The organism is Olleya aquimaris (assembly GCF_003259525.1).
Classification (GTDB): Bacteria; Bacteroidota; Bacteroidia; order Flavobacteriales; family Flavobacteriaceae; genus Olleya; species Olleya aquimaris.
Window position 1 is genome coordinate 230,687 of record NZ_QLLO01000001.1, and the last position, 115,343, is coordinate 346,029.

Annotated in this window: 116 protein-coding genes and 1 tRNA gene (2 of these 117 running past the window's edge); 43 read left to right on the plus strand and 74 right to left on the minus strand. The window is 32.2% G+C overall.

Annotated elements, in window-relative coordinates:
* From LY08_RS01025 to LY08_RS01050, 6 genes are all read left to right on the plus strand, one after another.
* Window positions 1-777, plus strand: the 3' portion of a protein-coding gene (locus LY08_RS01025; RefSeq protein ID WP_111658575.1) for an oligosaccharide flippase family protein. It extends 648 nt beyond the left edge of the window; only the last 777 of its 1,425 coding nucleotides appear in the window; its start codon lies off the left edge, out of view; it ends in the stop codon at window positions 775-777.
* Between the two features lie 49 nt (window positions 778-826).
* Complete coding sequence (dut, locus tag LY08_RS01030; RefSeq protein ID WP_111658576.1) at window positions 827-1,261, plus strand: dUTP diphosphatase; 435 nt, start codon at window positions 827-829, stop codon at window positions 1,259-1,261.
* Between the two features lie 83 nt (window positions 1,262-1,344).
* The gene (locus LY08_RS01035; protein WP_111658577.1) at window positions 1,345-2,364 is read left to right on the plus strand and encodes a sugar phosphate nucleotidyltransferase; all 1,020 of its coding nucleotides are present in this window, start codon (window positions 1,345-1,347) and stop codon (window positions 2,362-2,364) included.
* A 112-nt stretch (window positions 2,365-2,476) separates the two neighbouring features.
* Complete coding sequence (locus LY08_RS01040; RefSeq protein ID WP_111658578.1) at window positions 2,477-3,841, plus strand: tetratricopeptide repeat protein; 1,365 nt, start codon at window positions 2,477-2,479, stop codon at window positions 3,839-3,841.
* Window positions 3,841-4,614 carry a DUF4292 domain-containing protein gene (locus LY08_RS01045; RefSeq protein ID WP_111658579.1) on the plus strand — a complete coding sequence of 258 codons (774 nt, stop codon included), beginning with the start codon at window positions 3,841-3,843 and terminating at the stop codon, window positions 4,612-4,614. Before LY08_RS01040 ends, LY08_RS01045 begins: the two co-directional genes overlap by 1 nt.
* 3 nt (window positions 4,615-4,617) lie before the next feature.
* Window positions 4,618-5,847 (plus strand): murein hydrolase activator EnvC family protein, encoded by a 1,230-nt coding sequence (locus LY08_RS01050; RefSeq protein WP_111658580.1) that lies wholly within the window; start codon window positions 4,618-4,620, stop codon window positions 5,845-5,847.
* Here LY08_RS01050 and LY08_RS01055 read toward each other — a convergent pair whose 3' ends face one another.
* Complete coding sequence (locus LY08_RS01055) at window positions 5,848-6,357, minus strand: acyl-CoA thioesterase (RefSeq protein ID WP_111658880.1); 510 nt, start codon at window positions 6,355-6,357, stop codon at window positions 5,848-5,850.
* A 177-nt stretch (window positions 6,358-6,534) separates the two neighbouring features.
* A complete protein-coding gene (locus tag LY08_RS01060; protein ID WP_111658581.1) occupies window positions 6,535-7,470 on the minus strand; it encodes an HU domain-containing protein in 936 nt (311 codons plus the stop codon).
* Between the two features lie 106 nt (window positions 7,471-7,576).
* Between LY08_RS01060 and dprA the strand changes: the two genes are divergently transcribed.
* Complete coding sequence (dprA, locus tag LY08_RS01065) at window positions 7,577-8,680, plus strand: DNA-processing protein DprA (protein ID WP_111658582.1); 1,104 nt, start codon at window positions 7,577-7,579, stop codon at window positions 8,678-8,680.
* 158 nt (window positions 8,681-8,838) lie between these two features.
* On the opposite strand, the gene trpS is transcribed toward dprA, so the two are convergent.
* Window positions 8,839-9,807, minus strand: a complete 969-nt coding sequence (trpS, locus tag LY08_RS01070) for a tryptophan--tRNA ligase (RefSeq protein WP_111658583.1) — start codon at window positions 9,805-9,807, stop codon at window positions 8,839-8,841.
* Between the two features lie 103 nt (window positions 9,808-9,910).
* Between trpS and LY08_RS01075 the strand changes: the two genes are divergently transcribed.
* The gene (locus LY08_RS01075; protein ID WP_111658584.1) at window positions 9,911-10,648 is read left to right on the plus strand and encodes a lysophospholipid acyltransferase family protein; all 738 of its coding nucleotides are present in this window, start codon (window positions 9,911-9,913) and stop codon (window positions 10,646-10,648) included.
* Between the two features lie 82 nt (window positions 10,649-10,730).
* Here the strand turns inward: LY08_RS01075 and LY08_RS01080 are convergent, their stop codons facing one another.
* The 4 genes from LY08_RS01080 to recA form a co-directional block, all read right to left on the minus strand.
* On the minus strand, window positions 10,731-12,251 hold the full coding sequence (locus tag LY08_RS01080) for a hypothetical protein (RefSeq protein ID WP_111658585.1): 1,521 nt from the start codon (window positions 12,249-12,251) through the stop codon (window positions 10,731-10,733).
* Window positions 12,252-12,794, minus strand: a complete 543-nt coding sequence (locus LY08_RS01085) for an RNA polymerase sigma factor (protein WP_111658586.1) — start codon at window positions 12,792-12,794, stop codon at window positions 12,252-12,254. It abuts the gene before it with no gap.
* 31 nt (window positions 12,795-12,825) lie between these two features.
* Complete coding sequence (locus tag LY08_RS01090; RefSeq protein WP_146603183.1) at window positions 12,826-13,233, minus strand: hypothetical protein; 408 nt, start codon at window positions 13,231-13,233, stop codon at window positions 12,826-12,828.
* Window positions 13,234-13,333: 100 nt separating this feature from the next.
* On the minus strand, window positions 13,334-14,338 hold the full coding sequence (gene recA / locus LY08_RS01095; RefSeq protein ID WP_111658588.1) for a recombinase RecA: 1,005 nt from the start codon (window positions 14,336-14,338) through the stop codon (window positions 13,334-13,336).
* Between the two features lie 435 nt (window positions 14,339-14,773).
* On the opposite strand from recA, the gene trhO reads away from it, so the two are divergent.
* The 7 genes from trhO to LY08_RS01130 all read left to right on the plus strand — a co-directional run bounded on the left by trhO (window position 14,774) and on the right by LY08_RS01130 (window position 22,300).
* Complete coding sequence (gene trhO, locus LY08_RS01100; RefSeq protein WP_111658589.1) at window positions 14,774-15,838, plus strand: oxygen-dependent tRNA uridine(34) hydroxylase TrhO; 1,065 nt, start codon at window positions 14,774-14,776, stop codon at window positions 15,836-15,838.
* A 185-nt stretch (window positions 15,839-16,023) separates the two neighbouring features.
* The gene (locus LY08_RS01105; protein ID WP_111658590.1) at window positions 16,024-17,283 is read left to right on the plus strand and encodes a PSP1 domain-containing protein; all 1,260 of its coding nucleotides are present in this window, start codon (window positions 16,024-16,026) and stop codon (window positions 17,281-17,283) included.
* Window positions 17,270-17,752 (plus strand): gliding motility lipoprotein GldH, encoded by a 483-nt coding sequence (locus tag LY08_RS01110; protein WP_111658591.1) that lies wholly within the window; start codon window positions 17,270-17,272, stop codon window positions 17,750-17,752. The genes LY08_RS01105 and LY08_RS01110 overlap by 14 nt, the downstream gene beginning before the upstream one ends.
* A gap of 11 nt (window positions 17,753-17,763) precedes the next feature.
* The gene (locus LY08_RS01115) at window positions 17,764-20,133 is read left to right on the plus strand and encodes a penicillin-binding protein 1A (protein WP_111658592.1); all 2,370 of its coding nucleotides are present in this window, start codon (window positions 17,764-17,766) and stop codon (window positions 20,131-20,133) included.
* A gap of 84 nt (window positions 20,134-20,217) precedes the next feature.
* Complete coding sequence (locus LY08_RS01120) at window positions 20,218-20,925, plus strand: CoA transferase subunit A (RefSeq protein ID WP_111658593.1); 708 nt, start codon at window positions 20,218-20,220, stop codon at window positions 20,923-20,925.
* An 86-nt stretch (window positions 20,926-21,011) separates the two neighbouring features.
* Window positions 21,012-21,665, plus strand: coding sequence for a 3-oxoacid CoA-transferase subunit B (locus LY08_RS01125; RefSeq protein WP_111658594.1), 654 nt, complete (start codon window positions 21,012-21,014; stop codon window positions 21,663-21,665).
* Window positions 21,666-21,667: 2 nt separating this feature from the next.
* Window positions 21,668-22,300, plus strand: a complete 633-nt coding sequence (locus LY08_RS01130; RefSeq protein ID WP_111658595.1) for a hypothetical protein — start codon at window positions 21,668-21,670, stop codon at window positions 22,298-22,300.
* A gap of 277 nt (window positions 22,301-22,577) precedes the next feature.
* Here the strand turns inward: LY08_RS01130 and LY08_RS01135 are convergent, their stop codons facing one another.
* A complete protein-coding gene (locus tag LY08_RS01135) occupies window positions 22,578-24,266 on the minus strand; it encodes an ABC transporter ATP-binding protein (RefSeq protein WP_111658596.1) in 1,689 nt (562 codons plus the stop codon).
* A 181-nt stretch (window positions 24,267-24,447) separates the two neighbouring features.
* Between LY08_RS01135 and LY08_RS01140 the strand changes: the two genes are divergently transcribed.
* Both LY08_RS01140 and LY08_RS01145 read left to right on the plus strand, forming a co-directional pair.
* Window positions 24,448-26,991, plus strand: coding sequence for an immunoglobulin-like domain-containing protein (locus tag LY08_RS01140; RefSeq protein ID WP_111658597.1), 2,544 nt, complete (start codon window positions 24,448-24,450; stop codon window positions 26,989-26,991).
* A gap of 147 nt (window positions 26,992-27,138) precedes the next feature.
* A complete protein-coding gene (locus tag LY08_RS01145; protein WP_111658598.1) occupies window positions 27,139-27,822 on the plus strand; it encodes a LamG domain-containing protein in 684 nt (227 codons plus the stop codon).
* A gap of 44 nt (window positions 27,823-27,866) precedes the next feature.
* On the opposite strand, the gene LY08_RS01150 is transcribed toward LY08_RS01145, so the two are convergent.
* Genes LY08_RS01150 through LY08_RS01165 form a run of 4 tightly spaced genes read right to left on the minus strand, consistent with a single transcriptional unit; the run spans window position 27,867 to window position 31,354 of the window.
* A complete protein-coding gene (locus LY08_RS01150; protein WP_111658599.1) occupies window positions 27,867-28,580 on the minus strand; it encodes a 3'-5' exonuclease in 714 nt (237 codons plus the stop codon).
* A 10-nt stretch (window positions 28,581-28,590) separates the two neighbouring features.
* Complete coding sequence (locus LY08_RS01155; protein WP_111658600.1) at window positions 28,591-29,745, minus strand: serine hydrolase domain-containing protein; 1,155 nt, start codon at window positions 29,743-29,745, stop codon at window positions 28,591-28,593.
* Window positions 29,746-29,794: 49 nt separating this feature from the next.
* On the minus strand, window positions 29,795-30,268 hold the full coding sequence (locus LY08_RS01160) for a methylated-DNA--[protein]-cysteine S-methyltransferase (protein WP_111658601.1): 474 nt from the start codon (window positions 30,266-30,268) through the stop codon (window positions 29,795-29,797).
* The gene (locus LY08_RS01165; protein ID WP_111658602.1) at window positions 30,269-31,354 is read right to left on the minus strand and encodes a CNNM domain-containing protein; all 1,086 of its coding nucleotides are present in this window, start codon (window positions 31,352-31,354) and stop codon (window positions 30,269-30,271) included. It lies immediately after the preceding gene.
* A 104-nt stretch (window positions 31,355-31,458) separates the two neighbouring features.
* On the opposite strand from LY08_RS01165, the gene LY08_RS01170 reads away from it, so the two are divergent.
* Genes LY08_RS01170 through LY08_RS01185 form a run of 4 tightly spaced genes read left to right on the plus strand, consistent with a single transcriptional unit; the run spans window position 31,459 to window position 34,087 of the window.
* Entirely contained in the window at window positions 31,459-31,698 is a 240-nt protein-coding gene (locus LY08_RS01170) for a hypothetical protein (protein ID WP_111658603.1), read from the plus strand.
* On the plus strand, window positions 31,695-32,414 hold the full coding sequence (locus tag LY08_RS01175) for a hypothetical protein (protein ID WP_111658604.1): 720 nt from the start codon (window positions 31,695-31,697) through the stop codon (window positions 32,412-32,414). The genes LY08_RS01170 and LY08_RS01175 overlap by 4 nt, the downstream gene beginning before the upstream one ends.
* A gap of 3 nt (window positions 32,415-32,417) precedes the next feature.
* Window positions 32,418-32,870 (plus strand): hypothetical protein, encoded by a 453-nt coding sequence (locus tag LY08_RS01180; RefSeq protein ID WP_111658605.1) that lies wholly within the window; start codon window positions 32,418-32,420, stop codon window positions 32,868-32,870.
* A gap of 5 nt (window positions 32,871-32,875) precedes the next feature.
* Window positions 32,876-34,087, plus strand: coding sequence for a hypothetical protein (locus LY08_RS01185; RefSeq protein WP_111658606.1), 1,212 nt, complete (start codon window positions 32,876-32,878; stop codon window positions 34,085-34,087).
* Here LY08_RS01185 and LY08_RS01190 read toward each other — a convergent pair.
* The 8 genes from LY08_RS01190 to hemA form a co-directional block, all read right to left on the minus strand.
* Complete coding sequence (locus LY08_RS01190) at window positions 34,084-34,473, minus strand: cytochrome c (protein ID WP_111658607.1); 390 nt, start codon at window positions 34,471-34,473, stop codon at window positions 34,084-34,086. The two genes, LY08_RS01185 and LY08_RS01190, sit on opposite strands and share 4 nt — an antisense overlap.
* 4 nt (window positions 34,474-34,477) lie before the next feature.
* Entirely contained in the window at window positions 34,478-35,467 is a 990-nt protein-coding gene (gene hemB, locus LY08_RS01195; protein WP_111658608.1) for a porphobilinogen synthase, read from the minus strand.
* A 53-nt stretch (window positions 35,468-35,520) separates the two neighbouring features.
* Window positions 35,521-36,423 carry an oxygen-dependent coproporphyrinogen oxidase gene (hemF, locus tag LY08_RS01200; protein ID WP_111658609.1) on the minus strand — a complete coding sequence of 301 codons (903 nt, stop codon included), beginning with the start codon at window positions 36,421-36,423 and terminating at the stop codon, window positions 35,521-35,523.
* Window positions 36,413-36,952, minus strand: coding sequence for a GNAT family N-acetyltransferase (locus tag LY08_RS01205; RefSeq protein WP_111658610.1), 540 nt, complete (start codon window positions 36,950-36,952; stop codon window positions 36,413-36,415). The genes hemF and LY08_RS01205 overlap by 11 nt, the downstream gene beginning before the upstream one ends.
* The gene (locus LY08_RS01210) at window positions 36,949-37,704 is read right to left on the minus strand and encodes an EI24 domain-containing protein (RefSeq protein ID WP_111658611.1); all 756 of its coding nucleotides are present in this window, start codon (window positions 37,702-37,704) and stop codon (window positions 36,949-36,951) included. The genes LY08_RS01205 and LY08_RS01210 overlap by 4 nt, the downstream gene beginning before the upstream one ends.
* Window positions 37,705-37,802: 98 nt before the next feature.
* Window positions 37,803-38,828, minus strand: a complete 1,026-nt coding sequence (gene hemE, locus LY08_RS01215; protein ID WP_111658612.1) for a uroporphyrinogen decarboxylase — start codon at window positions 38,826-38,828, stop codon at window positions 37,803-37,805.
* Between the two features lie 115 nt (window positions 38,829-38,943).
* Window positions 38,944-40,524, minus strand: a complete 1,581-nt coding sequence (hemC, locus tag LY08_RS01220; protein WP_111658613.1) for a hydroxymethylbilane synthase — start codon at window positions 40,522-40,524, stop codon at window positions 38,944-38,946.
* Complete coding sequence (gene hemA, locus LY08_RS01225) at window positions 40,517-41,779, minus strand: glutamyl-tRNA reductase (RefSeq protein ID WP_111658614.1); 1,263 nt, start codon at window positions 41,777-41,779, stop codon at window positions 40,517-40,519. The genes hemC and hemA overlap by 8 nt, the downstream gene beginning before the upstream one ends.
* 195 nt (window positions 41,780-41,974) lie before the next feature.
* On the opposite strand from hemA, the gene LY08_RS01230 reads away from it, so the two are divergent.
* Entirely contained in the window at window positions 41,975-42,868 is an 894-nt protein-coding gene (locus LY08_RS01230; RefSeq protein ID WP_111658615.1) for a helix-turn-helix transcriptional regulator, read from the plus strand.
* 37 nt (window positions 42,869-42,905) lie between these two features.
* Here the strand turns inward: LY08_RS01230 and LY08_RS01235 are convergent, their stop codons facing one another.
* A complete protein-coding gene (locus LY08_RS01235; RefSeq protein ID WP_111658616.1) occupies window positions 42,906-46,391 on the minus strand; it encodes a TraB/GumN family protein in 3,486 nt (1,161 codons plus the stop codon).
* A gap of 155 nt (window positions 46,392-46,546) precedes the next feature.
* Between LY08_RS01235 and hemH the strand changes: the two genes are divergently transcribed.
* The 6 genes from hemH to LY08_RS01265 all read left to right on the plus strand — a co-directional run bounded on the left by hemH (window position 46,547) and on the right by LY08_RS01265 (window position 54,844).
* Window positions 46,547-47,590, plus strand: coding sequence for a ferrochelatase (hemH, locus tag LY08_RS01240; protein WP_111658617.1), 1,044 nt, complete (start codon window positions 46,547-46,549; stop codon window positions 47,588-47,590).
* A gap of 83 nt (window positions 47,591-47,673) precedes the next feature.
* Window positions 47,674-50,763: a VPS10 domain-containing protein gene (locus LY08_RS01245; protein WP_111658618.1), complete on the plus strand. Its 3,090-nt coding sequence runs from the start codon at window positions 47,674-47,676 to the stop codon at window positions 50,761-50,763.
* Entirely contained in the window at window positions 50,764-51,312 is a 549-nt protein-coding gene (locus tag LY08_RS01250) for a CopD family protein (RefSeq protein WP_111658619.1), read from the plus strand.
* 48 nt (window positions 51,313-51,360) lie between these two features.
* The gene (locus LY08_RS01255; protein WP_111658620.1) at window positions 51,361-52,812 is read left to right on the plus strand and encodes a sensor histidine kinase; all 1,452 of its coding nucleotides are present in this window, start codon (window positions 51,361-51,363) and stop codon (window positions 52,810-52,812) included.
* A 95-nt stretch (window positions 52,813-52,907) separates the two neighbouring features.
* Window positions 52,908-53,690 (plus strand): enoyl-CoA hydratase/isomerase family protein, encoded by a 783-nt coding sequence (locus LY08_RS01260; RefSeq protein ID WP_111658621.1) that lies wholly within the window; start codon window positions 52,908-52,910, stop codon window positions 53,688-53,690.
* A gap of 80 nt (window positions 53,691-53,770) precedes the next feature.
* On the plus strand, window positions 53,771-54,844 hold the full coding sequence (locus LY08_RS01265) for a PA0069 family radical SAM protein (protein WP_111658622.1): 1,074 nt from the start codon (window positions 53,771-53,773) through the stop codon (window positions 54,842-54,844).
* Window positions 54,845-54,896: 52 nt separating this feature from the next.
* Here LY08_RS01265 and LY08_RS01270 read toward each other — a convergent pair whose 3' ends face one another.
* Window positions 54,897-55,484 (minus strand): hypothetical protein, encoded by a 588-nt coding sequence (locus LY08_RS01270; RefSeq protein ID WP_146603184.1) that lies wholly within the window; start codon window positions 55,482-55,484, stop codon window positions 54,897-54,899.
* A gap of 213 nt (window positions 55,485-55,697) precedes the next feature.
* On the opposite strand from LY08_RS01270, the gene LY08_RS01275 reads away from it, so the two are divergent.
* Complete coding sequence (locus tag LY08_RS01275) at window positions 55,698-56,567, plus strand: AraC family transcriptional regulator (protein ID WP_111658624.1); 870 nt, start codon at window positions 55,698-55,700, stop codon at window positions 56,565-56,567.
* 16 nt (window positions 56,568-56,583) lie between these two features.
* Window positions 56,584-56,757 (plus strand): hypothetical protein, encoded by a 174-nt coding sequence (locus tag LY08_RS13540; protein ID WP_170120591.1) that lies wholly within the window; start codon window positions 56,584-56,586, stop codon window positions 56,755-56,757.
* A 4-nt stretch (window positions 56,758-56,761) separates the two neighbouring features.
* Here the strand turns inward: LY08_RS13540 and LY08_RS01280 are convergent, their stop codons facing one another.
* The 3 genes from LY08_RS01280 to LY08_RS01290 all read right to left on the minus strand — a co-directional run bounded on the left by LY08_RS01280 (window position 56,762) and on the right by LY08_RS01290 (window position 58,637).
* A complete protein-coding gene (locus tag LY08_RS01280; RefSeq protein ID WP_111658625.1) occupies window positions 56,762-57,418 on the minus strand; it encodes an HD domain-containing protein in 657 nt (218 codons plus the stop codon).
* Window positions 57,411-58,148 carry a lysophospholipid acyltransferase family protein gene (locus LY08_RS01285; protein WP_111658626.1) on the minus strand — a complete coding sequence of 246 codons (738 nt, stop codon included), beginning with the start codon at window positions 58,146-58,148 and terminating at the stop codon, window positions 57,411-57,413. Before LY08_RS01285 ends, LY08_RS01280 begins: the two co-directional genes overlap by 8 nt.
* 78 nt (window positions 58,149-58,226) lie before the next feature.
* Entirely contained in the window at window positions 58,227-58,637 is a 411-nt protein-coding gene (locus LY08_RS01290) for a BrxA/BrxB family bacilliredoxin (protein ID WP_111658627.1), read from the minus strand.
* 250 nt (window positions 58,638-58,887) lie between these two features.
* On the opposite strand from LY08_RS01290, the gene LY08_RS01295 reads away from it, so the two are divergent.
* The 3 genes from LY08_RS01295 (at window position 58,888) to LY08_RS01305 (ending at window position 62,369) form a co-directional block, all read left to right on the plus strand.
* Window positions 58,888-59,694 carry a TerB family tellurite resistance protein gene (locus LY08_RS01295; protein WP_111658628.1) on the plus strand — a complete coding sequence of 269 codons (807 nt, stop codon included), beginning with the start codon at window positions 58,888-58,890 and terminating at the stop codon, window positions 59,692-59,694.
* Window positions 59,695-59,798: 104 nt separating this feature from the next.
* On the plus strand, window positions 59,799-60,332 hold the full coding sequence (locus tag LY08_RS01300; RefSeq protein WP_111658629.1) for an RNA polymerase sigma factor: 534 nt from the start codon (window positions 59,799-59,801) through the stop codon (window positions 60,330-60,332).
* Between the two features lie 12 nt (window positions 60,333-60,344).
* The gene (locus tag LY08_RS01305) at window positions 60,345-62,369 is read left to right on the plus strand and encodes an energy transducer TonB (RefSeq protein WP_111658630.1); all 2,025 of its coding nucleotides are present in this window, start codon (window positions 60,345-60,347) and stop codon (window positions 62,367-62,369) included.
* A gap of 3 nt (window positions 62,370-62,372) precedes the next feature.
* Here LY08_RS01305 and LY08_RS01310 read toward each other — a convergent pair whose 3' ends face one another.
* The 9 genes from LY08_RS01310 to LY08_RS01355 form a co-directional block, all read right to left on the minus strand.
* A complete protein-coding gene (locus LY08_RS01310; protein ID WP_111658631.1) occupies window positions 62,373-63,533 on the minus strand; it encodes a metal ABC transporter permease in 1,161 nt (386 codons plus the stop codon).
* The gene (locus LY08_RS01315; protein WP_111658632.1) at window positions 63,526-64,653 is read right to left on the minus strand and encodes a metal ABC transporter permease; all 1,128 of its coding nucleotides are present in this window, start codon (window positions 64,651-64,653) and stop codon (window positions 63,526-63,528) included. The genes LY08_RS01310 and LY08_RS01315 overlap by 8 nt, the downstream gene beginning before the upstream one ends.
* A gap of 131 nt (window positions 64,654-64,784) precedes the next feature.
* Complete coding sequence (locus LY08_RS01320; RefSeq protein ID WP_111658633.1) at window positions 64,785-65,555, minus strand: metal ABC transporter ATP-binding protein; 771 nt, start codon at window positions 65,553-65,555, stop codon at window positions 64,785-64,787.
* A gap of 132 nt (window positions 65,556-65,687) precedes the next feature.
* Entirely contained in the window at window positions 65,688-66,599 is a 912-nt protein-coding gene (locus LY08_RS01325) for a metal ABC transporter solute-binding protein, Zn/Mn family (RefSeq protein WP_111658634.1), read from the minus strand.
* Between the two features lie 34 nt (window positions 66,600-66,633).
* The gene (locus LY08_RS01330) at window positions 66,634-67,422 is read right to left on the minus strand and encodes a transporter (RefSeq protein WP_111658635.1); all 789 of its coding nucleotides are present in this window, start codon (window positions 67,420-67,422) and stop codon (window positions 66,634-66,636) included.
* Window positions 67,409-68,068: a metal-dependent transcriptional regulator gene (locus LY08_RS01335; protein ID WP_111658636.1), complete on the minus strand. Its 660-nt coding sequence runs from the start codon at window positions 68,066-68,068 to the stop codon at window positions 67,409-67,411. Before LY08_RS01335 ends, LY08_RS01330 begins: the two co-directional genes overlap by 14 nt.
* Window positions 68,069-68,504: 436 nt before the next feature.
* Complete coding sequence (gene feoB, locus LY08_RS01345) at window positions 68,505-70,604, minus strand: ferrous iron transport protein B (RefSeq protein ID WP_111658638.1); 2,100 nt, start codon at window positions 70,602-70,604, stop codon at window positions 68,505-68,507.
* Complete coding sequence (locus LY08_RS01350) at window positions 70,601-70,834, minus strand: FeoA family protein (RefSeq protein ID WP_111658639.1); 234 nt, start codon at window positions 70,832-70,834, stop codon at window positions 70,601-70,603. The genes feoB and LY08_RS01350 overlap by 4 nt, the downstream gene beginning before the upstream one ends.
* Window positions 70,835-70,906: 72 nt before the next feature.
* Window positions 70,907-71,581 (minus strand): SCO family protein, encoded by a 675-nt coding sequence (locus tag LY08_RS01355; RefSeq protein ID WP_111658640.1) that lies wholly within the window; start codon window positions 71,579-71,581, stop codon window positions 70,907-70,909.
* A 165-nt stretch (window positions 71,582-71,746) separates the two neighbouring features.
* Between LY08_RS01355 and rseP the strand changes: the two genes are divergently transcribed.
* Window positions 71,747-73,087 (plus strand): RIP metalloprotease RseP, encoded by a 1,341-nt coding sequence (gene rseP, locus LY08_RS01360; protein WP_111658641.1) that lies wholly within the window; start codon window positions 71,747-71,749, stop codon window positions 73,085-73,087.
* 69 nt (window positions 73,088-73,156) lie between these two features.
* Window positions 73,157-73,230: transfer RNA gene (locus tag LY08_RS01365), tRNA-Asn, on the plus strand.
* A gap of 280 nt (window positions 73,231-73,510) precedes the next feature.
* On the opposite strand, the gene LY08_RS01370 is transcribed toward LY08_RS01365, so the two are convergent.
* The gene (locus tag LY08_RS01370; RefSeq protein WP_111658642.1) at window positions 73,511-74,455 is read right to left on the minus strand and encodes an NAD-dependent epimerase/dehydratase family protein; all 945 of its coding nucleotides are present in this window, start codon (window positions 74,453-74,455) and stop codon (window positions 73,511-73,513) included.
* Window positions 74,456-74,615: 160 nt separating this feature from the next.
* On the opposite strand from LY08_RS01370, the gene LY08_RS01375 reads away from it, so the two are divergent.
* From LY08_RS01375 to LY08_RS01390, 4 genes are all read left to right on the plus strand, one after another.
* Complete coding sequence (locus LY08_RS01375) at window positions 74,616-75,137, plus strand: hypothetical protein (RefSeq protein WP_111658643.1); 522 nt, start codon at window positions 74,616-74,618, stop codon at window positions 75,135-75,137.
* A 1-nt stretch (window position 75,138) separates the two neighbouring features.
* On the plus strand, window positions 75,139-75,654 hold the full coding sequence (locus tag LY08_RS01380) for a nuclear transport factor 2 family protein (protein WP_111658644.1): 516 nt from the start codon (window positions 75,139-75,141) through the stop codon (window positions 75,652-75,654).
* Between the two features lie 103 nt (window positions 75,655-75,757).
* A complete protein-coding gene (locus tag LY08_RS01385) occupies window positions 75,758-79,222 on the plus strand; it encodes a T9SS type A sorting domain-containing protein (RefSeq protein ID WP_111658645.1) in 3,465 nt (1,154 codons plus the stop codon).
* A 100-nt stretch (window positions 79,223-79,322) separates the two neighbouring features.
* The gene (locus LY08_RS01390) at window positions 79,323-81,419 is read left to right on the plus strand and encodes a M13 family metallopeptidase (RefSeq protein ID WP_111658646.1); all 2,097 of its coding nucleotides are present in this window, start codon (window positions 79,323-79,325) and stop codon (window positions 81,417-81,419) included.
* A 67-nt stretch (window positions 81,420-81,486) separates the two neighbouring features.
* On the opposite strand, the gene LY08_RS01395 is transcribed toward LY08_RS01390, so the two are convergent.
* Window positions 81,487-82,185 carry a hypothetical protein gene (locus LY08_RS01395; RefSeq protein WP_111658647.1) on the minus strand — a complete coding sequence of 233 codons (699 nt, stop codon included), beginning with the start codon at window positions 82,183-82,185 and terminating at the stop codon, window positions 81,487-81,489.
* An 80-nt stretch (window positions 82,186-82,265) separates the two neighbouring features.
* Entirely contained in the window at window positions 82,266-84,566 is a 2,301-nt protein-coding gene (locus LY08_RS01400) for a M28 family peptidase (RefSeq protein ID WP_111658648.1), read from the minus strand.
* A gap of 111 nt (window positions 84,567-84,677) precedes the next feature.
* Between LY08_RS01400 and LY08_RS01405 the strand changes: the two genes are divergently transcribed.
* Complete coding sequence (locus LY08_RS01405; RefSeq protein ID WP_111658649.1) at window positions 84,678-85,145, plus strand: CBS domain-containing protein; 468 nt, start codon at window positions 84,678-84,680, stop codon at window positions 85,143-85,145.
* Here the strand turns inward: LY08_RS01405 and LY08_RS01410 are convergent, their stop codons facing one another.
* The 5 genes from LY08_RS01410 to LY08_RS01430 form a co-directional block, all read right to left on the minus strand.
* Entirely contained in the window at window positions 85,146-85,838 is a 693-nt protein-coding gene (locus LY08_RS01410; protein ID WP_111658650.1) for a hypothetical protein, read from the minus strand.
* A gap of 63 nt (window positions 85,839-85,901) precedes the next feature.
* The gene (locus LY08_RS01415; protein WP_111658651.1) at window positions 85,902-87,002 is read right to left on the minus strand and encodes a DUF2891 domain-containing protein; all 1,101 of its coding nucleotides are present in this window, start codon (window positions 87,000-87,002) and stop codon (window positions 85,902-85,904) included.
* Window positions 87,003-87,006: 4 nt separating this feature from the next.
* A complete protein-coding gene (locus tag LY08_RS01420; protein WP_111658652.1) occupies window positions 87,007-87,354 on the minus strand; it encodes a hypothetical protein in 348 nt (115 codons plus the stop codon).
* Window positions 87,351-87,887, minus strand: coding sequence for a GNAT family N-acetyltransferase (locus tag LY08_RS01425; RefSeq protein ID WP_111658653.1), 537 nt, complete (start codon window positions 87,885-87,887; stop codon window positions 87,351-87,353). Before LY08_RS01425 ends, LY08_RS01420 begins: the two co-directional genes overlap by 4 nt.
* On the minus strand, window positions 87,887-88,381 hold the full coding sequence (locus LY08_RS01430) for a DUF6265 family protein (RefSeq protein ID WP_111658654.1): 495 nt from the start codon (window positions 88,379-88,381) through the stop codon (window positions 87,887-87,889). The genes LY08_RS01425 and LY08_RS01430 overlap by 1 nt, the downstream gene beginning before the upstream one ends.
* Window positions 88,382-88,555: 174 nt before the next feature.
* Between LY08_RS01430 and LY08_RS01435 the strand changes: the two genes are divergently transcribed.
* On the plus strand, window positions 88,556-88,888 hold the full coding sequence (locus LY08_RS01435) for a single-stranded DNA-binding protein (protein WP_111658655.1): 333 nt from the start codon (window positions 88,556-88,558) through the stop codon (window positions 88,886-88,888).
* 496 nt (window positions 88,889-89,384) lie between these two features.
* On the opposite strand, the gene LY08_RS01445 is transcribed toward LY08_RS01435, so the two are convergent.
* The 11 genes from LY08_RS01445 to LY08_RS13595 form a co-directional block, all read right to left on the minus strand.
* Window positions 89,385-89,597 carry a hypothetical protein gene (locus LY08_RS01445; protein WP_111658657.1) on the minus strand — a complete coding sequence of 71 codons (213 nt, stop codon included), beginning with the start codon at window positions 89,595-89,597 and terminating at the stop codon, window positions 89,385-89,387.
* Between the two features lie 41 nt (window positions 89,598-89,638).
* On the minus strand, window positions 89,639-90,094 hold the full coding sequence (locus LY08_RS01450; RefSeq protein ID WP_111658658.1) for a ferritin-like domain-containing protein: 456 nt from the start codon (window positions 90,092-90,094) through the stop codon (window positions 89,639-89,641).
* A gap of 33 nt (window positions 90,095-90,127) precedes the next feature.
* Window positions 90,128-90,598: a hypothetical protein gene (locus LY08_RS01455; protein ID WP_111658659.1), complete on the minus strand. Its 471-nt coding sequence runs from the start codon at window positions 90,596-90,598 to the stop codon at window positions 90,128-90,130.
* A 31-nt stretch (window positions 90,599-90,629) separates the two neighbouring features.
* Window positions 90,630-90,782 carry a lmo0937 family membrane protein gene (locus tag LY08_RS01460; protein ID WP_111658660.1) on the minus strand — a complete coding sequence of 51 codons (153 nt, stop codon included), beginning with the start codon at window positions 90,780-90,782 and terminating at the stop codon, window positions 90,630-90,632.
* Between the two features lie 19 nt (window positions 90,783-90,801).
* A complete protein-coding gene (locus LY08_RS01465) occupies window positions 90,802-91,239 on the minus strand; it encodes a hypothetical protein (RefSeq protein ID WP_111658661.1) in 438 nt (145 codons plus the stop codon).
* 13 nt (window positions 91,240-91,252) lie between these two features.
* A complete protein-coding gene (locus LY08_RS01470) occupies window positions 91,253-91,816 on the minus strand; it encodes a hypothetical protein (RefSeq protein ID WP_111658662.1) in 564 nt (187 codons plus the stop codon).
* Window positions 91,817-92,086: 270 nt separating this feature from the next.
* Window positions 92,087-93,871 (minus strand): sensor histidine kinase, encoded by a 1,785-nt coding sequence (locus LY08_RS01475; RefSeq protein ID WP_111658663.1) that lies wholly within the window; start codon window positions 93,869-93,871, stop codon window positions 92,087-92,089.
* Between the two features lie 3 nt (window positions 93,872-93,874).
* Window positions 93,875-94,321: a response regulator gene (locus LY08_RS01480; protein ID WP_111658664.1), complete on the minus strand. Its 447-nt coding sequence runs from the start codon at window positions 94,319-94,321 to the stop codon at window positions 93,875-93,877.
* A gap of 5 nt (window positions 94,322-94,326) precedes the next feature.
* Window positions 94,327-94,890, minus strand: a complete 564-nt coding sequence (locus LY08_RS01485) for a helix-turn-helix domain-containing protein (protein ID WP_111658665.1) — start codon at window positions 94,888-94,890, stop codon at window positions 94,327-94,329.
* 55 nt (window positions 94,891-94,945) lie between these two features.
* A complete protein-coding gene (locus LY08_RS01490) occupies window positions 94,946-95,287 on the minus strand; it encodes a hypothetical protein (protein ID WP_146603185.1) in 342 nt (113 codons plus the stop codon).
* Between the two features lie 48 nt (window positions 95,288-95,335).
* The gene (locus LY08_RS13595; protein ID WP_111658667.1) at window positions 95,336-95,551 is read right to left on the minus strand and encodes a hypothetical protein; all 216 of its coding nucleotides are present in this window, start codon (window positions 95,549-95,551) and stop codon (window positions 95,336-95,338) included.
* Window positions 95,552-95,738: 187 nt separating this feature from the next.
* On the opposite strand from LY08_RS13595, the gene LY08_RS01500 reads away from it, so the two are divergent.
* Window positions 95,739-96,905 (plus strand): DUF3095 family protein, encoded by a 1,167-nt coding sequence (locus LY08_RS01500; protein ID WP_111658668.1) that lies wholly within the window; start codon window positions 95,739-95,741, stop codon window positions 96,903-96,905.
* On the opposite strand, the gene LY08_RS01505 is transcribed toward LY08_RS01500, so the two are convergent.
* Both LY08_RS01505 and LY08_RS01510 read right to left on the minus strand, forming a co-directional pair.
* Window positions 96,891-97,349, minus strand: a complete 459-nt coding sequence (locus LY08_RS01505) for a hypothetical protein (protein WP_111658669.1) — start codon at window positions 97,347-97,349, stop codon at window positions 96,891-96,893. The two genes, LY08_RS01500 and LY08_RS01505, sit on opposite strands and share 15 nt — an antisense overlap.
* Before the next feature lie 142 nt (window positions 97,350-97,491).
* Window positions 97,492-98,454 (minus strand): endonuclease/exonuclease/phosphatase family protein, encoded by a 963-nt coding sequence (locus LY08_RS01510; RefSeq protein ID WP_111658670.1) that lies wholly within the window; start codon window positions 98,452-98,454, stop codon window positions 97,492-97,494.
* Window positions 98,455-98,533: 79 nt separating this feature from the next.
* Between LY08_RS01510 and hflX the strand changes: the two genes are divergently transcribed.
* A complete protein-coding gene (gene hflX / locus LY08_RS01515) occupies window positions 98,534-99,763 on the plus strand; it encodes a GTPase HflX (protein ID WP_111658671.1) in 1,230 nt (409 codons plus the stop codon).
* A 160-nt stretch (window positions 99,764-99,923) separates the two neighbouring features.
* Here hflX and LY08_RS01520 read toward each other — a convergent pair whose 3' ends face one another.
* The 19 genes from LY08_RS01520 to LY08_RS01610 all read right to left on the minus strand — a co-directional run.
* Entirely contained in the window at window positions 99,924-100,829 is a 906-nt protein-coding gene (locus tag LY08_RS01520; RefSeq protein ID WP_111658672.1) for a DUF3078 domain-containing protein, read from the minus strand.
* Between the two features lie 115 nt (window positions 100,830-100,944).
* Window positions 100,945-101,448: a DUF2480 family protein gene (locus tag LY08_RS01525; RefSeq protein WP_111658673.1), complete on the minus strand. Its 504-nt coding sequence runs from the start codon at window positions 101,446-101,448 to the stop codon at window positions 100,945-100,947.
* A 130-nt stretch (window positions 101,449-101,578) separates the two neighbouring features.
* On the minus strand, window positions 101,579-101,905 hold the full coding sequence (locus LY08_RS01530) for a DUF59 domain-containing protein (protein WP_111658674.1): 327 nt from the start codon (window positions 101,903-101,905) through the stop codon (window positions 101,579-101,581).
* 2 nt (window positions 101,906-101,907) lie between these two features.
* Window positions 101,908-102,333: a SufE family protein gene (locus LY08_RS01535; protein ID WP_111658675.1), complete on the minus strand. Its 426-nt coding sequence runs from the start codon at window positions 102,331-102,333 to the stop codon at window positions 101,908-101,910.
* 84 nt (window positions 102,334-102,417) lie between these two features.
* Window positions 102,418-103,242 carry an META domain-containing protein gene (locus LY08_RS01540; RefSeq protein WP_111658676.1) on the minus strand — a complete coding sequence of 275 codons (825 nt, stop codon included), beginning with the start codon at window positions 103,240-103,242 and terminating at the stop codon, window positions 102,418-102,420.
* 81 nt (window positions 103,243-103,323) lie between these two features.
* Window positions 103,324-104,382 carry a zinc metalloprotease gene (locus LY08_RS01545; RefSeq protein ID WP_111658677.1) on the minus strand — a complete coding sequence of 353 codons (1,059 nt, stop codon included), beginning with the start codon at window positions 104,380-104,382 and terminating at the stop codon, window positions 103,324-103,326.
* Between the two features lie 166 nt (window positions 104,383-104,548).
* Entirely contained in the window at window positions 104,549-105,763 is a 1,215-nt protein-coding gene (locus tag LY08_RS01550; protein WP_111658678.1) for an aminotransferase class V-fold PLP-dependent enzyme, read from the minus strand.
* Window positions 105,764-105,768: 5 nt separating this feature from the next.
* A complete protein-coding gene (locus tag LY08_RS01555; protein WP_111658679.1) occupies window positions 105,769-106,089 on the minus strand; it encodes a hypothetical protein in 321 nt (106 codons plus the stop codon).
* A gap of 8 nt (window positions 106,090-106,097) precedes the next feature.
* Window positions 106,098-107,411: a Fe-S cluster assembly protein SufD gene (gene sufD / locus LY08_RS01560; RefSeq protein ID WP_111658680.1), complete on the minus strand. Its 1,314-nt coding sequence runs from the start codon at window positions 107,409-107,411 to the stop codon at window positions 106,098-106,100.
* A 152-nt stretch (window positions 107,412-107,563) separates the two neighbouring features.
* Window positions 107,564-108,316 (minus strand): Fe-S cluster assembly ATPase SufC, encoded by a 753-nt coding sequence (sufC, locus tag LY08_RS01565; RefSeq protein ID WP_111658681.1) that lies wholly within the window; start codon window positions 108,314-108,316, stop codon window positions 107,564-107,566.
* Between the two features lie 5 nt (window positions 108,317-108,321).
* Window positions 108,322-108,669 (minus strand): hypothetical protein, encoded by a 348-nt coding sequence (locus LY08_RS01570; RefSeq protein ID WP_111658682.1) that lies wholly within the window; start codon window positions 108,667-108,669, stop codon window positions 108,322-108,324.
* A gap of 10 nt (window positions 108,670-108,679) precedes the next feature.
* Window positions 108,680-109,543 (minus strand): quorum-quenching N-acyl-homoserine lactonase MzmL, encoded by an 864-nt coding sequence (gene mzmL, locus LY08_RS01575; RefSeq protein ID WP_111658683.1) that lies wholly within the window; start codon window positions 109,541-109,543, stop codon window positions 108,680-108,682.
* Window positions 109,544-109,555: 12 nt separating this feature from the next.
* On the minus strand, window positions 109,556-111,004 hold the full coding sequence (gene sufB, locus LY08_RS01580; protein ID WP_111658684.1) for a Fe-S cluster assembly protein SufB: 1,449 nt from the start codon (window positions 111,002-111,004) through the stop codon (window positions 109,556-109,558).
* A 22-nt stretch (window positions 111,005-111,026) separates the two neighbouring features.
* Window positions 111,027-111,404 carry a four helix bundle protein gene (locus LY08_RS01585; protein WP_111658685.1) on the minus strand — a complete coding sequence of 126 codons (378 nt, stop codon included), beginning with the start codon at window positions 111,402-111,404 and terminating at the stop codon, window positions 111,027-111,029.
* Window positions 111,405-111,432: 28 nt separating this feature from the next.
* Complete coding sequence (locus tag LY08_RS01590) at window positions 111,433-111,762, minus strand: HesB/IscA family protein (RefSeq protein ID WP_111658686.1); 330 nt, start codon at window positions 111,760-111,762, stop codon at window positions 111,433-111,435.
* Between the two features lie 105 nt (window positions 111,763-111,867).
* Window positions 111,868-112,941: a cytochrome-c peroxidase gene (locus LY08_RS01595; protein ID WP_111658687.1), complete on the minus strand. Its 1,074-nt coding sequence runs from the start codon at window positions 112,939-112,941 to the stop codon at window positions 111,868-111,870.
* A gap of 3 nt (window positions 112,942-112,944) precedes the next feature.
* Entirely contained in the window at window positions 112,945-113,709 is a 765-nt protein-coding gene (locus LY08_RS01600) for an MbnP family protein (RefSeq protein ID WP_111658688.1), read from the minus strand.
* A 2-nt stretch (window positions 113,710-113,711) separates the two neighbouring features.
* Window positions 113,712-115,022, minus strand: a complete 1,311-nt coding sequence (locus LY08_RS01605; protein WP_245907530.1) for a hypothetical protein — start codon at window positions 115,020-115,022, stop codon at window positions 113,712-113,714.
* Between the two features lie 47 nt (window positions 115,023-115,069).
* On the minus strand, window positions 115,070-115,343 hold the end of the coding sequence (locus tag LY08_RS01610) for a choice-of-anchor B family protein (RefSeq protein ID WP_111658690.1). It continues 1,103 nt past the right edge of the window; only the last 274 of its 1,377 coding nucleotides appear in the window; its start codon lies off the right edge, out of view; its stop codon occupies window positions 115,070-115,072.

Below are 115,343 nucleotides of genomic sequence, written 5' to 3' on the forward strand. Positions count from 1 at the left end.
TTCAAACAACTTTTAAGCTATGGATGGCCAATTATGGTTGCTGGTTTAGCGTATGTGATTAATGAAAACTTTGACAAATGGATTTTACCTCATCTAATGGATAAAAACATTAATGGTGCCTACAGTGGTTGTTATAAAATTGCTGTATTTATGACCATTTTTATTCAAGCCTTTCGTTTGGGTGCAGAGCCTTTTTTCTTTTCGCATGCCAAAGAAAAAAACGCCAAAGAAACCTACGCACTAATCATGAAGTATTTTGTAATTGCTGGTAGTTTAATGTTAGTATTTATCATAGCGTATTTAGACGTTTTTAAAATTCTGTTAGTTAAAGATGAAAGCTATTGGGTAGCCATTCAAATTGTGCCAATAGTACTATTAGCCAATTTGTGCTTAGGAATTTATTTCAATTTAGCCATTTGGTATAAGCTAACGGACAAAACTAGATATGGTATGTATTTATCAATAGTTGGAGCCATAATCACCATTGTATTTAATATTTTATTAATACCAGAAATAGGTTTTATAGCAGCAGCTTGGGCAACATTAGCAGCTTACGGAATAATGATGATTTTATCCTATTTTTTAGGACAAAAACATTATCCAGTACCTTACAATTTAAAACAAATTTTAGTCTATTTAGGTATTGCAATTGTATTATCTGTATTAGCCTTACAAACCAATTCTAACTATTATCTAAATACCGTTTTAGTTTTAGTATTTTTGGGATTAATTGTTGTTTTTGAAAAAAAGGAACTCAAACAATTATTAAAAAAATAGACACGTGTCACTCTGAGTGCAGTCAAAGAGTTTAGTAAAAATAAATAATATGCAAATTAAAATAATCAACAAATCCTATCACGCTTTACCACATTACGAGACTGTAGCGTCTGCAGGTATGGATTTAAGAGCAAATATCGAAGAATCAATTACGCTTAAACCATTAGAACGAATTATAGTTAAAACAGGCTTATTTATAGAATTACCAATAGGTTTAGAAGCACAAGTTAGACCAAGAAGTGGTTTAGCTGCAAAAAAAGGTATTACTGTATTAAACGCTCCAGGAACAGTAGATGCAGATTATAGAGGTGAAATAGGTGTTATTTTAGTCAATTTGTCAAATGAAGATTTCATTATTGAAAATGGCGAGCGTATAGCACAATTAGTTATTGCAAAACACGAACGTGCAGAATGGATAGAAGTTGAAACACTTTCTGAAACCTCAAGAGGAGAAGGAGGTTTTGGAAGTACAGGAGTAAAATAAAAGAGAATGTCAGGTCGAGCGCAGTCGAGACCTAATTATAATTAAAGTTTAATTAAAAAGATACCTGCCTCGCAGGTAAGCGTATGAAAATAATAGTCCCAATGGCTGGACGAGGCTCTCGTCTAAGACCACATAGTTTAACAGTACCAAAACCACTAATTCCAGTTGCTGGTCAACCTATTGTTCACAGATTAGTAAAAGATATTGCTAAGGTATTAAACCAACCAATAACCGAAGTCGCTTTTGTATTAGGCGATCCAGCGTGGTTTGGAGATGAGGTAGTATCAAGTTTAAAAGAATTAGCAACCAGTTTGGGTGCAAAAGCATCCATTTATAGACAAGATCAACCGTTAGGTACTGGACATGCCATTATGTGTGCTAAAGACAGTTTATCTGGACCTGCAGTTATTGCTTATGCAGATACCTTAATTCGTGCAGATTTCAATTTAGATCCCGAAGCAGATGCAGTGATTTGGGTAAAACAAGTGGATCAACCAGAAGCTTATGGTGTGGTTAAGTTAAATGAGAAAAAAGAAATTGTAGAACTAGTAGAAAAACCAGAACAGTTTGTTAGCGATTTAGCAGTTATAGGTATCTATTATTTTAAAGAAGTTAGTCAATTAAAAGATCAGCTTCAAAAGGTGTTAGATAATAACATTATTAATGGAGGCGAATACCAAATTAACGATGGTATCAAAGGGATGATGGCTGACAATAAAGTGTTTAAAACAGGTGAAGTTAGCGAGTGGATGGACTGCGGAAACAAAGCCATAACATTAGAAACTAACCAGCGTATGCTAGGATTTTTAAAGGCTGATGGAGATGAGCAATTAGTGTCTAAGTCCGTTAAAAATGAAAATTCAACTATAATAGAGCCTTGTTATATAGGTGACAACGTCGTTCTTAAAAACACTACAATTGGACCATTCGTTTCGGTTGGAAATAACTGTGTTATTGAAGATTCAACCGTTAAAAATAGCCTAATTCAGAACCATACCACTATAAAAAATGCTAATTTAGACGACGCTATGATTGGTAATCATGTTAAGTTTGATGGAACATTTACTAAAATTAGTATTGGCGATTATTCTGTTTTGGAATAACGTAGTTCCAGTGAAAGCAGGAATCTCATGAATTTATCTAATGAAGTTTGGAACGACAATTGATTCATTTTATAAAATATAATCAAGATTCTCTTTTACAAGGGAAATAATTATGAAAAAATCTATTTACATATTCATGCTAATTTTAGGAATCTTAATGTTTCCTCAGCATATCTATGCGCAAATAGATGGAGATACACCTCCAGATGACGATTTAGGCGATGTGTCTGATGCGTATCAAGAACATTTTTTTGAAGCTTTAAAGCAAAAAGGGATAGAAAATTACCAACGCGCAATTGAAAACTTACTAAAGTGTATAGAAATTGACGACTCTGATGCTATTTTATATTTCGAATTAGGAAAAAACTATAACCAACTTAAAAACTTTGGTGCTGCAGAAGAGGCGTTAAAAGAAGCAGTGAGTAAAATCCCTGATAACGAGTGGTTTTTAGATGAATTATATAGCACTTATATTCAGCAAAAAGAATATAAAAAAGCCATTAAAACAGTAAAACAACTGGTTAAATACCATCCAGATTATAAAGAAGATTTAGCCAATATCTATATGCAAACGGGTGATTTTAAAGAGGCTTTAAAAATCTTAGACGAGTTGGATGATGAATTAGGAATCTCTAAAGATCGGGATATACTAAGAAACCGAATTTATAATGCAACTGGTCGTAAAAAAGACCAAATAGAAAACTTAGAAGAGCGCGTCGATAAAAACCCAGAGTCTGAAGATACTTATCTTAGGTTAATCTATCGTTATAGCGAAAATGGTGATGTTAAAAAAGCATTTGAAACCGCCAAAAAACTATTGGAAGTTAACCCTAAGTCAGAGTTGGTCCATCTTGCATTATATAAATTTTATTTAGATGAAGGCAATAATGACAAAGCCATACAGTCTATGAAAATCGCTTTGCAAAGCTCAGAAATTAACCCAGAATCTAAAATAAAAGTATTAGCAGACTTTGTGAGGTTTGTAAGTAAAAATCAACAATATGAAACTGATTTGGTTGAGGTCACTACAATGCTTACTAAAATAGAGTCAAGCGGTAAAACCTTAGTAGAATTAGCACAATATTATTTGCTGAAAGGCGAAAAACAAAAGGCACTTAATTTTTATGAAGAAGCGCTTCAAAAAGAAGAAGAAAACTTTGGGATTTTAAGAAACATCATCTTATTGCATATAGATTTACAACAGTTTGAAGAAGCCGAAAGAAAAAGTGATCAAGGGTTGGAGGTCTTCCCATCTCAACCAGTATTATACTTAGCCAATGGAGTGGCTTTAAATTATTTAAACAGACCAAAAGAAGCAATTGATAGCTTAGAAATGGGTCTGGATTATATTATTGAAGACACCAAAATGGAAATAGATTTTTATAAGCAATTGGCTAAAGCTTACACAGCGACTAACAATTTTTCTAAAGCAAAAACGTTTAGTGATAAAGCTAAAAAATTAGAAGGTTTAAATTAATGACATTTAAAAAAAACATAGCGTTTGCACTACTCCTGTTGGTGGTTATAGTTTCAGGCTGTAAAGGTACTAAAACAGCTGCGTCTGATGGTAAAATTAATACCAAGTTAACCGCTAAACAACTTATTAAAAACAGCAATAAGGCTACAACAAATTTTACAACTTTAGTTGGAAAACTAAAGCTTGAGTACATTCAAAAAGGGAAATCTGACGGAACAACAGTTAGTTTTAGAATGGAAAAAGACAAAACTATTTGGATGAGCAAATTAGGGATTGCTAAAGTCTTAATTACACCAAATAGAGTAGCGTTTTACAACAAATGGGACAACACCTATTTTGATGGTGACTTTGCTTATTTAAGCGATTTGTTAGGGACAGATTTAGACTTTTACAAGGTTCAGAACTTGTTGTTAGGTCAATCATTGTTTAATTTAGAAGATGATAAATACGAGATTTCTGCTAACGATACATCATACATTTTACAACCTAAAAATCAACGTGACTTGTTTGAGTTGTTTTTGTTTGTAAACCCATCACATTTTAAAATGGATGCGCAAGAAATTGCACAACCTAAGGATAAGCGTATCTTACATATTGACTACTTAACCTATCAAGAAGTAGACAAAAAAACACTACCAGAACGCACTAAAATACTTGCAATAGAAGATGACGAGCAACTAGTTATAAATCTTGAATTAAAATCGGTAAAGTTAAACGAAGAGGTTCGTTTTCCGTTTACTATTCCTTCAGGTTATAAAAAAATCGAGCTGTAATTTATGAAGTATAGCAACTTACTATTTGTAATAATTGGTTTTGTTTTATTAGGCAGTTCTTCCGCTTTAGCGCAAAAAAACAAAATAGATCAATTAGAAGCCAGGCGATTAGAGATAAAAAATCAGATTAAACAGATTAATAATTTACTGTTTAAAAACCAATCTAAACAAAAAAGTCAAACCTCTATTATTGAAGATTTAAACTACAAGCTTGGTGTTAGACGCAATTTGATAAAAGTCACTAATCAACAGGCTAATTTGATTAATAGAGAGATTAATACTAATCAAAAAAAGATAACAGCATTACGCGATGAATTGGAAGTATTAAAAGCCAATTATGCTAAAACCATCCAAACTGCTTATAAAAACAAAAGAAGCCAGAATCGGGTTATGTTTTTGCTGTCTTCTAGTAATTTTAGGCAGGCTTACAAGCGTTTACAGTACATGAATCAGTACTCTAAATACCAAAAGCAACAAGGCGAAGATATTAAAGAAAAAACCTTGAAGCTTCAACAGTTAAATTTAGAATTAGCGCAACAAAAAGCAGATAAGGATAAATTAATTGCTGAAAATAAAGAAGTCCAAAAAGCTTTGGAAGCAGATATGAAGCAGCATGAAACTGTGATGGCTTCCATAAAAAAAGATTTAAATAAATACACTGCACAAATTAAAAAGAAACAGCAAGAAGCTAGAGAAATAGATCGAGAAATAGATCGAATTATTAAAGAAGCTATTGTTAACTCTAACAAAAAAGCTGGAAACACTAATACTGCAAAATCGTCTACTACTTTTGCATTAACTGCTGAAGCCAAATTAATAGCCAAAGACTTTTTAAATAACAAAGGAAAATTACCTTGGCCAGTAGAAAAAGGGTTAGTAAAAGTAAAGTATGGTGTTCAGCGCCATCCAACAGACGCTTCATTAACTATTAATAGTAGTGGTGTGCGTATTGCTACAGAAGAAAATGCAATTGTTAGAGCAGTTTTTAAAGGTGAAGTATTAAAAATTATTGTTCAAAAAAGAGGAAATCCAACAGTATTAATCAAACACGGAGATTACATTACAGCTTACCATAATCTTAAAAAAATATCCGTAAAACCTGGAGATACTATTGAAACTAAACAAGAAATAGGCGAAGTGTTTACCAATGGTGAAGGCGAAACCTTATTGTGGTTTAGTTTATATAAAAACAACAAATCTGTTAATCCTGCAGAATGGATTTATAAGATGTAATTACTCAAAAAGCGCCTTCAACTCTGTCGCATCATTAGGTTTCATTTTACCAGCTAATACTAGACTTAATTGTTTTCTGCGTAAAGCACCTTGGAAACGTTCAATTTCTAACTCGGTTTCTGGGACTAATTCTGGGACACGTACAGGTCTTCCTGTTTCATCTACAGCAACAAATGTATAAATGGCTTCGTTGGCTTTTGCTTTTACACCAGATTCTCTGTCTTCTATCCAAACATCAATATATATCTCCATAGAGCTTTTAAAGGCTCTAGACACCTTAGCATCAACTGTTACCACGCTACCTAAAGGGATGGCTCTATTAAAAGCCACATGGTTAACAGAAGCGGTTACAACAATACGTCTGGAGTGTCGTCTGGCACTAATACCTGCAGCTCTGTCCATTCGTGCTAATAATTCGCCACCAAACAAATTATTGATTGGGTTGGTTTCACCTGGTAAAACCATATCTGTCATTATTGTTCTAGAATCTTTAGGTGTTTTTGCTTCCATTAAATGTTTTAAAATGTGTTTCCGAAACATCGGAACTTTAATTACGCTACAAAGGTAAACCGATTTAAAATTTCAGCCATAAAATTTAGAATTAATTAAGAATTAAGCATTTTAAAATAAAAAAGACCTTTCAATATTAATTAAAAGGTCTTTTAAAATAGGTTTAAAGTATTACACTTAGTCTAACTTTTTAATAAGCAACCAAGCATCTTTGTTGTGTTCTTTTCTTATAGTGTTTAAAGCTTGTAAGGCGTCTTGTCTGTCTGTATAACTCGCATAAGCGACTTGATGTAAGCCATATTTGTTTTCGCCTATTTTACGTGCTTTAAATCCTTTGCCTTGTAATTGTGCTACTTTTTTATCGGAGTTTGCTTCTACCCTAAACGCACCAGCAACCACATGATAATTTCCAGTTTGTTTGTTAACGTTTAACGTAATAGCAGGTAACGGATTACTAATAACAAAAGTAGCTTCTTGAATGTTGCTTTCTAATTGTTTATTAGCCTCTTCTTGTGCTATTTGGTTGTGTTGGTCTACATTATTAACGTAGTTATTAAAACCAAAACCAGCCATTCCTAAAGCAACAACTGCAATTGCAGCATATTTTAAATAGGATTTACTTTTGCGTTTTTCTGGTGTTACAGCAATAGGGATTACTTTTTCAATAGTTTCTACTTCTTCTTTGTAAACCTCACGGGTTACAGCAGGAGATACAAATTGAGACAATCCAAAAGCATCAGTTAAATAATTTAAATGGTACGATGGGCTAAACTCTATTTTACCATTACTGTTTAATACTAAATCACCAATATTTTCAAAGCTTAGCGTTTCGCCTTCAATTAAATAAGATTTTAAAGACTTAACACGTTTAGATAAGTTTTGTAAAGCAGTTTCAAACGGAATTTTTTCTATTTCTGCAATATAATGTGCCAACAAACCATCGTTGGTTTGTATTTGTTCGTTAAACGATAATTGTTTTTTTGGTGGATAAAATGCATTGGTACTTTGATGCACTTCTGCAGATTGACGTTGTGTTAAAAACGATCCAAACTCTGGAACCGTAACACAGTCATATCTGTATAATAAATCACTGATGTATTGTTCTAATTGCATACTAACAAAGTTAGAAATTTTTAAAAACCAATAAAATTTAGCAGGTATTAGTTATTAACAGGCTTAAATTTCTTTTCTTGTAGTTTCAAAATCAGCGATATAAAACATGAAAGACGAGCAATTATTGCACATTTTGGCACTTCAACATGTCTCTAAAATAGGAGACACAACCGCAAAAAAGCTAATTAACCATTGCGGAAGTGCAGAAGCAGTATTTAAAGAAAAAAAGCAAAATCTATTAAAAATAGATGGTATTGGAGAGATAATTTTAAAAGAAATTTATAAATCTAACCATTTAGAAGCAGCAGAAAGTGAGCTTAAATTTATTAAGGACGAACAGATAAAGTACCACTATTTTACAGACGAGTCCTATCCTGAAAACTTAAAGCATTGTATTGATAGCCCAATTTTATTGTTTGAAAGCGGAAACATAAACCTTAATAATAAGCATATTATTAGTATTGTTGGTGCTAGAAAAATAACAACTTCTGGTATTGCGTTTTGCGAAAAATTGGTTGAAGATTTAGCTATTTACAACCCAATTATAGTTTCTGGTTTTGCTTATGGTACAGATATTACAGCACAAAAGGCTGCAATAAAACACAAACTACAAACTATTGGGTGTTTAGCTCACGGATTAAACCAGATTTATCCTAAAGTGCACAAAAAATATGTTGCTGAGGTCGAAAATAATGGTGGATTTTTTACCGATTTTTGGAGTAGCGATGCGTTTGACCGTAATAATTTTTTAAAACGCAACCGAGTTATAGCTGGTTTAAGCCAAGCTACGATAGTTATTGAGTCTGCCGAAAAAGGAGGAAGCCTAGTAACCGCAGACATAGCCAATTCTTACAACAGAGATGTTTTTGCTGTTCCTGGTCGCACAACAGATAGCCAAAGTGTAGGTTGTAATAATTTAATAAAACAACAAAAAGCACATTTATTGTCCACTCCATTAGATGTTCCGTATATTTTAAATTGGCAATTAGAAGATTTAAAAAAACCTGCAGTTCAAAAACAATTGTTTGTCCAGTTAGATACTGATGAAAAACAAGTTTATAATTATCTAAAAGAGAATGATAAGCAATTATTGGACGTTATAGCTCTAAATTGTAATATGCCAACGTATAAATTAGCAGGAATACTATTAAATATGGAATTAAAAGGAGTGATTAGACCGCTTCCAGGAAAATTATTTGAGGTTATTTAAAAATAAAAAATAATATTAAAACGATACCTGCTAGTATAATTGAAATATTAAAATAACTAATTAAATAGTAGGTATCATAAATGTTTAGAGTTAAATATTTGTTTTTAAATACAATCCCTAAAATTATAAGTACAACAATAATTGTTATTATTTTCAAATTAATACCCAACCTTTTTCCTAACTCTTTTTAGCACGTCATCTGCAACAACTTTAGCTTTTTGTGCACCTTTAGCTAGAGCATCATCAATTTCATTTAAGTTAGCCATAAAGTGGTTGTAACGTTCGCGTTCTGTTTTAAAGGTGTCTAAAATTAACTCATATAATGCTTGCTTAGCATGTCCATAACCATAATTACCGTTTTGGTAATTAGCTTTCATGGTTGCTATTTCTTGATCTGAAGCTAATAAACTATATAAAGCAAAACAATTACATATTGACCAGTCTTTTGGATCTTCTAAAGGTGTGCTATCAGTTTCAATAGACATGATTTGCTTACGCAATTTCTTTTCTGGTAAAAAGATATCGATAATATTCCCTTTACTTTTACTCATTTTTTCACCATCTGTACCTGGAATCAACATGGTGTCTTTCTGTATTTTAGCTTCAGGAAGGACAAAGGTGTCGCCCATTTTTGCATGAAAACGCGAAGCAACATCACGTGTCATTTCTATATGTTGTTCTTGATCTTTCCCAACAGGAATTATCTGTGCATCATACAATAAAATATCTGCTGCCATTAGCATAGGATAGGTAAATAGCCCACCATTAACATCGTCTAATCGGTCTGCTTTGTCTTTAAAACTATGTGCTAGTTCTAAACGCTTAAAAGGAAAGAAACAATTTAAATACCAAGCCAATTCAGTAACCTGTGGCACATCGCTTTGTCTATAAAACACCGTTTTATCAATATCTAATCCAAATGCTAACCAAGTGGCAGCGGTAGAATAGGTGTTGTGTCTTAAAGTTTCACCATCTTTAATTTGAGTTAAAGAATGTAAGTCTGCAATAAACAAAAACGATTCGTTTTTTGCATCATTTGCTAATGCAATAGCTGGTTTTAATGCGCCTAATATATTTCCTAAATGTGGTGTTCCTGTACTTTGTATTCCTGTAAGTATTCTTGCCATGCTCACTTTCCGCTACAGCGAAAATCTTTTTTAATTAAACTTAAAAGCAAAGGTAATTTTTTTAGTAGAATAGCTCAATTAATTTAATTAGTTTTGACAGCTAATGATAGTATTTAAGTATATTTTTTGGACTCTTTATCGTATTTGGTTCTACATTTTGGTAGCATTACCCATTATTATCTTATTCCCTATTTTATTGCTATCTATTTCAAAAGAGTCTTGGTACCCATATTTTTTTAAGTTAGCACGTTTTTGGGCAAGATTTATATTGGTAGGTATGGGATTTGTAACTAAAATTAAATACTTACAAAAACCTGAGCCTAAAAAAAGTTACATGTTTATTGCTAACCATACCTCAATGGTTGATATCATGTTAATGCTAGTAACCGTTAAAAATCCGTTTGTATTTGTTGGCAAAGCCGAATTGGCAAAAATCCCTTTGTTTGGTTTTTTCTATAAACGCACCTGTATTTTGGTTGATAGAAGTAGTGCTAAAAGTAGGCAGGCTGTGTTTTTAAGAGCTCAAAAAAGATTAAAACAAGGGTTAAGTATATGTATTTTTCCTGAAGGGTTAGTACCTGAAGAACATATTTTACTAGACGAATTTAAAGATGGTGCATTCCGTTTGGCCATAAACCATAAAACTCCAATTGTACCTATTACGTTTCCAGATAATAAACAAAGATTTTCTTATACTTTTTTTAGTGGTGGTCCTGGAATAATGAGAGCCACAATGCATCCATTTATTCCAACTGAAAAACTAACTATTGAAGATACCAAAGCTATAAACCAGCAGTCAAGACAAATTATCTTAGACCAATTACAGAAAAACTTACTATAAAAAAAAGCTACTTTGAAAACAAAGTAGCTTTTTCCATCATTACTTTCCCTATCTAAAGGGATACTTTAAACTAAAAACTAAACTAAAATCTATAACTAAATCCGGTGTATAACCCTAAGATGAAAGGGTTAAAATTACCAGACGTTTCATTGAATGCATTTAACTGGTATTTAAAAGTAGGCTCAAGATTAAACATTACAGTATTACTGAATTTGTAATTTAAACCAACTCCTATATTGGTACTAAAACTAAGCTCATTGATGTTGTTAGCTTCTCCAATTTTTGTTTTTACACCATTTAAATCGGATATAACTTCGTTGTCATTTAATACAAACGAACTAAAACCACCAATTAGATTAATACCAAAGCGTTTATCTAATATTTTATACTCTATTTCTAAAGGAATTTCATAGTAGCTCATACTTTGGTTAATTGCTGCGTTAAAGCTTTTACTAACTTCCATGACACTTACATTTTTAGCACTTATCATACTTAGTTCATGTCCATCACTTGTACTTGCAAAATCTACGTTTTTAAGAGTGGCAGTATTGTTAGAACTAGTTGTAAATTTTTCATAAACCACAACATCTTCTGTATTGTAGCTTAAATTTAAACGGTTAATACCAGATCTTACCGTTATTTTGTCATTTAAAGCATAGCCTACCTGAACTCCGTAACTGGTATTAACTTGTCCAGATTTTTTGTTTTGGTTAAATTGTTCGTGTATATGCGACCCTTGACCCATTGTGTTGTAATAAACAGGCGAAATGTTGGCATTTACACTCCACCTGTTATTTACTTCCTCTTTTTCAATAAGGTCTTCAGTATTGTTTTGGGCAATTGCATCTTCAATAGATGGTTTTTGCTGCTCTTTATTTTCTTCTTCTATTTTGTTTTGTGCAATAGCGTCATTAATACTATTGTTATTTTTAGTGTTGTCTAAATCTTTTTTATTGGTATTAAGATTTGAATCTACAACCTCTGAATTTTTATTATTAATACTATTGCTGCTGTTTGTTGTATTTGCTGTGTTTGTATTTTGGCCAACCACATTAGTATTGGTATTGTTTGAAACAACACCATCTTGTTGCATTGTGCTTAATTTGTTTGTGTTGTTAGATAAGTTTGCTACACTACTAGAGGTTATATTAGTTTTATTGTAGTTGGTGTTTTTATCACTGGAATTAGAGTTTGAATTATCTGACTCCTCTGGAAGAGTATTAACAATTTGAGAATTATTGATTGTATTAGATTGATTTGTATTGTCTTGGCTATTAGAATTGTAGTCTTTTGAAGGAGTATTAAAAACATCCTTTGTCGTATTGTCTGTAGGTTGCGTATTATCTATATTTTTAGAATCTACAGTAGAAGGCATATTTGATGTATCTGTTGGGTTTAAAACAGATTTACTTAAAAACAGTAATAATGCTAAAGATGCTGCAATACCAGATAATTTTAACCATAACGGAATTATAACAACCGGTTTATCCTGGTCTTTTTCTAATTGAGATTGAATGTTTTGCCAAACCTTTGGGTCTGGTTTGACTTCAAACTCTTTAAATTTCTCCTGAAATAGACGATCTATGTTCTTTTTTGTACTCATTTATAACGATTGGGTATTTAATCCCATTTTATATTCAATTATTTTATCTTTTAATATTTGTCTAGCTCGTGCTAGATTAGATTTAGTTGTTCCAGATGTTATGGCTAACATGTCTGCAATTTCATTGTGTGAATAACCATCTAATACATATAAATTAAAAACCAATCTATATCTGTCAGGCAATTCTTGTATACATTTTAATAAAAAATCAATACTAACATCATCTTCTTCAATATCTACATTCTCGTCTACTATTGCTTCTTCATTTACTATGTCAAATACTTTTTGTGTTCTGTAACGTTGTAACACAGTATTTATAGTAATTCGTTTTAACCAACCTTCAAAACTACCTTTGTTATTGTACTGTTTAATTTTATTAAAAATAGTTATAAATGCATCTTGTAAATTATCTTCAGCTTCTGCATAAGAGCTTGAATACTTTAAGCTAACAGAGAATAACTTGCTTGAAAAAAGCTGGTATAATTCGCTTTGTGCTTTGGTATCATTGGACTTGCATTTATGTATGAGTTGGTCTAAACTCAATTTTAAAACAATGTATTAGTTAATACTCTTTTTACTCTTCTATTGGTACTTCCATTGTCAGGTAAATATCTTCGCCATCATCAGTTTCTCCTTGCCAGAATTTAAAAGTATAACTTCCAGTATCTGAAGCTAAAAACTCAAAAGAATTATTTGTAATTGCATTAATGGTTTGACAATTACCATTATCTGTTACAGAATTTATAACTGCAATAGTAATGACGTTATCTGTTCTTACAGAATAAATATCATGAAAAACATGACAATCTGATGGTCTTAGATAAGTAAACTCTATTTGATAGGTTTCACCGTAAGTAAAGGACTCTGGCATTGTCGCACTTATCACCGAAACAGGTTCTAAATAAGTTAGAGGAGGATTTTTATCCAAGCTACAGGATACCAATACAATAAGAGTAATTATAGCAGTAAAAAGCTTTTTCATTTGTTTTATTAACTCAGGTTTGTTTATTGGTAGATGCATAAACTTTAAAAAGGTTGCGTCATAAATTAAAAAAATCCCGAATATATCGGGATTTTATGTTTTAAAGACTCTCTTTAATAGCGACTTTTATTTTTTCTTCCAGCTCCTCAAATAGTTCTGGATTATCTTTAATAATAAGCTTTACAGCATCTCTACCTTGTCCAAGCTTGGTGTCTTGATAACTAAACCATGACCCACTTTTTTTAATTATTTCTTTTTCTACAGCGACATCTAATATTTCTCCAACTTTACTAACACCTTCACCATACATAATATCAAACTCAGCCATTCTAAATGGTGGTGCTACTTTGTTTTTAACCACTTTAACTCGGGTTTTGTTACCAAGTACTTCACCATTACTATCTTTAATTTGTGTAGATCGTCTAATATCCAAACGTACAGAAGCATAAAACTTAAGGGCATTACCACCAGTAGTCGTTTCTGGGTTACCAAACATAACACCAATTTTTTCACGTAACTGGTTAATAAATATTACAGTACAATTGGTTTTACTAATAGAAGCTGTTAGTTTTCTTAAAGCTTGAGACATTAAACGTGCATGTAATCCCATTTTAGAATCACCCATTTCTCCTTCAATTTCACTTTTAGGAGTTAATGCAGCAACCGAGTCAATAACAACTATATCTATCGCTCCAGAACGAATTAAATTATCTGCAATTTCTAATGCTTGTTCACCATTATCAGGTTGAGAGATAATTAAATTATCAATATCAACTCCTAGTTTTTCGGCATAAAATCTATCAAAAGCATGCTCTGCATCAATAAAAGCAGCAATTCCACCCGCTTTTTGCGCTTCTGCAATAGCATGAAGTGTTAATGTTGTTTTACCAGAAGATTCTGGACCATATATCTCTATAACTCTACCTCTTGGGTATCCGCCAACGCCTAATGCAATATCTAAACCTAAAGACCCAGATGGGATAGCATCTACATCCACCACAGCAGCGTCACTCATTTTCATTACTGTCCCTTTTCCGTAAGCTTTATCTAATTTATCTAATGTTAGCTGTAATGCTTTTAGTTTAGCGTCTTTTTCTTTACTCATACGTCTTTTTTATTATAATTTCTATGCTAAAATACTACTTTTTTAAAGAAATTTAATTTTCTCACGCAACCTTTTTAAAGTTTTTGCATCTACTTATTGAAGTGGAGAAATTATGCTATGAAAAAGAATTATTTAATCCGCTTTTTAAAATGTTAATCCTTGATAATTTTTAAGGTATGAAATATTTAAAAAGATTAGTTTTTACAAAAACATTAGGCGTTTCAGTTGCTATTCTACTTAATAGCAGTTGTAAAGCCGATGGAGGTTAACTCGTAACATTTTTTAATCCAAAACATTAAAAAATTATTAACGAGTTAGTCTATTAAAAGTCCTTTGCAAAGCGTAAAGGACTTTTTTTTACCCTTAAATTGTCTAGGTCACTAAAAATAATACCTTTGCAAAAAACTTTTTATTAACACTTAAAACAAGTATAGCATGCAACTGTACAACAAATTAAGCGCTAATGAAAGAGCAGAACTTATTAAACAAGCAGGTAAAGAACGTTTAACACTATCGTTTTACCAGTATGCTCACATTAGCAATCCACAAGAATTTAGAGACCAATTATTTATTAAATGGGACAGTTTAGACGTCCTAGGTCGTATTTATGTCGCAACCGAAGGGATTAATGCACAACTATCTCTTCCAGCAGATCATTTTGAAGCGTTTAAAAACCATTTAGATAGTATCGATTTTTTAAAAGATGTTAGGCTTAACATTGCAATAGAACAAGATAATATGTCTTTTTTAAAGCTTAAAGTTAAAGTCCGAGAAAAAATTGTAGCAGATGGTTTAAACGATGACACTTTTGATGTCACTAATAAAGGCGTACACCTATCTGCTAAAGAATTTAATGATATGCTTGACAATCCAAACACCGTTTGTGTGGACATGCGTAATCATTACGAAAGCGAAATTGGGCATTTTGATGGAGCAGTAACACCAGATGTGGACACCTTTAGAGAATCTTTAGATATCATAGAAGAAGATTTACGAGATCACAAGGAAGATAAAAACTTACTAATGTATTGTACAGGTGGTATACGTTGCGAAAAAGCAAGTGCCTATTATAAACATAAAGGGTTTAAAAATGTCTATCAGTTGGAAGGTGGAATTATAGAATATACCAGACAAGTTAACGCAGAAGGCATCGAAAATAAATTTATTGGAAAGAACTTTGTATTTGATGAGCGTCGTGCCGAAAAAATTAGTGACGATGTCATCGCGAAATGCCACCAATGTGGTAAACCTTGTGATACACATGTAAATTGTGCTAATGATGCGTGCCATTTACTATTTATACAATGTGAAGACTGTAAAACAGAGATGGATAACTGCTGTTCTTCGACCTGTAAAGACATACACGCACTACCTTATGAAGAACAAAAAGCTCTTAGAAAAGGACAAGGAAATAGTAACGATATCTTTAAAAAAGGACGTGCAGATCACTTACCATATAAAAAAGATTTACGTAATATTTTTGAAACACTTAAAAAGTAATAGCTTACTACATACAACATAAAGCACGATAAAAGTTATCGTGCTTTTTTATATTTTAAAGTCATCTAAATAATCTTATCTTTACAAATTAGAAGAGTTGTTACTGCGTTTTAGCTTGTACAACTAATTATTAATCGTCATCTTAAGGTTAATTCCCTAAGATTCAATATATACACATAAATAGTATGGCTTGTCAAAGTTGCGCTACAGGTAAAGACGGACAACCAAAAGGTTGTAAGAATAACGGAACATGTGGTACAGATAGTTGCAATAAATTAACCGTTTTTGATTGGTTAGCAAACATGTCTGTCCCTAATGGAGAAAAACCTTTTGATTGGGTTGAAGTCCGTTTTAAAAACGGTAGAAAACATTACTATCATAATTCAGAAAATTTAACACTAAGTATCGGAGACATTGTTGCAACTCAAGCACAATCTGGTCATGATATTGGGATGGTTACCCTTACGGGAGAATTAGTTCGCGTTCAAATTAAACGCAAAAAAATAGATACCAAAAACGACGTTTGGAAAATCTACAGAAAAGCGTCTCAAAAAGATATTGATATTTGGAGCGACGCACGTGATAAAGAAGAACCAATGAAGGTTAAAGCGCGTCAATTTGCTATAGATTTGAAATTACAAATGAAAATTTCTGATATCGAGTTTCAGGGTGACGGAAGCAAAGCCACATTTTATTATACCGCAGAAGAACGAGTAGATTTTAGAGAGTTAATTAAAATTTACGCTAGAGAATTCAGAATTCGTATAGAAATGAAACAAGTTGGTTTTCGTCAAGAAGCTTCAAGACTTGGTGGTATAGGCTCTTGTGGTCGCGAGTTGTGTTGCTCGACTTGGTTAACAGATTTTAGATCTGTAAGTACAAGTGCAGCACGTTACCAACAATTATCATTAAACCCACAAAAATTAGCAGGACAGTGTGGTAAGCTAAAATGCTGTTTAAATTACGAGTTAGATTCGTATTTAGATGCCTTAAAAGCATTTCCAAAAACAGACGCTAAATTATACACAGAAAAAGGAACAGCAGTATGCCAAAAAACAGATATTTTTAAGGGTCATATGTGGTATGCCTATGAAGGAGAATGGATGAATTGGCACTTAATTACTGCAGCTCAAGCTAAAGAAATAATAGAACTAAACAAGAAAAAAGAAAAAGTAGCAAGCTTAGAAGAATACGCTGCAGATATTGTTGTAGATACTAAAACAGAGTTTGAAAACGTTGTTGGTCAAGATAGTTTAACACGTTTTGATAGTCCAAAACACAACAAAAAACGTAAAAACAATAGAAACCGTAATAAAAAATCAACACGTAATACTGTAGAAGCTAAATCTAATAATAACAATTCATCAAATAATAGAAAGCCAAAACGAAAGCCAAATAGAAAAAAACCACAAAACAATAACAATAAAACCAATGAGAGCAAGTAATATCCTATTAGTTTTATTGACAGTACTAGTTACATCTTGTGACTCAAAAGCAGTTTTTGACGAGTATAAAAGTGTATCTACAGCTTGGAATAAAGAAGATATTGTAAGCTTTAATATTAATGCGCCAGACTCGATTAAACCTTATAATTTGTTTGTAAATATTAGAAATACAAATGCTTATAAGTTTAGTAATTTATACTTAATAGTAGAAATGAATTTCCCTCACGGAAAGACATTAACAGATACTTTAGAGTATGAAATGACTAAAAAAAATGGCGAATGGTTAGGCGAAGGGTTAACTGCTGTTAAAGAAAATAAGTTGTGGTACAAAGAAGGTGTTGTTTTTAACGAAAGTGGTACTTACACTGTTAATATACAGCACGCTATGCGTAATAATGGAGAGGTTAATGGTGTTGTAAACTTAGAAGGTATTACAGATGTAGGTTTTAGAGTAGAAAAAATAGAATAATAGTCTAACATATGGCAAAAACAAATAAATCAGAAGAGGCAGGCTTCGAAAAATATGTACGTTGGTTTTGGATGTTATTTTTAGGTGGATTACTTTCAATAGTACTTCTATTTTTATTAGCATCTTGGGGAGTTTTGGGTGAAATGCCTGATCACACGCAATTAGAAAACCCTAAAACTAATTTAGCTACTGAAATTATTTCTTCAGACGGAGAAACGCTAGGTAAATTTTATTTTAGAGATAATCGTACTCCTGTTAGTTATGACGAGCTACCACAACATTTAGTTGATGCTTTAATAGCAACAGAAGATGTTAGATACTTAGAACACTCTGGTATTGATGGTCGTGGTACGTTGCGAGCAATTTTAAAACCAGGAAGTGGAGGTGCTAGTACAATTACACAACAATTAGCAAAACAATTATTTACCAAAAGAGCCTCAAGTAATAAGGTAAAAAGAGTGTTGCAGAAATTTAAAGAATGGATTATTGCCATTCGTTTAGAGCGCCAATACACTAAAGAAGAAATTGTCGCTCAATATTTAAATATTGTAGATTTTGATAATAATGCAGATGGAATACGATCGGCATCCAGAATCTATTTTGGAGGTAAAGAACCCAAAGAATTAAGTATAAAAGAGTCTGCAATGATTGTTGGAATGCTTAAAAATCCTTCATTATATAACCCATTAAAAGATAAAGGAGAACGAGCTGTAAAAACAAAAGCAAGAAGAAACGTAGTTTTTGCTCAAATGGCTAAGTATGGTTATATCACAGATAAAGAAAAAGATTCACTTCAAAAAACCGATTTAGGATTAAGATACACTCCAGACTCACACAGTTCTGGAACTGCTACTTATTTTAGAGAGTATTTAAGAGACTTTATGAAAAATTGGATAAACGATCCAAAAAATCGTAAGCCAGATGGTAGTAAATATAATATCAATAATGACGGTTTAAAAATCTACACAACTATAGACTCGCGTATGCAGCGATATGCAGAAGAAGCAGTTGCTAGACACATGCCAAGATTACAAGCTGAGTTTTTTCATCAAAACACTCCAGACCGTAATCCAACCGCTCCTTTTTTAGGATTAACCAAAGAAGAGGAAGAGCAATTGATGTATAATGCTATGAGCAGAGGAGAACGTTGGAGAATATTAAAAAATGCAGGTAAAAGCGAAAAAGAAATTAGAGCTTCTTTTTACAAGCCAGCTAAAATGACAGTGTTTAAATGGGATAAAAACGGACAACCAAGTGAAGTAGACACTATTATGAAACCTATAGATTCTATGCGTTATTATAAGCATTTTCTGCATCCAGGAATGATGAGTATGGATCCACAAACAGGACATGTTAAAGCTTGGGTTGGTGGTATGAACTATAGAAGTTTCCAATATGATCACGTCAAACAAGGAAAACGCCAGGTTGGATCTACGTTTAAACCTTTTGTTTACGCAACTGCAATTAACCAATTGCACATGTCACCTTGTGATAAGTTACCACGTGCTCCAATAACTATTGAAGCCAATAAATATGGTAATCCAGAACCATGGTCTCCAAAAAATAATGACGGAGATTACAGTGGAGAATTAAATTTAAAACAAGCGTTAGCAAACTCTGTAAATACCATTACAGCCAGATTAATGGATAAAGTTGGCCCACAACCTGTAGCAGAATTAGCACAAAATCTTGGAATAACATCAGAGATCCCATTAGTGCCTTCTATTGCTTTGGGTACTCCAGATATTAGTGTATACGAAATGGTTGGTGCCTATGCTGCATTTGCAAATCAAGGGGTTTATACCAAACCTGTTATGGTAACCACTATTGTAGATAAAAACGATACAGTTTTATATCAATTTGTACCAGAAACTAGAGATGTATTAAGTGAAGAAACAGCTTATGTAACGGTAAAACTTATGCAAGGTGTAGTAGAGTCTGGTTCAGGAAGCAGATTAAGAACCGTTGGAAGAGATAAATGGGATGCTTCCTACAGAGAAGTGGTTACAGGATATCCTTATGAACTAACAAATCCTATAGCTGGTAAAACAGGAACAACACAAAACCAATCTGATGGTTGGTTTATGGGTATGGTGCCTAACTTAGTAACTGGTGTATGGGTTGGTGCAGAAGACAGAGCGACCCATTTTAGCAGAACAAAATATGGTCAAGGCGCAGCTATGGCTTTACCTATTTGGGGAATATATATGAAAAGCTGTTATGAAGACGAGACTTTAGACGTATCAAAATCAGACTTTCCACGTCCTTCTAATTTAACAATAGCAGTAGATTGTGAAAACTATGTGCCTGATGGTGGTGATTCACCTGGATTAGATCTTCCAGAAGATGACGTCCCTGACGAATTAGAAATGAATCCATAACTAATACATTAAAAAATAAAAGCCATTCACTTTAGAATGGCTTTTTTATTTCTTAAATTTAAACCACTTAAAAATTAGAAAATAATGATTCTAAAAACAGTAAATTCTGTAGAAGAAGCACTAGATGGTGTCAAGGATAATATGACCTTTATGCTAGGTGGTTTTGGACTTAGTGGTATCCCAGAAAACGCAATTGCAGAACTTGTAAAACGAAACGTAAAAGGCGTGACGTGTATCTCTAACAATGCAGGAGTGGACGATTTTGGATTGGGTTTATTACTACAAAAAAAGCAAATCAAAAAAATGGTATCCTCATACGTAGGAGAGAATGACGAATTTGAACGACAAATGTTGTCAGGAGAGTTGGATGTCGAGCTGATTCCGCAAGGGACTTTAGCAGAACGTTGTCGTGCTGCACAAGCTGGTTTTCCTGCTATTTACACACCAGCAGGATATGGCACAGAAGTAGCAGAAGGCAAAGAAACCAGAGAATTTGACGGTAAAATGTATGTATTAGAACATGCGTTTAAAGCCGACTTTGCTTTTGTAAAAGCTTGGAAAGGTGATGCTGCCGGAAATTTGATTTTTAAAGGCACTGCTAGAAACTTTAATCCATGCATGGCTGGAGCTGCAAAAATTACAGTTGCTGAGGTAGAGGAGTTGGTTCCTGTAGGCGATTTAGACCCTAATCAAATACACATCCCAGGTATATTTGTACAACGTATTTTTCAAGGGAAAACCTATGAAAAACGCATAGAACAAAGAACAGTTAGACAAAAAGAAGTTAGCTAGTTAAAAGTGCCTAAAATGCGCTAAATTTTAGAGTATTAAAAAGATAGATTTTTAACTATAAATACTTATAACTTTAAACTAAAAAAATGTTAGATAAAACAGGAATAGCTAAGCGTATAGCAAAAGAAGTTAAAGACGGTTATTATGTTAACCTAGGTATTGGTATACCTACTTTAGTTGCCAATTATGTACGTGATGATATACAAGTAGAATTTCAGTCGGAAAACGGAGTATTGGGTATGGGTCCTTTTCCTTTTGAAGGCGAAGAAGATGCAGATATTATTAACGCAGGAAAACAAACCATAACGACCCTTCCAGGAGCAAGTTTTTTTGATTCTGCTATGAGTTTTTCTATGATTAGAGGTCAACATGTAGACCTAACCATTTTAGGAGCAATGGAAGTAGCGGAAAACGGAGACATTGCCAATTGGAAAATACCTGGAAAAATGGTAAAAGGTATGGGTGGTGCAATGGATTTAGTGGCTAGTGCAGAAAATATAATTGTTGCCATGATGCATACTAATCGTGCAGGAGAATCTAAACTACTTATACGATGCAGTTTACCATTAACAGGTGTTGGATGTGTCAAAAAAATAGTAACTAATCTAGCGGTTATAGAAGTTACAGATAAAGGGTTTAAGCTTTTAGAACGCGCTCCAGGTGTAACGGTTGAAGACATCCAAAAAGCAACAGAAGGGACTTTAATTATTGAAGGTGATATTCCTGAGATGAGCCTGTAATAATGCGAATCAAGACCTTAACAAATCAATTTGTAAATTATCACTACGTATTAGATAGAGATTATACTCTTATCCAAGATCGCTTTCTTAGAAACACCACTATTGCATTAGATTTTCTAGTAAAATCAAGTGCATTAACAATTACTTTTAAAGAAGAAGATCATACCCATCAAGTAGATGTTATTGATGTTTTAGTAGCAGACACAGATAATAATATCACCATTATTCCAGCTCAAAAAAATGCGTATAGTCCAAAATATAATACCATTTTATTTTACGATACACATGGAGTAGTCTTTAGAAAAAACCATAAAAAAAGTTGGTTTAAGCGTAACAAAGGGTACAATTCTCCAGTATCTCTGTTGTCTCATGAGTTAATTCATTGTTATAATGAATTGTACGATACACAAGATTATCTTCAAAGAAAACAAGACCAGACCTCAAAAGGTCAAAAAATTGATGCAGATGGACGCGATTTATCTTTCCCTAATGCAGAGGAAGTATTTGTAATTAAAATGACCAATCAAGTTGCAGCTAGATTAGGAGAAGACAGACGATCTAATTATGGTAGAAGTTATTATCCAACACAAAGTGTTTTAACGACTAAACGATTAAAAATTAAATTAAATTTGTAAGAAAATTCTATTTAATGTTAAAAAAAGATGTATTTCATCGAAAAATAATGCTTTTTGTCTGATTATTCTAAAATGAGGTTGTATGTTTGTAATCCCAAACCTAACCATTTAACATAAAGCCCAAGTCTACCATGACTTAACCTAAATGTTAAACTTTTTTGTTCCAAATTTACCAAAAACTTAACCTACTATGTTTTTAAAAAATTTAAAAAAAAGAATACAAAACACCATTAGTTTTATTAATAGTGTTTTGTATTTAACAAAAAAAGTATTTATGCTATAACCCTTTAGGGATTGCTGAAATTAATTTTTTTGTATAGTCTTTTTTAGGCGAGTTGTAAATAACATCTGCATCGTCTAATTCTTCAATTTTACCTTGATTCATAACCAACAATTGGTCACTCATGTATTTGACTACTGCTAAGTCATGAGATATAAATATATAGGTAAAACCAAAGTTTTCCTTCAATTCATTTAACAAATTTAAAACTTGTGCTTGCACAGAAATGTCTAAAGCAGACACAGACTCGTCGCAAACAATTAACTTAGGTTGTAACGCTATAGTGCGTGCAATACCTACACGTTGTCTTTGACCACCAGAGAATTGGTGTGGATATTTATTAAAAGCTGATTCCTCCAGACCAACACGTTTTAATACATCCATAGTTTGTTCTTTTCGTTCTTTATCAGAAGTAAATAAATTATGGACTTTCATAGGTTCCATAATAGCATTACCAATAGTAAGTCTTGGGTTTAAAGAGGCATATGGATCTTGAAAAATTATCTGAATATCTTTTCTAATTGCTTTAGTTTCAGCTTTAGTTAAGTTTGTAATGTCTTTTCCTTTATATAAAATATGTCCTTTAGTGGCTTTATCTAAAAGTAAAATGGCATTTCCTAGGGTAGATTTTCCACAACCAGATTCTCCTACTAATCCTAAGGTTTCACCTTCATATAATTTAAAACTTACTTTATTAACTGCTTTAAAAGTTTCTGTTTTTGCAAAAAATCCAGATTTAGAAATATATTCTTTTTCAAGATTTACCACTTCTAATAATGGCGCTTTAGAGTATATTTTTTTATGCTGAATTTGACGCATATCACTGGTAATAATTGCATCAGATACAGTGTCATTTAGCACGTCTTTTATAGTTGGTAATGTTTTTAATCGGACCTCTAAAGAAGGTCTAGATTGTATTAAAGCTTTAGTATACGGATGTTTGGGTTGTTTAAAAATATTTTCAACCGTGTTTTGTTCTACTATTTCACCTTGGTACATGACTACAACACGGTTTGCAATTTCAGAGATTAAACTTAAATCATGAGTAATAAAAATGATGCTCATTTTAGTCTCTTCTTGCAATTCTTTTAACAAACTAATTATGTCCTTTTGGACGGTTACATCTAACGCAGTAGTTGGCTCGTCAGCAATTAATAGCTGTGGTTTGCAGGCTATAGCCATAGCAATCATGACACGTTGTTTTTGCCCACCAGAAATCTCATGTGGATACGATTTATAGACGCGTTCTGGATGTGGAAGTTTTACTTTATTAAAAAGTAAAAGGGTTTCACCTTTTATCTGATTTTTTGTCAAGTTTGTGTGCTGAAACAAAATTTCTTCAACCTGTTTTCCGCAGGTCATGGATGGGTTTAAAGAACTCATGGGTTCTTGAAAAATCATCGCAATTTTTTGACCTCTTATAGCTTGAAATTGTTTGTTACTTATTGTAGTTAAATCTAAATCGTTAAACGTAATTGTTCCAGATGTAATATTAGACACACGCTTAGGTAACAACCCAAGAATAGCCAAAGAAGACACTGATTTTCCAGAACCAGACTCGCCTACAATTCCAACAATTTCATTTTCAAATACAGAATAGGAAATATTTTTAATAATGGATTGGTCTATGCCATCATTTTTAAAACTAATTGATAGGTTATTTATATGAAGTAAAATAGTGCTCATTTATGTAAAAGTAATTTATTTCTTTCAATTGATTGAGGGTAAAACCACACTTGTAATCGAATAGTATTTTTTATCACGTTTTTTGTCGAAAAAAACAAAAAACAAAATGTTTAATTAATAAAAAATCAATACTTTCAGTACCGAATTAATAAAATATTATATAATCTATTAAACTATTCGTATGAAAAAAACTTTTACTTTATTTATTTTAAGTTTTCTTATGGCTTTTTCTGTTTTTGCACAACAAGATAGAAATTGTTCTACAATGCAAAACTTAGAATACAGACAACAATTAGATCCTACCTTACAACAGCGCATGGATCAAATAGAAGCTTATACGCAACAACGCATTGCGGAAGCACAAAATGCCAGAATAGATGGAAGCATTATAACTATTCCAGTTGTGGTGCACGTCATTTATAGCAATTCTAACGAGAATATAAGCGAAGCTCAAATTTTGTCTCAAATACAAGTATTAAATGACGATTTTAGACGTACTAATGCTGATGCTAATAACACATGGTCTCAAGCTGCAGATACAGAAATTCAGTTTTGTATGGCTACTGTAGATCCAAACGGAAATGCAACTAATGGTATTACAAGAAAATCTTCAACAAGAACTTCTTGGGGAACCAACGATGATATGAAAAAATCGTCTCAAGGTGGAGTAGATCCTTGGGATACCTCGCAATATTTAAACATGTGGGTATGTAATATAGGAGGCGGAATTTTAGGTTACGCACAGTTTCCTGGAGGTAGTGCTGCAACAGATGGTGTGGTTATGGGTCCTCAATACTTCGGAAGTAAAAATGGAGGTTCTGGATTTTATTTATCTGCTCCTTTTGACTTAGGACGTACAACAACCCATGAGGTTGGACACTTTTTAAACTTACGTCATATTTGGGGAGATGGTAATTGTAATGCAGACGACTTTGTGTCTGATACACCAACATCAGATGCTGCAAATTATGGTTGCGCAACTGGTCATGTATCTTGTGGTACTACAGATATGGTACAAAATTATATGGATTATAGCGATGACTCTTGTATGAATTTATATACTCAGGGTCAAAAAGCTAGAATGAGAGCTGTTTTATTACCAGGAGGAGTTAGAGCTAGTTTAGGTGCTTCAACTAAGTGTGATGGAGGCGGAAGTACACCAACTTGTACAGACGGAATCCAAAATGGAGATGAAACTGGAGTTGATTGTGGAGGTTCTTCTTGCTCACCTTGTCAAACTGCTTGTAACGACAACGATGTTAACGTTACGATTACTTTTGATAATTATCCTGAAGAAACTGCATGGACCATTAAAAACTCAAGTGGTACTACAGTTGCATCTGGAGGAACTTATGGGTCTCAACCAGATGGTTCTACTATTTCTGAAACATTATGTTTACCAGATGGATGTTATGACTTTACAATAACAGATGCGTATGGAGATGGTATATGTTGTTCTTACGGAAATGGGTCTTACAGTGTGACTAATGGATCTACAACCTTAGCGTCTGGAGGATCGTTTGCAAGCTCTGAAGTGACAAACTTTTGTGTAGGAAGTGCTCCTGCAGATACAGTTAAACCTGTCATTACTTTAAACGGAAACGCAACTATTAATTTAACTGTAGGAGACACTTATAACGAACAAGGTGCTACTGCTACAGATGATGTGGATGGTAATTTAACCTCTAGTATTGTTATTACTGGAACAGTAAATACAAACTCTGCAGGAACTTACACTAGATTTTATAATGTAAGTGATGCAGCAGGAAATGCAGCAGATCAAGTTACAAGAACGGTTGTTGTAAGCCCTGCAACTTCTGGATGTACAGGAGGTGTGTCTTCTTTCCCATATAGTGAAGGTTTTGAGTCTAGCTTTGGATTATGGACACAAGGAAGTGGAGACGACTTTAACTGGACAAGAAGAAGCGGATCAACACCATCAAGCAATACAGGACCATCTAGTGCAGCTGCAGGATCGCAGTATGCTTATATGGAGTCTTCTGCACCAAACTATTCAAACAAACGCGCCATTTTAGTATCACCTTGTTTTGATTTATCTGGTGTTAATAATGCAAACTTTAGCTTTAAATACCATATGTATGGATCATCTGCTATGGGAAGCTTAAGTGTAGCTATTAGTACAAATAATGGGTCATCTTGGACAACTATTTGGTCAAGATCTGGAAACCAAGGTAATGCTTGGCAAGATGCTAGTGTAGACTTGTCATCATACTCTGGTGATGCTGTTAGATTACGTTTTGATGGTACTACAGGTACAACATGGCAAGGTGATATGGCAGTAGATGCTATAAGCTTAACTAACGGAGCTGCAGATAAGTGTGCTGGAGTGTCTCCATGGAGTAGTGGTACAAGTTATTCTACAGGAGATCAAGTAACATATAATGGATATTTATACGAAAGAACCAATTCTGGTTGGGTAAATCTTGGTCCTTGTGGTACAGCAAGAATAGACAATCAAGGATTTGTACAACATTTAGGTGTAGCTATTTCAGTATATCCAAACCCTGTAAAAGGTAATACGTTATTTGTAAAAACTAATGTAGAAAACTTACCATATACAGTTGTTAATATGTTAGGACAACAAGTAGCTAAAGGTATTACAACATCAAAAGGTATAAATGTGAGCCAATTAGAAGCTGGTTTATACTTAGTACAGTTTGAAGTAAATGATACTATTGAAACTAGAAAATTCTTAAAGCAATAACTAGAAAAAAAATCCCTAAACTAACAAATGTTATTGCTAAAAAGTCCCAACGAAAGTTGGGGCTTTTTTTTTCATAAAATTGCTACTTAAGTAGTAAACTAGTAATTGTATTAAGTATAGATTTGTATAAAATTTAAACCTAAATCAATGAAAAAAATTTTACTATTTAATGTTATTGTTTTTTATTCTTTAATTTCATTTTCACAAACACCAGCAACCGCTTTAAATTTTGATGGGATTGATGATTATGTAAATCTTACTAATCAAACACAAGCTTTTAATTACAACTCATCATCTGTTTTTACCATAGAGTTTTGGATTAAACCTAGTGATAAAATAACCTCTCAAACTATTATTGGAAAGGGAAGCAGAACAGCAGGTAAAGGATATATAATTAGAGTTGTAAACAATCAAATTTCTTTTAGAAATAGAGATGTAATAATTGGAGGTGTCAATACTGCAATTTCACCTACAGCTTGGTCTCATGTGGCTGTAACGTATAATGCGACTGCTGTAAAAATTTACATCAATGGTGTTTTAAAACAAACCGGAACATTAGCTATTACACCTCATGCAGGAAATGCTCCGCATAAAATGTTTATTGGTGCAAGACGAGCAGATAATGGAAATTCAGATACTAGACAGCGCCATTTTAAAGGCACATTAGATGATTTACGTTTTTGGAGTGTAGAAAGAACAGGGTCTGAGATTATGAGTTCAAAAGATTGCGCATTAACTGGGTCAGAAACTAATTTAGTCTCTTACTTTAAATTTGACCAAGGATTTAATAATCAGAATAATAGTACCCAGACGACATTAATCAATTACTAAATATAGTTGAAAAAAAATATTCAATCTAAAATTAGTAATGACTTTTATACATGTATAATCTCATCATCAGTCAAAATACTATCACCACGAAGACGTAAAAAGATTTGTGCTACAGCAATGGTATCTTTTTCGCAATAAGTAATAATGCGGTCAATATCATTATCTTCATAATAAACACGGTACACTTCGCTACCATCAATATCATCTTTTGGGGACGGAATGCCTAATACATTAGTCATAAGTTTTAATGAGGTGTAGGTTTTATAATCACCAAATTTCCATAGTTCTAAAGTATCCAAGTGTGGTACTTCCCAGGGTTTTTTACCAAACAAGTTTAATTTGTAAGGTAATTCTATGTTATGAATAATCATCCGACGTGCGATGTAAGGAAAATCAAATTCTTTTCCATTGTGTGCACATAACAAGTGTTTAGCCTGACTAAAATGCGAGATTAATAAGTTTTTAAATTCTATTAAAAGCTGACGTTCTTCACCATAAAAAGAAGTGGTTCTAAACAATCGTGTATCCCCTTGAATGGTAAAATAACCTACCGAAATACAAATAATTTTTCCAAACTCTGCCCAAATACCTGCTCGGTCATAAAATTCTTCAGCTGTAAACTCGTCTTTTCTTTGGTAGCTTGATTTAGCTTCCCAAAGCTCTTGTTTGGTTGCGTCTAATTCCTTGAAGAATTGTGTTTCAGGAACGGTTTCAATATCTAAAAATAGGATGTTTTCTAGGTTGAGTTTAGAAATCATATTACATTTATTATTTGGTATTCATCATCTTATAAGCCTCATCAATATATAACGATATATCTTTGGTGTAAGCACCAATTCCTGCATCTGGTGATTTTTGATGTCCTAACCTAACAATAATGACATTGTCATCTGGTTGCACAATAACATATTGTCCAAGGTGCCCACGCATCATAAAAAAGTCTTTTCCATTTTGGTTTTTAAGCCACCAACCATAACCGTATTCTGGACTAGAAGGGAAACGTGGTTTTAGTGATTTTGCCACAAAAGCCGAATCTAATAGTTGTTGTCCATTCCATTGTCCATGGTCTTTGTATAGCTTTCCAAAACGCGCAAAATCTTTAGCATTACTAGCAATACAACAATAGGCTTTTACCAAATCGTCTTCTGCACTATCTAATTGCCATAGGGTTGGGTTTTCGCTACCTAAAGGTTTCCAAAAGCTTTCGGTTAAATAATTATATAGTTTTTTACCTGTTGCTTTTTCTATAACCATCGCTAGCATTTGTGTGTCTCCACTAGCGTATTTAAAAGCTTGTCCGGGTGTGGTTACCACTTTTAAGCCATTCATTACCTTTTGTAAATCGTCATCAAAATACGCACGTGTAGTAATGGATAATGGTGAATAATAAGCTTCGTCCCAATTAGTTCCTGAAGCCATACTAGATAAATCTCCAACCGTCATTTTAGCAGCTTCACCATCACAAAAAGCAGGTAGAAAATCGCAAACAGGTTGGTCTAAACTCTTAATATGACCTTCCATAATAGCTTTTCCTAGTAATCCAGATACATAGCTTTTAGCCATAGAGAAGGAGTTGGATTTTGAGTTTGCGTCATAACCATCATAATAGTTTTCAAACCAAATACTATCATTTTTAATAATTACATAAGCTACAGTTCCCCAATCTTTGTTGGCTTTTTGTAAGGTTTCAGTTTCTGTAACGGTATTATAATCTTTATGGTTTGGCCAAGGTTGAGGTGTTCCGTTTTCAACCACTTGATTATCAAAACGTTTATAGTCATCTAAAAATGCAGTAGTGTAACCACGCATATAAATGGTGCGAACGGCTTTAAGAAGATAGTCTGTGTCTGTGATGTAAAGGATTGCTATTAGTATTCCAAAAAGGACAACTAATACTTTTAGGAGCTTTTTTATAAATTTCATTAATGTTAGTTTAGAATATTAAATATAGAAAATTAAATTGGAAATAAACCTAAAACAGACTTTGCTGCTTGTATGGACTTTCGTGTTCAAGTAACCATTGTTTTCTGTGTAATCCACCAGCATAACCAGTTAAACTTCCGTCACTACCAATAACACGATGACACGGAATAATAATCCATAAGGGGTTTTTACCATTAGCATTTGCAACAGCACGAATAGCTTTAACGTCTCCAAGTTTTTTTGATAACGAAAGATAAGAGGTTGTTTTTCCGTAGGGAATGTTTTGCAGTTCTTCCCAAACGTGTTTTTGAAAAATAGTCCCTTGCGGATTTAGTTTTAAACTAAATTGTTGTCGTGTACCTTCAAAATACTCGTTAAGCTGAAGCACACAATCTTCTAAAACATCTGGAATAATATCAGTTATTTTTTCTTCTGAATTCAGAACAGTTACAGAAGTAATACCATCTTTATCACCTACTATTTTGGTGTAACCTAAAGGCGATTTGATGATGCACTCTTCCATTTATTCAGGATTAGATACTTGTCCGTTATGGTCAATAATACCTAGCTTTTTAGCTCGAGCTTCCCAGCTTTTTCTGGCTAAACTTTGTAAATCGCTAACGTTGTCACTTTCATCCATAATCTCCATGCCTAATAAGGTTTCAATCACGTCTTCCATGGTTACTATTCCGCTTACAGATCCATACTCGTCAACCACTAAAGCCATGTGGTTTCTGGTTTCTACAAGTTTTTCAAAAAGGGTAGGGATAGCTAAATCACGATTTACTATTATTATATCTCTTTTAAGTTCTGATAGTTTTTTGCTACCATTACCCAAAGCCATTTCTTTAAAAATTTCGTCTTTTAAAACTAGACCTTTAATATTGTCTTCTGTATCTGCATACACAGGGATTCTAGAAAAACGAAGATTCATGTTTTTATTAAAAAAGTCTTCGACTGTAGTGGTTTCGTTTTCAGACTTCATAACTGTTCTAGGCGTCATGACATCCTTTGCAAATACTTCTTTAAAGGTTAATAAATTTTTAATAATCTTACTTTCGTTACCTTCAAAAACGCCTTCTTCATGAGCCATATCTGCCATCACTAAAAACCCTTCACGACTTAAAACGCTTCCATGACCTTTACCACCAATTAGTTTTGTAGTAAGTTGCATGAGCCATAATAACCCAGTCCATTTTAAAGGAAAAATTAAAACATTAAGTGCTTTAGTGGTAAAATTAGCTAGACTTTTCCAGTACGTAGCACCAATAGTTTTTGGTATAATTTCTGAAGCAACTAATATTAAAATAGTCATAACTGCAGACACTATAAAAACACCATAACCATCACCACTTCCGTATAGTCCTTCGGCTTCTTTACCTACTAAAATTGCTCCAACAGTGTGTGCAATGGTATTAAGAGTTAAAATTGCAATTAATGGTCTGTCAACGTCTTTTTTTAAGGCTTCAAGTTTTAGCGCATAATGCTTCCCTTCTTGTTTTTTTACATTAATAAAAGTTGGTGTTACACTTAATAATACTGCTTCTAGGATAGAGCATAAAAATGAAAAAAAGATAGAGATTACTCCGTAAAATATTAGTAAAGCCATTAATTTCAGATAGTTTTTTTGTAAAAATAGCTATATTTTTCTTAACTTGTAATTATTAATTATTCCCTACAATTAATTAGTAGCCAAATTTAAATCTTTAAATTATGGATACTAAAACTTACCAGATTACAGAGAAAACTTGCTATAAAACCGATTGTAAACTCAAATTTAATGTTGTTACTTCTTCCATAGATACTGTTGTTGCTACACCAGTAGAGGAATTAGATTTTAAAACTTCAAGAGAAAACACAGTAACTACAACAGGCACTATTACAGACTATATCGTCGTAACATGTCCATCTGGACATACACAAAGCGTGTTTTTAACATCTAATAAACCATGAGCGAGCTAAAAGATTTTGACACTTTTTGGTTAGAAAAAGGTCAAACGTTAGTAAATGAAACCTTTACTAACTTAAAAAAACATTTAAAAAATCAAAGTAATTACCTAAAAGCCTTATTAGGGTTTTATACTTTTCTTGGATTAACATCTTCGCTTATTACAACAACAACAGATTATAAAGTCTATTTAGCCTTTATTTTGCCATACATAATTTTATTATTGGCTCAATTTAAAATTTCTGTTGGTCAAAAAGCACAATTAGAAACCCTAGATTTAAGAAGTCCTTTAAAAATAAATGATGCATACAATAAATTAGTCTTGAGTTTACAAGAGGATGTTATTAGTGCTAAAAGATGGGTTGCTAGGGCTACCATAGCAATATTGGTAGGAGGTACAGCTTCTTTTTACTTTTTAAATAAAGATAAGGCTGCAAAAGCAAAACTTTATAAAATTGAAGCTAGAGCAGATACAATCTCTGGGTACGAAGATGAAGGATTGAAAGACTTTATAAAAACTCAACAATTAAAAGTATCTAAAGTAAAAGGTGAAAATAAAGTAACAGTTGAAGCTAAATTTACGAAGGATAAAATAATTGAATTAACGTTATTAACCACTAAAGATAGTACCATTACTAAAGCTATAAAAATTCCAAAATTAGTTAATTGTACTATGGATATTAGCGACATTAAAGAGTTGTTAAACACTAAAATTAAATAGATTATGGAACAATTTGAAACTTACGATAACAATCAAAAAATTAACGTTAATATCACAGCAATAGAAACAAAAGCACAACAATTAAATGAGATTGCTTTTTTTCTCAGAAAAAAAAGTGATTTGAGTGATTTTGAAATTTTAGATAATACTTCGCCTACAAGCGCATCGTTTACAAAAGAAGAAGCTAAAGTGCGTGCTGTGTTAGAAATCAATATACAGTTTATGGTGGACAGTAATCAAGAGCCAAATAAGCCTAGAATTATGCAAGAAACCATTGTGCGATATAGCTTGTATGACCAAGATACTAGGAAGACTTACTATTCTACTTTTGTTGATTTTGAAGATGAATATATTGATAATGGAGATGAGCAATTTACTATTAAAAAGCAAATTGAGATTGTTTTAAAAGAAAACGTATTAAACAAACAAAGAGTTTTTATCGAATCATTAAATTAATAACTATGAGACTGTCCTTATTATGTATTGTATGCTGTGTTTTCAATTTATCAGCTCAAGAAGATGATACACCTAAAACCATCAACGATTTTAATTTTGAAAGCACAACAAATCCTGCCTTTTCAATATTAGAAGAAACGCCAACCGCTATTAATACACCCGAAAATTTAAAAAGTTTAGCCTTATATGTATCTAATGGTTTTGCAAATGGTAATATTGCTTTAGAAACTAATCCGTATTGGTTATTATCTAATAAAAAAGACAAATCTTATAAGGATTACAGAGGTATATCAACAAATAAAAAATCTGAATATAGAATTGATCCTTTTAAATCTTTACAGACCAATACGTCTTTCTCATTAGGGTATATTCAAAAAAAGTTTGAAGGTTTTGAAGAAGCTAAAAAAACATTGGCAATTGGTTTAAGAACAACATTGTTTGAGTATTATGGTAAAGAAAGAACCACAACACTTCTTGATGTTATAAACATTGTAGATAAAGCTTATACTAATGAAGCTTTAACCAAGTTTGATAAATATATTAGAGGGTTTAACGAAACTACCCCAAACAGAAAAAAGTGTGAAGATTTTATAGAAAATGGAAATATACCCAAAAACTATTCTGATGCAGCAGTTAAGTTTTTAGAAAAATATGAGCAATACAAGACTAATTACATAGATGCTGATGCACTGGTAAAAGCCTATTTTACTGAAACCAGTAAAAAAGTTTTAGACTTTTATTTTAATCCTAAAAACATCAAGCCATTAATCCGTTTAGATGGAGCTGTAGCATATAGTTTATTATTTAAAGAAAACGAAATTAATTCCAGCACAGCAAATAGGGTTGGAAGTTGGTTGACCTTGGATGTTGCTTTTCAGTTTAATGATAAAAACTATTTACACCTATACGGAATAGGAAGATATATTGATAATGGATTTAATGTAGATGAAACACTAAATTATTTTAATGAAAATTTTTGGGATGTAGGCGGAAAGTTAGAGTTAGAACTTAACAATTTTAAATTGGCTTACGAGTATTTAGAGCGTTCTGGAAATGATGAACAATTCAGGTCTGTAGGTAATATTACTTACCAAATTAATCCAAAAATTAGTATTACTGGAGGTTTTGGAAAAGACTTCCCAGTTAAAGATAACCTTATCACAATAATTGGAATAAATTGGGGTTTGGATTTAGGTGAAGGGGCTTTTACTAATTAATTGGTGTAATGCAGCAAGTCTGAAATGTCTTTGTCAGATAGCTTAGGAAAATTAACACAAGGTGAATTATAGTCTTTACTTTTTATAAGTGATTTTTCGCCTCTAATAAATTTAATTAAAATAGTAGTATCGTATTTTTTACCCATTTCTCTCAATGCAGGTCCAGTCATATTTTTATCAAGTTTATGACAAGCTGCACAATTAGCTTTAAAAATACTTTTTCCTAAAAAAGCTTCTTCACTATTTACTCCGTTTGAAGTCCCACAAATAAAAACAGGGTCTTTTACACCGCAACCAGCTGGCTTTTCTTTATAATTTAATATAAAAATGAATAAAGCAAAACCAGCTAGTATTATAAAACTTAGTAAGTAAAAGAGTTTCTTCACTTTTCTAAGAAATTAACTTCACCACATCCTTTGCAAAGTAACTTGCAATGACATCTGCGCCAGCACGTTTGATTGCTGTAATTTGTTCTAGCATCACAGCATCATGGTCTAGCCACCCTTTTTCTGCTGCAGCTTTAAGCATAGCATACTCGCCAGACACTTGGTACACTGCAACAGGTACATCAACTTCGTTTTTAATTTCGCGTACAATATCTAGATAGCATAAACCTGGTTTAACCATGACGATGTCTGCACCTTCATCAATATCCATTTCGGTTTCTTTAATGGCTTCAAAACGGTTAGCATAATCCATTTGATAGGTTTTTTTGTCTTTTGGAACATCTTTGATGTCTGCAGGAGCAGAGTCTAAAGCATCTCTAAAAGGACCATAAAAAGCAGACGCATATTTAGCCGAATAACTCATAATTCCGGTATCTGTAAACCCTTCTTCTTCTAAAGTCTCACGTATTGTTAAAATACGACCATCCATCATGTCGCTTGGTGCTACAAAGTCTGCTCCAGCTTGTGCATGAGAAAGACTCATGTCTGCTAATACATCAACAGTATCATCATTAACTATTTTTCCGTCTGCAACAATACCATCGTGTCCATAAGACGAGTATGGATCTAAAGCAACATCAGTCATCACTAACATGTCAGGACAAGCGTTTTTAACTGTTTTAATAGCGCGTTGCATTAATCCATTAGGATTAAGCGCTTCTGTTCCTTTATTGTCTTTTAAATGGTCTGGTACTTTTACAAATAATAACACCGATTTTAAACCCAGTTTCCAAAGTTCTTTCACTTCGTTTTCTAGTAAATCTAAACTGTATCGATAGTAGTTTGGCATCGATGCAATTTCTTCTTTTACACCTTTACCTTCAACTATAAAAAGTGGCACTAAAAAGTCGTTTGGCGAAATGATGGTTTCTCTTACTAAACTTCTTATAGCTTCGTTGGTTCTTAGTCTTCGGTTTCTTCTTAATGGATACATTTCTATTAGTTAAAAGTTAATAAGTATAAAGTTAAAAGTTACTCACTCAAAATTTATACCCAATCTATAGGTTTTTGTAATACTTTAATTAGTTTTTCTTCGTCGCTTCCAGCTTCTGGTTTGTGGTCGTAAACCCATTGCACATGTGGAGGCAAACTCATTAAAATACTTTCAATTCTTCCGTTTGTTTTTAAACCAAAAAGAGTTCCTTTGTCGTGTACTAAATTAAACTCGACATAACGACCACGACGTATTTCTTGCCAATCGCGTTGTGCTTTGGTGTACTCTAGATCTTTTCTTTTTTCTACAATAGGAAGGTAAGCCTCTAAAAAACTATCTCCAACTTCGGTAACAAAATCATACCAATTTTGCATATTCATGTCATCTGAAGCTTTGCAGTAATCAAAAAATAATCCTCCAATACCTCGACCTTCGTTACGATGCGAATTGTAAAAATACTCATCACATCTTGCTTTGTATTTTGGATAAAACTCAGGATTGTGTTTATCGCACGCTGTTTTACACTTTTGATGGAAGTGTTTGGCATCTTCTTCAAACAAGTAATAAGGCGTTAGGTCTTGTCCACCTCCAAACCATTGGTCTACAATATTTCCGTCTCTGTCATACATTTCAAAATAACGCCAATTAGCATGAACAGTTGGTACCATAGGGTTTTTTGGATGTAAAACTAAACTTAATCCACAGGCGAAAAAATCGGCATCTTTAACTCCAAAATAGGCTTGCATGCTATCTGGCAATACACCATGTACACCAGAAATATTAACACCACCTTTTTCAAAAACGTTTCCATTTTCAATTACTCGTGTTCGTCCACCACCACCTTCTGGTCGCACCCAAATATCCTCTTGGAAGGTAGCTTTACCATCTATAGCTTCTAATCCAGAAGTGATGCTGTTTTGTAATTCTTGTATGTAATTATAAAATTTATTTTTCATTGTATAATTCGTATAACTCCATATCTAGTGGGTTTTCACCTATAGGAGTAAATCCTTGTTTTATAGTTTTAATCCATTTAAAACCATTGTTTGTGGCTACTTTGACGCTTCCAATATTGTCTTTAAAAGCAATAATTTGAAGTGTTTTTAAACCTAAGGTAATAAAAGCATATGTAGAAAGTATTTTAACCGTTCTTGAGGTTAAACCTTGACCTTCAAAAGGGTAGCCAATACAATAGGCAAATTCGCCTTGTTTGGTAGTCCAGTTTAATTCTTTAATATAAATCAATCCTGCTAAATCTCTAGTTTCTGAATGTTTTAAAGTGAATAAAAACTCGTCTTTATTTTCAATTTGTTTTACTTTTTTATCGACAAATAATTGCGATAAGGTTGGTGTTAAATTTTGCTCTAATGTTTTAGGAAAATAACGTTTAAAACGGTCTTGATTGGCAACCATTAAATCGCAAATTTTCCAAGCATCACCACTGTGTATTGGATTAATTTCGAAATTATTAAATGTCCCTATCATGATAGTACATTTTGTTGCTCTGCTGTTAATGCTTTTACTGTACTTAAAGAAGCAGCAGTCACGCTAAGTGGTAACACTAAAATAACTCCAATAACAGGAATAAATAAAAACAAAATAAACACCACACCATTACCAATAGCTACTCCTCTGTTTCTTTTTATAAAATTAATGCTGTCTTTGTAATTAAAGTGACGCTCTAAGGTATAGTCCATGTTACCAAATCCAGCATAATAGCTTTGTACTAAAATTAGTAATCCTGTCGAAAAAATATTTACAACAGGAATAAATTTTAGTAGTAAAATAGGTAATGTAATGAGTAGCTCGCAACCAAGGTTTCTTACATTAATTCGGATACCTCGTAAAAGTTGTTCTTGAAATGTGGTTTTTCTGTGATGGTGTTTGGTTACACCTGTTAAATGGGCTTCAATTTTTTCGGATACTGGACTCATAAAAGGAGCAGACAATGCCATTATAATATGCTTATACAGAATAATACCAATAGCCAAAACAATTAGTCCTCCAATAAAGGTTGAAATGGTGGTAAAAGTTTCTTTTCCCCATTCCCAAAACCAAATTTTTGCAATAAAACCACCTATATTATCAGAGAATCCATAAGCCGAAACACCAATAATAGTTGCAGTAATAATGCTGATAACAATAGGTATAAAGAAGTATTTCCAAAGCTTGAGCTTTGAAATAAGTGCAAATGCACCAGAATAACCATTTATACCTTTTATTATGTTTTGTATCATAATCCGTTTTCTCATTGCGAATCATGCTTTTGCATGATGTGGCAATCTGTAAATAAAAAGATTACCACGTCACTACGTTACTAGTAATGACTAATAAATTATGCTTTGTATTCTTTTACAGCATCAATAAAGGCTTTCGCATTTTCTAATGGAATATTAGGTAATATACCATGACCTAAATTAACGATGTACTTGTCTTTACCAAACTCGTTAATCATTTGCGTTACCATTCTTTTAATTTCTGCTGGAGGCGAAAATAAACGTGTTGGATCAAAGTTACCTTGTAAAGTAATGTTTCCACCTGTTAAATAACGTGCGTTTCTAGCAGAACATGTCCAATCTATACCTAATGCTGAAGCACCAGATTTTGACATTTCGTTTAAGGCAAACCAACATCCTTTTCCAAAAGCAATTACTGGAGCCTCGTCCTTTAAGGCATTTATTATTTGCTGAATATATTGCCAAGAAAACTCTTGATAATCTACTGGAGAGAGCATGCCTCCCCAACTATCAAACACTTGCACAGCATTACAACCTGCTTTTACTTTTTCTTTTAAATAAGCAATAGTTGTGTCTGTAATTTTTTGTAATAATTGATGTGCAGCAATAGGATTTGTAAAGCAAAATTCTTTGGCTTTATCAAAGTTTTTAGACCCTTGACCTTGCACACAATAGCATAAAATAGTCCATGGTGATCCTGCAAAACCAATTAACGGAATCTCGTCATTTAGTTTTTCTTTGGTCATTTTAATAGCGTCGTAAACGTAGCTTAATGCTTCTTTTACGTCTGGAACAATGACATTATCCACATCTTTTTGATTGCGAATTGGATTTGGTAAATAAGGACCAAAGTTTGGTTTCATTTGCACCTCAATATTCATAGCTTGAGGAATCACTAAAATATCACTAAACAAAATAGCAGCATCCATACCATATCTTCTAATAGGTTGTACTGTAATTTCGCTTGCTAATTCTGGGGTTTGACAACGTGTAAAAAAGTCGTATTTAGCTTTTATCTCCATAAATTCTGGAAGATAACGACCTGCTTGACGCATCATCCATACTGGAGGGCGTTCTACGGTTTCTCCTTTTAATGCTCTTAAAAATAAATCGTTTTTTATCATGTTTACTTTCCGCGAAAACGGAAATATTTTTTAATTCAACTTTATTTTATCTAAATAGGTCTCGACTGCGCTCGACCAGACAGTATTTTGTTTCCTCGAGCGTAGTCTAGAGGTTTTAAACGTAATGTTCGTTTACCAACTCAATCACACTTTCTACAGTTGGTACTTTAGCTACACGCACATCTTCAAAATGTTTGCTAGCTTCTTTTGCTGTGGTTTCGCCAATACAAAACGCAATCATATTGTCTTCTACATTATTTTCTTTTTTAAAACTTTGAACCGTTGATGGGCTATAAAACATAACTCCTTCTACAGATTCTGGAAGTTTTACACTATCAAATTTAGTTTGATAGGCTTCTACTTCATTTACTTTTATATTGTTTTCTGCTAAAATGGTTGGTAACTCATCCAATCTAATATCACTACAAAAATAAGTAACCTCTGTACCTTCCATAAATTCGACTAAATAGTTTGCCAATCTTTTGGCGTTTTTTTCTGAATGTAAAACGTTTCCAATGCGTTTTTCAATCATTTTTTTGGTTCGACGTCCAACACAATAAATGTTTTTAAATTGAAGCTCAACCGCAGAATAATTGGTTAATAATGCTTCTACAGCATTTTTACTTGTGATGATGACGTTTTCAATCTCGTTTTTTAAAAATCGTGGATGAATCCTGTTTAAACTAATTTTTATAAAATCAGAACTTTCCGCTTTCACTTTTTCGTTAAACAAAAAGCGTTGATCTTCGGTTAATGATTTTGTTGAATAGACATTAGTTTTTTTGTAGGATTCTTTAAGTTGATCCATCAAACGGTTACCACCACGTTCTAAAATATAATTAGCACACCATTCTGCTAGATCATGATGTTCGCCTAAAGCTTTAACACGTTTAACGTGTATTTTTTTAGTACCATCTTTACTTAAAAGAATACCTTCAAACGTAATTTCGTCATTTTTAATAAACGCCAACCCTCCAATTGGAGCAGTACAACCACCTTCTAAACGGTTTAAAAACTCACGTTCTATAGAGGTGCAAATTTGGGTTTCTTCATGGTTAATTTCTGCTAAAATAGTTCTAGTGTCTTCATCTTCTTCTAAAGCTGCAATCATAATTGCGCCTTGTGCTGGAGCAGGTATCATCCATTCTAAATTAACTGCATCTTCGGGTCTTAAGTTTAAGCGACCAATTCCAGCAGCAGCAAAAATAGCTCCATTCCAATCGCTATCTTCCAATTTTTGTAATCTAGTATTTACATTACCTCTAATATCTACAACAGTGTGTGTTGGATAACGGTTTAACCATTGTGCACGTCTACGTAAACTTCCGGTTGCAATGGTAGCTTCTTTAGAAGCTAAAAACTCTTCATTGTTTTTAAATACAAGCGTATCCCTAACGTTACCACGTTTTAAAACTGCAGCTTGCACAATGCCTTTTGGCAAAACAGTTGGCACATCTTTTAAAGAATGCACAGCAATATCAATATCGCCATTTAACATAGCAATATCTAATGTTCTAGTAAATATTCCTGTGATACCAAGTTCGTACAAGGGTTTGTCTAACACGAGGTCTCCTGTAGATTTTACAGGAACTAAAGTGGTTTTATGACCTAAATGTTCTAGTTGATTTTGTACCGCTTTGGCTTGGTATAAGGCTAACTCGCTATCGCGAGTTCCAATTCTAATTGTTTTAGACATGCTTTGTAGTTTCTTCTAATTGAAACACTTTTTTTATAAGATCCAAACTTTCGTCTGTTGAGAATGCATCATCCTTAAGGTGATGAGCGAAATGATTGGTTATTTTTTGGATGATTTTATTGCTAATAATTTCGGCTTGCTCTTCATTAAAATTAGCCATTTTTTTACGCTGTGTATCTAATTCGGTAGTCGCAAAATCTTTTAGTTTATATTTTAATGCTTTGATGGTAGGTGCAAATTTTCTGGTTTCTAACCAGCTTATAAAGTCTGCTTTAATCTCTTCAATAATACGTTCTGCTAACGGAATATGTTGCTTTCTACGTTCTAAAGTTTCATCTGTAATTTGCGATAAATCATCAAGGTGAATGCGTTTTACGTTTGGTAAATCGGTAACATTTTCATCCACATTTTTAGGTATCGATAAATCTAAAATTAACAGCTCTTTTTTAGTTTGAATTAATTGTTTGTCAACCGTTGGATTTTGTGCTCCAGTTGCTACAATTAAAATGTCTGCTTCATTAATTTCTTCTTGCAGATTGGCATAATCTTTCACCAATAAATTAAATTTTCCTGCAATAGCTTCGGCTTTATCTTTAGTCCTGTTTATTAAAGTAATGTGTTCGTTTTTAGTATGTTTTACTAAGTTTTCACAAGTGTTACGACCTATTTTACCAGTTCCGAATAATAGTATGTTTTTATCGGTTACGTTATCAATAGTATTTAAAATATATTGTACAGATGCAAAAGACACACTAGTTGCGCCAGAAGAAATATCTGTTTCAGTTTTTATACGTTTACTTGCTTGGATAACCGAGTTGACTAAACGCTCGATAAATGGATTTAGTAATCCATACTCTTTAGAAATGGATGTACTTTTTTTAAGTTGACCGATAATTTCAAAATCTCCTAAAATTTGACTATCCAATCCAGAACCTACTCTAAACAAGTGCGAAATAGCTTCTTTACCTTTATAGATGTAAGCATATTTTTGAAACTCTTCAACAGTACCTATTGTATTGTCACAAAGCAATTGGATGAGTTGATAAGGATGTTCTGCAAACCCATAAATCTCTGTGCGATTACAGGTTGAGGTAACTATTAAGCTAGTGATACCATTAGTTTTAGCTTGATTTAAAAGCGCCAATTTTGAGGCTTCATCTAAACTAAAATGACCTCTAATTTCTGCATCTGCTTTTTTATAGCTTAAACCTAAAGCATAAAAATATGTGCCTGTTGACATGTGATAGTGCTCCATTTACCTGACTGGGACTTTATTTAGAGCAAATTTATGTTGTATATTATTTAAAAAGTAACGCTAAAAGAACTTTTAATAACGTTTCTGGTTTTTTAGCCCTAAAATTTACTAAACTATGATAATTGTCATATTTTTGCAGTGAAATCAGAGGTTTTAAGCTTGATAGTTTAGAATCAATCTAAATAAAATACAATTATGGCGTTATCTTCATCACTAAAAAATGTCGCTACAGGTTCTTTTAACGAAACGCAAGTTGATCAAGACGTTTTTGTGCTAACTTATCAAAATGAAACTGCTGTAAAACAAGTAGTTGAACGTTATATTGATAGTAGTTTTATACAGTTTCATTTTTGTTTAAAGGGTAAAAGCGACTTTATTTTTAACAATGGTACATATACTTTAAACATTGCTGAAGAAACCTCTTTGCTTCTGTATAATCCGCAACGCGATTTGCCAATACATCTAGAGGTTGCTCCAGATTGTTGGTTAGTTTCGGTTTTGATTTCAATTAAAAAGTTTCATGGATTATTCTCTCAAGAAGCGGATTATATCACGTTTTTAAGTGAAGATAATAAGGATAAAAAATATTACAAAGACGGAAAGATTTCGCCATCTATGGCTATAGCTTTAAATCAGATAATAAATTACAACCTTAACTCTTCAATAAAAACGCTGTATTTTAAAGGTAAAGCTTACGAGCTGTTGAGTCTTTATTTTAATAGAGGTGAAGATGCTAATATTGAGCAATGTCCTTTTTTGGTTGACGAAACCAATGTGGCTAAAATTAAAAAAGCAAAAGATATAATTATTGCTAGATTATCTGAACCACCAACTTTACAAGAGTTGTCTGAAGAAATTAATTTACCGCTTAAAAAATTAAAAGAAGGGTTTAAGCAAATTTATGGCGATTCTGTTTTTAGCTTTTTATTTGATTACAAAATGGAAGTGGCAAGAAAACTACTAGAAACGGGTAATAATAATGTTAACGAGGTTGGATTAAAAGTAGGGTACAGCACATCTAGTCATTTTATTGCTGCTTTTAAAAAGAAGTATGGGATAACGCCAAAGAAATATGTGCAGTCTATATAAAAAAAGTGCTTAATTTTTTAAGCACTTTTTTATTGTATTAATAACCTCCACCATCATCTAATCGCATTCGGTTTTTATGTATGACTAAGTCTAAAACATCTTTCATTAGTTTGTCTTCCTCTTCGTTTTCGTCTATGTAATCACCACTGTAACCTGAGTCGTAATATACTTCGGTTTGAAGTCTACCTTGCTTTTCTGGTTTTAAAAATCCTGCGTAATAAAAACGTTTGGTTTCATCTTTATCTTCTTTTCTAACTAGCATATAAAAGTACATGTCGCCTTCTTTATCATCATCTGTTTTGAAGGGTTTTTTTCCTAAAAAGTGAATGGAATCTCGTTCTTTTTCAATAGTTTTTCTACCAAATAAAGTAGATTTAGCATACATTTCTTGACTAATCTTTTCAGTTAAATAAGGTTTAAATAGCTTTTTCTTGTACATCTTATCTACTAAAGCTGCTTGATTTTTGTAGTCGTCAATTGTTTTTTCCTTAAGCTTTTTTGGTATTGGCTCTCCAGCTTCTTCAAGTAATACATAATAGGTACTTAACGCAGACACGTTATCGCTATCTAACAGCTTGTCAAAAAAGTTTTTGGCTTCTGCCTCTTTTCTAAAAGGGAAAATAAGTTTTACAAACGCATAAAGCGAGCTGCTGTAAGATCTGTAGCTGTAACTAGATTTGGATCCTAAACTACGTTTTACCTCTATCTTACCATCTTTGATAAGTTGTTTTTTAAACTTCTTATACGCTTTTGGTTTTATAACGCTACTGTCTTTTAATCGTGCTAATAGCTCGTAAATAGGCTCTTTATACTCTTCAATAGTTGTAAACTCCATTAAATCTGGGAACAGTGTTTTTTTAAGTTCTAGTGAGTCTTTATAATTATAAAACATAGAGCCTATGGATCCGCTTAATGGTAAATCTTTATTTAACAGTGTTAAGAAGGTGTTGTACGATTTTTTAGTAGGCTTATTTAACAACGACCTTAAAATAGTATTTTGTATGTCTGGTTTAGAGTATGATTCCTCATACAATTTATTTAAAAAAGCGTCTGTCCTTGGGTCTTCAAGCTCTGCTAGTTCTGAGATTAAAAAGGTTTTAAAGTCTTCTTTGTTTTCTGGAAAATCGAAGTTTTTAATTAAATCTATCATCGTGCTGGCGTTAGATTTATTAAACTTTATTTTAGATTTTGCTTTAAACACAATACTATCGTTATCACGAAGGGCTTTAAAGAAACGTTCTGTTTTATCGCTAAAAACAGACTCGCCTAAAAGGGTGTCTAATGGCTCAAAAGTGTCGTAAAAATTGGTAATAAAAGCTGATGGTTTAGAAATAGTGTCTGTTAAACTTTTAATTTCAAATAATGCACCTTTTTTAAGGATGTTTTTAACTAAAATAGCTTTGGCGCTTAAGGAATCTTTTAAAGTGTACTCATAAAAATATTGGTCGTCTTTTTTGTACTTCTTTTTATTGGCAACTTTATATTTTTTAAACCCATCTATATCATCCATAGATTTTAATTCGTCATCAATTTCATTCCATAAACTGTCCACGTTTTTATACATCTGTAAATCATGAAATTTTAATCTTGTAATAAAAACTTGCTCGTTTGCTTTAGAGTAGTAAGTGGTACGTTTTGTTTTTTCTTCGTAATCTTTTGGTTTACTATAACTGTAATAATCGTAAGGAGGTGATGCTTTAGTATTAGTAATTACTGAAAAATGTAAAGAGGTATCAACTACTTTTTCAAAACCTTCTTGTGTAACGTTTTTAAATGTAAACGATTTAAAAAAGTCTTTTGCTTTTTGTTCAGTTTTACCAACATAACCTAATAAAAAGTAGCTTCCGTCTTTTACGATACTTTTAAGGTGAATGTTTTCAGTTGAAGTTGAATCTTTTTTAGCATATCCTTCATAACTATAATATTTATCATTTTTAAACTCGCCTTCAGAGTCTTCAATTTCAAAATCTTTTAAAAAGTTGGTAACAATAAATTTAGCCTCAAATTTATCTTCTTCAATGTAATAGACATCGTTATAGGCTATTTCTTTAAGGAAGTAGTAGTCGTCATTTACTTTTCCTTGAATTAGTTTTTGTCCTGCATTTTGTACATTATCTGTGGTGTGGTATTCTGGAAAATTAACTTCGTATTTATTGTAGGTTGAAGTGAATGTATTAAAGTTTGAACTTGGTGTTTTAAACTGTATCGAGCTAAAAATTGGCGCTTCATTTTTTAAAACATACTCCTTTTGACCAGCAAATTTAATTAGTATGACTTCAAAAGGAGTTTTGTAAATATGATACTTTTGATAATCTCCTTTTTTGGTTTTATTTAAAATACTAATTCCAGGATATGGTGTTGTTAAGGCTTCTTTTTTAATAATATCTCCAGGAATATCTTCAAATAAAAAGTTATCTAATCGCTCTAAAGAGATTTCTTTTTCATTAGGTAAATAATCGTAAGTATTAAATCTACTAATGGTTAGATAGGCACCATTGGTCATATCTGGAGAGATATAATATTTTTGTCCACTATAATAAAACTCGTATAACTCTGTAAACGTTTTTATAGATAAAAAACCATCTGGAGTGGTTTGTGTTTTAATAGTTGGTGGTGCTATGTAATCTTCTATTTGCTCTTTTTTAGTTTGTGCAACCGTAGTTTGTTCTGACACCAAAGGTTTTACAGTATACCCTTTATCTTCCAGCATTTTAAGCATTCCTTTTTTGCCAGGTAAATGTGCGGCTCCAACACCAGCAAAAACCGTTTGGTATTGCATTAACGAGTCTAAAACATGTACCATGTTTTCATTACGCTTGTAAAGCATATGCTCTCTAAAAAACTCTGTATTTGAAGCTGCTCCAATCGAGTCTAATAAAGCTAAGTTTCTGTCTCTATAAGTGTTTTCTTGAACCAAATAAGGGTTTTCTTTTTCATATAATTTAGTTAACCATGGATCTATTTTATTTTTTCTAGCATTACGTTGTGCTTTTGAAACTAAGTAGCGTGATTCTTCAATATCTTCTAAGCTATATATTGTTTTGTTTTTCTTTTTACCAGCTTGGTAAATAAACATGTCCAAATAAGTTTCTTCTTCAAAATTATCTGCATAACCATCTTTTCTGTATAAATAGCCATTAATCATTCTATTGTCAGATCGTATACTTCCTCTAATAGCAACCTCTTCTGGATGTTCTAATCCAAACAAACTAGAATAAAAGTTTTTATCGTAACTCTGAGAATAATTTTGAGGTGTTAATGTAGTTGTCTCATAATTAAAAGCTAACCAAGTAGAAGGGTCAGACTCTAAAGCTACACTTTCGCTATTTTCAAGAGCATTAAAAAACACATCGTCTAATCTAAAGGCAACTTTAGCACTAACATGCATGGTTCCATAAATGTATGATGGTTTTTCAAGATTATTCCCAGATATTTCCCACAATAAACTTTGTTCGTTTTTTTGATTTTGAGAAATTGAAGCAAAAGAAATTGCACAGAATAGTGCAAGGATGTAATTTTTCATAAAATGTTTAAATATCTATTTGTAAATATATTAAACTTAATATTAAACAAAAGATTTTGATTATCTATTAATAGACTATAAGTATTAGCAATCTTTTAAGTTTTTTAATTATTATAAATTAGAGTTGTATTTTTGCTTTTTGAAAAAGAAAAAACATGAAAAAAGGCGTTTTACTAGTTAATCTTGGATCACCAGATAGTCCAGAACCTAAAGATGTAAAAAAATATTTAGGAGAATTTTTAATGGATCCGCGTGTTATTGATGTTCCGCTTTGGGCAAGAACACTGCTTGTTAAAGGAATTATTTTAAATACTAGACCAAAACAAAGTGCAGAAGCTTATAAAAAAATATGGTGGGAAGACGGTTCTCCACTTATTGTGTTAAGCGAGCAGTTACAAGAAAAAGTTCAAGAAAAAGTAGATTTTCCAGTAGCATTAGCAATGCGTTATGGCAGCATGACCATTAAAAAAGGATTGCAAGAATTAGTAGATAAAGGGGTTGAACAGGTGTTTTTAATTCCGTTATATCCTCAGTTTGCTATGGCAACAACAGAAACTATTTTGGTCTTAGCAGAAGAAGTGCGTCAAGAGCACTTTCCAAATCTAAATATTGAAAGCTTACCAGCTTTTTACAATAATCCAGAGTATATAAAAGCACTTTCAGAATCTATTAAAAAATCATTAGCTGGAAAGACCTATGAGCATTTATTATTCTCGTATCATGGTGTTCCAGAGCGTCACATTAGAAAAAGCGATATCACAAATTCGCATTGTAAACCAAGCGATAAAATAGATTGTATATGTTGTAAAACTCCATCTCCTGCACACGAGTTTTGTTACAAGCACCAATGTAAAGAAGTGACTCGTTTAGTAGCAGAATATCTTAATTTAGAAGACAATACTTATTCAACATCCTTCCAGTCAAGATTAGGATTTGACCCATGGTTACAACCTTACACAGACCGTACTATTGAACGTCTAGGAAAAAGTGGAATAAAAAATATGGCTATTGTAACTCCTGCTTTTGTTAGTGATTGTTTAGAAACCCTAGAAGAAATAGCAATGGAAGGCGAAGAAATTTTTCATGAAGTTGGTGGAAAACAATTTACAACAGTTCCTTGCTTAAATACAGATGATAATTGGGTGGCTTTTTTAGCTAATCGTATTAATGAATGGTCAAAAAATACTGTTGAGGTTTAATTTTTTATTTAAGTTTACATTAGTTTTTTTAGCATAAGGTATAATCCGTATTTTTACTTTTTGCAATCTAATTCAAGCTTAAAATGAAAACTTTAAAATCGCTATTTTTTCTTTTTTTAATACTAATTTCAACATTATCTAACGCACAAACCGTTAACGTATCTGATTATTCTGGTTTAGAATACAGATTACTTGGTCCATTTCGAGGTGGAAGAAGTGCTGCAGTTACAGGAGTGCCAAACCAACCTAATTTATATTATTTTGGATCTACAGGTGGCGGAATCTGGAAAACTTTAGATGGTGGACGCAGCTGGGATAATATCTCTGACGGATTTTTTGGTGGAAGCATAGGTGCAATTGCAGTGGCTAAAAGCGATCCAAATGTGATTTATGTTGGAGGAGGAGAAAAAACAGTTCGTGGTAATGTGTCTTCTGGATATGGTGTTTATAAAAGTGTAGATGCTGGGCAATCTTGGGAATCTATTGGGTTAAAAAACTCAAGGCATATTCCAAGAATTGCTATAGATCCTACAGATTTTAATACCGTTTACGCTGGTGTTTTAGGTAATATCTACACACCTACTCAAGAACGAGGGGTTTATAAAAGCACAGATGGAGGAAAAACTTGGAAAAAAACCCTGTTTGTAAACGACCAAGCAGGAGTGGTTGATTTATTAATAGACCCAACCAATCCTAGGATTTTATATGCATCAACTTGGCGTGTGCAACGTACACCCTACAGTTTAAGCTCAGGAGGAGAAGGTTCTGCGTTATGGAAAAGTACTGATAAAGGTGAAACTTGGACTGAGATTTCTAAAAATGAAGGATTCCCTGATAGTACTTTAGGTATTATGGGTGTAACAGTTTCTCCATTAAATAATCAACGCGTTTGGGCTATTATTGAAAATAAAGATAAAGGTGGTTTGTATAGAAGTGATGATGGTGGAGCAACTTGGAAGCAAGTTAATAGCGAACGCAAATTACGCCAGCGTGCATGGTATTATACTCGTGTTTATGCAGATACAAAAGATGTAGATGTGGTTTATGTTTTAAATGTGCGTTATCATAAAAGTACAGATGGCGGAAAAACATTTGAAACTTACAACGCACCTCATGGAGATCATCATGATTTGTGGATTGCACCAGAGGACCCAAATAGAATGATTATTGGAGATGATGGAGGCGCACAAGTCACTTATGATGGCGGCGAAACTTGGAGCACGTATCACAACCAACCAACGTCTCAATTTTATAGAGTAACAACAGATAATCATTTTCCGTATCGTATTTATGCAGCACAACAGGACAATTCTACAATCAGAATTTCGCATCGTACGGAAGGCTGGTCAATTTCTGAAGACGATTGGGAAAGTACTGCAGGAGGTGAATCTGCACACATAGCAGTAGATCCAGAAGATAACGACATTGTTTATGGTGGAAGTTATGATGGATTTTTAACTAGAAAAAATCATAGAACAGGAACGGTTAGAGCCATAAATGTCTGGCCAGATAACCCAATGGGTCATGGTGCAGAAGGGATGAAATATCGTTTTCAATGGAATTTTCCTATTATTTTTTCTAAGCATAATCCAAATCGATTATACACCTTTTCTCAACATGTCCATGTAACAGAAAATGAAGGTCAATCTTGGCAAATTATAAGTCCAGATTTAACCAGAAACGATCCAGAAAAATTAAAATCTTCGGGTGGACCAATAACTCAAGACAACACGTCTGTAGAGTATTATTGTACCATTTTTGCAGCCCAAGAGTCGCCTTTAGTAGAGGGATTGCTTTGGGTTGGAAGTGATGATGGATTAATCCACGTTACCAAAGATGGAGGAAAAAACTGGGAAAACGTGACACCAAAAGGAATGCCAGATTGGATGATGATTAATAGTATTGAACCAAGTCATTTTGATGCTGGTACCTGCTACGTTGCAGGAACAAAGTATAAAACAGGTGATTTTACACCCTATTTATACAAGACAACAGATTACGGTAAAAGCTGGAAAAAAATCACAACCGGAATACCAAGTGAACACTTTACAAGAGTGCTTAGAGAGGATCCTAAACAAAAAGGGTTGTTGTATGCAGGAACAGAAACAGGTTTGTACGTATCGTTTAATGATGGTAAAAATTGGCAATCGTTTCAGCTTAATTTACCCATTGTTCCAATAACAGATTTAACCATAAAAGACAATAATTTAATTGTGGCTACTCAAGGTCGTAGCTTGTGGATTTTGGATGATTTATCAGTAATTCATCAATTATCTAAATCTAATTTAAATGATGTACAATTGTTTCAACCAAAACCAACGTACAGAATGCGTGGTGGTTTTTCTAAAAACAGTAAAACCACAGGAACTAACCATCCAAATGGTGTGATGACCTATTTCAATTTAAAAAATTACAAACCAGAAGATGAAGTGTCTCTAACTTATTTTGATACAAAAGGAGATACCATAAAAACGGTTTCGACTACAAACAAAAAGAAAGATAAATTAGAAGTAAAAAAAGGACTTAACCAATTTATTTGGGATATGACGTATGAAGGAGCAGAAAAACTAGATGGTATGATATTGTGGTGGGCAAGTTTAGATGGTCCAAGAGCAATTCCTGGGACTTATAAGGTTGCTTTAAATGTTAATGGAACCAGTACCACCCAGCCTTTTACAATTGTTGCCAATCCAAATGCAGAGAGTACACAAAGCGATATGGAGCAACAGTTTATGTTTATTAAAGATATAAACCAAACTATTGATAATGCGCATAAAGCCATTAAAAAAATGAGACATGTAAGTAAGCAATTATCTGCTTTTGAAACACAATATAAAGAGGATGAAAGTCTAAAAGATTTATTAGAAAAAGCAAAATCACTTAAAGAGCAATTCACTAAAATTGAAGAAGCCTTATATCAAACTAAAAATAGAAGTGGTCAGGATCCATTAAATTTTCCAATTCGATTAACTAATAAATTAGGACATTTAAACTCATTAGTTAGAATGGGTGATTTTGCACCTACAGAACAGGATATAGCTGTTAAAAATGAATTAACTTCAAAAATAAATAAGCAATTAGAGACATTTAATAGCATAATCACGGATGAAGTCAGTGCTTTTAACAAAGCGTTTAATGCTAAGCAACTTAACTACTTATTTATAGAGGAATAAATGGAGTATTACAATTACATAAAAGCGTTACACCTAATTTTTGTAGTCACTTGGTTTGCAGGTTTATTCTATATTCCTAGACTATTTGTTTATCAAATAGAAGCGTTTCATAAACCCTTACCAGACAAAGACATTTTAGGTCACCAACTTAAACTTATGGCTAAACGCTTATGGTATATTATTACCTGGCCAAGTGCCATTTTAGCAACTATTTTTGCAATATGGTTATTAATTTTACAACCCTTTTGGTTACAACAACCCTGGATGCATGTAAAATTAGGGTTTGTGTTGTTGCTCTTTATTTATCAGTATCAAACGCACATATATTTTAAACAACTACAAAACAATGTGGTTAAGAAAACCTCTAATTTTATGCGTTTATATAACGAGGGTGCTACGTTTATACTGTTTGCAGTTGTTTTTTTAGTCATACTTAAAAGTGCTATCAATTGGGTGTTTGGTGTTGTGGGTATTGTAGTTTTAGGATTGCTTTTAATGTTAGGTTTTAAATTATATAAACGCATACGTGATAAAAACCCAAATGCTTAAAACCCTATTTGCTTTATATTTTGGTTTGATTATTGCTATATTTAAGCAATGAAAATAACAAAACTCTCTTTACGACTTCGCATCTTTTTTGCGATGATTTTTTTGGTGCTTTTAGCCTCCATTTTAATTGCTTTAGTGGCAGCTTACCAATACAGTGAAGAAACCCAAGATTACCACCAACAACGTTTAGAGCGTAAAGAAAAAAACATCAAGCGTCACTTAGATTTTGTAATTAGAGAGACAACGTTTGAGGTAATTCCAGAAAAATTACCTTTAATTTTTAAAGACGAAATTTATAAAATAGCAGACATCCATGGTCTTAAAGTTAACCTATACGATTTAGAAGGAACACTATTAATCTCTTCTAAAGCAAGTTTACCTCAAGATACTGTTGAAACTTGTATTAGAGCAGAGATTTTAAACAAACTTTCTAATACTTCTGGACATAAATATGTCGAGTTGCGTGAAGAAAAAGGCGAAAACTTTAGATCATCTTACACTTACATAACAGACACTAAGTTTAAGCCTCTAGCTATTTTAAATTTACCTTATTTAGAAAATGACGATTTCCTGTCTAGAGAGCTTAACGAGTTTTTTGAACGTCTAGGTTATACCTATATTTTAATGCTTATTACAGCTATTGCATTAGCCTATTTTTTATCTAAATATATTACTAGAACACTTAAAACTATTAGTGATAAAATGAATCAAACGCGTTTAGAAAAACGCAATCAAAAAATAGAAATAGAAAGTACAACTGAAGAAATCTCTACACTAGTAAAATCATACAATAGTATGATTGATCAATTAGAAGAAAGTGCTGTAAAATTAGCAAAAAGCGAGCGTGAACAAGCTTGGCGAGAAATGGCAAAACAAGTAGCGCACGAGATTAAAAATCCATTAACACCAATGCGATTAACCGTACAAAGTTTTCAGCGTAAGTTTGATCCACAAGACCCAAATATTGTTCAGAAGTTAGATGAATACAGTAAAACGTTAATTCAGCAAATAGATACCATGAGCTCTATTGCAAGTGCGTTTTCCAACTTTGCTAAAATGCCTGCGCAACAAAACGAAACCCTTAATGTGGTTAAAATTATAGATCTGGCTTTAGATATTTTTAATGAAGATTATATCATATTTCAACCAGAAAAAGAAGAGATAATTGCCAAGTTTGATAGAACACAATTAATTAGAGTGGTTACCAATTTAGTAAAAAATGCTATCCAAGCGATACCTGAAGATAAAACACCTAATTTAATAGTTACTGTTTCAGAAAAAGATAACGACGTGATTATTACAATTTCAGATAACGGAAAAGGAATTACAGACGAAAACAAACCCAAAGTCTTTGAGCCAAAATTTACTACAAAATCTAGCGGAATGGGACTTGGATTAGCAATGGTTAAAAATATTGTGGAAACTTACCAAGGAACAATTACCTTTGTGTCTGAAGAAGGAAAAGGGACAACGTTTACTGTTTCTTTTCCTAAACAATAACAAGATAAATGTCGCACTAAGCATAGTCGAAGTGTCTCATATAACTCAAATGAACAAGATTCCCTTCTAAAAGGGAATAAAAAACAACGTTTTTTATGAATTACGAAAACATACTTACAGCAACCCAAAACGGAATAACAACCATTACCATTAATAGACCTTCAAAATTAAATGCTTTAAATAAAGCTACTATTGAAGAGTTGCACGAAGCATTTGATACTGCAAATAAAGATGAAAACACCAAAGTAATCATCGTGACTGGAAGTGGCGAAAAAGCTTTTGTGGCAGGTGCAGATATAAGCGAGTTTGCAAATTTTAGTGTTGAAAATGGCGGAAAACTAGCAGCAAAAGGTCAAGAATTATTGTTTGATTTTGTTGAAAATCTTAGCACTCCAGTTATTGCAGCAGTTAATGGTTTTGCACTAGGTGGTGGATTAGAATTGGCTATGGCTTGTCATTTTAGAGTCGCTAGTGATAATGCAAAAATGGGATTACCAGAAGTAAGTTTAGGAGTCATACCTGGTTACGGAGGTACACAACGTTTGCCACAATTAGTAGGTAAAGGTCGTGCTATGGAATTAGTAATGACAGCTGGTATGATAGACGCGCAAACAGCTTTAAATTATGGATTGGTTAATCATGTGGTTAGTCAAGAAGAATTATTACCATTAGCAGAAAAAATAGCTGGTAAAATTATGCGAAACTCTTCAGTAGCCATAAGTAAAGCCATAAAAGCAGTTAATGCTAATTATAAAGATGGTATTGACGGTTTTAAAGTAGAAATCGAGCAATTTGGAGCTTGTTTCGGGACCGAAGACTTTAAAGAAGGAACCACTGCATTTTTAGAAAAACGCAAAGCAGACTTTCCGGGTAAATAATCAAACATTTTGTTAATAAAATATAGTTACATTAAATTTCTGGGTGTTTAATATTTGTAATTTTACAAAAATTTACAAATATGTTTAACAATTCAAAAATTAAAGGAAGAGGTGCTCAGTTAAATACGCACAATTGTTTTTTTGAATTGTCGCATGAATTACGTGATGATTTTTTAGAATATTGCGAAAAAGAAGGTGAGCAAGCAGATAAAAATAAGACTCAGTATTTAGAAGTTTTCCCAAAAACAATTATTAATAAAGTAACTAGTCCAGATGTAGGTATGGCCTTTTCCATGAATATGTATCAAGGTTGCGAGCATGGTTGCATCTATTGTTACGCAAGGAATAGTCACGAGTTTTGGGGTTATAGCGCAGGATTAGATTTTGAACGACGGATTTTAGTAAAAAAGAAAGCTCCAGAATTATTAGAGCAATTTTTAAAAAAGAAAACTTGGAAAGCACAACCCATTGTCATGTCAGGCAATACCGATTGTTACCAACCAGCAGAGCAACACTTTAAAATTACTAGACAATGTCTAAAAGTATTTTTAAAGTATAAACATCCTGTTGCTATCATTACAAAAAACAGTTTAATTCTCAGGGATTTAGATCTTTTAAAAGCTTTAGCAAAAGACCATTTAATTAGTGTCAATATCTCAATCACCTCATTGTCAGAAACCACAAGGCGTATTTTGGAGCCCAGAACAACAACCATAAAAAAACGATTAGAAACGGTAAAAGTGTTAAGCGATAATAAAATTCCGGTTAATGTAATGTTAGCACCTTTAATACCTTCCATTAATAGTCATGAGGTCTTACCATTGGCAAAAGCGGTTAGTGAAGCTGGAGCATTAAGTATTGCACATACCATTGTAAGATTAAATGGCGCAATAGGCGAGATTTTTAAAGATTGGATTAAAAAAACATTACCAGATCGGGCAGATAAAGTACTACATCAAATAGAAAATTGTCATGGTGGACATCTAAACGATTCTCGTTTTGGAACACGTATGCGTGGCGAAGGTCAGATAGCTAAACAAATTAACGATTTAGTTAAGCTTGCAAAACATAAATACTTTAAAGATAAAACGATGCCTAAATTAAATACATCCTTGCATGACGTGTATAAAGAAGGGCAGTTAAAATTATTTTAAACAAAAAAAAGGGACACTAATTTAGTGTCCCTTTTTTATAAGATATTATTTTTTATAAATTAATAGAGTAGGTAAAAGTTCTGTCTTTAGTGGTAATAACAACTAAATATTCTTCTTGTTTATCTTTTAAAAGCTTAAATTTTTTGCCAATAGTTGCTGTGTTTTTGAAAGTCCCAGCATAAATTTTTTCAAAAGAATCAATGGTAGAACCATAAAAAAGTTCAATAGTATAATCTGCTTTTTCAGTATTATCAGCAATTATAAAAATGGTGTTGTCTTCTCCTTTTACTCTAGGTTTATTAATAACTTTTAAGTTCTCTTTATCAAAAGTAACCGTCGTATTTACTACGTTAAATGGGTAAATTCTAATTTGAGATTTTTTATCTAATTCAAAAAAGTAATTTCCGTTTGGTAGCGTTGTTAAATCAAACGACTTATTATATTGTCCGCTTTTGTTAATAGCTTCATTATATAAAACTAGTCCAAAAGCATCTTTTACTAATAATTGGTCACCTTGTAGAACATTTTCAAATACTAAAGTTGTTCTTCCATCTTCTTCATTTGTAAATAAAGCTGTTTCAGTTGCATTACTGCTTAGTGTTGCAAAAACGATTGCAAATACTAAAATGTGTTTCATCATTGTTTTCATAATCTATATAGGTTTAGGATTATGGGTACAAAGTTAGAGTAGAAGACTAGTTAAGAAAACAATAGAATTGGCAACTATGTATGTTATTTTAACCCAATTAATAATTGCGAAAACGTTATAGGTTAATATAGTACACTTTATTGATAAATATGCATATGTTTAAACTATATTATTTAGTAATTTTATACAAAGAAACTTAATAGCTTGAATACAAAACCTACATTAAAAAAAATAACACCAAACTTTGGTAGCTCCATAATTGCCATTAATGAAACTAAAAAGCGAAAACGTAGTGATGCTTTTTGGCATTTTCACCCTGAAATAGAAATGGTTTATGTTAACAAGGGAAAAGGAAGAAGACACATAGGTAATCACCTTTCTTATTTTAACAATAGCCAATTAATTTTGATAGGCTCTAACTTGCCACATAATGGATTTACAGATCGATTGACTTCTAAAGGGAAGGAGACTTTAGTGCAATTTCATCCTGGTTTTTTAGGCGAAAAAATAAATACTTTACCAGAATTTAAAAACATACTTCAATTATTAGAGCGTGCCAAACATGGTATTTTATATAAACCAGAGATTAAGAAAGTTGTTGGTCCTAAAATTGAAAAACTACCTAAATACGAAGGGATTAAACGCATCACAAAACTGTTAGAAATTTTAGAATTACTAGCATTAACAAACGATTATACCTTACTAAATGAAAACGGTTATGTTTTAGAAACACAACCACAGGATACAGACAAAATAGATAAGATATTTAAATACGTTAATAAAAACTATCAACACCATATTACTTTAGATCAAATAGCAGATCATGTAAGTATGACTGTTCCAGCATTTTGTCGTTATTTTAAAAAAATAACAAGCAAAACCTTTACTCAGTTTGTCAATGAGTATCGTGTGTTTTATGCTACAAAACTACTAACCGAAAGCCAAAGCAGTATCACAGACATTTGCTTTGAGTGTGGTTTTAATAATTTTTCACATTTTAATAAAGTCTTTAATGAGGTTGTGGGTAAAAGCGCCTCTAAATATAGAAGTGAAATAAAATCTATGGTACAATAACTTTAATCCAATAATTATGGATAATAAAATAGAAGTAGCCTTACAGTATTATAATCTTAAACAAAAAGAAATACTTAATCAAGTAAATTCTAAATCAAATTTAACTACAGAACAGATTATTGATTATGGACAAGAAATGGCTATTTTAGAGTATAAAATAACTGCTTTAGAAGTCGCTAAAGAAAATTAGATAATTATTTTTCACCTTCCCATTCTGCATAAAATTGCTTTAAAAACGCAACCATATAATCATGACGTTTTTCAGCAATTTTTTTACCCGTTTTAGTATTCATTGTGTCTTTTAAAAGCAACAATTTTTCATAAAAATGATTAATAGTTGGCGCAGAAGAGGACTTGTATTCTGCTTGACTCATATTTAAGTTGGGTTTAATCTCAGGATTATAAAGGGCTCTGTTTTTAAATCCACCATAATTAAAGGTACGTGCAATTCCAATTGCACCCAAAGCATCTAATCGGTCTGCATCTTGCACAACATCTAACTCTAAAGATTTAAAAGGTGTAGGGTTATCTATATTAGAACTATAAGAAATGTTTTCTATAATCTTAATCACATGATTAATGGTTGCAGAATCCACGTTTTGTTTCAATAAAAATTCACCAGCTAATTTTGGACCTATTGAAGCATCACCATCATAAAATTTGCTATCTGCAATATCATGCAATAAAGCGCCAAGTTTAACCACTAATAAATCAACATCCTCATACTTAGATATCAGTAAGCTATTGTTAAACACCCTTAGGGTGTGAAACCAATCGTGTCCACCTTCAGCATCCTTTAAAGTGTCTTTTACAAACTGTTTTGTGTTTTCTATAAGAATATTGTTATCCAACGATGATGTCTTTTTTTACGGTAGTTTCAACCAGTTCAATTAACGCTTTAGTTTCAAAGTCACTTACTTTTAGTGGTTGATGAACTCTAAATTTTATATGCGCTCCAATTCCCATTGGAAATTTTCCGTATTCTAACGTTTTCCAAGAATTATTAATGGTAATCGGGAAAATGTAAGCGTTAGGAGAAGCTTCAATTAAAGTCGCTAAACCTCGTTTTTGAAAGGGCTTTGGACTGCCATCACGACTACGTGTACCTTCAGGAAATATAACAACACCTCTATTATGGGTTTCAATATAAGCAGCCATCTCTTTTATTTTCTCAACAGCTTGTTTAGGATCTTTTCTATCTATTAAAACCGAACCACCATGACGCAAATTATACGAGACACTAGGTATACCTTTACCTAATTCTTTTTTACTTACAAATTTAACATGAAAACGACGCATAAACCAGATAATTGGTGGAATATCGTTCATGCTTTGATGATTAGCAACTAAAATAACAGGCACGTTTTTAGGTAAGTTTTTAGGGGTTTTAAAGCTAAATCTAATTCCTAATATATGTAAACAACGTGTTAAGCAAAAATTGAGGTAATCTACACTTTTTTTATGTGCTTGGTAACCAAATACATTAAAACAAATCCATTGTATGGGATGAAACACAAGTAAGCTTAACCCAAAAAAAAGGTAGTAAATACAGGTTAAAGGATAGGCTAAAAGTTTTTTCATGGTTAAGGCTAATAGTATTCAAAAATAAAAAAACCACGATAAAAATCGTGGTTTAAATTAAATAGTTTTTAGCGTTTTCTAGCAGTGCTCGTTATAAGCATCAATTAAGTTTTCTGCAATTAATTCTGCTGGACGACCCTCTATATGATGACGCTCTAACATGTGTACTAATTCTCCGTTTTTAAACAACGCCATACTTGGTGAGCTAGGAGGAAATGGTACCATATGTGCTCTTGCTTGATCTGTAGCTTCTTTATCTACTCCTGCAAAAACCGTTACAATATGTGTTGGTTTTTTGTCATTTTGCAAACTCATTCTTGCTCCTGGTCTTGCATTAGCTGCTGCACAACCACAAACCGAGTTAACAACCACCAATGTGGTGCCTTCTTTTGCAATTGCAGCATCAACTTCTTGTGCTGTATGTAATTCTTCAAAACCTACGTTAGTTAAGTCCTCACGCATTGGTTTTACTAATTCTGCTGGATACATATGTTGTAATTTTATATTTATAAATCTATCTCGTGCAAAGATAATCAAAAACCATGCAATTATTATTATGGCGTTCCCTTATAACACTTATGGTGTCATAAGGTCAGGCTATCACTACTCGCTCTCTTCGAGGAGCTCAGACAGATCGTTCCATCCTTAACGCACTAATCCGCCAACAACAGTAACAAATGCCAATAAAAGTATACCAACAAAGTAGTATATTTACTTTTTTAAAATAGATTAAAAATTTATGAGCGGATTAAAATGGATTGGTGCCACTTTAGGATGGTCTTTAGGCGGTCCAATTGGCGCAATAATTGGATTAGCACTTGGTAGTCTAGGTGATGCCATGTCAGGAAAAGGCGGTTTTTTGTTAGGTGATGGAAACCCTAAAAACCAGCAAAGACAACAACGTAGACAACCTAATTACAGGACCAGACCAAACTACAGAACCCAACAACAACGTCGTGCGCAAACCACTTCTGGAGACTTCGAAGTTAGTTTATTAATATTAGCTTCTGTAGTTATAAAAGCAGACGGAAGTCAAGACCAACGCGAGCTAGATTTTGTACGTAATAAGTTTGTAGAATTGTATGGTAAAGATAGGGCTAATAAAGCGTTTAAACTTTTTAAAAGTGTAAGTAAACAAACCATATCTACTAGAGATGTTTGTAGACAAATCCAACAAATGATGGATCATGCTGCGCGTTTACAACTCCTTCACTTTTTATTTGGAATTGCAAAAGCAGACCAAATGGTGACAGACGATGAAGAAGCAGAGATTAACCGAATATCTAATTATTTAGGCATTAGTAGTCGCGATTATACAAGTATTAAAGCCATGTTTTATAACAGTAGCGACAATGCATATAAGATTTTAGAAATCAATAAAACTGCAACTGTAGATCAGATTAAAAAGGCTTACCGAACTATGGCTAAAAAATATCATCCAGATCGTGTAGAGCATCTAGGCGAAGAACATAAAAAAGGTGCAGAAGATAAATTTAAGCAAGTCCAAAAAGCATACGAGTATTTGCAAAAGGAGAGAGGGTTTTAAAGTTAGTAAGCAGTAATAAGTAATCAGTAATCAGTACTTACTCGAATCTATTATTTTTTAGGAGACCTTTTTCAATTTTGACCATTAAAGAATAAAGATAATATATGAGCGATCAAAACATATTAGAGTTCTTTAAAGCCGGTCAACGCGACAAAGCATTTAAACACCTCTACAATCTCTACCCTAAAATAGAGAAACTAATCTTATCCAAAGGAGGAAAAAAAGCGGACGCTTCAGATGTGTTTCAAGAAGCATTAATAATTTTAAATCGAAATTTAGAAAAAGCAGATTTTAAGTTAACCGCTTCGTTTTATACCTATTTATATTCTGTATCAAGATTTGTTTGGAAGGATATGCAAAACAAATTTTCTACCCAAGAGCTTTATGATTTAAAAGATAATGAAGTTTCACATTTTCATCATGTTTTAGAAGAAAAAAAATATCGGTTTGCCGAAAACGCTTTTCGCGAATTAGGAGAACGATGCCAACAATTACTTCAGCTATTTTATTTAAAAAGAATTCCTTTTAAAGAGATAGCAGTTACAATGCAATTTAAATCAGAAAAAATTGCAAAAAACCAGAAGTATAAATGCTTGAAAAAAGCAAAAGACATCTTTCATCAAAATTATCAATCTTAATTCGGAACAGACATGGACAATCACATACAATATATAGACTTAATCAATCAATATTTAAATAAAGAATTATCAAACGCAGAAGTTTTAGCTTTTAAAAACAAGCTTAAAACAGATGCAGAATTTAATACAATTTACCAAGAACATTTAATAGTCTTAGAAGGTATAAAACGAACACAACTTAAAGCAGAAATAGCGTTTGCAAAAAACAGTTATATTCAATTAAAATGGATTAAAATAATTGGCTTAATAAGTGTTGTTGCTTTAGTTTCAATCTTAGCTTATAACTTGCTTTTAAAAACAGAAACAACTCCAGATTTAGAACATGAAAATCAAAATTTAATTGAAACTAATATTGATTCCATACCAACTATTGATAAAGTAGAAACCTTAAAACAAATTGATAGTTCAAAAAAGAAATTTGTAGTTATTAAGAAAATAGAGACTCAGATAATAGATAAGGAAAGAACTAATGCTTATGGCGGAATTACTGTTATTTATGATACAATAATTATTAAAAACTTAGGCTACTTTACCAAGTCAGAATTTGATCTTAAATTCCCAAAGTATAAAAGTTTAAAACCAATAAATGATACTGTAGTAATTAATGAAAAAACAGCATATAAAAGTGGTAAAATAGAAGAGAAAAGCCCAATAATAACTAATACAGAAACTAAAGTTTCAACTATTCAAGACATACCAAATAAAAGCTTAATATCATTTTACAATTCAGTAAAAAAACAACCAGAAATTAAAACGATTAATAACGAAAAAGAAACTACAATAACGTTTAAAGAAGGAACAGTTTTAACCATTCCAGCAAAATGTTTTATAGACACAAATGGTAAATTAGCTAGAGGGAATATTAATATAGAAGTTACAGAATATTATCAACTATCAGATATGTTATTAGCTAATTTAACTACTATGTCTGATGATAAACAATTGGAAACTGGAGGGATGTTGTTTGTAAAAGCTAATAAAAAAGGTAAAGAATTAAGGTTAAAATCTGGTAATTCTATCCGTTACAAATTCTCTTCCAATAACAGTAAAAAAATAGATATGCAGCTTTTTTTAGGTGAAGAAAATAAAGATAGAGTTAACTGGACTTTAGATAAACAAGTAGAGCCAACAACTACAACTACAGAAGTCCACGAGGTAAGGTTCGTAGAAGAAGAGATTGTAGAAGTACCAATAAACATTATAGAGGAAGTACCTGTATTTCCTGGTTGTGATACAGGTACAAATACAGAAAAAAAGCAATGTTTTGATAAAGCTCTTTCAAAACTAATCTCGAAAAACTTTAATACTAGTTTAGCTGAAGACTTAAATTTAACAGGAAAACATAAAATTAGAGCCTCATTTAAAATTGATACAAATGGAGAAGTAGTAGATATTCAAGCTAGAGCTGCTAATACTGAGTTAGCCAATGAAGCCATTAGAGTTTTAAAATTAATACCAAAACTAAAACCAGGAATACAAAGAGGTAAAACAGTTATTGTACCTTATTGGTTGCCTATTAATTTTACTGTAGCAGGAAGCACAAAAAATAATCCAAGTCTTATTACTGTAAAAGATAAAACATCTTTTGAGAAAAAATTTGAAGCACAATTAAATAATAGAGACTCTGTAAATAGTACTTCAACAAATGTTATTACTGCCAAATCGGTTTCTAGGTATGCATTTTATGGCTCCAAATTAGGTTGGATTAATTGCGATCGATTTATTAGAAGTAATACAAACGCAATAAAATTTAAGCTAAAAATTAAGGATGCAAATGGAGCAGATGTTAAAATGGTATTTAAATCCTATAACTCTATTCTGCCAAGTAAAAGAAATAATGATAACTACGATTTTGGTACTGTAGCTGTAAATGAAGAAGTTATTTTAGTAGCAATAAAGATGATTGATGACAAATTGTTTTTAGGTGTTAAAAATGCTACAACTAAACAAATATCAGAGCTTCAATTTGATTATAAAGAAGTGAGTTTAGACGAATTAAAAACTGAATTGCAAAAATTGAATAGTAATTTTGATTAGCTATTAACCCCTAAACAAAAAGAAATCGTCTTTCATGTCTTCAATCTGCGCATCTTCATTAGTAATGATATAATCAATAGCTTTAGAGGTAAATGTGTCTCCTTTTTGGGTTAGAGAAACGACATCATTATCAATTAATATCATATTATTTTTAAGAGCTAATTCTAAAACCGTTTTAGCTCTTACTTTTTGCCAATTAATATGCTCTCGTAAATGATTAACGTGACGTTCTTCAACCTCGTTATGGTTTTTTAGATGCAATAAAAAAGTCAATAGACTAACTTCTGTACGTTGTTGTTTTTCGCGATACATTACTGCTATTACACCTTTGCTAGGTGCAAATAAATAGACCAATAAGAAAACCATACCAAGAACGGTTGTAATAGATCCAGCAATTGAGGCATCTAAAACATGTGCTAGCCAATAGCCAGAAATAGCACTAAACACACCAAAAAACACAGATAATCCCAACATCTTTTTTAAATCTGTGGTCAGTAAATATGCAGTAGCAGCTGGTGCAATCATCAAGGCGACAACTAAAATAGCACCTACAGCATCAAATGCGCCAACTGTAGTTACAGAAGACACTGTCATTAATCCATAATGAATAATGGCTGGAGAAAATCCTAAAGAAGCTGCCAACCCTTTGTCAAACGTACTTATTTTAAGTTCTTTAAAAAAAGCAATTAGTAGAGCAATGGTTATTAATAAAATAACACCAATAATCCATAACGATTTTGGGCCAACATCTACTCCAGAAATTAACAACCTGTCAAAAGGAGCTAAAGCGAGTTCGCCAACCAAAACCGCATCAACATCTAAATGAACATCGTTTGCATTTTTTGCAATTAAAATAACACCAATACTAAACAAAGCAGGAAAGACTAAGCCAATTGCTGTGTCCTCCTTTACTAAACCTGTTTTTTGAATATATTCTACTAAAACCACAGTAATAATTCCTGTAAAAGCAGCTAATACTATTAGTAAAGGCGAATTTAAATCTTGTGTTATGAAAAATCCAATCACTATTCCTGGTAGGATAGAATGACTAATAGCATCACTTATCATGGCCATTTTACGAAGCACCAGAAAGGTGCCTGGAATAGCGCATGCAATAGCAACTAAACTGGCAATAAGTTGTATTTCTATTTGTGCACTATTCATCCTCTGTGGTTTGTTTAGTGTATAAATTTTTTGCGGTTTCAAAACCAGTTTTGGTCAAACTCCACATATTACCATCCAATGTCACATAGTTTTTTTCGACTAACTTCTGAAGCGTTTTGCGAGTAAATCCTTGAAAATTGTTGAGTAATTTAATTGCATGTGGATGCGAAATATCGTCATGCGTTTCGGCAATATGATGCATTAGCGCTAAGGTTTTATGAAGCTCTAAATCGCGTCTGTTTTTTATAAATCTTATTTGTTTAAATAGTAAACCACGACTTGGGGAAAACACAAAAGAAATTATTACAAACACAGCAGCCACTAAAACAATGACTGGTCCTGTTGATAGGTTAGTTTGGCTAGCACTAATTGCTGTACCAAAAACACCAGAAAAAGCACCAAAAATAGCTGCTAAAAATACCATTTTAGATAAACTATTAGTCCATTGTCTTGCAGCAGCTGCAGGAGCCAATAACATGGCGCTCATTAAAACTACTCCTACGGTTTGTAATCCTAAAACAATAGCTAATACTATAAAACTAGTAATTAAAATATCGATGGTTTTGGTATTAAATCCTAATGTTTTGGTGTAATCTGCATCAAATAATAAGATTTTAAATTCTTTCCAAAAAAGTAGTAAAACAAATAAACATAATCCTGTAATTATTGCCATTAACCACACATCACTTTCTACTAAAGTAGCAGCTTGACCAAATAGATATTTATCCAATCCAGCTTGATTAGCATTGGGTTGTTTTTGGATAAAAGTGAGCAATAACATCCCAAATCCAAAAAATAAGGACAAGATTAACCCTAAAGCTGTATCGCTTTTTAGGTGTGTTTTTTTTACGATACCTCTTATCCAAAAGGTACCAACCAATCCACTGACTAAAGCGCCTAAAAGCAAGGTGTTACTATCTTTTGCTCCAGTGATTAAAAAGGCTATTGCAATTCCTGGTAATGCAGCATGAGATATGGCATCACCAAGTAAACTTTGTTTTCTTAGTACTGCAAAACTACCTAACATACCAGTGACTGCTCCTAAAATTGCAGTACCAAGTGTGATGGTTCTTAAAGTATAGTCTGTAAAGACTAGTTTAAAATATTCTGCTAGTTCCATATTTGTTATTCCTGTTAAAGCAAGAACTTACTATTTTTACCTTTCCTTAAAAAGGAAAGGAATTTTTTATATTCATATTTTGTTTCCAACTGAGTAAGCACTGCTTACTGCTACTGAACACTGCTAACTTATTACTCCTGTATACTGACTTTATAATTAATTCCGTAAGTTTTAGTTAAATTATCATCATTAAAAATATCTTTGACTGGACCAGTTGCAATTTTCTTCACATTTAAAAAAGTAACCCAATCAAAATACTCTGGTACAGTTTGTAAATCGTGGTGCACTACAATAACTGTTTTTCCTGCTTTACGTAATTCTTTTAAAATATTAATGATAGCAATTTCAGTAGTAGCATCTACACCTTGGAAGGGTTCGTCCATAAAATAGATAGATGCGTTTTGAACTAAAGCACGAGCCAAAAAAATACGTTGCTGTTGTCCTCCAGATAACTGACTAATTTGCCTACCTTTAAACGCTAACATACCCACTTTTTCTAAAGCTTCTAACGCTGCTTTTTTTTGTTTCTGTCCTGGTCGTTTAATCCATCCTAAGCTACCATATGTTCCCATAGTGACCACGTCTAAAGCTGTGGTTGGAAAATCCCAATCGACACTTCCCTTTTGTGGCACGTATGCTACTAATTGTCGTTGCTTGTCATAAGGTTTGTCGTAAATAGAGACACTACCAGCTATAGGTTTTAAAATACCTAAAATGGCTTTAATTAATGTTGATTTTCCTGCTCCATTTGGTCCAACAATAGCCATAAGAACACCTTCTGGAATTTCTAAATCGATATCCCAAAGTACTGGTTTGTAGTTGTATGCAACTGTAAGGTCGTCTACTTTTACTGCAATAACTCTTGTGGAAACAGGAGTCTTATTATTGTCTTTGTTTTCCATTTTTAAAACCTTTCCGACTTTTGAAGTCTTTAGACTTCAAAACCCACCTTTCCTTAAAAGGAAAGGAATTCTATTTATTAATATTTCTCTCAACCGAGTAAACACTGAAAACTGCGACTGAACACTGCCAACTTATTTTAGTGCATTAACAATCGTGTTTACATTATACTCAAACATACCTATATAAGTGCCCTCTTTAGTTCCTGCACTTCCTAAAGCATCAGAATATAATGTTCCACCAATTTGTACATCAAATCCTTTAGATTTTACTGCTGCTTGCAATGCTTCAATGGTACGTTTTGGGACTGAACTCTCCACAAAAATAGCTTTGACTTGCTTCTGGATAATAAAATTAGCTAAATTTTGTACATCTTTTACACCAGCTTCGGTTGCAGTGGATAAGCCTTGTAAACCTACCACTTCAAAACCGTAATTTTTTCCGAAGTAATTAAACGCATCATGTGCTGTAATTAAAATTCGTTTGTCTTTAGGAAGCGTCTCAATTTTTGCTTTTATTGAATTTTGAAGGACGTCAAGCTTTAATAAATAGGCTGCTTCGTTAGCTTTGTAATAAGCTGTGTTTTCACTATCTTTTTCTACTAAAACTGAAGTTACTTTTTGTGCAAATTGTTTAAAATATTCAATATTAAACCAGACATGCGGATCGTAATTTGAGGCAAAATAATCTGATCCAATTAAAGTAGATTTATCTATGACTTCACCTAACGCTATTGGTGTTTTAGTTTTGCTTCCCATTTTTTCAAAAACCTCCACTAATTTACCTTCAAGGTGTAACCCGTTATAAAAAATGATGTCTGCATTAACTAGTTTGGTGACATCACCTTCACTAGCTTTGTACAAATGTGGATCTACACCACTACCCATTAATCCGTTAATATTAACACGATCACCACCAATATTTTTTACTAAATCAGTAATCATAGTGGTTGTGGTTACAATGTTTAGTTTTCCGTCTGTTTGATTGTTGGTTTTACAACCTATTAAGACTAAAATTGCTATTATGATTAAGCTGTTCTTTTTCATTTTAATTATTTTAATTCCGCGAAAGCGACATTGTTTAATTAGGTAATCTAAAACTAATTCCTGCGCTTAATAAAATGTCTTGACCCTTAGTAATACTAGAGCCTACAGTAGCATCCAATTGTACATTGTTTGATAGTAAATAGGTTAAACCAGCATCCCATAAGTGGTTGGCTTTACTGTTTTCTGGGAAATCACCATATAATTCTGCATAAGCACCAAATTTTTCTGTGATACCATAACCATAAGCCATAGTGTATAAATAATTAGCTTCTGAAGAATCATTACCCCAAGCTGCGCCTAAATTGTACGAAAAACTTGAGCGGTCACTTAGTGTATGAGCAAAAGAAAATCTAAAATCAACACCTGTGGTCTGAGGTCTAATGGCTTCTTTAACAGAAAAGGGTAGATTTAAATGGCCAATAAATCCAATTTCTGGAAGTAATCCTTTTTCTTCAGTTATAGCAATTTTTACACCTAATAATAAAGGAGAAAAACTAGATATTTGACTTGTTTCTGTATTGTTTAAAAAGGCTTTACTATCGGTTAGATTCCAACCTAATCTTAATTCTAGATTATCTAATAATCCATATCTGATTAAGGTGGTGTTATAAGTAAAGTCTTCGGTTTTAAAATTGTTCTCTTCAAAACTTTCATAAAAAGCACCCGTTTCTACCTGAATGTAATTTTTAGGCACTACACTTGGTGCTTCTGTAGCATCTGGTCTATCGGTTACTAAAGGACCTAAATCTTGAGTCTCTTGTGCAGTAAGCAAACCAAAAGTAAGTGCTGCAACGATTGTTAATACATGTTTAATTGGCTTCATTGACGTAAATAATTTTTGAAAACTCTTCGTTTAAAAGAATGGTGTTAGAATTGATTTGAATTTGTGTCATCTTATTTTTTTCAAATTGTTTGATGACTTTTATTTCGTTTCCGTATTTAATTTGATTTGAGGCGCAAAAATCAAAAAACTCTTTGTCGTCACTCATCAGTCTGGAAATTATGTAAGTATTATTTTCTTTGGTTTTTGATAAGGCAATAGATGTGTCTAGAGTTGTTATTTCTCCATTGCTATTTGGAATTGGGTCTCCATGTGGATCAAATTTAGGATTGCCTAAATAGGCACTAATTTTATTAGCTAAAAAATCTGAAGTTTCATGCTCTAAAAGCTCTGCTTCACGATGTATTTCATGAAGTGACATGTCAAAGGTTTTATGCAAAAAAGCTTCCCAAAGTCTATGTTTTCTAATGACTTTTAATGCTAATTTCTCACCTTCTTTGGTTAATTCTAAAGCTTTGTATTTCTCGTAATTAATTAAATTTTTAGCTGCTAAGTTTTTAGCCATATCTGTTGCTGCTGCATTTGATACACCTAATAATTTGGCAATGTTTCCAGGTTTAGTATTGGTGACATCGTTTACTTTGCTTTTGTATATGGCTTTAACAAAATTTTCTGTTGCTACTGACATTTTATATTGCTTTAATAAATATTTAAGCTTACTTAAATATTAATTCAAAAGTAATTAAAAACTCTTATCAAAACAACTTCAAGTAAGCTTATTTTAATTTTTTATCGAGATATAGTTTAAAACTAGACAATTGAAATACTTTTATATTGAATTCTTTAACTTAGAAAACGGAAGATGAGTTTTACTAGTTTGAATATTACAGAAGTTTAAATAATGAAAAAAAGCTATTAAAACAGTGTTTAAAATAGCATATGATTACAATTTGTAATCATGTAAATAGAAAATATAATAGAGGGCATTATTAGTGGCACCCACAATCATCGGTACCGCAAGCTTTTTTAGTTTTCTTTTTAAAAAAATATTTTTTCCAAAGAAACCATAAAGCAAATCCTAAGGTTATAAAAACTAATATGTTTTGAATGACGGTGTTCATTTTTTATTTTAAAAATTGAAAGGCTATTAAAGCAGTAATATACGCAATTGCTGTCATAATTACTAATTGTAGGATTGGCCATTTCCAACTATTGGTTTCTTTTTTTACAATAGCTAATGTACTCATACATTGCATTGCAAAAGCATAAAACAGGAGTAGACTTATCCCTGAAGCAAAGTTAAATAATGGTCCACCTAAAATAGGGTTTACTTCTCCAGCCATACGGTTTTTTATGGTGTCTTCATCGTCGTTACCTACACTATAAATTGTTGCAAGTGTCCCAACAAAAACCTCACGTGCAGCAAAACTACTTACTATAGCAATACCAATTTTCCAGTCATAACCTAAAGGTCTTATTACTGGCTCTATAGCGTGACCTGCAATACCTATAAAAGAATGCTCTAGTTTATGCGATGCTATTTTTTGGTTTAGCTCTTCTTGATCTAGGTTTTGTGAAGCAAATTCTGTTTTGACAATATTTTCAGCATTATTAAATTGTTCTCCTGGACCATAGGATGCTAAAAACCAAAGAATGATTGATATAGCTAAAATTATTTTTCCCGCACCAAATACAAAGGATTTTGTTTTTTCTAAAACAGTTAACGCTACATTTTTAAATAATGGAAGCTTATAGTTTGGCATTTCAACTACAAAGAAGGTTTTGCTTTTAATTTTTAATATCTTATTTAAAATGTAAGCAGAGACAACAGCTGTTCCAAAACCTAGAAGATACAGTAACATTAATGTTAGTGCTTGGTAACTTAAACCTAAAAAACGACCCTCTGGAATTACTAAAGCAATAATTATTAAATACACAGGTAATCTAGCCGAACAAGTTGTAAATGGTGTGACTAAAATAGTAATTAACCGTTCTTTCCAGCTTTCAATATTTCGGGTTGCCATAATAGCTGGAATGGCACATGCGGTACCAGAAATTAATGGCACAATACTTTTACCACTAAGTCCAAATCGACGCATAATACGATCCATTAAAAACACCACTCGACTCATATATCCACTTTCTTCTAAAATGGCGATAAACAAGAATAGAAAGGCAATTTGTGGTATAAAAATGACAATTCCACCTAGACCAGAGATAATACCTTCTGCTAATAAATTGGTAAATGCTCCAGCAGGCAAAGTGTTTTTTACCCAATCGCTTAAATTGGCAAAAACACCATCAATAAAATCCATGGGTACAGTTGACCAATCATAAATAGCCTGGAAAATAGTCAATAATATCAAAAAGAATATAAGGTAACCCCAAACTTTATGAGTCAATATGCGGTCAAATTTGGTACGTAAGTCTTTTGCTTGAGATACGTCAATAGTTTGCCCTTTTTTAAGCGTATTATTGATAAATTGGTAGCGTTTTATAGTTTCTTTTTGCTGTAATCGCTTTAAATCGCTTTTAGATTTTGTTTTAAAGCTGGCTATAGCTTCAATCTCGTTTCTGTCTGTTTTACCAAAATTAACATCTTGAGTTATCACTAACCAAAGTTTATAAAGCAACTGATTTGGAAAAGCTTTTCTTAGCTTATCAAAATAATCCTTATCAATTTCTGATGCATTTAAGCAAGGTGCTGTAGAAATATCTTTGTAATTAGAAATTAAGTGCTTTAGGTTATCTATACCTTCTTTTTTTCTGGTACTTACTACAGCTATTTTGGTTTTTAATTCTTGTTCTAAAAAATCAATATCTAATGAAATCCCTTTATATTTCATTCTATCAGCCATATTGATAACCAGAATAGCAGGGATTTCTAAGTCTTTTATTTGTGTAAATAAAAGTAAGTTTCGTTTTAAATTTTCAACATCACTAACAACCACTGCAACATCTGGAAAATCTTTATCATTTTTATTAAGTAGTAATTCGATTACAACGTTTTCATCTAACGAAGACGCATTAAGACTGTAGGTGCCAGGTAAGTCAATGATATGGGCTTTAACTCCTCTAGGTAATTTACAAATCCCTTCTTTTTTTTCGACCGTAATTCCAGGATAATTACCTACTTTTTGGTTTAAACCAGTAAGTGCATTAAAAACAGACGTTTTTCCTGTGTTTGGGTTACCTATTAAGGCTATGTTTATTTGCTTGCTCATATAATTTCTTTTTCAATAATTATATGAATAGCGGTTTCTTTTCTAATAGCTAAGTGACTTCCGTTAATGTTAAGATACATTGGGTCCGCAAATGGTGCAACTTGTACCAGCTCGACACTATTACCAGGTAAACAACCCATTTCAAGTAGTTTTAGTGGAATTTCTTCTGAAGAAACGTCAATTATTATTGCGCGTTCTCCTCGTTTTAAAGTGTTAAGTGTTTGGCTCAAGCTTATTTAGATTGATTTTAAAGAAGCAAAAATAGGGCAAAAATTCAGCTTAAAAAAATTGAGAGTAAAAAACTAGTTTTGGTATTCCTTTTTTAACTTTTCTATATCTTTTAATAGTTTGTTTATCTCTTCTGTATTAGTACCATCATAAAACCCTCTTATTTGTCTTTTTTTATCTATTAGCATAAAGTTTTCGGTATGCACCATTCCGTAGTCGTCTGGTAAACCATCGTCTTTAACTGCTAGATAACTTTTTCTAGCTAAACGATAAATTTGACCTTTGTCTCCAGTTACTAAATTCCATTTATCATCAATAACTCCCTTTTTTAGGGCGTATTTTTTTAATTGTGCTACACTGTCTATTTCTGGAGTTACTGTGTGTGATAACAACATCACTTCGTTATCATTTTTTATTTTATTTTGAATAGTAACCATGTTGTCTGTCATAACTGGACAAATGGTTTGACACGTGGTAAAAAAGAAATCTGCGACGTATATTTTATTCTTATAATCGTCTTGCGTTATGGTTTTTCCGTTTTGATTAGTTAGACTAAAATCTGCTATTTTATGATATTTTTTTACATGCTGAATGGTACTATCTACCAAAGTGGTATCTACTCTATTGGGTTGGTAAATAGGTAAAGGTTTTTCAACATTTAAAATGTTATAAAAAATGAAAATTATAATTAGAGAAATGATGCTAAATACAATAGCAAACCATTTATAATCTTTAAAAAAAGAAAGCATTTTAGGGTATATTATTTAGATTACAAAAATACAATGAAAACTTTAGCTAGTCTTATGATATAACTCATAAAATTTGTTAATTCTTGAAAGCATTACAGCTATTGCTTTTTAAACTAAGTCTAAATACTTACTTTTGGCGATTATTAAAAAGAATAGAAATACTACATGGAGTTTGTTATAAAAATTGGACAGTTTTTACTAAGTCTGTCGTTATTAATAGTTTTACACGAGTTGGGACATTTTATTCCAGCAAAAGCGTTTAAAACACGAGTTGAAAAATTCTATTTATTTTTTGATGTAAAATTTTCATTATTTAAAAAGAAAATAGGCGAAACCGTTTACGGTATTGGTTGGTTACCCTTAGGAGGTTATGTAAAAATCTCTGGAATGATAGATGAGTCCATGGACAAAGAACAAATGGCACAACCACCACAACCTTGGGAGTTTAGATCTAAGCCAGCTTGGCAACGTTTAATAATTATGTTAGGTGGTGTTTTTGTAAATTTTGTTTTGGCTTTAGTCATTTACATTTTAGCTGCTTTTGCCTATGGAGATACAGATATTACAGTATCTAGCTTAAAGGATGGGTTTTTAATTGACAATCCGTTATTACAAGATATAGGGTTTAAAACAGGTGATCAAATTTTAAAAGTTGATGACACTAAAATTGTTAACGAATCTGATATTAGACAACATATTATTGGTGCCAATAGTGTTACTATTGAAAGAAATGGAGAAGTTAAAACCATAGAATTACCAGTAGACTTTTTAGGACAATTATCTTCAAGTAAAGAGAGAAGTTTATTTGGACTACGTCAACCATTTGTGGTTAAAAAAGTAGCTGACACATCATTAAATAAAAGTGTAGAGTTAAAACAAGGTGATGTTTTTAACACTATTAATGGTTTATCTGCTACATATTACGATCAAATCACACCTATTTTGGATAGCTTAAAAGGACAAACAGTTACTGCTACCTTTATTAGAGGTAACCAAACTATTGAAAGAAGTTTAAATATCGACAATAACGGAAAATTAGGAATCTATTCTGAAACCCGATTAAGTGAATTTGAAAAACTTGGTTTTTTAGATATCGTTACTAAAGAGTATGGTTTTATTGAAAGTTTTGGTGTTGGAGCAAACAAATTTACAGGAACTATAAGCTCTTATTTTGGACAACTTAAAGCAATCTTTAACCCAAGTACAGGAGCTTACAAAGGTGTAGGTGGTTTTAAAGCTATTTACGATATATTTCCAAGTAATTGGAGTTGGGAGCGTTTTTGGAGTTTAACAGCCTTTTTATCTATCATGTTAGGAGTGCTTAACTTATTACCAATACCAGCTTTAGATGGTGGACACGTAATGTTTTTGTTGTATGAAATGATATCTGGACGTAAGCCAAGCGAGAACTTTTTAGAAAAGGCACAGATAGTTGGTTTCTTTTTATTGATAGCTTTAGTGTTGTTTGCCAACGGAAACGATATTTTTAAAGCAATTTTTAATTAAAAAAATTAATTATTGTTTTGTAGAAAATAAAAAACAATTTATATTTGCGCTCGCAACAGCGAAAAACACTCCTCCTTAGCTCAGTTGGTTAGAGCATCTGACTGTTAATCAGAGGGTCCTTAGTTCGAGCCTAAGAGGAGGAGCAAGTTATAAATCCGATACATTATGTGTGTCGGATTTTTTTTGTTTAATACATCCAATAATTAGGCGAGAAGTTTATCCTGAGCGTAGTCGAAGGGAGCCTAAGAGGAGGAGCAAGTTATAAATCCGATACATTATGTGTGTCGGATTTTTTTGTTTGATGTACTTATACTGTAATGTCTTAAAACACATATTATTTGTAGTCTAGATTGTTTAAACAAATAAGCCATTAAAAAAGCCCCTAGCAATAACTAAAGGCTTTTTTTATTATAAAAGGGTGGTTTATTTATTACTTAAATTTTTAAGCATATCCTTTGTAATTTGATCTAAATCAAATTGGTGTTTCCAATCCCAATCTTGTCTAGCTACAGAGTCATCAATACTACTAGGCCAAGAATTAGCAATGTGCTGTCTAAAATCTGGATTATAGGTAATTTCAAATTCAGGAATTTGTTTTTTGATTGATTCAGCAACTTCCTTAGGTGTAAAGCTAATTCCGGATAAATTATAAGACGATCTAATCTTTATTTTATCTGCATCAGCAGACATTAATTTTACAGTCGCATCAATTGCGTCTTCCATGTACATCATTGGAAGTGCAGTATGTTCACTTAAAAAGCACTCGTAGTTTTTATGTTTTAACGCTTCATGATAGATCTCAACTGCATAATCTGTAGTTCCGCCTCCTGGTTTGGTTTTCCAACTAATAATACCAGGATAACGTAGACTTCTAACATCTACATCATATTTTTCGTGGTAATATTGGCACCAACGCTCACCAACCTGTTTAGTAATTCCATAAACTGTGGTTGGTTCCATTGTGGTGTGTTGTGGTGTGTTTTCTTTAGGCGTGGTAGGTCCAAAAACAGCAATACTTGATGGCCAAAAGACTTTTTTTATAGCTTTAGCTTTTGCTAAATTTAAAACATGAAATAACGACTCCATGTTTAAATCCCATGCTTTCATCGGAAACTTTTCTCCAGTAGCACTTAATATAGCAGCCATTAAATAAATAGTATCTATATTATGTTTTTCGCAACATATTTTAATGGACGCATAATCCATTGCATCAATTATCTCAAAAGTACCAGAATTTACTAATTCTAAATTATTATAATTTAAGTCACTAGCTATAACGTTAGATGCTCCATGGATAGATCTTAACTTATAAGTTAATTCAGACCCAATTTGCCCTGCAGCACCTATGATTAGTATTTTTTCGCTCATTTTTTTGAATTATGCATAAAATAGTCATTCAAAAGTAATAACATTTTAAAGATTTATTAATAATATTTTTATAAAAATGATAGTAAAAACAATTTTATGATTTAATAAAATTTAACTCTTTATTCTAATATATTTGTGAATCAAAGATTTAGAATACATTATGAAGTTTTTTAACTATTTAGTAATTATTGCATTATTATTTACTGCTTGTAAAAAAGAACAAGAGCAAATTCAACCAGAAGAAAATATCAGTGTTACAGACTCATTAAAATTAACTAAAAAAGATATTTCAAAAATTAATTACAAGGATATTGGTCTGGATGCAAAATCAAACCCTATAATTTCTAATTGGCAAGCTTATTTAAACATTGTAAATGGTATAGAAAAAATTAAAACTCCAGATTTTACTTTTTTTAATGCAGATGTAGATTTATTTAATTCTTCTGTAAAAGATTTCGAGCAAACCATTCCTGAAGCAATAAACACAGACCCTGTAAAAGCTAGAGTATTAGTTTTAAAAACGATGTTGTATAAATTTCAGGAGCTAGAATCTTTACAAACAAGTACAAAAAAAGAAAAGCTATTAGCCATTCAAGAGGTGTTTGTTGCACTTTCTAATTTAAACCTTCAAATCAATAAAAAAATAGAAAAGGATAGCCAAACCATTATTAAACCCTATTAAAATGAAATACCTAAAAGCCTATGTTATTTGTGTTCTAGTTCTTGTTTCTTGCGACAAAAAAGAAGAACAGTTAGACATCACAAGCATTAAAAACAACATTAATAACAGTCTAGACCATTGGCATCAAGCTGCAGCAAATGCTAATTTTGAAGCGTATTTTAACTTAATGACCAAAGATGGTGTTTTTTTAGGCACAGATGCTACCGAAAATTGGCAGTTAGAAGACTTTAAATCCTTTTCAAAGCCATATTTTGACAAAGGTAAAGCTTGGAGTTTTACTGCTTTAGAACGTAATATTTATCTGTATGACAACCAGAAAATAGCTTGGTTTGATGAGTTGTTGGATACTCAAATGGAAATATGTAGAGGTTCTGGAGTAATAGAAAAAGTGGACAATAAATGGAAAGTAAAACACTATGTATTATCCATTGCAATACCTAACGATAATGTTACGGAGGTTGTAAGTTTAAAGAAAAAAACCGACAGTATTTTAAAGTTAAAAATGCTAAAGCGTTAAAAAACAGTTGCCTCCATAATGTATTTGGTCGATGTTTTTGTTAATTCGTCTTGTTTTTTGATAAAAAAACCTATTTTTGATTTTTCGAAAAAAAAGCTATAAAATGAAAAAATTATTAATTGTAGTCATGGTACTTTTTGGTACGCTTGCCTACGCTCAGTTTAATCAAGATGCACCTTGGATGCAACAATTAAACTTAGAATCTAGAACTGCTTCAAATCCAGTTAAATTCCAAGATATTGTCAATGCTTTTAATACCTATTGGGAAACTAGAGACCCAAATGTTAAAGGTAGTGGATACAAGCCTTTTAAAAGATGGGAAGCCTATTGGTCTAATTTTGTAGGTCAAGACGGAACACTTCCAACAGCTTCAGAATTATGGAACACTTATTTAGAAGTAGTTAATAAAAAAAATAACGCTAGATCTAGCAATAGTATAGTTGACCAAAGTAATTGGGTGCCAGTTGGACCTTTTACTCACACTAATACAGGATCTTGGTCCTCTGGACAAGGTCGAGTTAATGTTGTTGTACAAGACCCTAATAATGCTTCCACTATTTATGCTGGTGCTCCAGCAGGTGGTATTTGGAAGTCTACAGATTCTGGGAATACTTGGAATACAACTACAGACAATTTACCACAAATTGGTGTTTCTGGAATAGTAGTAGATAATAACAATTCAAACATTATTTACATCGCAACTGGAGATGATGACGCAGGCGACTCTTATAGCGTAGGTGTTATGAAATCTACAGATGGTGGATTAACTTGGAATACAACAGGATTAAACCCTAATAATTCTCCAAGTTCAATGAATGATATTTACATGCACCCAACCAACTCAAATACATTGTGGGTTGCGACAAACAATGGTGTTTACAAAACAACAAATGCTGGAGTAAGTTGGACTAATCAAAATACTTCAGGTGGATCAAATGGTACAACAGGCTTAAATATTAGAGACTTAAAAATTAAACCAAACGATCCTAATACGTTATATGCGGTTTCAAGTAATCGTTTTTATCGATCAACAAATGGAGGCGAATCTTTTGCATTAGCAGGAACTGGATTACCATCTGCAGGAACTATTTCTAGGTATGTTATAGATGTAACACCAGCTAATCCTAATGTAGTTTATGTTTTAGCTTCTAATAATTCTTATGGATTTGCAGGTGTTTTTAAATCTACAAATTCTGGATTAACCTTTACACAAGTAGCGTCTTTAGCTAGCAATGGTGATGTTTTTGAATCGACTCAATCATGGTACGATTTAGCTTTTGCGGTATCAGATACTAATGAAAACGAAATATACACAGGTGTATTAAACATCTGGAAAGGAAATGTAAGTGGGACACAATCTACATTTACAAAGTTAAATAGTTGGAGTGCTCCATTTTCTTCATCGTATTCTCATGCAGATATTCATTTTTTAAGATTTTTTAATGGCGAATTGTACGCAGGTACAGATGGTGGGTTTTACAAATCGTCTAATGGAGGAACCAGCTTTACAGATTTAACAGCTGGCATGCAAATTAGTCAGTTTTACCGTATATCAGTGTCTAAGCAAACTTCAGATAAAATGGTTGGAGGACTTCAAGATAATGGTGGTCATGCTTACAGTAATGGACAGTGGCAAAACTATTATGGCGCAGATGGAATGGATACAGCAATAGATCCTTCAAATTCAGATATGCACTATGGTTTTACACAAAATGGTGGTGGGTTATATTATTCTAGTACTGCTGGTGCCAGTTTATCAGGAAGTGTTAGTCAACCTGCTGGAGAAAATGGAAATTGGATTACTCCACTGTTTATGAATAGTAACAGCGAATTATATTCAGGATACAGCTCGTTATACAAACTACAAAATAATAATTGGGTAGCAGTGTCCTCTTCTTTTGGAACTAATATTGATGTTTTAGAAATTGATGAGCTAAATGTCAATAACATTTACGTTGCTACTAATACAACGTTAAGAAAAAGTACAAATGCTGGAGTATCTTTTTCTACAGTTGAAACATTTACCTCTAACATTACATCTATAGAAGTTAATAATACAGATAATAACATTGTGTATGTTACAACTTCAGGGTCTAGCGGTCAAGTGTATAAATCTACAGATGGCGGAAACAATTTTACCAACATCTCAAGCGGTTTACCAAGTGTTACTAAAAACAGTATTAAGCATCAAGCACTACACTCTAAAAACCCGTTATATTTAGGGACAAGTTTAGGAGTATATAGATATGATGATGATACCTTAACTTGGGAGTTGTTTAATAACGGATTACCAAATGTTTCTGTCAGAGATATAGAGATTAACACGTTTGACGATAAAATCACTGCTGCTACTTATGGAAGAGGAATTTGGCAGTCAGAAATCCCTACAGAGCTAGCGCCTTCAGATGTAAAATTAGTAGCTGTTAACGGGATAAGCAGTGCAATAGAATGTAATTCTAATATTTCTGCACTGGTAGACATTAAAAATAATGGAGTTAGCACCATCACATCTGTAGATTTTACCTATTTAATAGATGGTGCATCAAATAGCTTTACATGGACAGGTAATTTAGCGTCAGAAGCAACAACTACAGTTGCTTTACCTCAATTTTCATTATCTAAAGGACAACATACTTTTGAGGTTAATTCTACAATTGCTAATGATGCCTACAGTTTTAATAATAATTCCGAGCTTAAAACTATATATGCAAATGATAGCGGAACAGCAGATGTAGTTAATACCTTTGAAGCTGCTCAAGATAAATTGTTAGTGTATGACGAAGGTGCTACAACACAATACTGGAAAATAGGTATTCCAACAGGAACCGTATTAAACAATCCTAGCAACAACCTGTCTAATAAAGTTTATGGTACCAATCTTTCTGGAGACCACGCAAATAATACAAAAAGTTACCTTATCTCTCAGTGTTATGACTTATCAAGTCTAGCAAATCCAGAAGTTAAATTTGATATGGCTTTCGAGCTTGAACAAGATTGGGATATTGTTTACATGGAGTATTCAACAGATCAAGGTGTGACATGGAGTGTGTTAGGATCTGCAACAGATGCTAATTGGTATAATAGCGATACTACACAAGGAGAAAATAATACGTGCTTTAATTGTCCAGGAGCACAATGGACAGGAAAAGACCCACAATATGCAACTCTAACCGAGTATAGTTATGATTTAAGTCCGTTTAACACAGAAACTAGTATTATGTTTAGATTTGTGTTCCATTCAGACCAATCTGTTGTAGAAGAAGGTGCTATTATAGATAATTTTGTGGTAGCAAGTAATCCTGTATTAAGTGTTGAAGATTTTAATACCAATAGCTTTTTAGTATATCCTAATCCGTCAAATGGTGTATTTAACATAAAGACTAACGCTAACCAAACTTTTAATTTAAGTGTTTATGACGTTACAGGAAAAATAATTTATACACAGTTAGATGTTAAGGCAACTAATACTAATTATCAATTAGATTTAAGTACATATTCTACCGGAGTTTATTTTCTAAATTTAGAGTCTAACAACAGTAAAATAACAAAAAAGTTAATTGTTAAATAATAGTTAATATAAACTTAAAAAAAGCGCCTCTTCAACTCTTGAAAGGCGCTTTTTTTATATCTTGAACCCATATTAACTTGCTTAAATAAATACTATTAATATGAAATTCAACCTTAAAAAAACAACTGTAATTGGTATAGTTGGATGCTTAACCATTCTTGGATGTAAAGAAGATAAGCCAGCCAAACCAACTGCACAATTAGAAGTAGTTCCAGGAATCAATGTTGATTATATGGATAAAACTACAGAGCCTAAAGACGATTTCTTTAGATATGTCAATGGAAAATGGATAGATACTAACGAGATTCCAGATGACCAATCCACTTGGGGAAGTTTCCAAGAATTACGTAAAAAAACAGATGCAGATGCATTAGGAATCCTAAAAGCTGCTATGTCAGACAACAAAGACCTTGAAAACATTCAAGTACTTCCAGGTTCTGACCAAGAAAAAGCAGTACACTATTACCAAACTATTATGGATACTGTTGGACGTAATAAGTTAGGAATAGAACCTATTAAACCATATTTAGCAAAAATTGAAGCGATTAAAAACATTGACGACTTACAAGCTTACATGATAGAAATGGAGCCAAAAGGTGGTGGAGGATTATATGGTTTTGGAGTTAGAGCAGACCCTAAAGATAGTAACCGTAATGTTGCTTATTTAGGTGGAGGAAGCACAGGTTTACCAGATAGAGATTATTATGTTAAAGATGATGCAGATTCTAAAGAAAAAAGACAAAAATATGTAGCTCATATTACTAGAATGCTACAGTTTTTAGGAGATAGTGAAGCTGAAGCAAAAGCACAAGCAGAACAAATTTTAGCTTTTGAAACTAAACTAGCAGAAGCTAAAATGGACAAAGTAGACCGTCGTGATGCTCGTAAAAGATATAATCCTAGATCTATAGAAGAGGTTCAAAAAATGGTGCCAGCTGTTAACTGGAAAAATTACTTATCCGGGATTGGTGTAAAAGAACTTGACACAGTTATAATAAGCGATTTAGGCTACTTTAAAAGATTGCAAAAGGTCTTAGCAGACGGAAATGTAGACGATTGGAAAGCCTATTTAAAATGGGACGCTTTTAATGGAGCAGCAGGGTTTTTAAGTACAGATATTGAAACTGCTAATTGGGAGTTTTACGGTAAAGAACTTAATGGTGCAAAAGCACAACGTCCAAGAGACGAGCGTGCTTTAGGATCTTTAAATAGAACTATTGGTGAAGCTTTAGGTAAATTATATGTCGATAAAAAATTTCCGCCAGAAGCTAAAGTTAAAGCAGAAAAAATGATTAAAAATGTCATTTTAGCGTTTGAAAACAGAATTAACAAACTGGATTGGATGAGTCCAGAAACCAAAGAAAAAGCTATTGAAAAGCTAAGAGCAACCAAAGTGAAAATTGCATATCCAGACAAATGGAAAGACTATTCTGAACTACAAATAGCAAGTGTTGAAGAAGGAGGTTCTTACTTACAAAACTCTTTAAATGCACGTGAATGGAATTTTAAAGACGATTTAGATAAATTAGGAAAACCAGTAGATAAGTCAGAATGGTACATGGCACCACAAATTGTGAATGCATATTTTAACCCTGCTTACAACGAGATTGTTTTTCCTGCAGCTATTTTACAACCACCTTTCTATAATTTTAATGCAGACGATGCTGTAAATTATGGTGGAATTGGAGCTGTTATTGGACATGAGATTTCTCATAGTTTTGACGATTCTGGTGCACGTTATGACAAAGACGGAAACCTAAACAACTGGTGGACAGATGAAGATTTAACACAATTTGAAGCTTTAGGAGCTGCATTAGCAGATCAGTATTCTGCAATTGAAGTTTTACCAGAAACTAATATCAATGGTAAATTTACTTTAGGTGAAAACATTGGTGATTTAGGAGGTGTTTTAGCAGCTTATGATGCGTTACAGTTAAGTTTTGAAGAAAACGGAAGACCAGAAAATATTGATGGTTATACTCCTGAGCAACGCTTTTTTATGAGTTGGGCAACGGTATGGAGAACAAAAATGCGTGATGATGCTTTAAAAACTAGAATTAAAACAGATCCACATTCTCCAGGAATGACAAGAGCTGTACAACCATTATTAAATATAGATGCGTTTTACGAAGCGTTTGATATTAAAGAAGGGGACAAAATGTATATTGCTCCAGAAGATAGAGTTAGAATTTGGTAATTCTAAAATTACAAACAAAAAAAGCCTTCCAGTTTCTGGAAGGCTTTTTTATTATATCTAATACTAATTAGTTTTTAGTTTCAGTGGGTTTTGGCTGAGGTGATAATGCGTTTTTTGCAATTAATGCCATATTAAATTGTGGTTCTAATGCTAACGCTTTATCCAATAAAGCAATAGCTGCTGCTTTATTAGTGTCTTTGTTCTCATTAAATTTTACTAAAGCATCTAGATAATATAACGCTGCTTTTAAAGGTACTGTATAAGGTTGTTGGGTTTCATAAAAACTTTTTCCCTGCGTATCTTTAACTTGGGCTAATCCCAAATCTATATAATTTTTAGCTTCAGTTAAGTTGTTAAGGTTTAAATTAATCTCAGCTATTTCATAGGCAACTTGTGCATTTTGAGACTTTTCATATATAGCTTTGTAAAACGGAAGTGATAACTCTAATTCTCCTAACGATTTTAAAGCAATAGCTTTAACTTCTAAAGCAATGTCAGAGTCTGTTGCTTTATAGTCTATACCAATAGTGTTTAAAGCTTGGGTATACTTTCCATCATTTAAATACACGTACGCTAAAGTGTCTTTTCTTGCTTGAGAAGGCTTTAAAACATTAAGATGTGTCAATGCGTTAATAACTCCTTGGATGTCCCCTTGGGCTTTCATTTGTTTGTAAAACGCTTCGTAATGGTTAACCAAAGCATCATTATTTTGTGCAACACCACTAAAGCTGAAACAAAAAATAATTAAGTAAAGTAGATTTTTCATTTTTATAATTTTAATTCCGCCAAAACTATAAAAATTATTGACTTAAAGTCTTAAAATAGTACTAATTAATCTTTTACAAATTATTCTATAGTAATGGTTTTATTAACTAAAACCGCATCATTTAAAACAAACGGTTTTGGGATCATGTGTCGTTCTCTAGGTGGAATACTAAACAGTTTATTGTCCAATAAATCAAAAGAAGCTTCAAATAATTGCAGGCTTGTTTTTTGGTTTTTTGGTACGCTAATTTGAAGGTCTAGTTTGTCGTTTTTACTCACAAAAAAACTAAATAACCTATTTTTTTTACGGTTAACAAATACAAGACTATCGCCTTTTTTGCGATAAGCATCAACACTATTAATTTTAAAAGATTTGAAATGGTTTGTCGAGTCCGAAAACACTTCTATACGTTGTACTTCACGTTGAGGTATCACACAAATATCAAAATGTCTAGTTTCTCCAATAATGGTGTCATTTGAGATTTCAATTATTGGTAAAGGAATATCTTTTACAGGTGCATTAGAAGCAAAAGTAAATCCTGAAGCATATTTACTACCAAAGGTATTGGTGTTTAATGCAGAAGCTTCGGTTGGTGACTCTCCTAAAAAGTTTTTGGTATAGGTGTCTAAAACATTATCATAAGTTACCCATTGCGCTGAGCTTTCATCTGCATTTAAAGTATAGATTAAACTGTTGGGTTTTGGTGTGTCTGGTTTAAATTCTGATTGAATGTGAGCCATAAAAAAGGCAATTATTCCTAAGAAAAAAAAGAAATAACTCCAACGTGTTTTATGTTTTAAAAACCCTAAGACTGGTAAACACAATCCAAAAATTAATACTACAAAAATAGTGCTAACTAGCAGCATTTTTAATCCTAATCCCACAGGAAACATTTTAACAAAAGGAGATAAAATAAATAATACAGGAATGCACAGAACAGCCATTAACAATAGGTTAGGCTGCTTTTGTCTGAGTAATACAAATAAGGCTAACAACCCAAAATATACAGGAATAATAAAAAAGCTGGCACCTTTTAATTGTAAAGCAATTGCAGTACAAATAATTAACCAAACAATTAATGGAGCCACTATTAAACTAGCAGTATTGTTGGCTTTGTAAACTTTACTGTAAAATAAAAAACTAAGACCCAAACTAAGTAGTACAAATAGCCAAATATAAGTATGACCATTATAGGTAAACCCATGAAGCATCTCACCATATTTTGGATATAGGATATTTAAAAATTCCCATCCTAAAAAGCCTAAGAGTCCGCAACTTATTAAGCTAAATATAAAGGCAATAAACCCTTTGCCTATGTCTTTTATGTTTAATTTTTTATTTCTAAATCCATAAACTAGTAAACTGATAAATAAAATAACAGCAATAAACAGCATAGGAAGTATCCAATCAAACGGATAAATTACCGTTTTAAAAAACGGAATATTAAAGTAGATATAATCTTCTGTACTTTTAATATTAGCTAAATTAACTTGACTAAAATGGTGTAGTAAAGGCATGATGTAGCTACCTTGATGCTCTAGAGTATTTCTGTCTAATCGAGCATAATTGTCCATTACAGTGTGATAGTCAAAATGGTCATCTATAAACGCAAAATTAAAACCTTCAATATCTCCATCACGTCTAAAAACCGTTAAATCGGTATCGTTTGGAAGCAATTTGTAAATGCTATAAGCTAATGAGTTAGCAACGGGAAATTGTGGGTTAGCTGCTACAAATTCTTTCATTAAATTGGCGTTTCCACCATTAGTTTCAATAAGCATATAACTTGGTCCACCACTACCTCGTGCTTCAAAATTTAAAACCAATCCAACCTCTTTTGCCCATTCGTGTTTATTGACAAATAAGTCGGCACCGTTTAACCCTAATTCTTCAGCATCTGAAATACCAATAATAATATCATTTTTAGGTTGCTTATTTACACTTAAAAAAGCACGTAAACCTTCTAAAATTGTGACCACTCCAGAGCCAGCATCACTTGCACCAATTGCGCTATGCGGATTACTATCGTAGTGTGATAAAAGCATCAATGCTTTGGTGTTGGCAGTTCCTTTAATTCGGGCTAAAATGTTAATGGGCTTGGCTATGTTTCCCCATTTACTAATGGTGTATCCTTCTTGAAGTTGCGTTTCTAGTCCAAGTTTTTCTAATTCTGAAATAATATAATGTCTAACTCTTGTGTTTTCTTCACTACCAGTATAATGAGGTTTTTTAGATATTTCTGTAAGTTGTAGTAAAGCACGCTCTGTAGAAAACTGCTCCAAAGGGGTCTCTAAATCTGAGATTTTATCTGGTATTAAAGCATCAAAACTTAAGTAAATTGCAAGACACAGAATAAGGATAGCAATTGCTTTTTTTAACATTTTTGGATGGTTTAATTGGTTGATATAAAAGTAGTAAAATATTACATGTGTTAATGGTTTAGGATAACTAATTAAAAATCAGTAACTTTAAATACACTAAAATTAATAGCAATGGGAATTAAAAGTTTTGAAGGTCCACGCAAGGGACAACAGCAAGTAGAACAAAATCAATCGTTAAAGGTTAGTGACTATATGACTAGAGATTTAATAACTTTTAAAGCATCACAAAGTGTAGAAGAAGTTATTGATACCTTGATAAAAAAGAAAATTTCTGGAGGACCAGTAGTTAATGATAAAAATGAGTTAATAGGAATTATATCTGAAGGAGATTGTATTAAACAAATTAGCGATAGCAGATATTACAACTCGCCAACACAAAATAATAGTGTCGAGCGACACATGGTAAAAAATGTAGAAACCATTGATGGTAACTTAAATATTTTTGATGCTGCTACTAAATTTTTAGAGTCTAAACGCAGACGTTTTCCAATAGTTGAAGATGGAAAATTAGTGGGTCAAATTAGTCAGAAAGATATTTTAAAAGCTACTATAGATTTAAAAAGTCAAAACTGGAAATAATTATACACGTCCATGTTTTGGTCTTAAAGCATCTGGATGGTCTGTAATTAATATTTTTTGTTTCCCTTTTGTGGTTATTGATGCTATGCTAGAGTAACTATAATCTGCGACAGGATTGTCTAATTTCATCCATTTAACGTAGCCAGCTATGGTAATACGTTCTCCAACTTCTACAATTGCTTCACCATAGCGTAGTTGTTTATTAAATCCAAATAACCCTTCAGTTTCAATATTATAATGGTTTAATAAATTTTTAAATTCTGGAGTAGGATCTTTAAATGTTCCAGAGCTAGTTTTACCATCGGTTACTAAATAATCGTAATAGTTTTTTGGAGATTTAGTTGGAAAAACAATAATGCGTTCTCCTGTTTGTTCTACAAAAAAATCCTGAATCACTTCCTCATCAACAATAGTTTTCCAATGCGAGCTTTTACCAGTACTCACTTTTTTTTGAATTTTCATTTTATAAAACACACACTTGCGTTGACTTAAAGGAGCTATTAAAGGGTTTTCAATATTTAGAGCAGTCCCTTCAATTTTTGAAAACTTGTTGTTTTGCAAACTCCCAATTCTGCTATAAGGCAATTGTTTTAAGCGTCTTAAAATGATGGTTTTTGGACTAAAAAAATAGATAGCATAGATGAAAGCTCCAATAATTACTACAATAATTAAAACTAAAAGTGGTGTGGTCATTAGGTAAAGGTTAATTAATTAAGTCTATACTAATAAGTATCAAAACCATAAGACTTGTTACAATTATTGCTCTCCTGCTTTTAACGCATACAATGCAAACGAGGCTAACCAATGTGCTCCAGCATATTCTCCAGTATCCATTTTACTATAACTAGCTTCAAAATGTGTATTAGCTAAAGCTATCATGTTTTGATTATCTAAAATGCGTCCCATTTCGTACAAACACCACGCACGACTAAAGTTTAGTCCATCTAAATGTGCCATTTTACCATCAGATTTATCCACCACTTCTACTGTGTTAATATACTTTGATGGATTGTTTTTAAAGTCTGGTAAAAAGGTGTCTAACCATGTTATATAGTCTTCTTTAGGTAGCACTTTAGCCATTAATGAAGCTTCTTGTAAACAAGGTGATAAAAAATCAAACCCTCCAGGTTCCCAAGTTAATGGACAATCATTGTCGGTTAGATAAAAGGTTTTAGCTCTATTAATAATAACCTGTTCTAATTCAGGATTATATTTTTTAGCATAATCCAAAGCAAAACTCATCCCAAACGCAGTATTTGGATGTTCTCCAACTCGGATTGGATAGTTTAACTTATTAAAAAACGCGATACATTTTTCTTCAATAAGTTGGGTTAATGGAGCTAAATTTTTAGAAAACTCTTGACCCTCTGGTGTGTTCCATTCGTTTAAACTTTCGGCTAATTTTAATAACCAAGCCCAACCGTAAGTACGTTCAAACGTTTTGTTATGGACATCGTCAAAATATGCAACTTCCTTTAAAATATTGTCTTTGGTCAAGGTTAATTTTAGCTTTGCTAAAATGGCTTCACGATGCTCAAAATTTGGAAAATCTTTTAGTAAATTGACTAAAGTCCAATGTCCATGTACAGAACTGTGCCAATCAAAACACCCATAAAACGCAGGATGCAACTCTTTTGGTGTTTTTAAATACGTCGCATCTCCTAAAACCTGACCCAATTTATTTGGATATTCTTGGTCCACACAGTCAAAAGCAAAATGATACAAATAGTTGGCTTTTTTTCCGTCAAGCGGAATAGGAGTAACGTTATCCTCAACCGTTTTGGAAACATGGGTTGTCTCTGATTTATGGTTACAACTTAAGCAAAATAGTATAAGTAATAGATATAAGTATTTCATAACATTATTGGCGTTTTACAAGTGCATAAAAATCGTTATCCAATGGTAAGTACCCTTGGTCGTAAACAAAGTAATACACTGTACCAGCTTTGGTGGTGTAAATACTGGTAAAGTAATTAAAATCGAAACCTTTGGCTTCTAATTTTGTTTTAGTGGTTTTAGTTTTTTGATCAGGATTTAAGCTTTCTAAGATGCGCCAATTTTTACGTAAACGGTTATTGATGTTTCTAATTAAGTTTTTTCCGTCTTTATTTACTTTATTGTTATAGGCATTTCTGCATCCATCGCTACAGAATTTTTTATCGATGCGACCAACTATTTTGTCGCCACATTCTGGACATGTTTTTGTCATAAGTTAGGGTTTTTAATGGTGTACCAACGTAAGTCTAATTGTTCTTCTTCAAAATAAAAATCGTTAACGTAGTGTAATCCTATTTTTAAAAGAGCGTTATGTGATGCTTGATTACCCACTTCTGTGGTAGCGTATAATTCTGGTAATTTCATAATATTAAACGCATAATTGACAGCTGCTTTACCAGATTCGGTAGCATATCCTTTTCCCCAGAAGCGTTCAATTAATCTATAACCCACATCATAATATTTAGTACAACCATTCATGTTGTATTCTGTGTTTAATCTTATACCAGACCATCCAATAAAGTCACCACTGTCTTTTTCAATTACAGCAAATCTACCAATACCACGTTCTTGATATTGTTGTTTTACACTATCTAATATTTTCTGTGCTTCAGCTTTTGTTTGTATAGGTTTATTACCTAAATATCTATGCACGTTTGGGTTAGAATCTAGCTCAAACATACCCTCTAAATCTGTATCTCTAAGCTCGCGTAATAGTAATCTATCAGTTTCTATATGAAAGGTCATTATTGTTTTTTGTAATTAAATGTAACTTCTTCGGTTTCACCTTTGTCTTCAATAACAACATAAATATTAATTTCAGTATCGCTTATTTTTTCAAAAGTAAACTGATCAAAATATACACGGTTACCTTCAATTTTAACCAATTTAGCATCAACAGTCTCATCTTTGTCTTCCCAACCTTTAAAGTCGTTTCCAAAATGTTTTAACTGAAAAAGAAGTGTGTCATCTACTTGTCTAATACCTCCAAGTTCGTAAAAAACAACTTTACCATCGCTAACCAATTTAAAACTAAACATCATGGAATCACCAAGGGGAGGACTCCAAATTTCTTCTGTAATTCCTCCAAAAGCTTCCCCTTTCCAGTGACCTTGTATCCAAGAGACTTGAGATAAATTGGCTTTTGGAGAAGTCATACCCTGTTCAAATTGTAATGTGTTGGTTTGAGCTTTACAGCTTGTTAAAGCTGCTAAAAAGACTATGATAACTAGGTTTTTCATGACTTGTGATTTGTAGCTAAGATACAATTTATTCGATTACAAACGACAACAAACGTTTACAATCGACATTAAATGCGTAACTACCGATTAAAATTTGCGAGTTGCTACATCTTTGCAGTGTCGAAACATAAGAACTCGATTGCATTAACTGTTTAACATTAAAAATTTAAAATTATGAACACGCTTAGAAACAAAGTACAGTTGATTGGTAACTTAGGACAAGATCCAGAAATCATCAATTTAGAATCAGGAAAAAAATTGGCAAAATTCTCTTTAGCCACTAACGAGAGTTATAAAGATGCTAATGGAACAAAACAAACTAAAACCGATTGGCACAATATTGTGGCTTGGGGAAAAACAGCAGATATTGTAGAGAAATATGTAATTAAAGGAAAAGAAGTTGCAGTAGAAGGGAAGCTGACAACCAGAACATGGGAAGATAAAGATGGTATGAAGCGCTACATTACCGAAGTGGTTTGTAACGAGTTATTAATGCTTGGGAAGTAACATTTATTTAGTTAGTTAAAAAAGGCTCGCAATTGCGAGCCTTTTTTAATTTCTAACAGGGAATATTGGTCTCATTGTGATAAACACTTATTCCTAAAACATAAAAATCTGTAATCTTAATTTTATACTTTAACATTTTATTACATGGAGAATAGGTTACTTCTTTTCCAAAAAATTTAACTCCTAAGAACTTAAATAATATTGGTTTTCTTTCAATTTTGGTAAGGTCCTGTTTAACTTCTACTGTTTTCATAATTGATATATTTTAAATTTATAATTTTTATAAACCTAATATTATACAGCTTTAAAATAAACACTTAACTTATTATGTGTTTACCTCAATTGATTAAGTGTATAAAAATATCAATATCTATATTTAGAGCATTAGTTTATACAAGAGGTGTTATGTAGATATTTCTAGAGATTGATATTAATTTAATTTTAGACAAAAAAAAGACTCGCAATTGCGAGCCTTTCTTGGTGTTTAATAAAACTATTAATCTTCCTCTTTCACTTTAATTTCGTCGTCTGTGATTTTAACCTTTTTATCTTCGGTTTCCATCTTAATTTTGTCGTCTTTGACTTTTATTTCTGCACCATCATCTTTCATTTCTTGGATAACTTTTTCTTTTTCTGATTCCTCTCTACAAGACGTAAAAGAAGTGGTCATAAAAGTTAGTGTCAGTATTGTTAAAAATAATTTTTTCATAATTTTAGTGTTTAAGTATTAATATTTAGATAAGTTTATTATTAAACTATATCTTCTAGTTTTTTAACTGTGTTTAATGCCGATTTAACTGTGGTTAATTGAGATTGCACAATAGTTTTAATTTCTGGGTTATTGTTAAAATTTTCTAATTGTGACTCGTATTCTTCCACACTAGCTTTTTCACCTCTTATACACTCTTCCAATAGTGCTTCATCGGTATCTTTAGACAATGTAGATTTAATATTAATCCACCCTCTGTGCAAATCGCCCTTTAGGGTACCATCTGTTTTAGGTTCTGCATTATGCTTTCTAATTTGATGATCTAATTCTGTAGCAAAAGTATTACGTTGTAATGCTTTTTGTTGTAACCAATTTTTTAAGTGTTGGTTTTCTGTTTTAGTCATCACTTGTTTATATCCAGCTTCTGCATCGTAATTTTTTTGTAATAATTCTTGTAATGCATTTACTGTATCTTGATTTGATTGTGTAGTTTTCATAGTTTTTTATGTTTTAGTTGTTAATAATTAATGTTAGAATCTGTAACGTAATCCTAATGCAATATCAAAATCGACATCATCGCTAAAGTCATCGTTAAACCCTAATTCTGGTCTAAAGTCTAATGATATTTGTAAAGGAATATTAAAGTTGTACTCAATTCCGATATCTCCAGCAATTAACCCATAGGTTCCATCGACATTTCCAGCATCATAAGCTCCAAATCCTGCACCTGCACCAACAAACCAATTAAAGTTGTTATCTATAGGCATGACCCATTGGTATAACCCAACTAATTTTATAACATCTACGTTATTAGAGTCTCTCCAGCCTAAATCAAATTCTAATCTGTTATTTTCTTTAAGGTATCTTTGGTAAGAAATCTCGGTACCTAAACCGTTATTGTCACCAAATCTTAACCCTATAGCGTTATTAGAAATGTCTTGTGCATTAACTGTGAAAGCGGTTAGAGTTACTGCAAGAATTGAAAAAATTAATTTTTTCATACGAATTGTTTTAAGTTATTATTGTTAAAATTTATATGGTTTTACCACCAATAAATCTTAGTAGTACTGCTATTGCTGCAATGACTAATAAGACATGGATTAGTCCAGTTGTACTGTAGACAAAAAACCCAAGAGCCCAGCCTATTACAAGTATTACAGCTATTATATAAAGTAGGCTTCTCATAATGATTGTGTGTTGTATTTTATTTTAAAGTTTTAAATGATTCGATAATATTAGCTTTTGGGACTTCTGAGTTTCCCATTAATTTTACCATTTTTTGTGCTTGATCTAATGAAGTTGCAATTCCGGTAGCATAACCACGATCTGTTACCACTCCCCAAGTATAAACGCGTTCTGGATTTTTTTCATTTTTTAAAACAATACCAGTTACATCTTTTTCTATAATGGTTGTGTTTTTACCTAATGTTTCTATTTGTTTATTAGCTTCCTCAAATGTATCTGCGGTTCCGGTAAATACACCAGAAGTTGTTTTAATAGTCCATTGATATACTTGCGTTTTGGCTTCTACAACTTTTGGGTTATTGTTGTCTAATAAATAATTATCTAATAAGTCAAGTTCTGCTGCGTTAACAAATAAACTTGAAGCTATAAGTCCTAATGTAAATATTGTTTTTTTCATAGTTTTTTGTTTTTTAACTGTTAGTATTAAGGTTGTTGATAATGTTATTGGTTTTAGATAAACTATTTTTTAATTTGGAATTAGTATAGTTTACCATTATTTTAAAGTCTTTGTTTTTTGTTGTTTGAGACAATTGATCTAATAAATACAATTGATTATCAATTCTTTTTTTTAATTGTTTAGCAATGTTAATTTCATTGTTTTCTTTAGTTACATTTTTAGATAATTCGGAATAATTAGGTATTGAAATTAATTTTTCCGAAGCCATGTTGTTGTAATATTTTGCAACATAAACATGTGTTTCTTCAATGTTTTTTGCTAATTCTGCGATGCTATCTTTAGCCAACTTGTTTTGTAATATTTGACTTAATTTTATAGCATCTTGATTGTCTTTTGATAGCATTAATAATAATTTTGCTTCTTTTTTACTATTATTAATAGCATCTATAGTTTGTTTTTGTTCTACGGTTTCAGAGTTATTGTTTTTAATTAGTTTATTACATGATATAAAACTTATAATTATTACTGTTACTAATAGAAATAAAACGCTTATTCTTCTGTTTGTTAAATACTTCATTTTCCACTCTTACTTTTAATACTACAAATATGCAAATGACTAATAGTTTGCGTATTACATCATTTACTGTATTATTTATAGAATTATCATTTTTTGTTTATTATTAAGCACTTTAGCTTAAACACAATACAAAGTAACAGACTTTATGACCTTTTTGTGTTACATGATTTTTAATATTGGTTACATGATTATAATACCTAACTAAAAATGGAGCATAAAAAAAGCCTTACGTTTAGTAAGGCTTTTTTATAAGTAGTTATATGAATATAATTAATCAATAGGTAAATACACTATAAATGTGGCACCTTTACCAGGTGTACCTAAAGCTTTAATAAACCCTTTATGATTATCTGTTATTTTTTTACAAATAGAGAGGCCTATTCCTGTACCAGAATATTCCTCTTTATTATGTAATCTACTAAATAAAGTAAATATTTGCTCTGCATATTGGTTGTCAAACCCAATACCATTGTCTTTAAACATTATTTTATGATAAAAAGGTTTTTTAGCTTTATTTAAGTTTTCATCTTCTGAAGCATCAACAATTTGATGTGTTATAGAAATTTTTGGGATTCTGTCTTTGGATTTATACTTTATAGCGTTTCCTATTATATTAACAAATAGCTGCTGTATTTGAAATGGAATCACCCTAATGGTAGGAAATGTATCAGCTTTAATTACAACGTTTTCTTCAGAAATCACTTCTGCTAAATCCTGCTTGGCTGCTTCAAGTAATAGATTAATGTTAGAGTCTTCAAATACTTTATCTGCTTTATTAGATCTTGAAAATTGCAGGAGATCATCAATTAATACACGCATTCTAGTAGCTGCATTTTGTATTCTATCAATGTATTTTACTCCTCTTTCAGACAATTTATCTTCTTCTTCTTCTAGTCTTGATAAAAAAGTTTGAATTTTTCTAAGGGGTTCCTGTAAGTCATGACTAGCAACATGGTTAAAGGATGATAATTCTTTGTTACTGCGCTCTAGCTCGGTGTTACGTTCTTCTAATGCTTTGTAACTTGTAATTTCGTCTGTAATATCTGCAGTGGTACCAATTAAAATCAATTCGTTATCATCATTTACTATAGATTTTCCATAGGCTTTTAAATGTTTTATGGTACCGTTTTTATGTATTACTCTGTAGTAAATATATGGTAGATCCACATTTTTCATCATTTGTTCTATTTGATGCGCAAATTGCTCTACATCTTCTGGATGAACAAATTGTTTAAAATTCTCTAAGGTAGGCTCAAAAGATTGTGGCTGTTCGCCTAATAACCTATAGAGGTTGTCTGAATAATTAAACGTATTTCCATCGACATGCCAAGTCCAGTTACCATGCTTACTAACAATTTCTGATTGGTTTGCAGACTCTTTAAAAAGCTCTAAAGATTCGTTAGCTTCATTTAATTTTTTCATGTTTTTAGAAATTTTTAAATAAGCTAAAAACATAATTGCTAACGTTAACAGTAATAAGGTAAAAAGTAATAGTGGTGTAGCTACTAAGTTGCTTTGATAATCAAGTTTTCTTTTTTCAAGAAGTTGGTTTTCTAAGTAAATCATATTATTAATATGATTTCTTATGGTATCCATTTCTTTCTGACCTTTTTTTAATTCGTTACTAAACTTTACACTATCAAAATAGTCTTCTGGATTTTCGTACTCTAGCGTTGTTTTAAAAGTTTCTAATCTATTATTAATTAATGAATTTAAGTTTTTAAGATTAGATTGGTAAGTGGGATTATCGCTGGTTAAGGATTTTAATTCTGCAAAATTATTATTTATACGTTCTCTGCTATTTAAATAAGGTTCTAAAAAAACTGAGTCTTTTGTAACTAAAAAGCCACGATGTCCAGTCTCGGCATCTTTTAGGTAAGATAAAATTTGTTCTAACTCTACATTAATACGATATGTGTGTGTAACTAGCTCTCCAGATTTTGTTAAATCGCTGACACTTCTATAAGATAATGCGCCTAGTAATAAAATAAAGAAAGCACTAATGTATAGTAGTGTTTTAAAAAAATTGATATTATTATTTAATTTTTTTATCATGATTTAAAAACGCAATAAAAAATTATCTTTATTCATGTTATTTGTGTGGTATTGCCAATTTATGGTAACTACATCTGATAACACTTTTTTTAAAGTTTTAAAATCGCTAGGTTTTTTTATATAGATATTGGCTCCTTGTACAAAAGTGTTTTCTATGTCTTCTTCTGAAGCTGAAGTCGAATAAATAGCAATTGCAATATCTTTAAATTTAGGATTTTGCTTGATTTCTTTTAAACATTCTAATCCAGATTTTCTGGGCATATTTAAGTCTAAAAATAACACATTTGGTAATAAAGCGTCCTCACTATTTAAGTAATCCATTAAGTAAACCCCATCGTTAAATGTATTGACTTTACTTTTAATTTTTAGATCTTCAAATGCATCGGTAAAAAACATCCTGTCATCTTCATCATCGTCTGCCAATGCTATGTTAATATAATCTTCCTGCATAATGGTTAGTTGTTATTTTGATTAAACTCTCTTCGTTTTGCTATAATCCTCTGAAATGCAGAAGGGGTAATACCAGTTGTATTTTTAAATTGTGTGCTTAAGTGTGCAACACTAGAGTAGTTAAGCCTAAACGCAATTTCTGTTAAGCTTAAATCTTCTTTTATAATAAGTTGTTTGGCGTGTTCTATTTTTTGAAGAATAATAAAATGCTCTATAGAAGTGTAAGTTACTTCAGAAAATAAATTAGATAAATAACCATAACTATGCCCTAATGCATCTGCAAGATAAACAGAGCTTTTAACATTTACAGTCGTGTCTTCATTAAATACCATATCTATAATAGTATCTTTTATTTTTTGAACAAGTATACTTTTTTGGTTTTCTACAACTTCTATATGATAGGCTTCTAAAGCTTGTTGTAATTCTTGCTGACGTTGCTTGCTTAATTTTTCTAATACTTCAATTTCACCAAACGCAATGACCTTATAATTAATGCCTTGATCCGTTAAAACTTCATCTAATATTTTTTGGCAAAGCAAATTAAAATTGAATTTAAAAAATAAAGTCATGTAATTTTTTATTGTAAAAATAACATATTACAATTAATAATCAGGAAGCTAAATGTTATTTTACCTGTTTAATTTTAGTAATTTTTGTATAGTTTGGTATAGTATATTTTGTTGTATTGCTAGTTGCAATTGTATCTAATTCTATAATCAATTCATTAGAAGTAATAATTACTGGTTTATCTAAGTTAGCAACTACTTTGTATTTTGGTAATTTAACTTTAATATCAAAATAGTCATCACCTACCTCTAATAAATTGTCTTTAGACAGTGTAGTTGTGTTAATGTTATTTAAAGGCTCTAAATTATCTACAACCTCTACACCAGAATTTGCTGTCATAACAATTAAGGGTAAAATGCATAAAATAACTATAATAGATAATAATTTATTAGGATTCATAAAGATGGTATTAGGTTAATATTTTTTTAAATAATTTTAAGTTAAAAATCATTCATTAGATTGATGTTCTCTTAAATTTTTAGGATTTTTTGGCGTCCTTTTATTAGGGTAAAAATCATACTTTACATATAAAATCATCCTAATTAATATTAGGGTAAAACACAAAATTTTAAACGTATGTGCTAATTGCCCATCTAGAATAATATAACCCAACGCCCAAAAAACAATAGCTAGAATAATTGATATGTTTTTTAATGCTTTCATGGTTTAATATATCCGTTTTTTAATTTGATTAATGTTAGTATAATTTGTTTAAAGCTAATTTACGACACAACACCAATTGATGCATTACACAATTTTTTCCTTTTGTTATATAATTTTTTAATTAAGGTCTAGTACCGGTTTTTTAAAGACTATATTTATCAACTAAATTGATAAGAAAGGTTTTTAAATGAAAGATGATTTAAATTTTTATAGAAATATTCCAAAAAATAATATACCTCTTTCTCAACTGCTAAATGACGAAAGCTTATTTGTTGGTGTTCCAAAAAATTGGTTTGTTGTTATTACAGATGTAGAAAACTCAACAATAGCAGTTGCAAATGGTCAACACAATGATGTTAATTTAAGTGCTACCGGAAGTATAATAACCGTTTTAAATACCTTAAAAAAACTTAATAATAACATAGAAGCACCTTACTTTTTTGGTGGAGATGGTTCTACATTTTTAATACCAAATGCTGTATTACAGGTTGTTTTAAATGCCTTACATAATTATGCCTTTCATATAGAAAAAACATTAGGGCTTGTATTGCGTATAGGATCTTTATCCCTAGAAACTGTTTATAATAACAATAAATCTGTAAGAATAACTAAACTTAGACATAATAAGTATTTGACAACACCTATTATATTAGGTAATGGACTTAAATATGCAGAGCAAATTATTAAAGAAAAATTTAACGAAGATAATGATGAGCTCCCTCAATTTGAATCTTTAAATCTTACCGGAATGGAATGTCGATGGGACGAAATATATCCAGACAAACCTGAAAAAAAAGTTATCTGCCTATTAGTAAGTTGTCATGACGAAAGCAAACAAGCAGAAATCTTTGGAATAATAATGAATGAAATTAATTTTGTTTTTGGAGATTTAAATCAGCGTAATCCCATCTCTGCATTACAATTAAAGCTAAATACATCTATAGAAAAAATTAGAAGAGAGATGTATGTTAAGTTAGGAAAATATAAAAGAAGTTATTTAATTACTAATTGGCTAATTACGGTATTTGGCAAATTTTATTTTAAATTTTCTAAAGCTGGAAAATTATATGTTTACCGAGTTACCCAGTTGTCTGATACCATTATGTTGGATGGCTCAATTAATACCGTTATGGCAGGCACACCTAAACAGTTAAGTAAATTAAAGCTTTTACTGGATGATTTAGAATCTAAAAACTTAATAGTTTATGGTTTACACAGTACATATGCATCCATAATGTCTTGTTATATTGAGGATAGAGAAGAAAAACATATACACTTTGTAGATGGTACAGAAGGTGGTTATACTAGTGCTGCTATTGTCATTAAAAACAAAATAAAATCAATTAGCTATTAATTTGTTTAAATTTATTTGATCTTTATTACTAAACACTTTTGTTCTAAAATCATATAACAAACTATAAGTTGTTTCAGAGTGTATTCCAGATCCTATTTCTTTATTAATTTCATGTATAAAAGAAGAGCTTAACAATAAACATTGTTTGATAATTTTTCTGTCTTCATTTTTATAAAACAATCGTTTAAGATTAAACCAAAACATACGTAACGCTGTTTTAAATCTAGAGCGTTTTTTATGTTTAATGGTCATGTTGTCTAACAGACTTAAACTTTTTAATTTAAATGCTAAGGTATAGGCTAGCTTTTGGTCTATCCAAGAATGTATGGCTGTGTTATTGGTTTTGGTTTTTAAAAATTGTAAATCACTTTCCAAATCATCACTTAACACTAAGATATGTTGTATTGAAGCACTGCCAACTTGGTATTTAATTCTAGTTTTCATAACATTAGGATTTAATTCCTACCTGTCAAATATAAACTAGTAACAGAGGTATATAGTTATATAATTAAGAGCAATGTTTTCAGAATTCCCACCAATTGTAATGTAGCAACCTTATAAATTGAAGATTTTAATGAATTATAAATCATTTCTTCTTTAAAATCATATATACTGGGAAGTGGTCACTATAGCCACCTTTGTAGCGTTTACCTACATAGGTTCGATATGGTGTCCCTTTGTATTTACCATCTGACTGTTTTAAAAAGTCAGGGTCAAAAATATTAGCTTTAACATAGCGCCAAGATTTAGCTTTTCGTTCAAAAAAGTTATGGCTAATAATAATTTGGTCAAATAAATTCCACTCAAAATTATGTACTGTTGTTCCTCTATCAATAGAAATTAATGTTTCCATTGGGTTAAATAATCCTTGGTTACTTACCAATTGTCGCACACTTTTACTTGATGGGTCATCATTAAAATCTCCCATAACAACAATTTTAGCATCTGGTTTGTCTGTTTTTATTTTAGAAATTATCATCTCTACATAAGCAGCTGCAGCTTGTCGTTTATGTTCAGTTTCGTTATTACCAGCTCTTCTGGATGGCCAATGGTTAACTATAAAATTTACTTCTTCGTTTAAAAATAATCCTTTAACCCATAAAATGTCTCGTGTATGATCAATATCATCCTCTGTATGAAACGAAAACTCAAAGATTTCAGAATGTAAAACACTAAATTTTTTGTGATCGTAAAGTAAAGCAACATCTATTCCACGCTCGTCTTTACTGTCGTAATGCACGTAGTTGTAAGGTAGTTTTGCAAGGTGTTTTGAGGCTAATAAATCCTTTATTACAGCTTCGTTTTCTATTTCTGCTAATCCTATAATAGCAGGATGTGTGTTGGTTTCTTGTCGTCCAATATTAGAAATTGCATAACCAATTTTTCGTAATTTATTATTATAGCGTTTTACAGTCCAACGTTTTTCAGAGGTTGGATTAAAATCTAAATCACGAGTTAATTCATTTTTATAAATATCAAACAAGTTTTCGATATTATAAAAGGCAACGGTTTGTTTATTAGTTTTAGATTTAAAAAGGTTAAATTTCAATACTTACAAAAATTTTAAGGTTAAAAATAGCAAATTTATTATGGTTACAATTGCGTAACTTTGCAGTATAAATAATTATATGTTAGAAAAAAAAGATACAGAGCTTGAAAAAGCAGTTTTAATAGGTGTTGTAACTAAAGATCAAGACGAAGATAGATCTAAAGAGTATTTAGACGAGCTTGAATTTTTAACCTACACAGCAGGAGGGGAAGTTAAAAAACGATTTACCCAAAAAATGGATATGCCTAACCCTAAAACTTTTTTAGGAACAGGTAAAATGGAGGAAGTTAGACAATATGTAGAAGATAATGATATAAGTACAGCTATTTTTGATGACGAGTTATCTGCTTCTCAAGAGCGTAACATTAGCAAAATATTAAACATTAAAGTGCTAGATCGTACTAATTTAATACTTGATATTTTTGCACAACGTGCACAAACAAGTTCTGCTAGAACACAAGTAGAATTAGCGCAATGCGAATACCTATTACCAAGACTAAGAGGGATGTGGACACACCTTGAACGTCAAAAAGGAGGTATTGGAATGCGTGGACCTGGAGAAACAGAAATTGAAACCGATAGACGTATTGTACGTGATAAAATAGCCTTGCTTAAAGCTAAAATTAAGACCATAGACAAACAAATGTCTGTGCAACGTGGTAATCGTGGTAAAATGGTGCGTGTTGCCTTAGTAGGTTATACAAACGTTGGTAAGTCAACCTTAATGAATACCATTAGCAAAAGCGAAGTCTTTGCAGAAAATAAATTATTTGCAACTCTAGACACCACAGTTAGAAAAGTAGTGATTCAAAATCTACCTTTTTTATTAACAGATACGGTTGGTTTTATCCGTAAACTACCAACACAATTGGTAGAGAGTTTTAAAAGCACCTTGGATGAGGTAAGAGAAGCTGATTTGTTATTACATGTTGTAGATATCTCTCATCCTAACTTTGAAGACCATATAGCTTCTGTAAATAAAATTTTGGGCGAAATTGATAGTGCAGATAAACCAGTAATTATGGTTTTTAATAAAATTGATGCCTATAAACCAGAACCTTTTGATGCTTCAAACTTACAAGAAGAACGTACTAAAGAACATTATACTTTAGCAGAGTGGAAAAAAACTTGGATGAATAGAGTGGGTGAGGATAACGCTTTATTTATCTCTGCATTAAACAAAAAAAATCTAGAAGATTTTAAAAAACGTGTGTATGATGAGGTTAGAGAAATCCACGTCACACGTTTTCCTTACAATCATTTTCTATATCCAGATTATGATTACGAGAATATGGGAGAAGAAGAGTAGGATATGGGCGTTACCACGCTTTAAGGCGTGGTCAGGCTATCCGTTATATCTTTTTTTGCCATATATGGCAGCAAAAAAAGGATGTCACTTCTATCCTTAACGCATAAAAAAAAAGCACCTTATAATTAAGGTGCTTTTTTATAGTATAATTACTTAGTTATTAGATTTTGTAGTTTAAACCTACTAACCAATACGTTTGTAATTTGTTATCTGCAGCAGATAAAGTTGTCCCTTGGAAGCTTGCAGCTTCTTGTTTGTTGCTTCTTAAACCAAAGTCAAATCCAACACCAATCATTTTCCATAAGTTATATCCAAAACTGTTTATCCAAGTAAAGTTAGATAAATCACCATTAGAGTAAGATTGGAATGTAGAAAAGTTAGATTTAAAGCTTATTGCTCCAATTTGACGTGTATAGTCTGCAACAATTTTTGCGCCTAAAGACGATTCGAAAATAGCATCGTTTTTAGCAAAAACAAAGTTGTAGTTTAAAGGGTGTGCAACCACTACTAAGTTTTCTATTGGTGTCCAAGTTAATCCAACTCCTATATCCAAGTATCCTGGATCATTAAAGTTATTTAAAATTGTCGTTCTATATTCACCTAAAGTAGATACTGCTAAGTTTTTAGCTATGTTTCTTCCGTATAAAGAGGTAATATTAAATACATCAGTAGTCTCGTTAAAATCTTCACTATCTGTTGCAATATCTTTATTGTCTAATTTTACCCAACCTAAATTAACGTTAAGGTTGTTTCTCCAAAAATATTTTTCTTCTATTAAATTAGCAAAACCATTTACAGTAATACCAATGTTACCTGACGAGTTGTTTGCAGCTCCTTGAGAGTACCAATTGCTAAATTCTGAAATACTACCACCAATAGTTCCAAATGCACCTGTTCTCCAACCAGGAAGTGCATCTATTTGAGCTTGTAACGCATTTGCCTCACTTTGTAACGCATTAGCTGCTGCTTGTTTTTCTGCTTTTTGAGCTTGTAATTCTTCTTTTGTTTGGGCATTCATTGAGACTAATCCAATAAAAAATGCACCTAATAATACTATTTTCTTCATAATTTTAATTTTTAATAAAACGGTTGCAAATATAATGCATAGTTATTATTTCAATAACATTAAAGAAAAATTGTAAAATATTAAAAACCAGATAGTTAAATAATTTACAGAGTTGTTAACGTTTGTATAATGGCACAAAAGAACAGGCTTCACCATACATGATAGATTTAGCAAAAGGTTTTAGCTTATTGGTAAGCATAACATAAGCATTTATAGGCACTGGCTTGTTGCTACACCCTTTTATAATTACTGGTTTATCTTGGTAAATTGAACCATCTATTGCATTAATGATGTCTTGATAAATAGAAGTCTCTAAATCCTCGAGTGAGCCAATTTGGCATTTTTCGACAAATGGTTCTAAATTAACGACTAATAACATGTATGCCCAATCTGGAATGATAGCATCTACAGAACATGTGATGGCAACATATTGATTTTTGTACTGACTCCAGTCATGATTTTTGATATAATCTCTAAAATCTTTTTCTTTTAAAACCAGCTCTTGAAACAACCAATCCTTAATATCAAAAAGCACACGTTTGCCTTCAGGATAATAATCCTCAAGGTTTAAGGTAACAAGTTTGCTATTCGCGACGCGATTTATGATTTCGTCTTTCAATTTTAGGTTATATAAGTTTTAATAACAAGACACTTCGACTGCGCTCAGTGTGACATTTAGTTTAGTTTTAGGATATGAGTATTACAGTTAAGTAATCGCTGCCAACTGCAACTGAACACTGCCAACTAACTTATAGCATGCCTAGCTCTAGCTTAGCCTCCTCACTCATTAAGTCTTGTGTCCAAGGTGGATCAAAAGTAATTTCTACTTCTGCATCTTTTACTTCGTTTAAAGATTTTACTTTTTCTTCAACTTCTAAGGGTAAAGTTTCTGCTACTGGGCAGTTAGGAGTTGTAAGGGTCATTAGTATTTTTACGTCGTAATCTTCATTAACAAAAACGTCATAAATTAACCCTAGTTCGTAAATGTCTACTGGTATTTCTGGATCAAAAATAGTTTTTAATACACGTACTATTTTCTCTCCTAATTCTGCTGTATCTATAGTTGTGTCACTCATAATTATTGTAGTTGTGTTTGGTATGCAATTGCATACATTTTAATTTGTTTGATCATACTTACTAAGCCATTAGCTCTAGTAGGTGATAAGTGTTCTTTTAACCCTATAGCGTCAATAAAGTCTGTGTTTGCTTCAATAATATTTTTTGGGTGCTGATTGGAAAACACACGGATTAAAATAGCAATAATACCTTTTGTAATTATGGCATCGCTATCTGCTGTAAAAACAATTTTATCGTCCTTTAGCTCTGCATGTACCCAAACTTTACTTTGACAGCCTTTAATAATATTGTCTTCGGTTTTATATTCTGGTGCAATTAATGGAAGCGTTTTCCCTAAATCTATCATGTATTGATAGCGTTCTTCCCAATCTTCAAACATTGAAAACTCATCAATAATATCGTCTTGTATTTCTTTAATCGTCTGCATTTGTCAAAATTAATTCAGCTACAAAATTAATCAATATCCATTGATTTACTACTAAAGAAGTCTTAAAGATAGTATTATGTGTATTTAGTTTTCTTTTTTAGTTTCAGGAGCTGCTAAATCAAGCAGTTTATTAACCAAATCTGCAATTTCTTTTGGAGGATTTCCATGATCAAAAGCTGGTGTTTGGTAAGTTTCACCATTAACTGTAATTGTTAAATTAGCTATTGCAGCACCATCATATTGATGGGCTTTACTTGGTGGTTCTATCGTTCTTAAGGCTTGAAGATCTATTGATTCTGCTAAGCTTTTTAAGGTGTTCCAATTGTCTTTACTGCAAGCAGTAGTTTCTTCTTGTGCTGTTCTACTTAATTGCGACTTAATGGTGTTTTGGTCAACTTTAACCATTTTATAAGTCCCTCTTGTTATTGCTGTGTATTCAATTATCATTGAGTTGTCTTGAGTTTGTTTAGCAGTTTCAGAAATGGTATTTGGTTTTGCATTAAATAACTCTTTAGTGTCATTTAAAAAGATAACTTCGTTATTTTTAATCTTAAAGCTATTAGCTTCTGTTAACATTTGAAGCATCTTACTTTCCACCATATTAGTAGTGTCCAAACAAGCTTTTTCTGTAGAAATTAAATTAAGAATAGCTATTTTTTTATCTTTAATTTGATAACTCCCTGAATAATTATTACAACCTGAAAATCCCGAAACTCTTTTGGTGGCATCATCAAAGTTAATAGTCAAGTCTTCTTTTGTAGAGGTGCTTTCTCCTAATTTACTTACAATAAAAGAGCCATTTAGATTTTCGTTTATATTTTGCTTCATATCTGCAGTAGCATTAGCTTGGTCAGTGCTTCCGCAACCATTTAATAGAATGGAAAAAAGAAATATAGTAATAGTTTTCATTGTAGAAATTTGTTTGTTTAACTTAATAATACAAAAAAGACGCCAAAGTTGGCGTCTTTTTATATTAAATCAGTAAATTTTTTAGTTTCCTGCTAGAGCTGCTCTAGATCCTCCAGATTGTAAAATGGTTCTCATTCTTGATTTTTGACCAGTTGAGAACATATACATACACGCATCGTATACATAATCCATATAATTCATAGTCATATCATTAGAACGACAATTAACGGTTGGATACGACGGGCAACCATAGTTAGGTCCATCTGATGAAGGTGTATCCGCAACAAAGTCATCTTGCTTACATCTTCCGTCACCCCATATATGGCGTAAGTTTAAGTAATGTCCTACTTCATGAGTTAAAGTTCTTCCTTGATTGTAAGGTGCAGCAGAACCACCAGGTAAACTAGAATACAATACGACTACTCCATCTGTAGACGAAGGACCTCCTGGGAATTGTGCATATCCTAAAATACCACCACTGATATTACAAACCCATATGTTTAAGTGTGTTGAAGGTGTTACAGGTGGATAAGCAGCTTTTACTGTATCATTTGTACTCCAAGCAGAAGTTGAGTTAGCATGTCTAAAGGTACCTGCTAGAGTGAAATTGATTTCTGAGTCTGCGACTAAACCAGCAAATTCAGAAGGAACTTGATTAATATCATTATTAGAAGCTCTAAAATCGTTGTTTAAAACAGAAATTTGAGCGTTTATTTGTTGGTCGCTTACATTTTGTTGTGAGTTGCTATACACAACATGTACGTACACAGGGATATTTACAACACCTAAGTTATCTACTGGGTCTCCACCACCAGAGCCACCTCCATTACCATTTCCGTTTCCTGCTCCTGCTGGTTTTTTAGCATTGGATAAAAAAGATCTAGTCTCATACTCTATATCATACATTTTCTTTTCTAAACCTGGATTTTCATTAAGTAACCTGTTTAAGTTAACCATAGTATGACACACTAGTTTTCCTTGTGCTTGTCTTGCAGTTTCATCTACATCAGCATCTGTGTAAACGTAAAAATCAGACATGTCTACTTTAGACTGATCGTCATTTATAACTTCTGATTTGTCATCACTACATGATGAAAACAATAAGGCTACTACAGCCATACTTAAAAATACTTTTTTCATATTTGTTATAGTTTTGTTAAATATTTAATGAAAATAAATAAAATCCACCAATAAATTATCAGATATATATTTATTTGACACTTTTTCGATAAGATGTATAATAAACAAAAACGCTCAACTATTTAGATAAATGGTTGAGCGTATGTTTTAAAGAGTATGTTAGTTGCTAAGACAACATCATTTTTGCTTTTTTAACACCTTCTACCAAAGCGTCAATTTCTGCTTTAGTATTATAAAATGCGAAGGAGGCACGAATAGTTCCTGGAATGTTGTAAAAATCCATAATAGGCTGTGCGCAATGGTGTCCTGTTCGCACTGCAATGCCCATTTTGTCTAATAATGTACCTACATCATAAGGGTGGATGCCATCTACATTAAAAGAAATGACAGAAGTTTTGTTTTTAGACGTGCCATAAATTTTTAAACCTTCTATCTCAAGTAGTTTTTTTGTTCCGTATTCTAAAAGTTCATGCTCGTAAGTTGCAATTTGATCAAAGCCAATTGCATTCATGTAATCTATTGCAGCTCCAAAAGCGATTCCTCCACAAATATTTGGTGTACCTGCTTCAAATTTATGTGGTAAGCCTGCGTATGTTGTTTTCTCAAAAGAAACCTGATCAATCATCTCACCACCACCTTGATACGGTTGCATTTTATTAAGCCATTCTTCTTTTCCGTATAGCATTCCAACACCTGTTGGACCACAAATTTTATGTGCTGAGGTCACATAAAAATCGACATCTAATGCTTGGATATCTGGTTTAATATGTGGACAGGCTTGTGCGCCATCAATTAATACTGCTGCACCAACCTGATGAGCTTGTTTTATGATAGTTGCAATAGGATTAATGGTACCTAAAGCGTTTGATATATGGTTAACAAAAACTAGTTTTGTTTTTTCTGATAATAATTTAGTATAAACATTCATATCCAGCTCGCCTTCTAAAGTCATAGGTATAACTTTAAGAATAGCTCCTGTTTTTTCACATAGCATTTGCCAAGGGACAATATTACTATGATGCTCTAAAGCAGATACAATTAACTCATCTCCTTTTTGTAATAATGTAGCAAAGCCATTTGCTACTAAGTTTATACTATGGGTTGTACCTGAAGTTAGTATAATCTCGTATGCATGTTTAGCATTAAAGTGTTGTTGTATGGTAAGTCTTGCAGCTTCGTATTTATCTGTAGCTTCCTGACTTAATGTATGAACACCTCTATGGATATTAGCATTATAATTAGAATAATAATCTACAATAACATCAATAACCTGTTGTGGTGTTTGCGACGTTGCTGCATTGTCAAAATACACCAAGGGTTTACCATTTACTTGTCTTGAAAGTATTGGGAAATCTTTTCGTATTTTGTTAACATCAAACATAATTATTACACTTTAAATTCTCCTGCTATACTATTAAAAAGAAACAGAAATAAATAGCCACAGATGCTAACTGTAGCAACAAATGAAAGAATGACCATCCACACTTTTATCGTGTTTTTTGCTAAAATATTAGTTAAGCTTTTAAATATTAAAAGCGATAATATTAATATTAAGTAAGTGCAGGATAACCCAACACAGGTTAGTAAAATACCATCAAAAAAACCACCTTTAGTGAAATAATACGTTGTTCCGGTTAAGGTTGCAATTAGTAAACAAATACTAATTATTTTTACAAAAGTCTTTGATGATATATTTAAAAGATCCATAGTTCCTACTATAGGTCAAAACCAATATTAACTCCCAATTTATTTGCAATTAATTTGGTAATACGTTGCTTTAATTCTGGGATTTTAACAGAGCTTAGGACATTGTTACTAAAAGCATACATTAATAATCCTTTGGCTTCTTTTTCTGGGATTCCTCTAGATTTCATATAAAATAAAGCACTGTCATCTAATTGTCCAATGGTACATCCATGAGAACATTTTACATCATCTGCAAAAATCTCTAATTGTGGTTTAGAGTTAATTGTGGCTTTATCACTTAATAATATATTGTTGTTTGACTGAAACGCATTAGTTTTTTGCGCTTCCTTATTTACAATAACTTTACCATTAAACACACCAGTTGCATTATCTGTAAAAATACCTTTGTAATCTTGGTGACTTTCGCAATTAGGTTCTATGTGGTGTACTAAAGTATTGTGATCGACGTGTTGTTTGTCTCCAATTATGGTAACACCATTTAATGTAGAGTCCATGTACTCTCCATTTTGATAAAAGTTAAGATTGTTACGTGTTAACTTTCCACCAAAACTAAAGGTATGAACAGACACATGACTTTCTCTTTTTTGCTCCACAAACGTGTTATCAATTAAAGAAGCATTTAAATTATCGTTTTGTACTTTGTAATAGTCCACTATTGCACGCTTATTAGCCACAATTTCTGTAACACTATTGGTTAGTACAGGATTATCTGTAACGCTTTGATGACGTTCTATAATCTGTACGTGACTGTTTTCATCAACTACTATTAAATTACGTGGTTGAAGCATTAATGCTGCCTCATTTCCTGTAGAAAAATGTACTATTTCTATAGGTTTAGCAACGACTTTATTTTTAGGAATATGTATGTAGGCTCCTTCTTTAGAAAAAGCTGTGTTTAAAGATGTTAAACCATCTTTAGTTGCCACCTTATTAAAATAATTCTCTATAATAAGTTGGTATTTTGGTTTGCTTAATGCAGCAGACATTAGGCATACATCAATACCATCATGAGTTGTTTGGGATAAATGAGATGAATATTTACCGTCAACCAATACAATTTTATAAGTATCTATATCGTGTATAAAATATTTTTTAACATCGCTATATGCCAATGCATTTTCCTGCTTTGGGAACACACTATAATCGTGTTTTAAAACACTATTTAAAGACGTGTATTTCCAAGCCTCATCTTTTTTAGTTGGAAACCCTTTGTTTTCAAAGGTCTTTATAGCTTCGGTTCTAATATCATGTACTTTAGAATCGATATCAACATGATTTTCGAATGCTAAAAAGGATGATACTAATTTATCTTTTAAACTCATATTATTCAGTTTTCAGTTTTCAGTCGCAGTTTTCAGTTGTATAAAAAAGCGAAAAAAATCTGTACTAATTTTTATATTAATTGATGCTTTAAAATTTTGAATGTTCACAACCGAGTAAGTACTAAAAAACTGCGACTGTGTCTGTCAACTATTTAAGCATTTACTTCTTCTTTAATCCAATCGTAACCTTTTTCTTCTAACTGGTGTGCTAATTCTTTTCCACCAGATTTAACTATACGTCCATTGTATAATACATGTACAAAGTCTGGAACAATATGGTCTAATAAACGTTGGTAGTGCGTAATTACTATTACAGCGTTGTCTTTGCTTTTAAGTTTGTTTACACCATTAGCAACAATACGTAACGCATCAATGTCTAATCCAGAATCTGTTTCATCTAAAATGGCTAATTTAGGCTCTAACATAGCCATCTGAAAAATCTCGTTACGTTTCTTTTCTCCTCCAGAAAACCCTTCGTTTAAAGAACGTGATAAAAATTTACGATCAATTTCTAAAAGCTCAGATTTTTCACGGATTAGCTTCAACATTTCATTAGCTGGCATATCCTCTAATCCTTTGGCTTTTCGTGTTTCGTTTATAGCAGTTTTCATGAAATTAGTTACACTAACTCCAGGAATTTCTACTGGATACTGAAACGATAAAAACACTCCTTTATGAGCACGCTCTTCTGGTGACAATTCTTCGATATCCTCATTGTCTAAAAGGATGTTACCTTCTGTGACTTCGTATTCTTCTTTTCCAGCAATAACTGATGCTAAAGTACTTTTACCAGAACCATTTGGTCCCATGATTGCATGTACTTCGCCAGCTTTTACTTCAAGGTTAATACCTCTTAATATTGTTTTGTCTTCAACACTTGCGTGTAAATTATTTATTTTTAACATACTAATTATTTTCCTAGTTTGATAACGTCGTTTCTATTAGATTCTAAAGCGCTAACGCTTATAACTTTGTTTATTTTTAATTTGTAAGGCCAACCTTCTTCTTGTTCTGCTTTAGGTATTAATTCGCCTAAAACTTCAATTTTAACCATATCTGTTGGCTCTTTTTGAAAGGCTTTAGCTTGTTTAGCTATATCTTCTACTTTGTCGTTTAAAATAACGCCATGAATATCATTACCCACTTGAAACACTGCAGCATCAGCATAATACACAAAGTCTCCAGTTAATGGTTCTCCTTGGTCTGTTTTACAACTTACAAACGCTATTAGCAATAAAAGAGTGATTAGTTTCTTCATTTTTTAATACTTATTGAATAGGTTCTGGTGCATGATTTAAACTGTTAAAATCTTTTTGCGAGTGTTGTATTATAACACGTGCTCTTGTTTGTTCTGCAAACTCTTCAAAAGCAGACATTGATGCTTTAGTATCTTCAACACTAAAATTGAAACTTGGTACAATACCACCTTCTCTGTTTTCTTCAAAATGATATAAATCTCCAGTTAGTAATAATGGACCTTCTTGTTCTAAATCTACAAATAACGATTGGTGTCCTGGTGTGTGACCAGGTGTAAATTTAATCACAACCTTACCGTCTCCAAAAACATCAAAATCGCCATTAAGTCTTTTTACATTTTTTAAATCTTTTATAGCATTATAGTTGTCTGCATTTTGTTTTTGTTGTGCCTCACTGGTTACAAATTCAAATTCTTCTTCTTGAACTAACCATGTTGCATCAGCAAACTTTGAAGCAGAACCAGTATGATCAAAATGGGTGTGTGATAATGCTATATATTTAAAGTCTTTTGTTGACAAACCAATTTGCTTAAGCTGCTCATCAATACCATGTTTTCTTGACACAGTAAAAGCACCATTTGGAGTTGTAAATGGTTCTTGTCCAACAAGTCCTTCACCCAAACCTGCGTCCCAAAGTAAATTACCTTCTGGATGTTGAATCACATAAAAGGCATCAGCAAAAGTTTTTGTTTCACCTTTATACAAATCTCCTTGCGAAAAAATCTCTAGCATATTAACCTGAACGGTTCCACCATCAAACATAAACATCTTTACAGGTTCTTGTTGTTTAGTATCTACAGTTTCACTTTCTTTTTTGTCTTGTTTACAAGCCACAAAAAGCGATAAGGTTATAATAATGATAATTAGTTTTTTCATAGAAATTAGTTTTTATCCAACAGATCCTTCTAAAGAAATTTCAAGAAGTTTTTGAGCTTCTACTGCAAACTCCATAGGAAGCTTGTTTAAAACATCTTTACTAAATCCGTTTACAATTAAGGCAATTGCTTTTTCTGTATCTATACCACGTTGGTTACAATAAAAAATCTGGTCTTCACCAATTTTACTGGTTGTAGCTTCGTGTTCTATTTGAGCTGTTTTATTTTTTGCTTCAATATACGGGAAGGTATGAGCACCACACTCGTTACCCATTAGTAAACTATCGCATTGCGAAAAATTACGTGCATTTTCTGCACGACTATTAATTTGCACTAAACCTCTGTAAGAATTTTGAGATTTTCCAGCAGAAATACCTTTAGAAATTATGGTTGACTTAGTGTTTTTACCTAAGTGAATCATTTTTGTACCTGTATCTGCTTGTTGAAAATTATTAGTAACAGCAATCGAGTAAAACTCGCCAACAGAATTATCTCCTTTTAGTATACAACTTGGATATTTCCAGGTAACTGCACTACCAGTTTCTACTTGTGTCCAAGAGATTTTAGCGTTTTTCTCGCAGATTCCACGTTTGGTAACAAAGTTGTAAACACCACCTTTTCCTTCTGCAGTTCCTGGAAACCAGTTTTGAACTGTAGAATATTTTATCTCTGCATCTTCTAAAGCAATTAGCTCTACAACTGCTGCGTGTAATTGGTTTTCGTCTCTGCTAGGAGCCGTACAACCTTCTAAATAGGATACGTAACTGCCTTCATCTGCAATAACTAATGTACGCTCAAACTGACCTGTTCCTGCTTGGTTAATTCTGAAGTAGGTGGAAAGTTCCATTGGACAACGTACCCCTTTTGGAATGTAACAGAAAGAACCATCACTAAATACTGCACTGTTTAAAGCAGCGTAAAAATTGTCTTTTGTTGGGACAACAGTACCAATATATTTTTTTACAAGTTCTGGATGCTCTTTTATAGCTTCAGAAATACTCATAAAAATAATACCTTTTTCTGCTAAAGTTTTCTTGAAAGTTGTTGCTACAGAAACCGAATCTACAACCACATCCATAGCGATGTTGTTCATCTTTTTCTGCTCGTCAACAGAAATTCCTAATTTTTTATACATCGCTAATAAATCAGGATCGACATCGTCTAAAGTCTTATTTGGATCTACAGACTTTGGAGCAGAGTAGTAAGCTATGGCTTGAAAATCTGGCTTTTTGTATGTTACATTAGCCCATTCTGGTTCTGCCATTTCTTTCCAACCTCTAAAGGCTTCTAATCTCCAATTAGTCATCCATTCTGGCTCTTCTTTTTTCTTAGAAATAGCACGAACGATATCTTCATTTAGACCAATAGGAAAGGTGTCAGATTCTAAATCTGTATAAAAACCATATTCGTATTCTTTGGTTTTTAATTCTTCTCTAAGGTCATCCTCTGTATATTTACTCATAAAAGTTATAATGTTGTAAAGTTTAAAGTTTTAAAGTTGAAGATAAATATTTTATCAATCCACTAATTAACTTTGAAACTTCATTTACTTTTGTTGTTAAATTTTTAAACTCTTTTTCAGTTATATATTCTAAATCGAAAGCTAAGTAAGTTTGAGATCTAAATTCTCCAGCTGAAGCTTTAGCGATATATAAAAATCTTATAAATTCTTTTGTTGTCTCTCTTTCAAAACCTTCAGCAATATTTGAAGAAATTGAAATACTTGACTTTCTTATCTGATCTCTTAATCCAAAATCTTTAGAAAAAGAATCATTTTTATTTGTTACTATATAGATGTCTTTGTTAAATTCTCTTGACTTTTGCCATGATATAATTTCTTCAAAGGAATTAAACTTAGCCATTAACTTTAATACTTTTTAACTTTCTACTTTATAAACTAAAGGATTCTCCACAACCGCATGTGCGATTGGCGTTAGGATTATTAAACACGAAACCAGTTCCGTTCAATCCTCCAGAATACTCTAAAGTGGTTCCTATTAAATACAGAAAGCTCTTTTTGTCAACAATAATTTTTACGTCATTATCTTCAAAAACTTTATCCTCTTCTGCTTTTTGTTTGTCAAATTTTAAATCGTAAGACAAACCAGAACAACCACCACTTTTAACACCCACGCGAACGTAGTCTGTACTTGGGTTAAAGCCATCATCATTCATTAGTTCGATGACCTTTTTTTTAGCTGTATCAGAAACTTTTATCATATCTGTTAAATAGATTAAATCTAAATTGAGTGCAAAGATACAACATCAGTCGCTTTTTACCACATCAACTAACATTATATTAGCATATGGTTTGATTGATTTTGTTTATTGAGGAAGGAATGCAGGATTATTAATAAAAGAGGGGTCGGATAGGGTTAATAAGAAGGCTTTTAAATCTGCTTTATCTTGATCTGAAAGATTAACACCACCTTGATCTACCTTTTTCATTAATGGGTCAATGGTTGAAGAGGCTTTTAGACCTGTGCTGTATTGCTCAATCACTTCGTCTAAAGTTGCAAATCGTCCATCATGCATATAAGGCGCTGTGTATGCTAAATTTCGTAACGAAGGTGAACGGAATTTACCATTATCGTTTGGATTACCTGTGACTTCACCTAATCCTAAATCAGTAAAACTAGCATCTAAACCATTGTTATGAAATTGATTATCTGTCCACAATGGATTATTTGGATTTCCGTGACAATGGAAACAGTCACCTCTTGTTTCGTCCATAAAAACATCAAAACCATTTTGTTCTTGAGGCGTTAAAGTTACTTCACCATTTAAAAACTTGTCAAATTTTGAGTTGCCTGAAATTAAAGTACGTTCAAATTGTGCAATTGCTTTTGTAACTAACTCTTTAGTAATAGTTGAAACTCCAAATGCTTGATTGAATAACGTTGGATATTCTGGATGATTATTTAGTTTTTGTTCGACTGAAGACCAATCTGAATGTCCTAACTCGTTAGGGTCAATAACTGGCTCTAAAGCTTGTTGTTCTAATCCTAAAGCGTGACCATCCCAAAAATATTTGTCGTCAAAATTCCATGCTAAGTTAAATAATGGCATGCTGTTCCTGCTACCTAAACCACCAGAAACACCAACGCTTAATTGGTTAGGGTCCGAGAATGCTTGTTGAGGTAAATGGCAGCTAGCACAAGCTTTAGTATTATCTATTGAAAGAATTCTGTCAAAAAACAAGCGCTTTCCTAAAGCGACTCCTTCTACAGTTAAAGGATTATTTATCGGAATTATTGGATCAATTAATTTTTCTTGAAATAGAGTGGGAATGTCTAATTGATAAGGAATAGGCACATAAGCGCTTGCTGGTGTTTCATCGGATTTAGAACATGATAAAACCACCAATACAATACTACATAATGCTATCCAATATCTCATGTTTTAAAAAGAAATTTCACCAATAGTAAATACACTCATTACATTCTCTTGCATCATTTTTTGTGCGTCATAATTTGGCATTAATGGTGTGTCCAGTACGTTTAAATCCCAAGTGTTTGGGTTTTTAAAAAACTCGGCTATATTCATTTTAACTTCTATAGAAGCATCACTTGAAATTAAAATTGGAGTGTCTAAATTGATGACTGCAAAATTTTGTTCAAACACTCCATCACTTACTCTTGCAGTTCCGTTATGGTAATTAAAAGGGCTTGAAGCTGTGGTGTCTACGTTATACATACCATCAAATTGTAAAAAGTGATATCCACCACCTAAATTTGCTGGCCAACTCCAATTTTCTGTATTTAAATCTTGATAAGCACCATCCATATTATCTGCTTCGTTAAAGCCCCAAATAAATCTTAAAGTATAAGTTCCAGTTGGGATGTTGTTTATTTCTGGAGTGAAATTATATGTTGTTTCATCAGACACATCGGTAAATTTATAACCATCAAAAGTATAAACATCTCCAGAAGTATTAATTAGTTGAAACCTAGACACTAAATATCTAATTCTACTCATACTAATAACTTCTCCGTTTTCATTGGTAACAATTTCGGTTTGAAGATTAGTACTATTTATTAATGTGTCATCCCAATGATGAGTAAAGTTAAATGCAATACTTGCTAAAGGTGTAGTATTATCATCAGGATCTTCATGACAAGCAAACGATAAACTAGCTAATATTAAAAGTAAAATTGTCCTTTTCATTTTTATTTAATTTCTATTAAAAGTAAATCGGTAAACCCTTTATTTTCTATAATGTCCATATCATTACTACTGGATTCTCCTACCGTTATAATGTTTCCATTATCAAGTTCTGCAATTCCGTAGGCAAAATCTACATTTGTTCCACCTACAGCTTGTTGCCAAATTAGGTTTCCGGAATTATCAATTTTAATTATCCAAGCATCATTTTGTCCTTGATTTACGGTTACGTTTCCGGATGCACTTCTAGAGCTTCCGCAAATAACAAAGCCATTATCATTGGTTTTAGCAACAGCACGACCTACGTCAAAATTTTCGCCTCCATAGGTTTTCTCCCAAAGAAGTTCTCCTGTTGGAGAAATTTTAATAATCCAAACATCTGCTGCTCCAAAATTAGAGCTAACATCTGTGTCTTCTCCTCTTGTATCACCAATGATTAGATAATTACCATCACCTGAATTTATAACTGCTCTAGCTTCATCAATTTCTGTGCTTCCAAAAGATTTTTCCCATTGTAAAACTCCTGTGGAAGACACTTTTGTAACCCAAAAATCATACGACCCATTGTTGTTGGAAACATCTGTATCATCACTATCTGAAGATCCAACAATTAAATAGCCATTATCCTCTGTTTGTATGGCATCAAAAGCAGTGTCTGTAAATAATCCACCAAGGTATTTGCTCCACTGGATATTTCCAGACTGATCTAGCTTTAGTGTCCAATAATCACCACCTGCATGTTGTGTTTGCGAGTTTCTTGTATTTCCTGCACCACCAGAAGCGGTTACATCTAAAACACCAGTAATAAAATAGCCGCCATCGTTGGTTTGTAGTATGGAATATCCAGTATCTATTCCTGAATAACCATAGGTTTTTTGCCACACAAGATTACCTTGCGCATCTGTTTTTATAACCCAAAAATCTTCCTGACCGTTATTGTTAGTTACATCTCCATCGTTACTGTATGTATGACCAATAATAGCAAAACCACCATCTTGAGTTTGGATGACCTGATTGCCTCTTTCGTCACTTGTTCCTCCGTAAGTTTTTGACCATTCTAGTTGACTATCTTCATTATATTTTAATAACCACACATCATAACTTTCGTTATCTTTTGTCGTTACGTCACCATCCATAGATTGTGTAAAACCTAAAACGATATAACCACCATCTGTTGTGTTTTTAACAGATTGTCCGCTTTCGTTTTTAGAGCCTCCTAAAGTGGTTACTTGTTCAATAATACCTTGTGCTGAATCTGGATTGTTATTAGGTAAAACATTATCATCATCTTTACAAGACGAGATTAAAAACAACATAATAATTATGGATGAAAAAGAGAGATATGACGATTTAAACCGCATAATTAATTACTTTTTCTAACAATTATTAGTCCACTATCTATATCTCCAATAATAATATTGTTGCTAGCAAAATAAGGATAAACACTCCATGCACCATTGTAATTTGCACTGTCGCTAGATGGATAAGTGTCAAAAAAACCTGTTTCTGTAATTGGGTTAGTGGAAGAATTAATATTTGAAATATCCAAAACTCGTAATCCAGCTCTATAATTAGCTAAATAATATTCATCCCCTTTAACATAGCCATTATGGTCTATAGCAGGTGTTGGTCCAAAA

Excerpts from the sequence above, each read along its gene's own strand:
- dut (WP_111658576.1), top strand. The coding sequence starts at position 827 with ATGCAAATTAAAATAATCAACAAATCCTATCACGCTTTACCACATTAC.
- LY08_RS01035 (WP_111658577.1), top strand. The coding sequence starts at position 1,345 with ATGAAAATAATAGTCCCAATGGCTGGACGAGGCTCTCGTCTAAGACCA.
- LY08_RS01040 (WP_111658578.1), top strand. The coding sequence starts at position 2,477 with ATGAAAAAATCTATTTACATATTCATGCTAATTTTAGGAATCTTAATG.
- LY08_RS01045 (WP_111658579.1), top strand. The coding sequence starts at position 3,841 with ATGACATTTAAAAAAAACATAGCGTTTGCACTACTCCTGTTGGTGGTT.
- LY08_RS01050 (WP_111658580.1), top strand. The coding sequence starts at position 4,618 with ATGAAGTATAGCAACTTACTATTTGTAATAATTGGTTTTGTTTTATTA.
- LY08_RS01055 (WP_111658880.1), bottom strand. The coding sequence starts at position 6,357 with ATGGAAGCAAAAACACCTAAAGATTCTAGAACAATAATGACAGATATG.
- LY08_RS01060 (WP_111658581.1), bottom strand. The coding sequence starts at position 7,470 with ATGCAATTAGAACAATACATCAGTGATTTATTATACAGATATGACTGT.
- dprA (WP_111658582.1), top strand. The coding sequence starts at position 7,577 with ATGAAAGACGAGCAATTATTGCACATTTTGGCACTTCAACATGTCTCT.
- trpS (WP_111658583.1), bottom strand. The coding sequence starts at position 9,807 with ATGGCAAGAATACTTACAGGAATACAAAGTACAGGAACACCACATTTA.
- LY08_RS01075 (WP_111658584.1), top strand. The coding sequence starts at position 9,911 with ATGATAGTATTTAAGTATATTTTTTGGACTCTTTATCGTATTTGGTTC.
- LY08_RS01080 (WP_111658585.1), bottom strand. The coding sequence starts at position 12,251 with ATGAGTACAAAAAAGAACATAGATCGTCTATTTCAGGAGAAATTTAAA.
- LY08_RS01090 (WP_146603183.1), bottom strand. The coding sequence starts at position 13,233 with ATGAAAAAGCTTTTTACTGCTATAATTACTCTTATTGTATTGGTATCC.
- recA (WP_111658588.1), bottom strand. The coding sequence starts at position 14,338 with ATGAGTAAAGAAAAAGACGCTAAACTAAAAGCATTACAGCTAACATTA.
- trhO (WP_111658589.1), top strand. The coding sequence starts at position 14,774 with ATGCAACTGTACAACAAATTAAGCGCTAATGAAAGAGCAGAACTTATT.
- LY08_RS01105 (WP_111658590.1), top strand. The coding sequence starts at position 16,024 with ATGGCTTGTCAAAGTTGCGCTACAGGTAAAGACGGACAACCAAAAGGT.
- LY08_RS01110 (WP_111658591.1), top strand. The coding sequence starts at position 17,270 with ATGAGAGCAAGTAATATCCTATTAGTTTTATTGACAGTACTAGTTACA.
- LY08_RS01115 (WP_111658592.1), top strand. The coding sequence starts at position 17,764 with ATGGCAAAAACAAATAAATCAGAAGAGGCAGGCTTCGAAAAATATGTA.
- LY08_RS01120 (WP_111658593.1), top strand. The coding sequence starts at position 20,218 with ATGATTCTAAAAACAGTAAATTCTGTAGAAGAAGCACTAGATGGTGTC.
- LY08_RS01125 (WP_111658594.1), top strand. The coding sequence starts at position 21,012 with ATGTTAGATAAAACAGGAATAGCTAAGCGTATAGCAAAAGAAGTTAAA.
- LY08_RS01130 (WP_111658595.1), top strand. The coding sequence starts at position 21,668 with ATGCGAATCAAGACCTTAACAAATCAATTTGTAAATTATCACTACGTA.
- LY08_RS01135 (WP_111658596.1), bottom strand. The coding sequence starts at position 24,266 with ATGAGCACTATTTTACTTCATATAAATAACCTATCAATTAGTTTTAAA.
- LY08_RS01140 (WP_111658597.1), top strand. The coding sequence starts at position 24,448 with ATGAAAAAAACTTTTACTTTATTTATTTTAAGTTTTCTTATGGCTTTT.
- LY08_RS01145 (WP_111658598.1), top strand. The coding sequence starts at position 27,139 with ATGAAAAAAATTTTACTATTTAATGTTATTGTTTTTTATTCTTTAATT.
- LY08_RS01150 (WP_111658599.1), bottom strand. The coding sequence starts at position 28,580 with ATGATTTCTAAACTCAACCTAGAAAACATCCTATTTTTAGATATTGAA.
- LY08_RS01155 (WP_111658600.1), bottom strand. The coding sequence starts at position 29,745 with ATGAAATTTATAAAAAAGCTCCTAAAAGTATTAGTTGTCCTTTTTGGA.
- LY08_RS01160 (WP_111658601.1), bottom strand. The coding sequence starts at position 30,268 with ATGGAAGAGTGCATCATCAAATCGCCTTTAGGTTACACCAAAATAGTA.
- LY08_RS01165 (WP_111658602.1), bottom strand. The coding sequence starts at position 31,354 with ATGGCTTTACTAATATTTTACGGAGTAATCTCTATCTTTTTTTCATTT.
- LY08_RS01170 (WP_111658603.1), top strand. The coding sequence starts at position 31,459 with ATGGATACTAAAACTTACCAGATTACAGAGAAAACTTGCTATAAAACC.
- LY08_RS01175 (WP_111658604.1), top strand. The coding sequence starts at position 31,695 with ATGAGCGAGCTAAAAGATTTTGACACTTTTTGGTTAGAAAAAGGTCAA.
- LY08_RS01180 (WP_111658605.1), top strand. The coding sequence starts at position 32,418 with ATGGAACAATTTGAAACTTACGATAACAATCAAAAAATTAACGTTAAT.
- LY08_RS01185 (WP_111658606.1), top strand. The coding sequence starts at position 32,876 with ATGAGACTGTCCTTATTATGTATTGTATGCTGTGTTTTCAATTTATCA.
- hemB (WP_111658608.1), bottom strand. The coding sequence starts at position 35,467 with ATGTATCCATTAAGAAGAAACCGAAGACTAAGAACCAACGAAGCTATA.
- hemF (WP_111658609.1), bottom strand. The coding sequence starts at position 36,423 with ATGAAAAATAAATTTTATAATTACATACAAGAATTACAAAACAGCATC.
- LY08_RS01205 (WP_111658610.1), bottom strand. The coding sequence starts at position 36,952 with ATGATAGGGACATTTAATAATTTCGAAATTAATCCAATACACAGTGGT.
- LY08_RS01210 (WP_111658611.1), bottom strand. The coding sequence starts at position 37,704 with ATGATACAAAACATAATAAAAGGTATAAATGGTTATTCTGGTGCATTT.
- hemE (WP_111658612.1), bottom strand. The coding sequence starts at position 38,828 with ATGATAAAAAACGATTTATTTTTAAGAGCATTAAAAGGAGAAACCGTA.
- hemC (WP_111658613.1), bottom strand. The coding sequence starts at position 40,524 with ATGTCTAAAACAATTAGAATTGGAACTCGCGATAGCGAGTTAGCCTTA.
- hemA (WP_111658614.1), bottom strand. The coding sequence starts at position 41,779 with ATGGAGCACTATCACATGTCAACAGGCACATATTTTTATGCTTTAGGT.
- LY08_RS01230 (WP_111658615.1), top strand. The coding sequence starts at position 41,975 with ATGGCGTTATCTTCATCACTAAAAAATGTCGCTACAGGTTCTTTTAAC.
- LY08_RS01235 (WP_111658616.1), bottom strand. The coding sequence starts at position 46,391 with ATGAAAAATTACATCCTTGCACTATTCTGTGCAATTTCTTTTGCTTCA.
- hemH (WP_111658617.1), top strand. The coding sequence starts at position 46,547 with ATGAAAAAAGGCGTTTTACTAGTTAATCTTGGATCACCAGATAGTCCA.
- LY08_RS01245 (WP_111658618.1), top strand. The coding sequence starts at position 47,674 with ATGAAAACTTTAAAATCGCTATTTTTTCTTTTTTTAATACTAATTTCA.
- LY08_RS01250 (WP_111658619.1), top strand. The coding sequence starts at position 50,764 with ATGGAGTATTACAATTACATAAAAGCGTTACACCTAATTTTTGTAGTC.
- LY08_RS01255 (WP_111658620.1), top strand. The coding sequence starts at position 51,361 with ATGAAAATAACAAAACTCTCTTTACGACTTCGCATCTTTTTTGCGATG.
- LY08_RS01260 (WP_111658621.1), top strand. The coding sequence starts at position 52,908 with ATGAATTACGAAAACATACTTACAGCAACCCAAAACGGAATAACAACC.
- LY08_RS01265 (WP_111658622.1), top strand. The coding sequence starts at position 53,771 with ATGTTTAACAATTCAAAAATTAAAGGAAGAGGTGCTCAGTTAAATACG.
- LY08_RS01270 (WP_146603184.1), bottom strand. The coding sequence starts at position 55,484 with ATGATGAAACACATTTTAGTATTTGCAATCGTTTTTGCAACACTAAGC.
- LY08_RS13540 (WP_170120591.1), top strand. The coding sequence starts at position 56,584 with ATGGATAATAAAATAGAAGTAGCCTTACAGTATTATAATCTTAAACAA.
- LY08_RS01285 (WP_111658626.1), bottom strand. The coding sequence starts at position 58,148 with ATGAAAAAACTTTTAGCCTATCCTTTAACCTGTATTTACTACCTTTTT.
- LY08_RS01290 (WP_111658627.1), bottom strand. The coding sequence starts at position 58,637 with ATGTATCCAGCAGAATTAGTAAAACCAATGCGTGAGGACTTAACTAAC.
- LY08_RS01295 (WP_111658628.1), top strand. The coding sequence starts at position 58,888 with ATGAGCGGATTAAAATGGATTGGTGCCACTTTAGGATGGTCTTTAGGC.
- LY08_RS01300 (WP_111658629.1), top strand. The coding sequence starts at position 59,799 with ATGAGCGATCAAAACATATTAGAGTTCTTTAAAGCCGGTCAACGCGAC.
- LY08_RS01305 (WP_111658630.1), top strand. The coding sequence starts at position 60,345 with ATGGACAATCACATACAATATATAGACTTAATCAATCAATATTTAAAT.
- LY08_RS01310 (WP_111658631.1), bottom strand. The coding sequence starts at position 63,533 with ATGAATAGTGCACAAATAGAAATACAACTTATTGCCAGTTTAGTTGCT.
- LY08_RS01315 (WP_111658632.1), bottom strand. The coding sequence starts at position 64,653 with ATGGAACTAGCAGAATATTTTAAACTAGTCTTTACAGACTATACTTTA.
- LY08_RS01320 (WP_111658633.1), bottom strand. The coding sequence starts at position 65,555 with ATGGAAAACAAAGACAATAATAAGACTCCTGTTTCCACAAGAGTTATT.
- LY08_RS01325 (WP_111658634.1), bottom strand. The coding sequence starts at position 66,599 with ATGAAAAAGAACAGCTTAATCATAATAGCAATTTTAGTCTTAATAGGT.
- LY08_RS01330 (WP_111658635.1), bottom strand. The coding sequence starts at position 67,422 with ATGAAGCCAATTAAACATGTATTAACAATCGTTGCAGCACTTACTTTT.
- LY08_RS01335 (WP_111658636.1), bottom strand. The coding sequence starts at position 68,068 with ATGTCAGTAGCAACAGAAAATTTTGTTAAAGCCATATACAAAAGCAAA.
- feoB (WP_111658638.1), bottom strand. The coding sequence starts at position 70,604 with ATGAGCAAGCAAATAAACATAGCCTTAATAGGTAACCCAAACACAGGA.
- LY08_RS01355 (WP_111658640.1), bottom strand. The coding sequence starts at position 71,581 with ATGCTTTCTTTTTTTAAAGATTATAAATGGTTTGCTATTGTATTTAGC.
- rseP (WP_111658641.1), top strand. The coding sequence starts at position 71,747 with ATGGAGTTTGTTATAAAAATTGGACAGTTTTTACTAAGTCTGTCGTTA.
- LY08_RS01370 (WP_111658642.1), bottom strand. The coding sequence starts at position 74,455 with ATGAGCGAAAAAATACTAATCATAGGTGCTGCAGGGCAAATTGGGTCT.
- LY08_RS01375 (WP_111658643.1), top strand. The coding sequence starts at position 74,616 with ATGAAGTTTTTTAACTATTTAGTAATTATTGCATTATTATTTACTGCT.
- LY08_RS01380 (WP_111658644.1), top strand. The coding sequence starts at position 75,139 with ATGAAATACCTAAAAGCCTATGTTATTTGTGTTCTAGTTCTTGTTTCT.
- LY08_RS01385 (WP_111658645.1), top strand. The coding sequence starts at position 75,758 with ATGAAAAAATTATTAATTGTAGTCATGGTACTTTTTGGTACGCTTGCC.
- LY08_RS01390 (WP_111658646.1), top strand. The coding sequence starts at position 79,323 with ATGAAATTCAACCTTAAAAAAACAACTGTAATTGGTATAGTTGGATGC.
- LY08_RS01395 (WP_111658647.1), bottom strand. The coding sequence starts at position 82,185 with ATGAAAAATCTACTTTACTTAATTATTTTTTGTTTCAGCTTTAGTGGT.
- LY08_RS01400 (WP_111658648.1), bottom strand. The coding sequence starts at position 84,566 with ATGTTAAAAAAAGCAATTGCTATCCTTATTCTGTGTCTTGCAATTTAC.
- LY08_RS01405 (WP_111658649.1), top strand. The coding sequence starts at position 84,678 with ATGGGAATTAAAAGTTTTGAAGGTCCACGCAAGGGACAACAGCAAGTA.
- LY08_RS01410 (WP_111658650.1), bottom strand. The coding sequence starts at position 85,838 with ATGACCACACCACTTTTAGTTTTAATTATTGTAGTAATTATTGGAGCT.
- LY08_RS01415 (WP_111658651.1), bottom strand. The coding sequence starts at position 87,002 with ATGAAATACTTATATCTATTACTTATACTATTTTGCTTAAGTTGTAAC.
- LY08_RS01420 (WP_111658652.1), bottom strand. The coding sequence starts at position 87,354 with ATGACAAAAACATGTCCAGAATGTGGCGACAAAATAGTTGGTCGCATC.
- LY08_RS01425 (WP_111658653.1), bottom strand. The coding sequence starts at position 87,887 with ATGACCTTTCATATAGAAACTGATAGATTACTATTACGCGAGCTTAGA.
- LY08_RS01430 (WP_111658654.1), bottom strand. The coding sequence starts at position 88,381 with ATGAAAAACCTAGTTATCATAGTCTTTTTAGCAGCTTTAACAAGCTGT.
- LY08_RS01435 (WP_111658655.1), top strand. The coding sequence starts at position 88,556 with ATGAACACGCTTAGAAACAAAGTACAGTTGATTGGTAACTTAGGACAA.
- LY08_RS01445 (WP_111658657.1), bottom strand. The coding sequence starts at position 89,597 with ATGAAAAAATTATTTTTAACAATACTGACACTAACTTTTATGACCACT.
- LY08_RS01450 (WP_111658658.1), bottom strand. The coding sequence starts at position 90,094 with ATGAAAACTACACAATCAAATCAAGATACAGTAAATGCATTACAAGAA.
- LY08_RS01455 (WP_111658659.1), bottom strand. The coding sequence starts at position 90,598 with ATGAAAAAATTAATTTTTTCAATTCTTGCAGTAACTCTAACCGCTTTC.
- LY08_RS01460 (WP_111658660.1), bottom strand. The coding sequence starts at position 90,782 with ATGAGAAGCCTACTTTATATAATAGCTGTAATACTTGTAATAGGCTGG.
- LY08_RS01465 (WP_111658661.1), bottom strand. The coding sequence starts at position 91,239 with ATGAAAAAAACAATATTTACATTAGGACTTATAGCTTCAAGTTTATTT.
- LY08_RS01470 (WP_111658662.1), bottom strand. The coding sequence starts at position 91,816 with ATGAAGTATTTAACAAACAGAAGAATAAGCGTTTTATTTCTATTAGTA.
- LY08_RS01475 (WP_111658663.1), bottom strand. The coding sequence starts at position 93,871 with ATGATAAAAAAATTAAATAATAATATCAATTTTTTTAAAACACTACTA.
- LY08_RS01480 (WP_111658664.1), bottom strand. The coding sequence starts at position 94,321 with ATGCAGGAAGATTATATTAACATAGCATTGGCAGACGATGATGAAGAT.
- LY08_RS01485 (WP_111658665.1), bottom strand. The coding sequence starts at position 94,890 with ATGACTTTATTTTTTAAATTCAATTTTAATTTGCTTTGCCAAAAAATA.
- LY08_RS01490 (WP_146603185.1), bottom strand. The coding sequence starts at position 95,287 with ATGAATCCTAATAAATTATTATCTATTATAGTTATTTTATGCATTTTA.
- LY08_RS13595 (WP_111658667.1), bottom strand. The coding sequence starts at position 95,551 with ATGAAAGCATTAAAAAACATATCAATTATTCTAGCTATTGTTTTTTGG.
- LY08_RS01500 (WP_111658668.1), top strand. The coding sequence starts at position 95,739 with ATGAAAGATGATTTAAATTTTTATAGAAATATTCCAAAAAATAATATA.
- LY08_RS01505 (WP_111658669.1), bottom strand. The coding sequence starts at position 97,349 with ATGAAAACTAGAATTAAATACCAAGTTGGCAGTGCTTCAATACAACAT.
- hflX (WP_111658671.1), top strand. The coding sequence starts at position 98,534 with ATGTTAGAAAAAAAAGATACAGAGCTTGAAAAAGCAGTTTTAATAGGT.
- LY08_RS01520 (WP_111658672.1), bottom strand. The coding sequence starts at position 100,829 with ATGAAGAAAATAGTATTATTAGGTGCATTTTTTATTGGATTAGTCTCA.
- LY08_RS01530 (WP_111658674.1), bottom strand. The coding sequence starts at position 101,905 with ATGAGTGACACAACTATAGATACAGCAGAATTAGGAGAGAAAATAGTA.
- LY08_RS01535 (WP_111658675.1), bottom strand. The coding sequence starts at position 102,333 with ATGCAGACGATTAAAGAAATACAAGACGATATTATTGATGAGTTTTCA.
- LY08_RS01540 (WP_111658676.1), bottom strand. The coding sequence starts at position 103,242 with ATGAAAACTATTACTATATTTCTTTTTTCCATTCTATTAAATGGTTGC.
- LY08_RS01545 (WP_111658677.1), bottom strand. The coding sequence starts at position 104,382 with ATGAAAAAAGTATTTTTAAGTATGGCTGTAGTAGCCTTATTGTTTTCA.
- LY08_RS01550 (WP_111658678.1), bottom strand. The coding sequence starts at position 105,763 with ATGTTTGATGTTAACAAAATACGAAAAGATTTCCCAATACTTTCAAGA.
- LY08_RS01555 (WP_111658679.1), bottom strand. The coding sequence starts at position 106,089 with ATGGATCTTTTAAATATATCATCAAAGACTTTTGTAAAAATAATTAGT.
- sufD (WP_111658680.1), bottom strand. The coding sequence starts at position 107,411 with ATGAGTTTAAAAGATAAATTAGTATCATCCTTTTTAGCATTCGAAAAT.
- sufC (WP_111658681.1), bottom strand. The coding sequence starts at position 108,316 with ATGTTAAAAATAAATAATTTACACGCAAGTGTTGAAGACAAAACAATA.
- LY08_RS01570 (WP_111658682.1), bottom strand. The coding sequence starts at position 108,669 with ATGAAGAAACTAATCACTCTTTTATTGCTAATAGCGTTTGTAAGTTGT.
- mzmL (WP_111658683.1), bottom strand. The coding sequence starts at position 109,543 with ATGAAAAAACTAATTATCATTATTATAACCTTATCGCTTTTTGTGGCT.
- sufB (WP_111658684.1), bottom strand. The coding sequence starts at position 111,004 with ATGAGTAAATATACAGAGGATGACCTTAGAGAAGAATTAAAAACCAAA.
- LY08_RS01585 (WP_111658685.1), bottom strand. The coding sequence starts at position 111,404 with ATGGCTAAGTTTAATTCCTTTGAAGAAATTATATCATGGCAAAAGTCA.
- LY08_RS01590 (WP_111658686.1), bottom strand. The coding sequence starts at position 111,762 with ATGATAAAAGTTTCTGATACAGCTAAAAAAAAGGTCATCGAACTAATG.
- LY08_RS01595 (WP_111658687.1), bottom strand. The coding sequence starts at position 112,941 with ATGAGATATTGGATAGCATTATGTAGTATTGTATTGGTGGTTTTATCA.
- LY08_RS01600 (WP_111658688.1), bottom strand. The coding sequence starts at position 113,709 with ATGAAAAGGACAATTTTACTTTTAATATTAGCTAGTTTATCGTTTGCT.
- LY08_RS01605 (WP_245907530.1), bottom strand. The coding sequence starts at position 115,022 with ATGTTGTTTTTAATCTCGTCTTGTAAAGATGATGATAATGTTTTACCT.